Raw genomic sequence first — 111,505 nt, forward strand, 5'->3', positions numbered from 1 at the left:
GTTCTTGTGCTTTGTGGCTGTTTCGGTCTTGTTGATTTTGCCGTCCTTTCTTCCGCTCTCTGCGCCGCACTTCAGCTTGGCCGCCCCCCCCCCCCCCCCCCCCCCCACCCCCCCCCGCCGCGCCCCCCCCCCCCCCCCCCGCGCGGCGCGCCCGCCCCCCGCGCCCGCCGCCCGGGGCGCGGGGGCGGCCCTGCCGCCGCCCGCCCCCCCCGCGGCGCCCGTCACGCCCCGCCCGGCCATCAGCCCACTTCGATAATCACCTTCAACGCATGGGTTTCGGCGGCGCGCCCGAACGTGTCGTACGCGCGTTCCACGTCGTCGAGCGAGAACCGGTGCGTGATCAGGCGCTTCGGATCGAGGCGCCCGGCGCGCACGGTCTTCAGCAGCATCGGTGTGCTGACGGTGTCGACGAGCCGCGTCGTGATCGAGATGTTGCGATCCCACAGCTTCTCGAGGTGCAGGTCGGCCTTGACGCCATGCACGCCGACGTTCGCGACGACCCCGCCGGGTGCCACGAGCGACGTGCACATCTCGAACGTCGCCGGAATGCCGACCGCTTCGATCGCGCAATCCACGCCGACGCCGTCGGTCAGCTGCATCACGTCCGCCACCGGGTCGCCGGTGCGGCCGTCGAGGCAGTCGGTCGCGCCGAAGCGCCGCGCGATCTCGAGGCGGTTGCCATCCGGGTCGATCATGATGATCCGCGCCGGCGAATAGAACTGCGCGGTCAGCAACGCGGCCAGCCCGATCGGCCCTGCGCCGACGATCGCGACCGAGCAGCCCGGCTGCACCTTGCCGTTGAGCACGCCGCATTCGAATCCGGTCGGCAGGATGTCGGACAGCATCACGAGCGCGTCCTCGTCCGCGCCCGGCGGGATCCGGTACAGGCTGGTCTGCGCATGCGGGATGCGCACGTACTCGGCCTGCGTGCCGTCGATCCGGTTGCCGAGAATCCAGCCACCCGTCGTGCAATGCGAGTACAGCCCGCGGCGGCAGTACTCGCAGCGGCCGCACGACGAGATGCAGGAAATCAGCACGTGATCGCCCGGCTTCAGCGAGTCGACCGCGGCGCCGACCTGCTCGACGACACCCACGCCTTCGTGGCCGAGAATGCGGCCCGGTTCGCACGTCGGCACGTCGCCCTTGAGGATGTGCAGGTCGGTGCCGCAGATCGTCGTGCGCGTCACGCGCACGATCGCGTCGGTCGGAGACTGCAGTTCCGGTTTGGGCCGCCGTTCGAGCGCCTTGCGCCCGGGGCCGTGATACACGAGTGCTTTCATCGCTGTTCCTCCATTGAAAGGTTGGCCTGTTCGTTCAGCGACACGGACGCATGCCGGCCCTGTGCCAGCAGCACCGCGAGCGCGCAGGACGCGACCCGCACGGCCACGCCGTCGGCGCGGCTCGTCAGCACGATCGGCACGCGCGCGCCCACGACGACGCCTGCGTTCGCGGCACCGCCCAGGTATTCGAGCTGTTTCGCGAGCATGTTGCCCGCTTCGATATCGGGCACGACCAGGATGTCGGCGCGGCCGGCGACCGGAGAATCGATCCCCTTGTCGCGCGCGGCCCGCTGCGATATCGCGTTGTCGAACGCGAGCGGGCCGTCGACGATCGCCCCCGTGATCTGGCCGCGCTCGGCCATCTTCGCGAGTGCCGCCGCGTCGAGCGTCGAACGCATCGCCGGATTGACGGTCTCGACCGCGCACAGCACGGCCACGCGCGGGCACGCCACGCCCAGTGCATGCGCGACGTCGATCGCGTTCTGCGTGATGGCCGCCTTCTGCGCAAGATCCGGCGCGATGTTTACCGCCGCGTCCGTCAGGATGAACGGCCGTGGATACGCCGGTGCCTCGATCAGGAAACAGTGCGACACGCGCTTGTCCGTGCGCAGGCCCGATGCCGCGGCGACGACCGCGCCCATCAGCTCGTCCGTATGCAGGCTGCCCTTCATCAGCGCGCCGGCACGGCCGGACGCCGCGAGTTCGACCGCGCGGGCCGCTGCCGCATGGCTGTGCGGGACGTCCTCGATCGTCCATTTCGCCAGATCGACACCCGCCTCGTCCGCCACGCGCAACACCTTCGCGCGCGGCGCGACGATCAACGGCTCGATCGATGCGCCCAACGGCGATGCGTCGATCGCGGCAAGCGTGGCGAGGCTCGCCGCATCGCACGGATGCACGACGGCGACGGCGAGCGGCGGCGCATGGCGCGCACGCGCGATCAGGTCGGGCAGCGCGCCGTCCGCACGCGGCAACAGGCCGGGCAGGCGCGCGCTGTCAGGTGTATCCGGATGCAGGTTCGCGTTCATTTCTCGAGCACGTAGTGGCCGGGCGCCGCGGCGAAGCCGGCGGCCGGCACGCGGGCCGGCACGTCACCCGACGAATGCGCGCGCAGCCAGTCGCGCCAGCACGTCCACCACGATCCGTCGACCGCCGGCGTTTCGCGCACGAAGTCGTGCCGGCTGCGATAAGGCGCGCCGGGCTCGCGCGTCGCGCAGCGATAGTGGCGTCCCGGATGGCCGGGCTCGGACACGATGCCGGCATTGTGGCCGCCCGACGTGAGCACGAAGGTCAGCGCGTGATGCGTGAGCAGATGGAGCTTGTAGACGGAACGCCAGGGCGACACGTGATCGCGCTCGGTGCCGACCACGAACGTCGGCACGTCGATATCCGACAGCGCGACCGGCCGGCCGTCGACGCAGTAGCGGCCGGCCGCGAGATCGTTGTCGAGGAAGAGCCGCGTCAGGTATTCCGTATGCATGCGATACGGCATGCGCGTGGTGTCCGCATTCCACGACATCAGGTCGTTCGGCTTCGTACGCGTGCCGAGCAGGTATTCGCTCATCATCCGCGACCAGATCAGGTCGCGCGCGTTCAGCAGTTCGAACGCGGCGGACATTTGCGCGCCGTCCAGGTAGCCCTGCCGCCACATCAGCGCATCGAGCGCGGACAGTTCGCTGGCGTCGATGAAGAGGCCCAGCTCGCCGGGTTCGCTGAAATCGGTCAGGGCCGCCAGCAACGTGACGGACCGCAACGCGTCGTGTTGCCGACCGTCGCGCGCGAGCGCCGCCGCGCCGATCGCCAGCAGCGTGCCGCCGAGGCAATAGCCGACCGCGTGGACGGCTTCGCCGCAGATCGAACGGGCGGCGTCGAGCGCCGCCATGCAGCCGTCACGCAGATAATCGTCGAGCCCGAGCTCGCGCGCTTCCGCGCCAGGATTGCGCCACGAGACGGCAAACACCGTGTAGCCGGAATCGACGAGGAAGCGGATCAGCGAATTGTGCGGCTGCAGGTCGAGGATGTAGTACTTCATGATCCATGACGGCACGATCAGGATCGGCTCGCGTGCGACGCCCGCCGTCGTCGGGTCGTACTGCAGCAGTTCGCACAACGCGTTGCGCCATACGACGCGCCCCGGCGTGATTGCCACGTCGTGCCCCGGCAGATAGCCGCGCGCGTCGCGGGCCCGCGTGCCGCTCGCGCGATCGAACAACGCATTCGCATCGTCCAGCCAGTGCCGGAAGCCTGCCGCGAGATTCATGCCGCCGCTGCGCATCGTCGCGTCGAGCACGACCGGGTTGGTCGCCAGGAAATTGCCCGGCGAGCAGGCATCGAGCCACTGTCGTGCGGCGAACCCGACCAGTTCCTCATGATGCCGTTCGACGCCCGGCACATCGCGCGTCGCGTCGTGCCACCAGCGCTGGATCGACAGGAAGCCGTCGCGATACGCGCGAAACGGCCATCCGGCCCACGCGGGTGCGGCGAAGCGGGGATCGGCCTCGCCGGCGTGCACGGCCAGGCCGCTCGCGTCCGCATCGTCGGCGTCGCCCTGCTGCGCCGACGGCGCAAGGGCGGCCAGCCACGCCTGGGTCGCGAGCTCGAAGCATTTCCCGGGCGCCACCGCCAGATGCGCGCTCCAGTCGAACATCGCCAGCGCCATCGACACGGGCGACAGCCCGAACGTCATCGCCGCCACGTTCGCATGCGCCGCGCGGTTCCATTGTTCGGCGGGCGTCGTACCGGCGCGCGAGCATTCGGTCACGCGCGATGCCGACTCATCCTCGCGCGGCGGCCGCCTCGACTCGCGCCCGAACGGCGCGCGCATGACGGACGCTTTCATCGCATGTGCATCCCGCCATTGACGTCGAATTCCGCGCCGGTCGCGAATGCCCCCGCGTCGGCGCACAGAAAGGCGACGAGCTCGGCGATTTCGCCGGGGGCGCCAAGGCGGCCGACCGGAATCTGCGGCAGGATCTTCGTGTCGAGCACCTCCTTCGGCACCGATTCGAGCATCGCGGTCGCCAGGTAACCGGGCGCGACCGTGTTGACCGTCACGCCGTGGCGCGCGAGCTCGAGCGCCAGCGCCTTCGTGAAGCCATGGATGCCGGCCTTCGCGGCCGCGTAGTTTGCCTGCCCGTATGCGCCGCGCGAGCCGTTCACCGAGCCGATGTTCACGATCCGCCCGAAGCCGGCTTCGATCATGCCCGGCACGAACGGCTTCGTCATGTTGAACATGCCGTCGAGATTGGTGCGCAACACCGCATCCCACATGCTCTTGGTCATCTTCACGAAGGTGGCGTCGTGCGTGACCCCGGCGTTGTTGACGAGCACGTCGACGCGCCCGAACTCGGCCAGCACGCGTGCCGCGCAGTGCTGGCACGAATCGTAGTCGGCAACGTCGACCTCGAACGCGTGGAACGTCCGGCCCGCGTCGCGTTCCTGCGTGAGCCACGTCGCGACGTGGTCGTTGCGTTCCGTGTGCGACACGGCCACCGTCATGCCGGCATCGTGCAGCCGCCGGCTGATCGCGGCGCCGAGGCCGCCCATTCCGCCCGTGACGAACGCGACACGCTCAGCGCGCATGACCGTTCTCCCGTGCGTCGGTGATGCCGTTCAGGCGCCGCGGCGCGACCGGCGCCCCGTCGTACGCGGCGGCCGCGTCCTCGATCCCGCGCTCCAGTGCCGCCATCCAGTCGGCCCACGGCATGCTGGCCTCGTTGACCACGGCCAGCCGCTCCAGGTCGGGCAGCCAGTCGGTCTGATAACCCGACAGCACGCCCGTGCCGTATTCGCGCAGCCAGCTGCGCCACGCGCCGGCGCTCTCGTATTGCGCACGCATGCACAGCTCGGCGGCGTCCTGCCAGATCGCGACGCTCGCGATCGCATAGTCGCGCATCACCTGCCGGGTTGCCGCGCCGAAGGCCGTCCACTCTTTCGTATCCGCAAGCGCCTGCTGCAGCTGGCGCACCGCGTGGCGGTCCCGCTCGATGCGCCGCCCTGCCAGCGCATGCCATTCATGCTGCCAGTCGCGGTTCAGCGCGGCCGTGCGCAGCGCGAGATCGCAGCCCGCGCGGCAAACGTCGTTCGGTGTCGTCAAAGCGTACGTGCTCATCGGCTTCCCTCCTTCGATCCGATCCATGGGTTGGCATCCCGCCTCATGCCGCCTGCCCGTGACCGGCATCGCGACTGCTTCACTGTGCGGGCATCGCGCGCGGCTGCCGTTGATCTGAGTCAAGTGCGAGGAAACCCTGCTCCGTAGACTGGATTGCACTGGCGGATCACCCGTCGATGGAGCGATTCCGATGAGCTACAAGAGCATAGTCGTGCACCTCGATACGAGCGTCCGCGCGCATTCGCGCCTCGAGCTCGCGTTGCGCCTCTCCCGGCGCTTCGGTGCGCATCTGACCGGCCTGTTCGCGGTCTACACGCCGGAGCCGCATTCGTTCTACGTGATGGCCGGGTCCGCCGATTACTTCCGCGCGCACCGCGAACAGCGCGACGAACGGCTCGCCGCGCTGGAGCGCCTGTTCCATGCCGAGACGGCACGCGCGAAAGTGCCGGCAGCCTGGGTTCGTGCCGACGAGCGCGCGAACCTGGCCGTGCCGCGCGCCGCACGTCTTGCCGACCTCGTGATTGCCGGCCAGAGCGACCCGAACGATCCCGAGACCTACATCGACGACCAGTTTCCGGAGACCCTCGTGTTGTCCGCGGGCCGCCCGGTGCTGTTCGTGCCGTACACCGGGGAATTCCCGTCGATCGGCGAACGGGTGCTCGTCGCCTGGGACGGCAGCCGGGAAGCCGCCCGCGCCGCGCATGACGCGATGCCCTTTCTCGAGCATGCCAAGCGCACGACGGTCGTCGCCGTGGTGGACGGCGACTCGGAAGCGGCGGCCACGCGGATCCCGGCCGCCGATGCCGCGTTGATGCTGGCGCGCCATGCGCCCGACGTGACCGTGCTCGACATCGGTGCCGGCCCCGGTTCGTCGGCCGGCGACACGCTGCTGTCACGGGCGTATGAAACGGGTTCCGACCTGCTCGTGATGGGCGCTTACGGTCATCCGCGCTGGCGTGAGCTGGTGATGGGCGGCGCCACGCGCACGGTGCTGGCGTCGATGACGCTGCCGGTGCTGATGTCGCACTGAGCCGGCCGATGCGTACGCTGGCGCTCCTCGTCGTCAATGCCGGTTCGTCGAGCGTGAAGTTCGCCGTCTTTGCGTATCCGCCGCACGGCGATCCCGCGCGGCGGCCGCTGCACGACGGCGAAGCGGTCGCGACCGGCAACGGCGTGTCGATCCGCTTCGATGCCGAGCCGGGCGACTCGCTGCCGCTGGTCGCGGGCGATCCCTACCGCGCCGTGCTCGCGCGGATCGCGATGTGGATCCGCGTGCAGCTGCCGCACGTCACGCTCGGCGCGATCGCGCATCGCGTCGTGCACGGCGGCGCGCAGTACGTGGAGCCGGTGGTCGTCGACGACACAGTGCTGGACGCGCTTCGCACGCTGACGCCGCTGGCGCCCTTGCATCAGCCGCACAGCCTGGACGCGATCGACGCGCTGCGCGACGCGTTTCCGGACGTCGCGCAAATCGCGGTGTTCGACACGGCGTTTCATCGCACGCTGCCACGTGTCGAGCAATTGCTGCCTCTGCCGCATGCGTGGTTCGACCAGGGCGTGCGCCGCTACGGGTTCCACGGGCTGTCGTACGAATACCTGGCCGTCGCGCTCGACGAGTCGTTCGGCGCGCGCGCGCACGGCCGGGTGATCGCGGCTCATCTCGGCAGCGGCGCGAGCCTGTGCGCGCTGCGCGACTGCCGCAGCGTCGCGACGACCATGGGCTTCTCCGCGCTCGACGGATTGATGATGAGCACCCGCTGCGGGACGCTCGATCCGGGCGTCGTCCTGCACCTGCTCGAGGTCGCGAAGCTGTCGGGCGACGACCTGGGGCACCTGCTGTATCACGAGTCGGGGCTCAAGGGCGTCTCGGGTGCGTCCGGCGATCCGCGCGTGCTGCTCGCGTGCGAAGCGGCCGGCGACACGCGGGCCCGCGATGCGCTGGCACTGTACGTCCATCGCATCGTGCGCGAGACCGGTGCGCTGAGCGCACTGCTCGGCGGCCTGGACATGCTGGTCTTCACGGCGGGCATCGGCGAGCATTCGGCGGAATTGCGCGCGCGGATCTGCGCGTCGCTCGGCTGGCTCGGCATCGCGCTCGACGCACACGCGAATGCCGACCATGCGCATGTCGTGTCGTCTCCGTCGAGCGCGGTCACGGTCGTCGTGGAGCCGACCAACGAAGCGTGGGTCGCCGCGCGCGCCGCGGCGCGCGTGCTTCGCGGCAACCGCGACGGTTGATCCAGATCAGCGCGATCGGCCCGCATGCGCCGATGATGATTGCATCGACCTCGTTTCAAGGGAAACGCCATGTACTCGAACATTCTGGTTGCGCTCGACGGCAGTGACACGTCGTCCCGCGCACTCGACGCCGCGCTGAACCTCGCGGCGGAGACGGGTGCACGGCTGACCCCGGTCTATGTCGTCGATGTGCTCGTGCCGGCCTACGACGCGTACGGATACGATCCGTCGATCCTGATCGATGCATTCCGCGAGGAAGGACTGCGCGTCACGGAGGACGCGGCACGACGCATGAAGGCGCGCGACGTGGCCGGCACCCCGCAGATTTCCAATGTCGCGCCGGCGGGCGAGGACGTCGCGCAACGGATCGCCGGCCTCGCCGGCGAGCTCGATGCCGACCTGATCGTGCTCGGCACGCACGGCCGGCGCGGCTTTCGCCGCCTCGCGCTGGGCAGCGTGGCCGAACGCGTGCTGCGTCATGCCACGTGCCCGGTCCTGATGATTCCGGCGAGCTGCGCATCCGGGGCATCCGCCGAGACCGCCGCGGCATCAACCGAAAAGGAGCCGTCATGAGCTACAAGACCCTGCTCGTCCACCTCGACGACAGCGAGCGCTGCAAGACGCGCGTCGACCTCGCGCTCGAACTCGCGGGACGCTGGAATGCCCACCTGATCGGCCTCTACGTGGTCTGTCAGGACCTCTTCGAGCCGTTGCGGCGGCCTGACGAGCCGCTCAAGCTCGCCGTCTATGAACGCCTGTGCGAGCAGCGGCGCAAGGACGCGGAAGAAAGATTCCTGACGGCTGCCGAACGCGCCGGACGCAGCGTCGAATGGCAGGCGCCGGCCGGCGACGCGACCGATGCCGCGATCCTGCATGCGCGCCACGCCGATCTGCTGGTGCTGGGCCAGGAAGATCCCGACGACCGCATGACCTACGTGGCCCGCCATTTCATCGAGGATGTCGTGATGGGCAGCGGACGTCCGGCGATCGTCGTGCCCTACGCGGGCGACGTGCGAACGCTCGGCGAGAACGTGCTGATCGGCTGGGACGGCGGACGCGAAGCCGCGCGCGCGCTGGCCGATGCGCTGCCGCTGCTCGCCCGCGCGCGCTTCGTCAACGTCGAGACGGTGTCCCGCGGGCATCCCGATCCGGACAAGACGCCGGCGGGTGTCGATGTCGCCGCGTATCTCGAACGTCACGGCATTCGCGCGTCGTTCTCCACCACGCCGCGCGAACGGTCGGTGAGCGTGGGCGCGACGCTGCTGAACCGGGCGACCGACCTGCACGCGGACCTGCTGGTGATGGGCCTGTACAGTCATGCCCGCATGCACGAACGCGTGCTGGGCGGCGCGACGCGCACGATCCTCGAGACGATGACGGTGCCGGTCCTGCTGTCCCACTGAGCGAGTGAAAGCCGGCAGCCGCAAGCGGCTGCCCGCTTCCTGTCACGACCGTCACAACATGCCGGCGCACGCGCCCGGCCCCTCCCGTACGACCAGCACCGGCCGGTTCGCGATGCGCACCAGCGATTCGGCGACGCTGCCGAGCAACGCACGGCGCACGCCGCGGCGGCCATGCGTGCCCATCACGATCAGGTCCGCATCGCATTCGGCGGCGGCGCGCGCCAGCACGTCCGAAACGTCCTCTCCGCCTGCGTCGATCGTTTGCGCGATGCCGCGCACCCCGGACAGCCGAAACGCGGTTTCCGCGTCGGAGACCGCGATCGCGGCCTGGTCCGCGTCCAGTCCGGCCCGGTCGCGCTGGTCGATGTAGCCGCTGTCGACGTCGACCGGCCGGGGCGCATCCGATACCACGCACACGGCGATGATCAGGCTGCCCGAATCGCGGGCGAGCGAAATCGCCTCGTCGAGCGCGAGCCGCGCGCTGCGGCTGCCGTCGAGTGCCGCGAAGATCCTTTGGTACATGATGCCTCCCTGCCGTCGTCCGGGTTCGATCGGTTCCTCAAGCCAGTCTGATCCCGACGGACGCCTTGCCGTTGACGCGGGTCAAGCCCGCACGGCGCCGACCGTATGCATCGGCACCGATTGGCGAACGTTGCTGGAACGCGCACAATTTCGGGTGACATCGCGGTTCCGGCCCGCGGCGCTTTACGTGCGTCGCGCCCGGCCCGCCGCCGGCGAAATCCGTCAGGATGAACGGCAATGACAGTGAATGCGCCCTCCTTCAAGGGCGGGCCGGCTCCGCACCGGATTCGGCCCGCCCGATACGCAGCCATGGCCGCGCTGCTGACGCTGGCGCTTGGCCTGACTGCCACGTTTGCGGCTTCCCGGTCACTGCAGATCGCGGCCCGACAAGCCGACCAGGCAAGGTTCGAGCAAGCCGCGACACGCGCGACGGCCGAGCTCCGGCGCAGCCTCCTCGGCGCCACGGCCGTATTGCGCGGCGCGCGCGGCTTCGCGTCGACACTGGCAGCGCCGCAATCCGGGGCCGCGTGGCGCGGTTATCTCGCCAGTCTCGATCTGGACGGATTGCAATCCCCCGTCCGCACGCTCGGAAGAATCGAACCGAGCGCCGCCGCGGACGATCAGCCGACCCGGCTGGCACTGCAGCGGGCGGCGGAAACCGGCGAGGTCGCGATGGCCGCGAACGCGATCCAGGACAGCACCGGTGCGACGAAATCCCGGACGGAACTGACCCTGTACTTGCCGATTTATGCGGGTGCTGAAGACGGGGCGCTGTCCGGGCCACGGCACGCGCGCGCGACCGGATACGTCTACGCGTCGCTGAATCCGGATCGTCTCGTCGATTCGGCCGTGCTCGACCGGCTGCACATGGACATCATGGCCGACAATCCGGCGGCGCCCGTCTATTCAGGCGGCTTCGACGGCGGCGACGCCAGCGCGCGCCGCGATACGTTCACGCGAACCGATGCGCTGAGCTTCGGCGGCACGCCGCTCTCGCTGCGCTACAGCGCACCGCGCGCGGCCATGTCCGGCGCCGCGATGGCCGTGCTGCTGGCCGGCCTCGCACTGTCGCTGACGCTGGCCGCGCGCGTGCGGCAGGTCGCCGCGAAACGCGCGCCTCCCGCCGGGGCCGCCGTCGACAGCCCGCCCATCGATGACCGGATGATGGCCATCATCCGGTCATCGATGGAGGCCATCATCACCGTCGACGAAAGCCAGACGATCGTGATCTTCAACCCGGCGGCCGAGCGCGTGTTCGGCGTCTCCGCGACGGAGGCGATCGGTGCGCCGCTGTCCCGCTTCATCCCCGAGCGCTTCCGCGCCGCGCATGCGCGGCACGTCGAGCAATTCGGCGTGACCGGCGTGTCGGAGCGCCAGATGGGGCGGCAACCCGTGTTGTCCGGCTTGCGCGGCGACGGCACGGAGTTTCCGATCGAGGCGTCGATCTCGCAGATCCGCGACGGCACCGGCAAGCTGTACACGGTCATGCTGCGCGACGTCACCGAGCGGGTGCGGGCGGAAAACGCCCTCAAGCAGTCGCGCGAGGAACTGCGCGAGCTGTCCGCCAACCTGCAGAACGTGCGGGAGGAAGAGAAAACGCGGATTGCGCGCGAATTGCACGATGACCTCGGTCAGCAGCTCACCGCGCTCAAGATGGACCTCTCCGCCGTCGAACGGGGGCTCGCCGGTGTCGTCGCCCCCGACGCCGGCGTGCGCGAGCAGTTGGGCGGCATGCATCGCCTGATCGATTCGACCGTTGCGTCGGTCCGGCGCATCGCGGCCGATCTGCGGCCGGTGATGCTCGACGACCTTGGGCTCGTCCCGGCGATCGAATGGCTTGCAAACGATTTCACGCGTCGCTACAAGATCACGGTCGACCGCGACATCGCGCCCGTCGGTACCGCGTTCACCGGTGCCGGCGCAACCACGCTGTTCCGCATCGTGCAGGAGGCGCTGAACAACGTCGCGCGGCACTCGGACGCGACGAACGTGAAGCTGGCATTGAAAGTGGAAGACGGTTGTTGCATGCTGCGCATCGCGGACAACGGTCACGGCGCGCCGGAGGACGCCGGCAACGTGCGGGATCGCCCGTCGTTCGGCCTGATCGGCATCCGCGAGCGCGTGCACATGCTCGAGGGGACGGTGACGATCGACAACCGGCCGGGAGCAGGATTCACGATCACCGTGGCGCTGCCGCTGCACGCCATCCAGCCAGGAGATGCGCTGTCATGATCAGGGTACTCATCGCCGACGACCATGCACTCGTCAGGGACGGCCTGCGGCACATCCTGCGGAACGCCAGCGGTTTCGACGTCGTCGGCGAAGCGCAGGACAGTGCTTCGACGATCGCGCTCATGCGCGGCACGGACGCCAACGTGCTGGTGCTCGACCTGTCGATGCCCGGCCGCAACGGTGTCGAACTCATCAAGCAGATCAAGGACGAGAAGCCCGCGTTGCATATCCTCGTGCTGACGATGCATGCCGAGCAGCAATATGCGGTGCGCGCGTTCCGCGCGGGGGCCTCGGGCTACATGACCAAGGAAAGCGCCAGCGCGGAACTGGTCGCCGCGCTGACCAAGATCGCCGGCGGCGGCGTCTACGTGAGCCTGGCGATGGCCGAGCAATTCGCGCAGAGCCTGAACGAGCCGACCGATCTCCTGCCGCACCAGCGCCTGTCCGACCGCGAGTTCGACGTCTTCCGGCGCGTCACCACCGGCGAGTCGATTGCCGAGATCGCGCAGGCGCTCTGCGTCAGCGTCAAGACCGTCAGCACGTACAAGACGCGGATCCTCGAAAAGATGCAGATGCCGAACGACACGGCACTCGTGCGCTACGCGATGCGTCACAAGCTGTTCGACGACCCGGACGAACTCTGACGGCGGCATCGGGCAGGGTCGAGTGCCCGCCCCCGCCCGGATTTCCCGAACGCAGCGGCGACGACGGCCAGGCCGGCGCGGCGACGACCCGCCCGTCCTCCGTGTCCGGCGCACGCCCGCGACAAGTTGCCGCACCCGTGTAGGAAATCACCTACAAGACTTCCCTCTCTCCTACCGCAACTTCAATTCCGGCTGATTTTCTTGACGCCGCGCAACATCCATACTGCACATCGAGAAAGACAAGCAAGCGTGCCTCCCGGAGCAAGGGCAGCATCGCCGTCGAGACTGGCGTATCGGTCTCCCGGCTCGCCCGGCGTGGCTTTTCCATCAGGAAGGCGGCAGAGACCAAGGCCGCCGGTACAACGGCCAGCGCGACCCTGCCCGACGGCGAGCCGACGCTGCCCCTCAACTGGAGCCGATCATGCAGAGCAGTGCCAACGTCTCGACGAACCTGCCGTTACGCCAGTTCATCCCGCTGCATCCCGTCGAACCGGCGGATCAGCCGAAGCGCTCCACCTCCCGCTGTTCGACGTGCGCATTGCGTACCGTCTGCATGCCATCCGACCTTTCGCCCGACGATTTCGCACGCGTCGACGCGATGATCTGCACGACGCGCCACGTCAAGCGCGGCGAAGCGCTGTTTCGCGCGGGCGACGCATTCAACAGCATCTATGCCGTGCGAACCGGGTCGTTCAAGACCATCGTGATGCATCGCGACGGCGACGAGCAGATCACCGGCTTCCAGATCGTCGGCGAATCGCTCGGGCTCGACGGCGTGCACACCGGGCGCCACAACGGCGACGCGATCGCGCTCGAGGACAGCACGGTCTGCATCATCCCGTTCGGCCAGCTCGAGCAGCTGTGCCGCGAAGTGCGGCCGATGCAGCATCACGTGTACCAGATGATGGGCGGCGAGATCGTGCGCGAATCCTCCCAGATGCTGCTGCTCGGCACGATGACCGCCGAGCAGCGCGTGGCCGCGTTCCTGCTGAATCTTTCCGCACGCTTCAAGGCGCGCGGCTACTCGGCCGCCGAATTCGTGCTGCGGATGACGCGCGACGAGATCGGCGAATATCTCGGGATGAAGCTCGAAACGGTCAGCCGCATGCTGTCGAAGTTCCAGCACAAGGGGCTCGTCGCGGCGCAGGGCAAGCAGATCCGGATCGTCGATTCGGAAGGCCTCCGGCAGATCTGAGCGCACCGCGGGAACGTCGGGCGGATCAGCCGCGCATGCCCAGCACGGCGGCGCCCGACACGCGCCCGCCGCGCAAGTCGTCGAGTGCGCGGTTCGCATCGGCCAGCGCGTAGCGCACGGCCTCGACCCGCAGCGGCATCGCATCGGCGATTCGCATGAACTCGACCGCATCCGCCCGCGTCAGGTTCGCCACCGACGCGATGCGGCGCTCGCCCCACAGCCACGCGTACGGAAAGCCCGGGATGTCGCTCATGTGAATGCCGCCGCATACCACGATCCCGCCTTTGTCGAGCGCGCGCAGCGCGGCCGGCACCAGCGCACCGAGCGGCGCGAAAATCAGCGCGGCATCGAGCGGCTCCGGCGGCGCCTCGTCGCTGCCGCCGGCCCATGCCGCGCCCAGTGACAGCGCGAGCTGCCGGGCCACGATGTCGCCCGGCTTCGTCAACGCAAACACCTTGCGTCCTTCGACCTGCGCGACCTGCGCGACGAGATGGGCTGCCGCGCCGAAGCCGTAGATGCCGATCCGGCGAGCGTCGCCCGCCATGCGCAAGGTTCGATAGCCGATCAGCCCGGCGCACAGCAGCGGCGCGGCTTCCAGATCGGAATAACGCCGCGGCAGGTGCACGCAATACCGATGATCGGCGACGGCGCATTCGGCATAGCCGCCGTCGATCGTATAGCCGGTGAATCCCGGGCTGTCGCACAGGTTTTCGCGGCCGGACCGGCAATACGCGCAATGCCCGCAGGTCGAGCCGAGCCAGGGGACGCCCACCCGGTCGCCGACGGCAAAGCCCGTCACGCCTGCGCCCAGTCGGCGCACCGTGCCGACGATTTCGTGCCCCGGAATCAGCGGGAGCTTCGGGTGCGCGAGCTCGCCGTCGACCACGTGGAGATCGGTCCGGCATACGCCGCACGCGTGCACGTCGATCAGCAGCTGGCCCGCCGCGGGCGATGGGTCCGGCACGTGCGCTTCGCGCAAATGCGGTGTCGTGCCGTCAAACATCATCGCAAGCATGCTCGCCTCCCCGCGCGATCGCTCTCGCGCGCTTCGCTTTCCAAGGCTAGTCGCCGCGCATCGCGCGCGCACCGCCCGGTGACGGGCGCTTGATGTGGGTCAACGGCCGCCGGACGGTTGCTGACACGATGAAGTGGCGTGACGCCGCCCGAGGCGGCGACCCTGGAGATAATCGAATGATATCCATTCCCCCCCTTGCCGCAAGCGCCCATCCCGAAGCGCAACTGAAATCGCTGCTGGGCTACGCGGTGCTGGCTCCGTCCAGCCACAATTCCCAGCCGTGGCGCTTCCTGGTCAACGGCACCACGATCTCGGTCTGCGCGGACCGCGTTCGCGCGTTGCCCGTGGTCGATCCGTTCGATCGCGAGCTGATCATCAGCTGCGGGGCGGCGTTGCTCAATCTGCGTGTCGCGCTCAATCACGCCGGGCTCGCCCACACGATCCGCACGTTTCCTTCCGAAGTCGACCCCGATCTCCTGGCGCTCGTCCGGGTCTGCGACGACGGCTATTCCGACGCGTCCCTCGGCGCGCTGTTCGATGCGATTCCGGACCGCGTCACGACACGCGCGCCGTTCGAATCGAGCCCTGTGCCGGAAGCAATCCAGCACGAGCTGATCGCGGCCGGCGTCGCGGAAGGTGCCGACGTCGCGTGCGTCGACTCGATCGCACACCGCGCGCGCGTCGCGGAGCTCGTTGGGGAGGCCGACCGCCAGCAGTTCGCGGACCCGCGCTTCCGGCGCGAGCTGGCGAGCTGGATCGATCCGCGCCGGCACGTCGATGGCATGCCCGCATTCGCGGCCGGCATGCCGGCGTTGCTGGATTTCGCGGCACCGGTGGTGACGACGGCGGTACGGACCTTCGATCTCGGCAACGGGCTCGCCGCGCTGCATCACCAGCTCGTCGGCGCATCGCCGTTGATCGTGTGCATCGCGACCGTGCGCGACGATCGCGAAGCGTGGCTCGCCGCCGGCCAGGCGCTGGAGCGGGTCCTGCTCGTCGCGACGCGCGCCGGTTATACCGCGTCGTACCTGAACCAGCCGATCGAGACGGCCGGGCTGCGTGCCCACCTGTCCCACATGCTCGGGCTGCGCGGCGAGCCGCAATTGCTGCTGCGCGTCGGGCGCGGCCCGCACACGCGGCATTCGCCGCGTCGCCCGCTCGACGAAGTGATCTCCTTCTCCTGATCTCGACGAGGAAACGAACATGAGCATCCTGCGTTGCGCCGCCTCCTGCGCGATTGCCGCGATTGCCGCGACGGCCGGCATGGCCGCCGCGCAGACGGCCGTGCCCGAGCCGACCGAACTCGTCGACGCGCAGCACTGCATGTTCTGCCATACGCCCGACGTGACGTTCCTCGGGCCGTCGTTCCACGAGATTGCGCAACGGTACCGCGGCGATCCGAAGGCCGCCGCGGAACTGGAACGCAAGCTGCGCGTCGGCGGCCGCGTGCACTGGGGCGACACGCCGATGCCGTCCGCGGTCGATCGCGGCGGGCCGCTGTCCCCCGACGACGCGCATCGGCTCGTGCAATGGGTGTTGAGCCAGTGACCGTCGCTCGGCCCTTTCATTCATGTCGATCATCGTCAAACGCGTTCCCGCCGGCATGGCACAAGGCAGCGCGCGCGCCCGCACCGTATCCGACGCACCGGCAGCAAAGACGCGCAGCAAACGGCTGCGGACACGGCCGGATGCGATCGTCGCCAACGGCGGCAGCCGGCGCATCCCGCGTCGCGCACGGCGCGTCGCCACAAGCCCGAGCCGCCCCCTTGCCGACGAAGACGCGACGCTGCTGCAGCGCGCGGGCATGCGCGGCATCCGGCTGCAACTCGACTACTGGAAAGTCGAAGCGCGCCTGCAGAATGAACGCATCGGCCATGCGGTCGTGATGCTGGTGTGCGCGGCGTCGGCAACGCGCGCCGGCACGCTGCGACGCTGCGCCGAAGCGGCGCTCCGTGTAGGAATCCGCTGACGGTATCCGCACGATTCCTACCGCAGCTTCGGGCAAGGCTGATTGAATCGCCCCGTGACGACGACGATACTGAGATCACCGAGAACGGTTGCACGACATACCGATCGCAGGCACGAGGAGAGACGTCATGTCACACGCCGACTACCGAACCGACCCCGACAACCCGCCCGACGCCGCTGCACTCGACACACTGGCACTCGTCGCTCTCGCGCGCGACGCCGGCATGCTCGTGATACTCGACGGACAGATCGGGCGCGAGCGGTACGAAAGCGTGACGGGATCGATCGCCACGCTGGCCCGCTTCGCCCAGGCGCTGCAGTTGTCGGTGCTCAAGGCCGCATGAACTGGATCGTGGCCATGTCGGGACCGGCGCCGCCATCCGGCGCGGCGGCATCGCCCCGACATTCGACGCCGCGGTCACGCGCGTACCGCCGTCCCGTCCGTCGGTCGATACCGGCTGCATCCAGATGAACGCGCGCCCGCGGGACCGAGCCCCGCTTTTCGCCCGGATTGCGCCCGGATGAAGCCGCGATGAACCGGCCCCTTTCCGGACGGATTGCCCGCATGCTCCCGGGCGTTGCGCTGCTCGCGGATTACCGGCGCGCGTGGCTGTCGCGCGACCTGTACGCGGGCATCGCGCTGTCCGCCGTGCTGGTGCCGGTCGGCATGAGCTATGCGCAGGCGGCCGGGTTGCCCGCCATCACCGGGCTCTATGCGTCGATCGCCGCGATGCTCGCCTATGCGCTGCTCGGCCCGAGCCGGATCCTCGTCCTCGGCCCGGATTCCGCGCTCGCGGCACTGATCGCGGGCGCCATCGCGCCGCTCGCCGGCCATGATCCGCAGCGCGCGATCGCGCTTTCCGGCGCGCTGGCGCTGTCGGCAGGAACGATCTGCATCCTGCTCGGCGCGCTCGGCCTCGGCTTCGTCACCGATCTGCTGTCACGCCCGATCCAGTACGGCTACCTGAACGGTATCGCGATCGCACTCGCGCTCGGGCGGCTGCCCGAGCTGTTCGGCATGCCGGTGTCGGGGGGCGACGTGTTTTCCAGCGTCCCGCGTATCGTGCATGCGTTCGTCGCCGGCCGTTTTTCTCCCGCTGCCGGTCTCCTCGGCGTCGCCGTGCTGGCGGCCATTCTCGTGATGAGACGCGTGATGCCGCGCCGGCCCGGCGTATTGATCGCCGTGCTGGCGGCTACGCTCGTCGCTCACTTCGCGCCTTTGCACGGCATCGCGACGGTCGGCGCGTTGCCGGCCGGCATGCCCGCCCCGCATCTTCCGGTCGTCTCGCTCGCCGACGTGGGCGCGCTTGCGTCCGGCGCGATCGCCGTTGCGCTGGTGTCGTTCGCCGACATCAGCATGCTGTCGCGCGCGCTGTCCGCCCGCGCGGGCGATGCGCCGGACCGCAACCAGGAACTGATCGCCTTGGGTGCCGCCAATCTGCTGGCCGGCGTGACGCAGGGCTGCGCGGTAAGCAGCAGTGCGTCGCGCACGCCGGTTGCGATCGCGGCCGGCGCGCAAAGCCAGGTCACGAATGTCGTCGCGGCCGCGTGCATCGCGATACTGCTCGTTGCCGCGCCGGCGCTGCTGACGTCCGTCCCGCGCACGGCGCTGGCCGCGGTCGTGATCTACGCGGCGTTCGGCATCGCCGACGTCCGCGGCGTCGTGCGGCTGTACCGGATGCGCCGCGGAGAATGCCTGATTTCGGTGCTGTGCTTCGCCGGCGTGATCGGCATGGGCGTCGTGCCCGGCATCCTGCTCGCCAGCGCGCTGTCGCTGCTGTCGTTCGTCTGGCGGGCCTGGCATCCGTACGATGCAGTGCTGGGCCGGCTGGCGGGCGTGCGCGGCTATCACGACATTGCCCGGCATCCGGACGCGGCGCAAACGCCCGGGCTCGTGCTGTTCCGTTGGGATGCGCCGCTCTTCTATGCGAACGTCGAGATCTTCCGCGAGCATCTGGAGGCCGCGATCGCGCGATCGGCGTGCCCGGTCACGCGCATCGTGGTCGCGGCCGAGCCCGTCACCGACATCGACGTGAGCGCCGCGGATCGGCTCGTGGCGCTGCACGAGGAACTCGGGGCGCGCGGCATCGCATTGAATTTCGCGGAGATGAAGGGGCCGGTGAAGGATCGGCTGCGCGCTTACGGCCTGTTCGACGTGTTCGGCGCCGCCAGTTTCTTTCCGACCGTGACCGATGCGGTTGCCCATCATGTGCGACGGCCGCACCGGCATGCGCGTGCCTGCAAAAGAAAGCGTGTCCCGCGCCGCCGCGTCTCGCAAAAGACGCGGTAGACGACAGGCGCACGAATCGATGCGGCAGTCGCCGCATCGCGCGGCGCGCCGGCCGGATCGACGCCGTCATCGACGCGCCCCGCCTGCGACACCCGCCGGTTCAGACCGTAAAGGTGTTCGACTTCCTCATCTCGATCCATGTCATCCCGGCGCGCAGCCCGTCGATCGCCGCCTCGCGCTCGGTTGCATGGAGCCTGCTGTGCGCGAACGTCCGCTCGCAGACGCCGTCCGGCGATGTGAGCGCGACGTGGATCCGGCAGCGGAAGCCGCCCGTTTCGGCCGTGGTCGTCTCGATCGCGACCGACCAGTCCGCTTCGTGAAGTTCGCCCGAAATTGTCATGTGACTTCCCTCCTGGCGCGGCGCGGGCTGCCCGTCCATCCGCCGCCGGCCCGACTTACTCGACCACCAGGTCGTCGACGACGGCGCGCACGCCTCGCGCGGACCACGCGGCACCGCGCACGGCCTTGCGTTCGGCGAACGAGCCGACCTTGCCGGACAGTCTCACCGTGCCGTCGTGCACGTCGACCACGATATGCTTTGCCTCACGCTCCGCGTGGCGCATGATCGCGCGCTTGATGTTGCCGCCGATGTCGGACGCACCCACCGTACCCTGCACCGCGATGTGGTCGGTCACGCCCGTCACGCTGCGCATCTGCGAGATCGACCGCACGGCCAGGTGGCTCTGGTACGCCCAGTCGACCTTGCCGGACAACGTGATCCAGCCGCGTTCGACCTGCACCTTGACCGCGTCGTCATGCAGTCCGACCGTCCAGTGCAGCACCGAGCGCACTGCTTTCGCGATGTCCTCGTCGGTGCGCACGTCGTCGTCCGGCAGATGCACGGTCATGTCGACGACGAGCGCCTTGACGCCGGCCACCCGGTTCGCCGCGCGCTCGATCGCCAGCTTCTCCGCATAGCTCGGCGGATGACCCGAAAGCGTCACGATCCGGTCGGCCACCTCGACACCGATGCGTGTCGCGTCGATCGCCGGGTCGGACTCCAGTTCATCCTGGACGTCCACCTTCAACTGCTTGTCGGTTTTCATCGTCTGCTCTCCTGTGAGCCGCGGCGCGCCTGTTCGCCGCACACAGCCAGATTTGCACACGCGCGGCTCCGGATCGCTGACGCAGGTCAACGGATGCCTCGCGCCGCACGGCGTGGCCGGCCGATGCGTCGCTTGACGGCGTTCAACCCGATGCGGCCCGGCCGCCTTATCGCGAGATCGCCGATGCGCGACGTTCCAGGCACGCGCAGTTGCGCTTCAAGGAGACTCGAATGACCGAACGGCAGTTGTTGGCCTATTCGCCGGCGCCCGCGGCGCAGCCGGCGTCGCCCCAGGGCGAGTCGCCGCCGATCGTCGACCTGCCGCGGTCGATGCGCGCAACCGGACCGGCTATCAGGACTTCATCGGCCGCGCGCCGCTGGATCTCGTCCACGTCGTCCGGACTTCCGCGTTACTCGACAGGCCGGTGTAACAACGCGACGTGTTCTCGGCAAGCGCGGCCGGCGCCATCGCGCAGGACGTCTCGCTGTACTGCGCGGCGGCCGGCCTCGGCACGGTCGTGCGCGGCTGGATCAATCACCGCATGCTCGCCGACGCGCCGCGGCTGAACGAGGACGAGTTGCCGAGCCTCGCGCGGACGGTCGGCTGTCGGATCGGCAGCACGCCGTCGCATGCGTGGGTGCAAATACGGCGGCTTCAATGAAACGGCGCGCGGACCGCGCCGCGCGCCGGATCCTCACGATGGGCGATGCGTGCCGGCATCGCCCGCCGTCCGATCAGCTGATCGTGAGCTTCTTCTGCCCGACCGGTGCCTTCTTCGGCAACGTCAGCGACAGCACGCCATCCTGATACGTCGCCGTCGCGCTCGCGTCGTCGATGTCGCCCGCCAGCGAGAACGAGCGGCTGATCGCACCGCTGTAGCGCTCGCGCCGGATCACGCGCTCGCCATCCTTCAGCTCGGTGTTGCGCTCGATCTTCGCGTTGATCGATACGGTATTGCCCGTGATCTGGACGTCGATGTCATCCTTGGCGACGCCGGGCAGTTCCGCGTTGACCGTATACGCCTTGTCGTTTTCCGTGACGTCGATCTTCATCGACGCAAGATCGGGTTCGTCTGCCAGTGCCATCCCGCGCAGCGGCCTGAACAGCCCCTGGAACAGCTCGGAAACGGGTTCGATCGAAAACGGATCGTAACGCGTCATGTTGCTCATGGTTCGTACTCCTTCAACTGTTGACCTGCGGCCGTCGCCTTCGTCCCGACGGCATCGGCTGCAATGAAGATCGGATGGCGCGACGCCGCAGGCCGCGCAAGGGACGAGTGGTCTTTTGAAATCCAGCGTACCCGCTCGCCCAGGCACGCGCTTGATGCGCGTCAAAGGCGGAGGCACGATTACGTGCAGAACCGGAAGTAACCGCTGTGAAGCAGGACCGGCCGCCCGCCGATTTCCTCGAGCAGGCAGCGCGCCGCACGTTCGATGGCGGGACGATGACGCGCAAAGGCGTCGACGAGATCCTGCTCGCGAGGCGACGCCGCGCGGAAGTGATCTTCCAGCGCTTCCGCGGTGATCGCGCAGCGCACGCGGCGGCCTTCGACGAGCGCCGGAAAGCTCAGCGTGGGATCGAGGCCGCAATACGTCGGATGTTCGGAAGGAAACGAGATCTGCATGATGATCACCTGGGCAGGTGGCGCGGCAGCTAGGCCGCCGCGACGGTGGCGTGCGCGGCGTCCTCGCCGCGCACGAGCAGGACCGGGCGGCTCGTTGTGCGGAGGAAGCGTTCGGCGACACTGCCGAGCACCAGCCGCCGGACACCGCGTCGACCGTGCGTGCCGAGCACGGCCAGGTCGATCGAATGGTCGACGGCGTATTGCTGCAGGCGCTCCGCGACGTCCTGGCCGAAATCGGTCTCGATGATTTCCGTCTCGCCGTTGACTGCCGCGCGCGAGATCGTCCGGCCGGCATCCCGCAGTATCGTCGCGCCATGCTGCCGGATCGCGTCGAGCAAGGCTTCGGGCTCCATGCGGCCGCCGTAGGCGAACAGGGTCGATTTATCGACGACGAAGACGGCGAACAGCCGGGCACCGCATACCCTGGCCATCCTGAGACCCTCGTCGAGCGCCTGTTGCGCGGAAGGACTGCCGTCCGTTGCGACCATGATATTCGTGTACATGCGAGCCTCGCTGAAGGAACGGACGTGTTTGCGGCGTCCGGATTCGTTTCCATCATCGGCACTCGCCGCAAGCCCGCGTTGACCGAGGTCAACGGTTTGGAACCGCATCGAAATCGGCGCGCGACCACACGGGCGGCCAGCGCCGCATGCCGGCCGAAGCCGTCTGCCGTGAGCCGTGAGCCGGGCAACCGAGACGTGAGAGGCCGCATTGTCGAGGTGCGGCGGCACTTGCCGCTAACGGGGCGGGTTCTCGTACGACTGGAAACCGTTCTCCATGTCGAGGATTTTCCTGGCGCACGCATCGTATTGCCACCCCGGGCCGCCATTGCTGTCGTACATGCCCCTGCACATCGCCTTGAGCCGGATCACGGCGCCACCGTCGCCCGATGCCGTGCGCGATGCCCAGAGATAGACTTCTCCCGCCAGATACGGTTGCGCCGTTTCGATCAGGTCGGCGCTCGCTCGCGTGATTCGGGTTGACGAACGGGCTTCGACGTAGCGCCGCGTGCGACTCCACGCACGATCGCATTCCGGCGGCGTCGAACACTGCAGCGATGCAGCCTGACGCATCGCAAGCAGTTGCGTTTCCGTCGTCCTGAATGTCCCGGCCCGCTCTGCTCCGGCACATGCGCCCAACGCGAGCAGCACACCGACCATCAACGCCCGTCGTTTCATCGTGAATGCCTCGTCAGGCCGTGAGTTCCGCCCGCAATCGAGCGACGTGACCGCGCCCGACGTCAATCCCGCCAGGTTGCGGCGCGCAGGCTGCATGCCGCACGCTGTCACGCTGTCACGCGTTAACGGGTGCTGGAACCGACTGTATTGCCGCTTGCGCGAGCGCGGTTGACCTGCGTCAAGCGTCCTCCTGCGCGGCAGGCTTGACTCGTATCAAGTCGGTACGCGGGCTGCTCGGCTGCAATAGAGTCCGTAGAGTCGGTGATCCCTGGCTTGCCACACCGATCCGGCTGCATCGAGCGAACGAGATCGCGCCGTTCTCGTTCGAACCCAACCCGCGGGGTGCGGCAACGAGGACGCGCGCCCCGTCTCACGGATCCGTTCATCATGTCCCGAAAGCCTCACGTACCGTTCGCACCGGCCGCGGAAATGCGCGACGAAAGGCGATGCAGTTCGATCGCGCCGATCGCGCATTGAGCCGGCCCGTCACGTATCCGCACCCCGCGGGCTGCATCGAGCGGATCGAAACCCATCTGTCCGTCGTCTATCTGGCCGGGCGCTACGCGTACAAGCGCATCAAGCCGGTGCGCTTCGCGTTCGTCGATCTCGTGCCGCCTGCGCAGCGGCGCCGCTGCGCGCTGGCGGAGTGCACGCTCAATCGACCGTTCGCCGGCCCGCTGTACCTGGGCGTCTGGCCGCTCGTCGCACGCGGCCGGCGATGCGCGTTCGATGCGCCGGTGCGGACCGGCGGGCGCCGGCATCGTCAGCAGACGGTACCGGGCGAGTACGTGGTGCGCATGCGCCGGTTCGACGCGCGTGCCATGTTGTCGGTTCGCAGCGCGTCACACGACGAAGGGCGGGCGGATGCGGACGCCCTCGCCGATACGCTGGCCCGCCATCATCTGCATGCGCCGCGCCGTGCACCGCGCGGCCATCCCGGCAGCGCGGCGAGCGTCGCGGCCCAGTGCCGGTCATTGCTCGACACGCTCGACGTCACCGTGCCGGACGAAGCCGCGCTGCGCGCCTGGTACGACGCCGAGTTGACCCGTATCGCACCGCTGCTTGCCGATCGGCATGCACGCGGTTTCGTGCGCGCGTGCCACGGCGATCTGCACCTCGACAACATCGTCCGCTGGCGCAACCGGATCCTGATGTTCGACTGTATCGAATTCGACGACGCGCTGCGCTGGATCGACGTGGCGAGCGATCTTGCGTTCGCGCTGATGGATTTCTCCGCCCATGGACGCGAGGATTGCGCCCACCGCCTCCTTTCCGGATGGCTGGCACGCACAGGCGACCATGCGGCACTGGGCGTGCTGCCGTGCTACTTCGTCTATCGGGCGCTGGTTCGCGCGCTGACCGCGCGACTGCGCGGTGACGAAGCGGCGCGCGCCCGCTATCTGCGCATTGCGTCGGCCATGGCCGATGCACGACGCGACGCGCACCCGCTGCTGCTCCTGTGTCACGGGGTGTCCGGCTCGGGCAAATCGCTGGCCAGCCGCGCACTGGCCGAGCGGCTCGGTGCGATCCGGCTGTCCAGCGATGTCGAGCGCAAGCGTTGTGCCGGTGTACCCGGGGACGTCCACCTGCCGCCCGGCGCCTATTCGGACGCGGCGATCGACCGGATCTACGAAAGACTGCTTTCGGAGGCCCGCGTAGTCCTCGACAGCGGCTACACGGCGATCGTCGACGCGACGTTCCTGCGCGAACGCAACCGCACGGCGTTCCTCTCGCTCGGCGCACGTTTCGGCGTGCCCGTCGCGATTCTCGATTTCGCCGCGAGTCAGGCGACGCTCGCCGCGCGTGTCGCCGCCCGGGCGGCACGCGGACGCGATGCCTCCGATGCCTCCGATGCCGATGCCGCCGTGCTGGCCCGACAGATCGAGCATGCCGACCCGCTGACCGAACCGGAGACGGCCATCGCGATTCGTTTCGACACCGATTGCGATGCCGCGGCGTACGGAAGCCATGCGTTCTGGACGCCGTTGCTCGCCGCGCTGCGTATGTAAGCCGGTGACGCGGGCCCCACGGGCAAGCGGCCCGGCCGCCTGCGCCGGGCGCCACGCCCGCGACGTCATGCGCGGAAACGCTGCTCGTCGATTTGCTGCAGCTTGCCGACTTCCGCGACGCCGGCGAGCAGCCCCGTGCGATGCCCGAGGATATCGTCGAGCGTCACGATGCCGACGAGGCGGCCTGCGTCGTCGACGACCGGCAGCCTCCGAATGCCCGACCGGCGCACCGGCGTCCCGGGCAGGCTTGACGCACGTCAACGTACCGCTCGCAAGCGCGGCCGACGACGAATGGGCGGCCGGGCTCGACCGGAATGGGCCTGGCCGCGGCCGTCCATGATTTGCCGCAATGGCCCTGCCCGGGTCACGGCCAAGTTGACGGTATGTCGTGACGTTCGATTCCGGCCGCGCCGCATCGCACCGATACGCGCGCCTGCGTCGGCTCACTCGGCGGGATATGCGTTCGCGAGCGCCTCGACGAACGCGTCGAGACGATCCGGCGCGAGCCGGTTGATGCCGGCCGCCCCTTCCCGGCCGCCGCCTTCCGGAAATGCGCGGCACAGACGATCGGCGCCGTACGGCGCGGCGACCGGCGCGCGAACGCTGACGGTGTAACCGCCCGCCGCCGACAACGTCAGCACCGCATGAGCACGTGCCGCGTCCCCGCGCGCGAGCCGGTTGGCAAAAACGCCGCGCACGCGGCGCGCCCAGCGCGCGTCGGGAAGGATATAGACATCCGCCGCGGGCAGCGCGATGGTCGCGCGCTGCCGCTCCGCCCGCGCGATATCGCGTCGCCGGTTGGCGTCGAGCCGCCGCGCGAGCGGCGACCCCGCGAAATCGAGCGGGTTCGCATACTGCCGCAGCACCGCATACACGGCCAGCGGCGCCATGAAGAGGTCGTCGGGCGAATCGCCGTATCCGTTGTAGTTGACGGATTCACCAAGCACCTGCAGACGGCGGGCATCGGCATCCGTCAGGCCGCAGGCGGCGGCGAGCCGGCCGGCCACGCCGACGAGATTGTCGCCATATGCGCCGACCACCGCCCAGCGCCGCTGCCGGCCCGCCAGGTACCGATCGACGATGACGCTCGTACAGGTGTCCGGCGCAGTATCGATATGCGCGCGAAGATGCGGATGAGCGGGTACGGCGCCCGGCATGTGGTGATCGAAATAATCGACGTCGACCCCGCGCGCCAGCAGTGCATCGAGCGCCGCGCGGTTCGCGTCGAGCGAAACGTCCAGGACGGTGACGGTGTCGCCGCGGGCGGCCGGCACGCGCGCGAGCAACGCGATGTCGCGCTTGGGCCCCGTCACGAGCACCGACTCGGCCGGCAGCGCGAGCCGGAGCTGCTGAAGCGCGCAGATGCCGTCCGCATCGCCGTTGAACACGTCAAAGCGCGTCATGATCCGTCGGCCGCCAGGCGGCGGTTCGCACGCACCGCCTCGCAACAGAAGCGGTGGCGCGCGGCCGGCGTCCGGAAATCGAGTTGCGGCGCGCGCACGGGTTTCCTGGGCTTCCACGCGTGCCGGTCCGTCAGGCATACCCGGGACATGTGCGTCTCCACGGCCTCGGCCGATCGCGTGCCGTCCGGGATACGGGTATCGTTCATGCCGCTTGCTGCCCCGCGTGCCCGCCCCCCTGCGCGGCGAGTGCCGCCAGCGCCGGAGAAATCACCGGCTGCACCGGCATGACGGGCGCCAGCGCATGCATGGGATCGGGCAGCGTGGACAGTTCCCGCAATGCGTGAATGCGGCTCTCGCCGAGCGTAGGCGCCGCGAGTCGCACGCCGGCGACCATGGCGGGACGCAACAGCGGCGTTCCGTCGATGCGCTCGCCGGCGAGACCGACGCAGTCGGCGGCGATTCGCCCATCCGGGGCGTACTGCCGGAACACCTGCTTGCGGCCGGGCAGCGTCGCCTTGCCCTCCGAGCGCTTGCAGCGCGCCCGGCCCGCATACTCGACGAGCTTGTACGCGCAGTCGAGGCACGGTGCGTCCGCCGATGTGCTCATCTGCGTGCCGATTCCGAAACCGTCGATGGGGGCGTGCTGGCGAACGAGCGCCTGCAGCCGGATTTCGTCGAGATTGCCGCTCGCGAAGATCGTCGCATCGGTCAGGCCGCCGCGGTCGAGAATCGCGCGAACGTTGCACGCGTGCGCGGCCAGATCGCCGCTGTCGATCCGGACGCCCTTGATGCACACGTTGTCGGGTGCGAGCCGCCGCGCAAGCTCGACGACCTCGTGCGCCGCGTGCTCGGTATCGTACGTGTCGATCAGCAGCAACGCGTTATCCGGCTGCGATCGCGCGAAGTGCTCGAACGCGAGCGCTTCGTCGTCGTGGGCCTGGACGTATGAATGCGCCATCGTGCCGTACACCGGAATGCCGTAGCGCAATCCGGCGCGCAGGGTCGCCGTACCGGAAAATCCCGCCAGGTAGCTGGCACGCGCGGACAGCATCGCCGCCTCCGCGCCATGGGCGCGCCGCAGTCCGAAGTCGACCAGCAACCTGCCATGCGCGACGAGCGTGGCCCGCGCGGCCTTGCTTGCGACCAGCGTGGCGTAGTGGAGCAGGTTCATCACGCGGCTCTCGACGAACTGTGCCTCGCGAAACGGCGCCGTGATCCGCAGGATCGGTTCGTCGGCGAAAAACACCGTGCCTTCCGGCATCGCGTCGACGCCACCTGTAAAGTGGAAGCCGGCGAGCGATGCAAGGAAATCCGCGCGAAAGCGCCCGGTTGCGGCCAGTCGTTCAAGCGCGGCGGCAGTGAAGCGCAAGCCCTCCAGATAATCGAGCACGGGTTCCAGTCCCGCCGCCATCAGGAATGCGCGCTGCTCCGGCAGCGCCCGCACGAAGAACTCGAAGCTGGCCGCTTCGTTCATTCCGGCATCGAACGCGGCCTGCATCATCGTCAGCTCATACAAATCCGTCAGCAGTACGTCGTCGACGTCCGCATCCGGCCAGGATCCGTTCATCATGTGCCCTCCCGCGCCGCCTGCGCGCGATCGTGCGGCCGGTGCCCGGCCGCTCCGATGCGGACAAGCGTCGCTCCGTCATTGCGGCGCCGGGTCCGGGGTCGATGGAACCGCGGTCCAGACGCCATTGCACGACGCGACATACGGATAGTATCCGCGCGGATCGTTGCAGTAGTACCGGACGCGTGCCGGCGCTAGCCGCTCGGGCGTGATCAGCTGCGCTGCTTCTCCTCGAAATACGCCTGGCGGGCCGCCACGAGGCGCAACTCGTCGAGCAGCGCCGCGGCCGCGCGCAGCAGATCGTCGAGCGAGACAATGCCGACCAGCTCACCGTCGCCGCCGACGACCGGCAACCGGCGGACACCGTGCTGGCGCATCCGCTTCGCGAGCAGCCAGATGTCGTCGTCGGCGTTCGCGATCGCGACGGGCGCCGACATGATGTCGCCGACGAACAGCGAGTCGGCCTCCTCGTCAGCGCGGACCACGGTGAGCACGATGTCCCGATCGGTGACCATCCCGACCGGCACGCATCGCCCTTCCTGCTCTTGCACGACGACCAGATCGCCGGCGTGGGCGTCGCGCATCATTTTGGCCGCCTCGACGACGGTTGCCCCCGTCGTACACGTGGCGACATCGCGGGTACACAGCATCGCGGCATTCATGTTCATTCTCCCGTCCGGGGCGCGGCGGAACGTCGATCGACGTCCGTCGCCGCCCGAACCTTCACGCAACGGAACCGTCCGCGCCGATGCGCACCGCATCGATCGACGGCTCCCCCTCGGGTTCCTGCCCGCCCCCCTTCGTCAGCGCGCTGTCGCTTTTCATGGCTGTCGGCTCCTGTCCGCATCCGATAAAAACAACGGTAGGCGCGGCTTCGCTGCACTGAATTGATGCAGGTCAGCGCGACGTGCCGATCGATGTCGCCGCCGTGATCGTGCGACACGCAGTCGTGAAGTCGACGTTGCGACCCTGCCTGGTTCGGTCATGTCTCCGGCATGCAGCGTCAGCGCCGCGCGACAGTGGCGCTCCGACCCGCATCATGCGGGGCGACACCCGCGGCGAATTCCCGGTGTGCCGCATCGATGTCCGGAAGGCCGGATTCACTCATGATCGATTAGATGTGCAATTCCTTTCGATTGCAATCGCCCGGTCGGGTCGAAGTCCGATCATATTTTCGGGCCAGAGCGGTATGCCGCCGCGTCCTTGTCGTCCGTCGGCCGTTCCCGCTGTTGCCCGATGCGCGACACCGGCATACCGCGCTGCCACCGCGCGAAGCGCATAGCGCATCGGCGTCGCGCCGCACAGCACCCCGTTGCGTAAAAGCATCGTCGCGCCCGTGACCCGCGCGCATCCATCGAACGATTCCATCGATCGATATGACCGCGCCCGCCGGTCGTCGCGCGTCGACGTTCGCCAACCGCGCGATACGTCCGCGCCAGCAGGCACCGCGGACGCGATGACGCCGCACACGCCGGCCGCGCGGCAGCCCGCATTGCAATTCGGTGACGCATCGATTTGCAAACCACGGATCGGCCGTTCATCGCGCGGCCCGGACTCAATAGCATCGTGATCCTCGCAGACGTACCCATAAGAAACAGAGGATATTCATGATCAAGCAATCGGTAGTCCTGGGTTTGGTTTCGATCGGTTCCATCGGCGCGCATGCGCAGAGTTCCGTCACGCTGTATGGCGTCGTCGACGCCGGCTTCGCCTATACGAACAACCAGGGCGGCGCGAGCAACCTCCAGCAGACGAGCGGCAAGCTGAGCGGCAGCCGCTGGGGCCTGAAAGGCAGCGAGGATCTCGGCGGCGGCCTGCAGGCCGTGTTCACGCTCGAAAGCGGGTTCCGGCCCAGCGACGGCGGACTCGGCCAGGGCGGCCGCCTGTTCGGCCGCTCCGCATACGTGGGCCTGAGCAAGGCCGACTTCGGCACGCTGACGTTCGGCCGCCAGTACGAGCCGATCACCGATCTCGTCGCGCAGTACTCGGGGTCCGGCTTCTGGTCGCCGGCGACCCATGTCGGCGACAACGACAACATGAACCAGAGCTTCCGGATCAACAACGCGGTGAAGTTCCGCAGCGCGACGATCGCCGGCTTCACGGCCGACGTGTTGTACGCGTTCAGCAACCAGGCGAACGGCGGCGCGGGCACCGGCTTCTCGAACAACAGCGCGTGGGGCGTGTCGGCGAACTACGTGAACGGCCCGCTGTCGGCGGGCGCCGGCTACGTGCGGCTCAATCATCCGAACGCGACGTCGAACACGAGCGGCGCGGTGGGCGGCGCGACCACGACGACCGGCAACGACTACAGCGGCGCGTTCTTCTACGGGCTGAACGGCGGCGTGCGCAAACAGCAGATCGGCGTCGCGGGCGCGAACTACTCGCTCGGCCGCGCAACGCTCGGCTTCGCATGGAGTCACACGCAGCTCGACTACGTCGACGGCTCGTCGCGCAAGTTCAACAACTACGACGTGAACGGGCGCTACCAGATCACGCCGGCGGCGACGCTGATCGGCGTCTACACGTTCACCGACGGGCGGGCGAGCGGCTTGCCGGGCACCGGCGGCCAGACGCTGAAGCCGCGCTGGCACCAGTTCACGCTCGGGTTCGACTATGCGTTGTCGAAACGCACCGACATCTACCTGTCCGGCATCTACCAGCTTGCGGCAGGCGATCCGAGCACGGCGACCTCGGGCGGCTATCGCAGGATCGCGGCGATCTCGAACATCGGCAGCGCATCGTCGACGAATCGTCAGGTCGCGCTCGTCAGCGGGCTGCGCGTGAAGTTCTGAGCGCGCGCGACGGGCGCGGCGCGATAAGCAAAGCGGGAATCGTTGTTTGTCGCATCGCGCCCGGTTGCCGAGAATGTCCGTTTTTCCGCATGCTGCCGCGCCCGCGCGCGGCATGGCTTCGATCATGACCGACTCCCTTTCCCGTCCACGCCGCGCCGGACGTCGCGCGGCACTGCGCCAGCTCGCCGGCGGCTGGGCCGCCGCGATGCTGCCGGCAGGCGGCGCGCTCGCAAGCCAGCCGCTTGTCCCGCTTGCGCCGCTGGACGTGCCGCCGTGGACACGCACGCCAGGCGCCCCCTTGCTGTCGCCGCCGTATGGTGTGCCTGGCGCGCACGAACGCGACGTGATCCGTCGCAGCGCGCGCACGCCGGCGCTGCCCGGGTCCGGCTCGTCGATGACGCCGCTCGCCGACCTGTTCGGCGACATCACGCCGAACGGCCTCGTCTACGAGCGCCATCATGCGGGCGTGCCCGATATCGATGCGCAGCGCCATCGCGTCGTCGTGCACGGCCTCGTGCGTGAACCGCGCAGCTTCACGCTCGACGACCTGCTGCGCTTTCCGTCCGAATCGCGGATCCACTTCCTCGAATGCTCGGGCAATACGGGCAGCGAATGGAACGGCCCGAGCGGGCTGCCCGTCCAGTTCACGCACGGGCTGCTGTCGTGCTGCGAATGGACCGGCGTACGGCTGTCGACGCTGCTCGACGAAACGGGCATCGACCCGGCCGCGCAATGGCTGCTCGCGGAAGGCGCGGACGGCGCGGCGATGACGCGCAGCCTGCCGCTCGAGCGGATTCTCGAGCGCGCGCTCGTCGTCTATGCGCAGAACGGCGAGCGGCTGCGTCCCGAGAACGGCTACCCGGTGCGGCTGATCGTGCCGGGCTTCGAAGGCAACACGAACATCAAGTGGCTGCGGCGGCTGAAGCTGGTGCGCGCGCCGGAGATGACGCGCGAGGAAACGTCGAAATACACGAGCCTGCTGCCGGACGGCTGCGCGCGACAGTTCGTGTTCGAGATGGACGCGAAATCGGTGATCACGCGCCCGTCCGCCGGCCACCGGCTCGGCGCGCACGGCTATTACCCGATCAGCGGCTATGCGTGGTCGGGGCGCGGCCGGATTCGCGCGGTCGACGTGTCGACCGACGGCGGCCGTACCTGGCGCGCCGCGCGGCTCGCGGGCGACGTGCGCGATCGCGCGCTGACGCGCTTCGAGGCCGACTGGGTCTGGAACGGCGAGCCGGCCGACCTGCAAAGCCGCGCGACCGACGACACGGGCTACGTGCAGCCGGCCCGCGACGCGCTCGTCGCCGCGCGCGGCGTCAATTCGCAATACCACTACAACGGCATCCAGAACTGGCGCGTCGGCGCGGACGGCGAGGTGCGCAATGCATAAGACGATTGCGCGTCGGCTCGCGTCGTTCGCGATTGCGTCGGGATCGATCGGCATGATCGGCGCGATCGCGTTGCCCGCGTTCGGCGCAGGCTTCGGTCTCGGTCAGCCGGTCGACCGCGCGGCGCTTGCCGCATGGGACATCGACATCGCGCCCGACGGCAGCGGCCTGCCGCCCGGCGTTGGCACGGTGGCGCGCGGTGCGCAAGTCTTCGCGGACAAGTGTGCGATGTGTCATGGCGCCGGCGGCCAGGGCGGCGTCGGCGATCCGCTCGTCGGCGGCATCGGCTCGCTTGCCGGCGCGAAACCGAAAAAGACCGTCGGCAGCTACTGGCCGTATGCGACGACGCTGTTCGATTACATCCGCCGCGCGATGCCGTACAACGCGCCGCAATCGCTGGGCGCGGACGAAGTCTATGCGGTCACCGCGTACGTCCTGCACCTGAACGGCATCGTGCCCGACGACGCGACACTCGATGCGCGCACGCTGCCGCGGGTAAGGATGCCGAACCGTGGCGGCTTCGTGTCCGACCCGCGGCCGGGACGACTGTGACGCTGCGCGAGTCGCTTGCCGGCAGACCGGAAATCGCCGTTCCGCGACCGCCGGCGCGGCGTGCCGGATTTTTTCGATCGGCGCCCGCGCGCCGCGCAGGGAGCCCATCTTGACCGACACAGCCTCGTCAGCCCGGGTCGACGCACCGCTCACGCCCTCGCCGTTCGTCGACGTCCGTTCTCCGGCAGATTTCCCCGACAGCCCGGTGTCGCGCGTGCTCGCGCAGCCGTTGATGCTCGGGCTGTTCCTGCCGATCCAGGCCGGCGGCTGGAGCGCATCGACGCTGCCGCGCTCGACCGACTGGACCTTCGACTACAACGCCGACCTGGTCGCGCGCGCCGAAGCGCTCGGCTTCGATCTCGTGTTCGCGCTGTCGCAGTGGTTGCCGAAAGGCGGCTACGGCGGCGTGTTCGATGGCCAGGCGCTCGACTCGTTCATGACGCTCGCGGCGCTCACCGCGCGCACCGACCGGATCCTCCTCGTCGCGACGAGCCACGTGCTCTACGGGCCGTGGCATCCGCTGCATTTCGCGAAGTTCACGGCGACGCTCGATCACATCTCGCGCGGACGCTGGGGCATCAACGTCGTGACCGGCCACCGCGCGATCGAACACGAGATGTTCGGCTGGAACCGGATCGAGCACGACCGGCGCTACGAGATGGCCGCGGAATTCGTCGACGCGGTCGGCCAGTTGTGGGCACAACCGGAGAACTTCAGCTACGCGCCCGCGCTGTCGAGCTGGCGGCTCTCCGGCGCGTTCGTCACGCCGAAGCCGCGCTACGGGCGCCCGCTGCTGATCAACGCGACGGGCTCCGACGCAGGTATCGATTTCGCGGCCCGCTATTCGGACATCGTATTCGTCACGAGCCCGGCCGGCCCGGACGTCGATCTCGCGCTGGACGCGCTGCCCGCGCATACGGCCCGCGTGAAGGCGGCGGCGGCCGCGCGCGTGCGTGCGATTCGCACGCTGCTCAACCCGCTCGTGATCTGCCGCGAGACGGCGGCCGAGGCGCGTGCGTACCGCGATGCGATCGTCGCGCACGCGGACGAAGGCAGCTTCCATCGCTTCGACAGCGACGCGCACGCGTGGCGAGGCGGCTTCGGGCAGCGATCGCAGGCGGCCGCGCGCGCGATCGGCGGCAACATCTCGATCACGGGCTCGCCCGAGGAGGTCGTCGACTATATCGTGAGGTTGCATCGCGCGGGTATCGACGGCATCCAGCTGAGTTTCTACGACTTCAAACCGGATCTCGACTTCTTCGGCGCGCGCGTGCTGCCGCTGCTGCGCGACGCCGGCCTGCGGCGCTGAATTCAGTCGGCTGGGGCAGCTGAGGCAACCGGGACGGCCGAGGCACCGGGCGCGGCGAACGTGCGCCGCGCGGGCCGCCGCAAGCCGAGATGATCGCGCAGCGTGCGGCCGTTATAGTCGCTGCGAAACAGCCCGCGACGACGCAATTCGGGCAGCACGAGCGCGATGAAATCGTCGAGGCCGCCGGGCAAGGTCGGCGCCATCACGTTGTAGCCGTCCGCGCCGTAACGCACGAACCGTTCCTCGAGCGCGTCGACGATCTGCTCCGGCGTGCCGACGAGTTGCCAGTGGCCGCGCGCCCCCGCGATCCGCAGGTAAAGCGCGCGTATCGTCAGGTTCTCGCGGCGCGCGAGCTCGAGCGTCAACGTCTGCCGGCTCTTGCTCGCATTGGTTTCCGGCAGGGGCGGGATCGGGCCGTCGAGCGGATAGGCGGACAGATCGACGCCGCCCGTCAGGCCCGACACGAGCGCGAGCCCGACCTTCGGGTCGATCAGCGCCTGCAGCGCGTCGAACTTCTCCTTGGCCTCGCTTTCGGTGCGACCGACCACCGGAAAGACGCCCGGCATGATCTTCAGCGAGTCGGGGTCGCGGCCGAACGCGGCGAGCTGCCCCTTCACGTCCGCGTAGAACGCGACCGCGTCGTCGAGCGTCTGCTGCGCGGTGAAGATCACCTCGGCCGTGCGCGCGGCGAGCCGCGTGCCGGCCGCCGACGAGCCGGCCTGCACGACGACCGGGTGCCCCTGCGGCGCACGCGCGACATTCAGCGGCCCGCGCACCTGGAAGAAGCGGCCGCGATGATCGAGCACGTGGCGCTTGTCCGGGTCGAAGAAGCGGCCGCTTGCGCGGTCGCGCACGAACGCATCGTCGTCCCAGCTGTCCCACAGTCCGCGCACGACGTCGGCGAATTCCTCCGCGCGCGCATAGCGTTCGCCATGATCGAAATGCGCGTCGCGATTGAAATTGCGCGCTTCGTGCGCGCTCGACGACGTGACGAGGTTCCACCCCGCCCGGCCGCCGCTGATGTGATCGAGCGACGCGAACTTGCGCGCGACATGGAACGGCTCGTTGAAGCTCGTCGACGCGGTGCCGACGAGGCCGATGCGTTCGGTGACGGCCGCGAGCGCCGACAACAGCGTCAGCGGCTCGAACTGCGCGACGTAACTGTGCGCGGTGCGGCTCAGGAATTCGACGTCGTCGCCGCGCGTGCCGACGCCGTCCGCGAGGAACACGAGATCGAACTTCGCCGCCTCCGCCGCCTGCGCGAGCCGCACGTAGTGGCGAAAGTCGACGCCGGCGTCCGCCTGTGACCCGGGGTGGCGCCATGCGGCGATGTGATGGCCGGTCGGGTACAGGAACGCGCCGAGGTGCAGATGGCCGGTGCGGGTCGTCATCAGGGGGATTCCCGGAAAGTGGGCTGCGGGCGCAGCGGGATCAGAACACGCGTCCTTCGGTCAGGTGCGTGGTCACGCCGTTCAGGTCGTAGTCGCCGATCACCCGCGCCTTGTGCAGCAGCGGGTTGTGGCTGAAGATCGTGCGCAGGTTGCGCCAGTGCCGGTCGAGGTTGTGCACGCGCGCGGTCGCCGACGCGCCGCCCACTTCGAACAGCCGTTCGGCCGCGTACAGCGCGAGCTTGCCGACGATCAGCTGTGTGCGCGCGGTCGCGAGCGCGCTGTCGAGCACGCGGTCGTGCGCGTCCGCATCGCCGGCTTCGATCGCATCCGCGGAGCGGTCCAGTGCACGCGCGTTGTCGCGCACGAGCGCATCGATCGCGTGGCTGTGCGCGGACAGCTCGCCGACGATCTGCTGGATGAAATGATCGTCGCGCGCGCTCGCCGCCGGGCTGTGCAGCACCGGCCGGCCGTGGGCCAACACGTAGCGGCGCGCGTCGGCCACCACGTTGCGCACGATGCCCGCGCCGGTCGCGACCAGATGAAGCTGCCGCAGCGCGCCGCAATGCCGACCGACGAGCGTCGAGCCGTCGCGCGCCGCGACTTCGTCCGCGAACACCTGCACGTCGTGCAGCAACAGGCTGCCGCTCGCGGTCATGCGCTGGCCCATGCCGTCCCAGTCGTCGAGCACCTGCACGCCGTCGCGCGCAACCGGGATGATCACCGCGAGCGCGTCGCCCTGCTCGTTCTCCACGTTGATGCGCGCGAAATCGGCAAACGCGGTGCCCGTCGAATAGTACTTGCGGCCCGTCACGCGATGGTGCTCGCCGTCGCGGCGCAGCACGGTCGTGTTCTCGCCCGGCCGCGACGTGCCGCGCTCGGTCGATGCGCCGCCGAAGATCGCGCCGGCCAGCGCGCGGTCGAGCTGCACGTCGTTGAACGGCGTGCGCGGCGACAGTCGCAGCGTCTCGGTCAGGTCGTAGTGGATGCGCAGCGCGTGCGCGAGATTCGAATCGGCGGCCGCGAGCGTCGCGATCGTGTCGAACAGGTCGACCAGCGTGCCGCCGAGGCCGCCGCGTTCGGCCGGAATCCGCAGCACGCCGAGCGCGGAGCGGCGAAACAGCGCGAAACCCTCGAACGGCAGTTCGCGACGCGCCTCGCGTTGCGCGGCATCGCGCCCGATCGCAGTCGCGAGTTCGGGCAGTGCGGCGAGCGCGGCACGCAATGCATCGCGCGCTTCGGCGCCATGACGGGCATTCATTCGGCGGTTCCTCATCCAGGAAAAGCGATGGCCTCGCGCACGATTGCGCGAGCCGTCGCCGCAGCCCGCAGGCAGCACCGAAAAGTATAGGGACGCATCCGGCGCGCGTGAAAAACCGATTTCAGCTTTGGTTATGCGTGCGCCGGGAATGCGCACGCACTTGCATCGATCCGGTCAGTGCTGGATGCCCCAGCGGCGCACCGTCACGCGTTCGAGCGCATCGAACACGAGGTGCTCGACGAGCAGCCCGATCACGATGACGGCCGCGAGCCCCGCGAACACGCGGTCGGTATACAGCTCGTTGCGGTTCTGGAAGATGTACCAGCCGAGCCCGCCCTGCCCCGCGCTCGCGCCGAACACGAGTTCCGCCGCGATCAGCGTGCGCCACGCGAATGCCCAGCCGACGCGCAGCCCCGACAGGATCGACGGCAGCGCGGCCGGCACGAGGATCAGCGCGATCTGCCGCAGGCCCGTGAGGCCGTAGTTGCGCCCGGCCATCTTCAGCGTGGCCGGCACGCCGGCGAAACCCGTGTACATGCTGAGCGCGAGCGGCCACAGCACCGCGTGCACGAGCACGAACAGCAGGCTGCCGGTGCCGAGCCCGAACCACAGCAGCGCGATCGGCAGCAACGCGATCGACGGCAGCGGATTGAACATCGACGTGAGCATCGTCAGCACGTCGCGGCCGATGCGCGTCGACACCGCGAGCGAGGTCAGCACGAACGCGAACAGCACGCCGAGCGCATAGCCGCGCAGCAGCACCGACATCGAGATGCGCGTCTTCACCAGCAGTTCGCCCGACGCGATGCCCTGCACGAACGCGGCCAGCGTCGCGCCGAAGGTTGGCACGAGCAGATCGTTCGCGACGATGCGCGCGATGATTTCCCAGGCGGCGATCAGCACGAGCGCGATGACGGCGCGGCGAAACCCGCTCGCACCGACGATGCGGCGCCACAGCGGCGCGGGTGCCGCACGTTCGGCGCCGGGCGGCGTGTCGAGCGTGCGGACGTACTCGGCCCGAACGGGCGGCAGCGGCGGCAGGACCGGATCGATCGTGCTCATGATGCGGTGGCCTTCGTGGCCGGTGCGGCATGCGCTTCGTTCACTGCGTCGGTATCGAACAGCAGATGATGAATGCGCGCGACGCTGTCGCGGAAGCCGCCGCTGCCGACGCTGTCGAGCGACTGGTCGTGGCTGTTGAGCTCCGCACGCACGCGGCCCGGATGCGGCGACAGCAGCAGGATCCGGTTGCCGACCACGAGCGCCTCCTCGATCGAATGCGTGACGAACAGCAGCGTGAAGCGGAACTCGTCCCACAGGCGCAGCAGTTCCTCCTGCATCTTGCGGCGCGTGAGCGCGTCGAGCGCGGCGAACGGTTCGTCCATCAGCAGCACGCGCGGCTGCATCGCCAGCGCACGCGCGATTGCGACGCGCTGCTTCATCCCGCCGGACAGCGTATGCGGATACGCATCGGCGAACGCGCCGAGCCCGACCTTGTCGAGATAGTGCAGCGCGCGCTCGCGTGCTTCGGCGCGCGACAGCTTCGCGGCCGCGCGCAACGGGAACGCGACATTCTCGACCACCGTCTTCCACGGCGGCAACTGGTCGAACTCCTGGAACACGACGATGCGGTCGGGGCCCGGCCCGTGCACGGGTCGGCCGTCGAGCGCGATCGAACCCGACACGGGCTCGATGAAGCCCGCAATTGCCTTCAGCAGCGTGGACTTGCCGCACCCCGACGGGCCGAGCAGCACGAACCGGTCGCTGCCGTACACGTCGAAGCTGACCTGATGGGTCGCCCGGACGATCCGCGCGCCGGTCCGGTATTCGAGGCTCACACGGTCGATCGCCAGCAGGCGCTCGCTGTGCGCGCCGGCCGGTGCGGCCTGCGGCGCGGGCGTCGGCGTGAGCCCGCTCGCGGCGCGTGCGTCGGTGACGGGTTGGGCGGCCGGCGCAGCGGCACCGCGCGCCGCATACGGCGGCAGCCCGATTCGGGGAGAAGTGGCGTTCACGATCGAAACTCTTGCGGGTAAAGCGTCAACATACGGCGGCGCGGCGCGCGCCCCAACCAACGATTGCGCATATCGAAACCGCGTCGACGCATAAGCGTCGATCGCGACGTCGCGGCGGCGCCGCTCAACTGCCGCCGGCCGTCGCCGGATCGTCGAAGAAGTAGTCGCGCCACGACTTCGGCTCGTTGCGGATCGCGCCGGTGCGATACATGAACTGCGCGAGCTTCAGGGTGTTCTCCGGGGCCGTCTTGAATTGCACCTGCGGATTGCGCAGGATCTTCAGCAGCAACGCGCGATCGATCTTCGAACCGTTCACGCGGATATAGGTGTCGGCCGCGCGCTCGGGATCGGCCGCGATCTGGCGCGCGGCGTCGGCGAGCGCGGCGACGAACGCGCGGTACGTCTTCGGGTTGTCGTCGCGGAATTTCCCGGTCGCGTACAGCACCGTCGCGGAGCTCGGGCCGCCGAGCACGTCGTAGGAATTCAGCACGATGTGCGCGTTCGGATTGCCCGCGAGCTCCTGCTCCTGGAACGGCGGATTGCCGAAGTGGCCGGTAATCACGTTGCTGTTCGCGAGGATCGCGGCCGTCGCATCGGGGTGTGGGATCGCCTGCGTGAGCGGATCGAGCTTGTCGAACTGCTTGTCGCCCCACTGCTTTGCGGCCGCGTACTGCAGCACGCGCGACTGCACCGACACGCCGACGGCCGGCACCGCGATGCGGTCCTTCGCGCCCAGGTCGGCGATCGTCTTCACGTTCGGGTTGCTGCTGACGAGGTAGTACGGAAAATTGCCGAGCGACGCGACGCCCTTCACGTTCTGCCGGCCGCGCGTGCGATCCCACACGGTCAAGAGCGGCCCGACGCCCGCGCCGGCGATATCGACCGCGCCCGACAGCAGCGCGTCGTTGACGGCCGCGCCGCCCGACAGCCGCACCCAGTCGACCTTGATGTCGAGGCCGGCCTTGCGCCCTTCCTTCTCGATCAATTGCTGGTCGCGCGCGACGTTCAGCATCAGGTAGACGACGCCGAACTGCTCGGCAATGCGGATGCTGCCTTCCGCGTGCGCGGCTTGCGGCGTGCCGGCAGCGGCGAATGCGAGCGCGGCGGTGAGCGTGGCGGCCAGCGCGCGGCGCGCGGACAGGGTCGTGCGGCGCAATGCCGGCGAAAGCGGAAACGACATCGGAACTCCAGTCAGGATGGGGGGCAGCGGAACGAACACGCGCGACGCTCAGAACGGCGCGTCACCTTCGATCGTCGTGCGGTACAGCTTGCGGCGCAGATGGTCGGGCGTGCCGGCCGCGAGATGCATCAGCGAGCGGTTGTCCCAGAACACGAGGTCGTGCGCGCGCCAGTGGTGCCGATACAGATGCTCGGCACGCACGCTGTGCGCGAACAGTTCGTCGAGCAGCGCGCGGCTTTCGTCTTCGGGCAGATCGACGATGCGCGTCGTGAAATGCTCGCTGATGAACAGCGCCTTGCGGCCCGTTTCCGGATGCGTGCGCACGACCGGATGCACCACCGCTTCGACCTGCGCGATCTGCTCGGCGGACAGGTTCGGCCGCCACGGGCTGCGCGCCTGCAGCTCCGCATAGCGCGCGAGATACGTATGCTCGGCGCGCAACCCTTCGACCGCGCGACGCAGGTGCGCGGGCAGCGTGTCCCACGCGAGATGCATGTTCGCGAACAGCGTGTCGCCGCCCTCGGCCGGCAGCTCCTGCGCGTGCAGCAGCGAGCCGAGGCTCGGCTTTTCCTTGTACGACAGGTCGGAATGCCAGAAATGGCCGGCGTCGCCGAGCCCGATCGGCTTGCCGTTCTCGACGATGTTCGACACGATCAGCACGTCCGGATGCGCGGCCAGCGCGAACTGGTGCAGCACATGGATCTGCAGCGGGCCGAAGCGGCGGCTGAACGCGACGTGTTCGTCCGGCGTGATGCGCTGGTCGCGAAACACCAGCACGTGATGGTCGAGATGCGCGCGGTGGACGCGCGCGAAATCGGCGGCGCCGAGCGGTTGCGACAGGTCGATCCCGACGACTTCGGCGCCGAGCGGCGCATCGAACGGAACGATGTCGAACCGCTGCGCGCCGGCGTCTGGCGCGAACGCGGGCGGGTGGCCGGCGGACGTCGATGCGGTGCGGATGGCGGGAGTCGTCACGATACAGCCCTTGATTCGGTAAAAGTGCGAATCTACGAGCGCGCGCCGGACGGCGTCAACGAAGCGATTCCGATACGTTTATCTGCTGCGGCGATAAGGATCGCTGCTCGGGCGGCGGGGCTTGCCCGGTCCGGCGCGGGTTGTCCGGCACGATCTTGCGCGCCTCGTTGCTGCAGAATTTACAAGCGCGGCATCACCCGGCACCGCCCGCGCGGGCCGAGGCCGTGCCGCAAGGCCGCCGGGCCTCGTCACGCGCGCGGTACGCCGTTTGCTTCCGTCGGCCCGGATAGGGCGGCGCCACGAAATTGCCGGCCGCCAGCGGCATCTCGTGGTCGTGAGCGATGAAAACTGACTCTCCCCTGCTGGAATCGGCACCGATGCGGGCCGATCACTTCGTCCAGTTCTACGAGTCCGACGAGCAGCTCGTGTCGGAAGTCGCCTCGTTCGCGGCCGATGCGCTGCGCGACGGCGGCAGCGCGATCGTGATCGCTCGACCCGACCGGCTCGCGGCGATACACGAACGCCTGGGCACGTTCGGCGCGTCGATCGGCGGCGCGGCCCGCGACCGGATCTTCATGTCCGGCGCGCAGGCGCTGCTCGACAGCTTCATGGACGGCGACCTGCCCGACCCCGTGCGCTTTCGCCGCTCGATCGGCACGATCGTCGACGCAGCGATCCGCGCGGGCCGGCCCGTGCACGCGTTCGACGAAATGGTCGCGCTGCTGTGCGCGCAGTACCGGTATGCCGGGGCGCTGCGGCTGGAAGCGCTGTGGAACGAGCTGATCGAGCGATACCGCTTCTCGCTTTACTGCGGCTATCCGCACGATGCGTTTCCGAGCGCGGAGCAGTCGGAAATGTTCCGGCACGTGTGCGCGCTGCACCGCCGCATCCTGCCGGCTGCGTCGCTGCGCAACGACGAAAACGAGCTGCACCTGACGCTGGCGCTGTCGCAGCAGCGCTCGCGCGCGCTGAGCGACGAGATCCGCCGCCGCGAGGACGCCGAACAGCAACGCAACGGCGTCCTGATGCACGCGCCGTTGCCGATCGCGCTGCTGTCGGGCCCGGCGCACCGGATCGTGCTGGCGAATCACCGCTTCTCCGCCCTGTGCGGCCGGACCGACATCGTCGACCAGCCGCTGACGGCGGTGCTGCCCGGCGGCGATACGCCCGCGATCGTGCGTGCGCTCGACGCAGTCCGCGCGCAGGGTCGTTCGACGACGATCGGCGAACACCACGACCGTCCCGAACCGGAGGACGGCGCCCGCGTGTACCGGCTGCATTTCAATCCGCAGCCGCTTGCGGAGGGAATCGGCGTGATCGTCAGTGCGGTCGAGGTGACCGAGCACGTCGCCGCGCGCGAGAAGCTCGTCGCCGCGAACGCCGAGCGCGACCGGCTGCTGGGCGAACTGCGCGACGCGAACCAGGCGAAGGATCAGTTTCTCGCGGTGCTCGGCCACGAACTGCGCAATCCGCTGACGCCGATCTCGCTCGCGCTGGAACTGATCCGCAACCGCGACGGCCAGGCGACGCCGAACGAGATCGCGATCATCCAGCGGCAGCTCGACCACATGGTCCGGCTGATCGACGACCTGCTCGACGTGTCGCGCATCACGCGCGGCAAGATCACGCTGAAGAAGGAAACCGTCAGGCTCGCGGACATCGTCGAGCGAGCGGTCGAAGTCGCCAGCCCGCTGCTCGAACAGCGCCGCCATCGCCTGCATCTCGACACCGATCCGGACGCGCTCTGCCACGGCGACCCGGTGCGGCTGTCGCAGGTCGTCGCGAACCTGCTGACCAACGCGGCGAAATACACGCTGCCGGGCGGCGACATCACCGTGCGCGCGACGCACGGCACGGACGGTACCGCGACCATCGAGGTCTGCGACAACGGCGCCGGCATTCCGCCCGACCGCCTCGACAGCATCTTCGAGCCGTTCTACCGGCTCGACGGCGAAGCGAAGCAGGCGCATGGCGGCCTCGGCATCGGCCTCGCGCTCGTGCGCAGCCTCGTGAACCTGCACGGCGGCACGGTCCGCGCGGACAGCGCCGGCCCCGGCTGCGGCAGCACGTTTACGATCGTGCTGCCCGAGTACCGGCCCAAAGCCGTGGCGGTGGTCGCGCCGCAGCCTCCCCCGGGCATCCGCGCCATGGCGCCGGGCAGCATCGGCCGGCGGGTGATGCTGGTCGACGACAACGAGGATGCCGCGTCGACGCTCGCGCAGTGGCTGCGCGACGCCGGCCACGAGGTCGCCGTCGTGCACGACCCGGTGACCGCGCTGGCCGCGTACCGGGCGTACCGTCCCGACGTCGCGATCCTCGATATCGGGCTGCCGGTGATGGACGGCTACGAGTTGCTGCGCCGGCTGAAGGCGATCAACGAAGTCACGCCGTGCATCTTCCTCGCGCTGACCGGTTATGGCCGAAACGCGGATCGCGAACGCTGTCTCGCCACCGGGTTTCTGCAGCATTTCGTGAAGCCGGTCGACCCGGCCGCGCTGCATCTCGCGATGAGCCGGCCCGGGACGACCGGCGATGCGCATGATGGCACCGGTGCGGAGGCCGGACGCTGAACGCGGCACGAGGAACGGGGCACGCAGCCGGTCGACGATCGAGCGGCTGTGTGCGGCTCAGTTCTCCGGTGAACAGCGGACCGACGTCAGTCCGGCCGACTCCAGGATCCGGATAAGTTGGGGCAGCATCACATCGGCGTCGGCCGGTTCGCGCCACGGCACGAACAGTTCCTCCTCACGCAACGCACGCGCGGCCGTTTCGCGAAAACGCGCGTCCGGCACGCCAAGCCCGCGGCGCGCAGCCGGGTCGTCAGGCGGTCGTGCGCCGTCGAGCCCGGTTCGTATTCGACCGTGACCCGCGCGGTCCTGGCGCTGCGCACGCGCTGCTCGACCAACCGCAGCGGCCACACGATCAGGAGTCCAAGCACGAGCCCGAGCGCGATCCTGACGAGGACCGCATTCCACTCAAGTACGACCGGCATCGGCTCCATGCGCGCCTCCATGCAAACCGTCATGCGGGATACGTCGCGGTACGACCGCGGACGACGCTGGCGGGACGCAAGGTGCGGGCCCGGTTCGCGCGTGCGGTGCGACGACGCCGAGTCGCCTCCCTTCCCGCATCCGATCGGATACGGAAATGACCATCCGCCGTGATTGCGCAAGCCTCGGTTCCCGATCGGGTACGAAATGGCGCGCCGATTGCCGCGATCCCCTCTCCGTTCCTGAACGGATACGAAATGATGTCCGGGCCAGCGAGTTGTGCAATACTGTTCCCGATCAGATACGAAGCACGGAGAACGTCATGTCGGAGTCCCAGTCCGTCGACACGCTCGGCGCGCTCGCTCACCTCATTCGCGCGGCGCGGCTCCAGCAGGGGTTCACGCGCGACGCGCTCGCGAACGCGACCGGGCTGTCGCCGAAATTCATCAGCCAGGTGGAAGCCGGGAAGCCGACCGCGCAAATCGGCAAGGTCATGCTGCTGCTCGGCGAACTCGGCGTGCGCCTGTATGCCGAGTCGTCGGTCGAGATTTCGGAAGCCACCGCGCTGAAGGCCGCGCAACGCCGCAGGAGCAGCCATGGCGGCTAGAACGCTGATTGCCTCCGCGAACGGCGTGCGCATGGGCACGCTGACCGACGACAAAGGGATCTGGTCGTTCGCGTACGACCCGCAATGGCTCGCGTCCCCGGCCGCGTACCCGCTGTCGCCGGCGTTCGCGCTGCGCGCCGGCCCATTCACCGACACGTCGACCGATCGCCCGGTCCAGTGGTTCTTCGACAACCTGCTGCCCGAGGAGGGCATGCGCACGTCGCTCGCACGCGAGGCGAAGGTCGACGCCGCCGACGCATGGGGCCTGCTCGCGTACTTCGGGCGCGAATCGGCCGGCGCGCTGACGCTGCTCGCCGACGGCGAGCAGGAGGCGCCCGGCAGCCTGCAGCCGCTGTCGCTCGACGAGCTCGAGCGCCGGATCCAGGCGATGCCCGAGCGCGCGCTGACGGCCACCGCGCCCAAGCGCATGTCGGCGGCCGGCGCGCAGCAGAAACTGCTGCTGGTGCTGCGCGGCGACGCGCCCGACTACGCGCTGTACGAACCGGTCGGCAGCGAGCCGTCGATGCACCTGCTCAAGCCGGACATGCGCGCGGCCGGCTACCCGCACTCGGCGATCAACGAATTCTTCTGCATGAAGCTCGCGAAGAAAATGGGGCTCGACGTGCCCGACGTGCACTTCCTGCGCGTGCCGTCCGCGTGCTACGTGATCGACCGGTTCGACCGCGACGTCGCGTCGGCGCCGGCCGGGCGCGTGCATACGATCGACGCGATGCAGTTGCTCAACTACGACCGCGGCTTCAAGTACCAGCGGGCGAACGCGCAGGAGCTCGCCCGCGCGATCGACCGCACCAGCACGCGCGCGCTGGCGCGCCTGTCGGTGTTCCGCTGGACCGTGTTCAACGTGGTGGTCGGCAATGGCGACGCGCACCTGAAGAACCTGTCGTTCTTCGTCGACGCGCGCGGCTACCGGCTCGCGCCGTTCTACGACATCGTCAGCACGGTCGTGTATCACACGCCGACGCACCGGCCCGACCATCGCGGCGATCATTGGCCGCATTGCGAGCTGACGATGCCGCTCGGCACCGCGACGCGCTTCGCGGACATCGACGTGCACGCGCTGATCGCGTTCGGTCAGGCGCTCGGGCTCAGGGAAAAGGCAGCCGCGAGCGAGTTGCAGCGCTTTCTCGAGCCGCTCGATCGGCATGTCGCGCAGACGCTCGACGACGTGCGGGAGATCGCGCGGCCGGACGCCGGGGAGACGCGGTTGCTGCATTCGATCGCGGCGATGCCGATCGCGGAGATGGGGCGCGCGCTTCGGCGGACGCGCGATTGAGCGGGGATGGGCGCGGACAGGCGGCATCCGCCGTGAGGCGCACGGCGATCACTGGCCGCACCTGCTCGGCGAAGGTGGCAGGTTCGGCAAGATGGCTTTGCCGTCGCTCGCGCGGCGCCCACTGTATCAATATCGCGCGCGGTGCAGGTACCGGTCACGTCGACGCGCGGGAACCCGGCAACGCCGCGCGCCGCGAGCCGCGAGGGGGATCGGCCGATGACATAATAATGTCGGATTTATTTTGTTTTAAATTTTCAATACCATGCCTGGATTGATTCCCATATCCAAGGAATCCAAATGAATTAGATTTTCCTCCACGCCTGCCATTCCTGTCGTGCTCGCGAGCATCGCCCACACTGCGACTGCCGCGAACGTTTCCGCGCAGCAAGCGGCCCGGTCGACGCCCGAATGTGAACGCACAGTGGTGGCCAAGGTCATTCGGCGCGTACCAGAATCTGAGCGGTAGGCGTAACGTGCTTGTCGCCGTCCCGATATCAGTCCGGCCGTATCGTGATCGATCGCACTTGAGCGAACGATGCTGACCGGCCAGTGCCGTCATCCCGGGATCCACTGCCTGCGGCACACCCGAACCGAATGCAGTGATCTCCCGAACCCTCTCCGGTCGACGCTCGAAAGCGAGGTGAGCATTCTTGTAGACGTTCGCCCGCACGCCCGATTAAACATCGACAGAATTTAATTTGAACAAATCGACCGCCATTACAGTAATTTAATGACGCAATCAACCCATTCAGCTTCACGATCTCCGCATCCTCACCTGGAACCGACACGCAAATTGCAATATGAATTATTACTATGCAGTCCATAGTGCTTTCCATCCATTGATGCCTTGTTCGATATCTGACATTCTCGAAACGTGTCGGCGGCGCATGGGATGCAATTGAAATGAACGAATTTCGTTTTGAAAATGAAAACCACGCCGCATGCAGTACAGTCGCCCCGGATCTTGCAGCTCCCAAGCGTTCGAAAACAGGATCCTCGGCTGTTTCGTCAGACAAACCTCGCCTCGCAAGCCCAGACGGGCTCGAGATCATCAGCCTGATCGATGTTCTTCAGACGCCAGCATGCTATTTCGACGGGAACGGGGAAGTCGTAAGCATCAACGACGCATGGCTGGTCTACGCGGATCGCCCCATCGGCACCCTGCATCGCGTCCAATGGATAGAGTTGATCCAGGCACAGCACCGATACACTGCTCTATCCGCACTGCGCGCCGCACACCCGGACTCGGACCATATGGCGCTGGAGTGCCGACTGGTGGGTTCCCGCGGCATCGACCAATGGTTCATCGTCAATCTTCATCGTGTTGGCGCCGGGTGGCTTTGCACGTGTACGAACATCCATGACCTCAAGGTCAAGGAAGGCGAACTGAAGAATCGCGCGTCGATACAATCAGACATGCTCAATGTCAGCATAGATTGCATCAAACTGATTTCGCCAGCAGGAAATTTGCTGCACATGAATCGCTCCGGATGCCTGGCATTAGGCGTCGATGAAGACGCTGGATTCGGTATGCCGTGGCTGCCGTTGTTACCCGAAGACGTCTGGCCCGAGGGAAATAGCGCACTGGATTCCGCCAGGAGCGGTGTCTTCGGCAGATTTTCTGGGCGAAGCGAGCTCCCGGGACGCGATATTCAATATTGGGACAATATGCTGACGCCAATATTGGACGCCGACGGCAAGACGACTGCCATTCTATGTGTGTCGAGAGATGTCACGCGCGAGCGCCTCGCGCTCGATCTGCTCCGGCGTAATGAGGAGCGGCTCGCTATCGCGACCCGCGTCGGAGGACTGGGAATCTGGGACTACGACATCGCGTCGGACACACTGCAATGCGACGAGAACTGGTATCGAATCATGGGGCGTGCTCCGGGCAATCCGATTACCTCGATTGACGAGTTTCGCCCCTTTATTCATCCGGACGACGTCGACAGGGTCATTCAAGTCACGCAGACTGCGAAAGCGTTCATTTCATCCGGCGGGGATGATCGGTTCGAGTATCGCGTTGTTCAGCCCAATGGTGAAATCCGGTGGGTTCAGTCCACGGTCTATCCGCAGAATGAAAGCGGAGTCACCAAACGAACGATCGGGTTCGTGCTCGACGTGACCGAGATGCGTTTGGCGGAGCGTCGTCGAGAGGCATGGCTGCACTTCATTTCCCACGACATGCGCTCGCCTCAAGCGTCGATCCTTGCGTTGATCGATCTTCATCGAACCGCCGAACAACACACCGCCACACCGAGCCTGCTCGATCGAATTGCCATGTATGCGCACCGAACGCTGGCGTTGGCCGACGACTTCGTTCTGCTGGCGCGCGCCGAGGCGCCGACCTGGTCCCTGGCGGAAACGGATATCGGCAGCGTGGTGCTCGATGCGACAGACGAATTGTGGGCATTGGCTCAAGCGCGAAGCATCCGGCTCGACGTGAACATCGGGGACGATGTCTGCGTCGCACATGTGGAGCCCTTCCTGTTGGTACGTGCGGTCGTCAATCTCGTCAGTAACGCGATCAAATTCAGTCCACGGAACGCCACGGTAACGGTACGTCTGTCCTGCGTTGAACACGGCTATGCCATTACGGTCTCCGACCATGGCCCCGGCATTTCTGCTGAAGCTCGGCAACGTCTGTTCGAACCCTTTCAACGCTTTCAGGCGGGGCCTTCTCGTTGCCCGCCCGGCACGGGCCTCGGGCTGGCTTTTGTGAAGACGATTGCCAAGCGATATGGCGGTAGCATCGAGTTGCACACTCGCCCGGGTAAAGGCTGCACATTCATCTTGACGTTGCCGATCACTTCGCCGCGGACGTTGCCGCCTGATGCTCGATGAGCACGATCCTTGCCTCGCTACGCGCTTGACGTCCCGGTCATCGAAGCCTGAGCCAACCAGGTCCGGTATGTAGCGCCGGTAGTGGCGCTGAAGGATTGGGTGAGCCGCCCCGCCGATGTCTCGAGGGTGTTCGTGGCTGCGGCGACCGGATATTGCCGCCCGCCGCCACGACGGCATCGACTGTCGTGCGCACGATTTCGCGCCCCGCTTCCTCGACCACGGACTACGGGCTATTCGGGGTGCCCTCAAGAAACGGATTTTTACGTACGTTAGGCGGCAACCATGGTCGAAGCTAGGTGAGCTTGGAGGGGTAGGGAGCAACGGAACAGCCAACCGACTTGAGCGTCCTCTGGGGCGCAACGCGGCGTAATTCGGATCAGTTCGACGTGCCGCGCCAGAACGGATGGTTGATGTTGTTGCACATCGCTTCACGATTCTCGTGCCAGACGAATGCTCGCTCTGAGAGCCGCTCGTCCTGCGACTCGTAGATGATGTGGTTGTTGACATCCGTCGCGTACTCTCTCAGGAACGCGGACCTGACTGCGTTGTTCGGCAGGTGCGGCAGCACGGCGCGGATGGCATGCAGGAACGCATTGTTGTTGTTCGGCGGATCGAACATCACCTGATGCATCTGCGTTTCGTCCAGTTGCCACGGCGGCAGGCCCTGGAGGAATCGTGCGTGATCGTCGAGAAATGGCCGTGCATGAAGAAAAACCTCGTGCGTCATCGTGGCCGCGAGCCTGCCTTGTCGTTCCGCTCTGGCTGCCGGGCTCGCGTCGTGGAGACCCGGCATTTCCGCGGCGACCGTGACCGCTGCAGTAGCCTGTTGCGCGCGGTAGGTCGTGAAGCCGTGATCCTGATTCTCGCCCGTTCTCGGTGTCACGTTGATGTGCACGCGATTCATCGGTGGCGGCAGGAACTGCTGGAATGCCAACGCCAGCCCCGGCATGATCTCGTTGACTTCAGCACTGTTCGCGGTGTTGCTGAGCGTGAAATTGGCGGGCAACGGAGGCGAGGCATGCATGGCGTGAGCGGCCGGCTGCATTTGCATTGCCGGCGGCAAGTGCGCCGGAACCGCGTGGGTCGTCTGAGGTGACGCGCCGAACCGGAAGCTCCGGCTCGGCGGATTCAGCCGGATTTCCTGGAGCACGCCGCCACTGACGGTGGCGCGTACCGACAGCGGCCGCGTCGCCGGGTTCACGGACACCGTGAACTGATGGGTGACCGAGCCGTTGGAGTGGGTGTACGACGACACGTTGCTGGTCTGGTAATGTCCGGCGCGTAGCGCGATGCGCAACTGGCTCCGGTCGAGCTGAGACAGATTCGTCGCCGTGATCGGTGGAATGTGCGCGGCAAGCTGCTGGTTACCGACCACCCACGGTAACGACGGTGCCGCCGTGGGTGCCGTCGTCGGAAACGCGGCGTGGCTTGCTGCGGACGAGGGACCGGCGCCGGGCGTCTGCATAGCATGCGGCGAATACGGGTAGGAACTGCCGCTGCGCCCGCCCTGCATGCCGCCCGGGAGTTTCGCGTGTTCGGGATCGACGCCGACGCGCGAGCCAGCCGTGCCATCGGGCTGGCTCGAATCGACGATCGCGAGATGCGCTATGGTTTCGTTCGTTTCTTGATTCTTGACGTCGAAACCGCCGTTGGCGGTCTTGATGCCGGTCAGTTCAGCGGTCACGCCGCTGCCCGGCTCGCGGTAGCGGATCACGTCATAAGGCGCGCCGTTCGGTTGCCGTTGTACTGGACCGTCGCCGCGGCGCACGATGCTGTCGGACAGGCGGATCCGGCTTTTGCCGCTGCCGGGACATTCCTCGTTGCTGGACCGCGTCGCACGACGTGGTAGTCCGAGAAACGTGTCGCCCCTGACGGTCGCCGGCGCGGCGGGCAGCTTGCCGGATTCGTGGAGTGTCGATGCCTGATCGGCATCGAAGGATGCCGACGTCAAGGGCGATTTCGATATAGAAACCATGATTCGTGTGTATGCGGCAGCATAGTTGTGATGTAACGATGGCGACTTGCCCGCGGCTAACGACGGGCCGAAGCAGGCATTGAGCCTCGGGCAACCCTGCTCCCCCTCAGGAGAACCTGACGGTTCACATCAGTCTCTGCAGCGTCGCATCCTGTTGAGGTCGGTTATCCATCTTGGCTCATGACTCCGCCTTTTTTAGCATGCGGGGCTAGGCACTTTTCCTTCGAATGCGCATCTAGAATCCAGAAAGCGAAGTGACCCTGCCTTGTTTTCACATACAGCATGTCATGCAGCAGCGCGTAGGGTTTCGTATTCGACGGGAGTGCAGTAGTCGATCGACGTGTGCATGCGCTGTCGATTGTAATAGCCCTCGATCCAGTCGACGATGTCCAGGCGAGCCTGAGCGCGGGTTTCGTAGCGCGTTTGGTAAATGCGTTCGACCTTCAGGGTTTTAAAGAAGCTCTCCATCGGCGCGTTGTCCCACGCGTTTGCACGCCGGCTCATCGACACCGTCATGCCGAATTCGGCGGCCAGATCGCGATACGCCCAGCTGGCATATTGACTACCTCTATCCGAATGCAGCAGTAATCCGGACCCGGGTTTGCGTTGCCAGTATGCACTGCGTAATGCTTGGCAGACCAGATCCGCGTTGATCCGCTCCGACATCGACCAGCCGACGATACGCCGGCTTGCCAGATCGAGGATCGCCGCGAGAAACAGCCAGCCTTCGTCGGTGGCGATGAACGTGATGTCACTCACCCATGCCTGATTTGGTTGCCAGCCATCGAAGCGACGATCAAGCAGATTTGGTGCCACTGGTAGGCTATGTGTCGAGTCCGTCGTGACGCGATACGCTCGCTTGTAGACCGGGCGCAGGCCTTGGCGCTGCAAACTACGTCGAACACGCTCAGCGCTCACCGGACGGCCTTGGGCGCGCAATTGCCGCACGATACGGAGGCGGCCATAGCTGCCGCGACTGGCTCGGTAGATGGCCGCCACTTCGACGTCCAGCGCCTCGTTGGCCTGCGCCCTGGCGCTGGGCGGGCGAGCCCGCCACTGGCAATACCCGCTGCGCGAGACGACCAACATCCGGCACAGCCGGCTCACGCTGTACTGGTCGCGGTGTGCGTCGATCCAGGCGTACTTCACCGCGAGCCCTTCGCGAAGTACGCCGTTGCCTTTCGGAGGATTTCGATGTCGAGCTTCGCGCTGGCCAACTCCTTGCGTAGACGACTGTTCTCGGCCTCCAGATCGCTGACCGGGCGACGACTGGAACTCGGCGTGCTGGGTGACGGCCCCGTCGCCACTTCAGCATCACCTTTGCGCTGGTCGCGGCACCAGTTCCCCAACGTCGCCAACGGCACGCCCAGCCTGCGAGCGGCCTCATGCCGACCGACGCTCTCCGACAAGCGACACCGCCTCCAACTTGAACTCCTGCGTGTATTGCCTTCTCGACACCACTTTCTCTGCCATCCTGTTCTCCATACAGTCAAAAAGTTATCAGACTTCTTGCTGTACGTGAAATCGTGGCAGGTTCAGTGGAACACGGTGTACCTGGAGCGATCGATTGCCGCCCTACGGCAGCAGCGCGAAATCGACGACAGCCTGATCTCGCACGTCGCGCCGCTCGGCTGGAATCACATTAACCTCACCGGCGACTACGTGTGGCACGCCAACAATCGCGTCGCCAAAGGGCGATTCCGGCCGCTGCGCGTCAGAAAATCGACTGGGCCGTCTTAGCGTACGAAAAAATCCGTTTCTTGAGGGCACCCCTATTCGCTCGCACGTCGGCAAACACGCCCGCGCAGCGACCTCATCCCCGCCCGGATCAAATCGAGCCTTGATCCGTCGCGTGCCGGCGTTACCCGCAAAAAATGAGCGTGCGCTACCCCCACGCGTTCGCGTTCTGATTCGCGCAGCGCCAGGCAATCCGCGTGCTGAAAAATCTCGATGAAACTGCAATATATCGACAGATTGAGATAAGTATTCTTATCACAATAGCACTATCATTATGCGGAACTCGCTGATCGGAAAATGTGCCGTCATGGATTTTGACGGCCGGGATTGAACGATTGGCTCACGCGATGCTAGTGGTCGCTTCGGTACGCGCGCGGTATTCGGTCGGCGTTGTCGACAGGTATTTCCGGAACAGCCTCGCCAGTTGCGCGCCACTGTTGATGCCACAGCGACGCGCGACCTTGTCGACAGGCAAACTCGATTCCACCAGCATCTTGCAACTCATGTTCAGGCGCGCGCGCAGCAGATAGTCGGATGGCGTCATGCCGATCTCGCTCTTGAACCTTCTCAGGAAATTGCGCTCGCTCATGGCCGCAACTTGTGCCGCGTCGTCGATCGAGACAGGCCGGTCGACGTTCGCCTCCAACCAGCGCGCGGATGCCGTGATCTGCTCGCTCACGCGTGACGCCATGCTCGCCGCAACGGGCAAACCGAACGGTGTAGGCGCCGGTGCCGCCAGAGATCCGGACACACGCCTCGCGAGGACTTCACCCAAGTCGTCTTCGACAATTCGCAACGCCATGCGAACGGCATCAGGCTCGTCGCTCGGCGACCCGATAGCGTATATGCTTGGAGATTCGTTGGCGGCACGAAATTCGCTCGAAAGACCTGCCGCATCCAGAAGATGCCTTCCTTCGGCGATCGGATAAACGCCTTCGCAAAACGGATGCTTGCGGCGCAGCCAATCGATCAGCCGCTTGTCCTGACAAGCCAGATGAGCGGCTGCTCCGCCGGCGACGAACACGATGTGCTTGCCGTCCACGCGCCGCCGCGAATCGATCCTTTCCGTCCAGACGAAAACCAACGAAGAGGTGGCAATGCGGCCGCCAGCGGCGGAGACCAACGCTACGTCGTAGTGCGCCTCGCCGGAAGGACGAGATGCAGTCAGCGCACTTGCCTTATGAAAAATCTCGATGATCGCCGCGACATCGTGCAGCGCAAATCCATTGGATAGCGCAATGTCAACTCGCGTCGGTGCCCGTGCAGCGGGCTTCCGCGAGCAGGTCAGCATGGCATGCTCTAATTCCACGGTTATTCCCAAGTATGTCGTCGACCGGAAGAGGTCCGCTCCGGGTTCTGCAACTCGAACCCGTTGACGCAAGCTATCCGGGCGACCCTCGGCCACGATCGAGTGGCAGAATCGAACAGCCCGTGGCCGCCTGAAACGGGCAAGCATCGATGTACGGACGGCCCCGAGAATTCTAGGAGGGGCGGTCGGGGCGACTTGACACTCCGTCTCAAAAATGACGAACTTCACGCGTGTCCGAAAATTTGTGCATAAAGACGTCCCGATCCATGCATGGCTGACTTCGGCATGAATGCATTGATCATCGGCACGGATACGCACGCTGGATCGAAATCTTGAAAGTCGTGCCGTTCCAGGCGGAATGGGCTGTCAGCCAGATACAGTGCGGTCCGCACTTTCAGCCGAGCAGGGCCTGGCCTCGTCGAATTGTCGGAAAAACGAGCGATTCGGCCCGGCTTTGCGCATGCGGTGGAACCGCAATTCGCAAACGATTGCTGTGCCGATGTGGTTATCTTTGGCTTGTGTCAGGCACGTCGCTCCGACAGTCGAGGGGTGCCAACACGTGACCGGAATGCAGTTGACTGCAGCCAACCGCGGCCGGACAACGGATGGCTGCGGTTGACTTGCGGTCATTCCAACAAGCCGAAACTGAAGTGTGATGCGGCCACCGATAGTCGCCCCGTTCAAGAGCGCGTGGAGTTTCCGGGTACTGAAACGATCGAGTTGGCTGAAAGCCGTCCTCGGTGCGCTACGGCAAAGTACGTACTGTATGCTTGACATGCCACACCAGCGCGTTCTGAGCGGGCCATTGGCTCCACAATACAAGGTTCGGCCGCGCGGGACGGATCAACCCCGGATGAAAATCAGCAATGACCGCTGCATTGAACGACGACCCGCTACACACGGCGATACCGCCAGGCCGCTTGTTGTTGCCGCCGGAGCCGCCGACGCTCGCGCCTGGCATCGCGCACAGCCATTTCAGCGTTCAAGGCGACGCCCGTCGAAGCTTCCTGGCCTGGCAGGAGCGCATGAGTCCTGTCTACGACATTTGGCCTTCGTCAAAGCAAGCCGAGGATACGTTCGATGCATCGCTGTCCCGTTACACAATCGACAATCTGAGCATCTTCGACTTTCGCACCGGGCCGAACCTGGCCGTGCGATCCTTGGGTCGGGTTTCGACCGAGAGCGTTCGCGACATCACGTTCAGCGTATTCCTTGAAGGGCCGCCGGCCGAGTTCCTGGGCGGCAAACCACGGTCCGACGTGCCGCACATGCCGCAATTGCCAAGTATCCTCGCGCTGGACATGGATCAGCCGTGCGCAATCCGGAGTTTTCATGGTCGGATACTTCTCCTTTTTGTGCCGCGCGCTTTGGTGGAAAGGTCATTCCCTGATGCAGCCTCCCTGCATGGCCGCTGGATTCATGCCACCACCCCTCTCACGCGCATACTGATTGAGCATGTGGTGGCGCTCAGGAGACAAATCGTCGGCCTGGGCAAGAAGGAGGCGCATCAGTCTTTTCTCACCGCTGTCGAGCTGATCGTTGCAGCTTTCAGCCATCAAGCGGGTCTTGCCGGTAACGCTCGCGCGGCGGTACGCGCTGCCATTTACGGGCAGGTGCGGCGGCATGTAGAGACAAATCTGCATGATCCGAATTTATCCCCCGACAGCGTGCTGGCATCGCTACATCTCTCACGCGCCAGCGTGTATCGCATCTTCGAGCATGAAGGTGGCCTGGCCGCCTATATCCGCAACCGCAGGCTGAGAATGGCGGCCGATGAGCTGGTGCGCTTTCCGCATATGGAGGTACAGGACGTAGCCTCGGGGTTGGGTTTCAATGATGCGTCGAGCTTTACGCGCGCATTTCGTCGCGCCTTCGACATCGCGCCACGAGAATTGCACGAGTACGCACCGTTGCTCCAGCGCGGAAGTACAAAACGGGCGCGCTTCACATAGGGGCAGTGATCGAATAAATAGGGTCGGCAGCCTAATCCTTACCAGCGCGGCGGCAGCGCTTGCCGGGTTTCAGACTCCACCGAGATTTTTCGCTTCAGGCGCGACAGCCAGTGCCCGTGATCGAGGAACAGGGCCGCCGCAATCCGACTGGTGCAGCGCAGACGCTGCTGCGCGTCGCCGTGCAACACCCTGAAGCACTGAAGGATCTCCAGCCGGCCGGCTGACCTCTGCATCGGGCGTCCCGCTTCCTTACGCAATCGGCATGTTCAGGCGTTCCGCGCGCGAAGCCATGGGCGTCGCAACGACGCTTCAGGGTATCGAGGTTCTGTTGAGCGCAGGCTGACGTCGTGCACGCCACTAAGCCAGCGTCGCGGCCTGGCTCGCCCCTTCGTGCCATGCCGAATAAAGCGCATCGAGGCGGGCTGGGCTCGGCGCACCATGCATCGCCTCCCCCCAAAACGCTCGATCGCCCGTGTGCCCGGGGGCATGAACAGGTGACGGAGGTTCGTGCGATCGAGCGCAGTTGCAGTTCGAGTCCCTCGCCATCGCATTAATGCGGGTTCACTGCAATATCAAGTTCGCGCCGCCACGAACCATACTCATATCCTCGGGCAGCATCGATACCGGAGGAATGCCATGCCGACCTACCAATACCGTTGCGAGAAGTGCGGCAAAACGTTCGAGAGCGTCGAGCATCTCACTGAACATGCATCGGCTCATCCGCCTTGCCCTCATTGCGGAAGCGAACAGGTTCAACACGTACCGATGCCTTTTGTCGCGAAGACGTCAAGAAAGAGCTGATCCAGGCTGTCGACTCAATTTTCCCGTTCGCCAGGCGCTGACGCCGAAATCGCTTACGAGGCAGCGCGTCTGGTTCAACGAAGATTTTGAGGGGTTTGCATCGGCTATGCCAGCGTGGCTTACAAAAATCCGGATTGTCAGTGACGGTCCCCTCGTGATACAAGGTAGCCGCTGTCTGGCGCAGGCCAGCCGCATCATTTACAACCGATTTCCTTGGAGCGTTCAGAGTATGGCAACGGGTACCGTCAAGTGGTTTAACGATACGAAGGGGTTTGGATTCATCACGCCGGATGACGGCGGCGAAGACCTGTTTGCGCACTTCTCCGAGGTTCAGGGAAGTGGCTTCAAATCGCTTCAAGAGGGCCAGAAGGTCAGCTTCGAGGTCAAGCAGGGTCCCAAGGGAAAGCAGGCCGCCAGCATCAAGCCGCTGTAAGTTTTCCCCGCAGCGAACACGCCCGGTCAGGCAACGATCAGGCTGACGCGTGATCGCTGCAAGTCTGGAGCCGGGCGTCGATGGGATATGACGCCCGGCTTGCCTCAGCGCTCAAGAAAGGGCCTGAGCTTGTCCGCCCGGCTGGGATGCATCAGCTTGCGCATCGCCTTGCTCTCAATCTGACGGATCCGCTCGCGGGTCACGTCGAACTGCTTGCCGACTTCTTCAAGCGTGTGATCGGAGTTGGTGTCGAGCCCGAATCGCATCCGCAGAACCTTGGCCTCGCGCGGCGACAACCCGTTGAGTGCCTCGTCGATCGCCGCGCGCATGTTCGCGTGAATCGCCGCCTCAGCCGGTGAACTCGCCGAGACATCCTCGATCATGTCGCCGAGCGTTGCATCGGCGTCGTCACCCACCGGGGTTTCGAGCGAGACAGGTTGCCTGGCGATCTTGAGGATACTGAGCACTTTCTCCTCGGACATCTCCATGCGCTTTGCCAGCACTGCGGGATGCGCTTCCTGCCCTGTCTGCTGCAAGATTTCGCGCGATATCCGGTTCAGCTTGTTGATCGTCTCGATCATGTGGACCGGCACGCGAATGGTCCGCGCCTGATCGGCGAGCGCACGCGTGACAGCCTGCCGGACCCACCAGGTCGCGTAGGTCGAGAACTTCCAGCCGCGCCGGTATTCGAACTTGTCCACGGCCTTCATCAGGCCGATATTGCCCTCCTGGATCAAATCCAGGAACTGCATGCCGCGGTTCACGTATTTCTTGGCGATTGAAATGACGAGACGAAGGTTCGCCTCGATCATCTCGCGCTTGGCCTGCCGCATTTTCAGTTCCGCGGCACTCATCTGGCGGTTGATCTGCTTGAGCTGCTGGAGCGGCAACGAGACCCGGGACTCGATGTCGACGAGTTTCTGCTGCGCCGCCTGAATCGCCGGCTGATGTCGCTCGAGCGCCGCGCCAAACTGCTGCGAGGTCGCCGCCGTGCGGTTCGTCCATTCGAGGTCGGTCTCGTGGCCCGGGAACGACTCGACAAACGCGTCGCGCGGCATGCCGCAACGGTCGACAGCAATCGCCAGGATGCTGCGCTCGATCGCGCGAACCTCAGTCACTTGTCCATGCACAATGGCGCACAGGCGGTCGATGGTCTTGGCCGTAAAGCGGATCGGCGCGAGTTCACGCTGGATCGCCGTGCGCACTTGCGCAGCGGCTGCGGAACGGGCAGCGCCAGTGACAGGCACATCCGGCAACTGCTCGAACAGTGCACGCACGCGCGCGAAAATCACAAGACTGTCGTTCGTGAGTTCTTCGAGGCGTGCCGCGTTCACCTTCTCCGAATCCCCGGCGTCCGTTTCGACGTCGTCTTCGTCGGAATCATCGTCGGCGGCGAGTGCTTCCCCGTCCTCTTCCTGGGACTCCGGCGTCATTTCGCTTTCATCGGCGTCGGCACTGATGCCATCGACCAGTTCGTCGATGCGGAGTTCGCCGGCAACGATGCGGTCGACATCGGCAAGAATCGTGGACACGATCGACGGACACGCGGCAATCGCTTGAATCATGTCCTGCAGACCATCTTCGATCCGTTTCGCGACCTCGATCTCACCGGCGCGGGTCAGCAGTTCGCTGGCCCCCATCTCACGCATGTACATCCGAACCGGATCCGTGGTGCGGCCGAATTCGGAATCGACGGTCGATAACGCAGCTTCCGCCTCCTCGTCCGCCTGATCGTCGGATGCCACGGCCGGCGCAGCGTCGGTGAGCAGGAGCGCTTCGGCGTCCGGCGCTTGTTCGTACACGGCCACGCCCATGTCGCTGAACGTGCTGACGATGGTGTCCATCGCCGCCGTTTGGGCAAAGTTGTCGGGCAGGTGATCGTTGATGTCCGCGTGGGTGAGATAGCCGCGCTCGCGACCGAGCGCGATCAATGCGCGCATCTGGTGCTGGCGCTCCTCGTTCTGGCGTGCCAGGGACGCGATGTCCGTCGGTGTCAGGGCCTGGGCCTTTCCCTTTGACGCACGGCGGCCGGCTTTTGCCGTGGCTGTGATTTCAGGGGATGTGGAATCGTTCCGATCAGAAATTGCCAATACATGCTCCTCGACAGATGAGCCGACGATCGTCGCGAGCATGACGCCAGAATGGGTTGCCTGCCGGGATGCGAACGGAATCGTGTACGCACAGATAGTCGAGGGCGGGACGCCTCGCGCGAAATCCGTATGCGCAGCTTGTGGGGGGGCGTGAATGATACCGGAATGTATTGTGCGGCACAACACGGGGGCCTTGGATTTCCATACACCATACCCGTGTAGCCCGCTCTGGCTGTGACAAGGGGGGAGCAGTCGCCCCCTGTCCCTGCCAGTGAATGCGTGCTGTCGACCCATTGCTGCCGCCCGGTTCACACGGACTGCGCGGACCGTTCTCAGCACTTCATCAGCCATTCACCTGAGGGGCGTGTGCTGCTCGTCGGCCAGATCATTCACCGCACGAGGGACTGCCACTGCGGCCATCATCATTTCTCGTCCCGCATGGATGGCGTAAAGGTAATTCCTACCAGCAATCCTTCCGGCCCGATGAAGCGACTGACGGTCTGGCCCCACGGCTCACTCCGATTCCTGACCAGCATTCGATACCCCCGTGATTCAAGTTCCGCTGTAGCCGCTTCGACATTGTCGACATCAAACTCAATCCAGGCTTGCGGGATGGGTACGTCGCCAGGCCACGAATCCGTGTCGAAGCACGACTGAGCGGCCTGAGAGAGCGGCCACAAGGCGAAAGTGTTTGCGCCATTCATGCTCTCAGTATGGAGGTAGCCGCCTGTCTCTTCCTTGAAGGGGATACCGAAGGCCCGACTGTAAAGCTCGCGGCTTGCCTCGGCCTCAATCACAATCGGGCCAAAGCCTGCGATGAACAAGGCAGTGGTTTTTGGGAACTTATCCATGGCTTTTCCTTTGCCTCGAACGAGCGGCGCCGTGAGGTGCGAACATGTCCGCCCGCGCCCATCGGGTTGAAGTGGCTGCCAGCATTCAGGTAGCGCGGGGCATGGATGAGTGTAGGCTTGGCCGGCAGACATCTCCACCCGGCAGTGAACGGCGATCTGGCGGGTTCGATAGCGCTCGCGGCATCTCGACTGCGTGCGTCACGTCACGGGCGTACTGCTGACGCTCGATTGTTCCTTTGTGACTTCGGTCGGACGACCGTTCCTGGCCCAACTCGGCCGGCTACCACCCAGCAACGCGCGACCGGCGCAGATCGACCCGTGTGAGACGCTCAGTCAGGATTTTCGAATGTCCGGTCGCGCGCCGACATGAGACGATTGCCGATTAAGCTTCGAGCTTGCCACCGACCGTCGCCGAGCGCGAGCGATTTAGAGCCTTCGCGGCGGCTCACCTTGTGTACCTGGTCCGAGCGGCCGAGCAGTTCGAGTTCGTCGGCTGTCAGGCCGATGTGGATGCGCCCGCCGATCAGCGCGATAGTCGCGGGATCCACTCCCAAATCGCGGATCAAGGCCTCCACTTCGCGCGCAGTGTTGACGTTCTCCGGGTAGGGCATGCCGTGGGCAATGATGGTCGACGATTCCAGCGCCACGAATGGGCGGCCGGCGGCCCGTGCGGCGGCCACAGGCACGCTGAAGTTCAACCAGGATTGGGCGAGGTCGGCAGCCATTTGGATCCTTTCAACGCTGCGATTCGATTCGAATGGTCACCAGACAACTCGAGTGTTTGGCAGGGCCGCCTTGAGCGCATCGACGTTCTTGGCCCTGGTGCCGTAGAGAACCAGCTCTCGGAGTCCTGTCAGGCCCTTCAGTACTTCGATGTCCTGGACCGGCGTGTTTGCGAGATAGAGCTCTTGCAGACCGGTCAAGCCCTTCAGCGCATCGATGTTTTGAACGTTGGTGCGAAAGAGATTCAGCGTTCGAAGGCCCGTCAGGTCTTTCAGCGCACCGATGTTCTCGACCCTGGTGTCGGCGAGATTGAGCCTTCGCAGGTCCGTCAGGCCCTTCAGCGCATCGATGTTCCTGACTTGCGTACGCGCAAGCACGAGTGTTTCCAACTGGCGCAATCCCTTCATCGCATCGATGTTCTCGACGTTGGAGCCGTCGAGCACGAGCGTTTTCAGGGTGGGCATTCCCGTTAGCAAATCGAGGTTCCGAACTGGAGTATTGGCGAGATAGAGCGCCTGCAGATCGTCCAGCTTCTTCAACGCATCGAGGCGCTCGACTTGCGTCTCGTTGAGATCGAGCGTTTTCAACGCGGTCAGCTGGCTGAGCGGCTTGATGTTCCGGACATTCCTCGCGCCACCCAGCTTGAGTGTTTCCAGGTGAGGCAATTTCTCCAACGCGTCGAGGTCCCGAACCTGCGTGTCCCGGAGATCGAGTTCCCGCAGGTCAGTCAAGCCCTTCAGCGCATCGAGGTTCGAGACCCGGGTCTCCCACAGATTGAGCGATTGCAGGCCGGTCAGTCCTCGAAGCGCATCGATGTTCTGGACCTGGGTGCGGTGGACCACGAGTCGTTTCAGGGAACGCATGCCCTTGAGCGCGTCGATGCGCCAGACCGGAGTCCCCGTGAGGTCGAGCGATTGAAGACCGCCCAGTCCGTCAAGCGAGTCGACGTTATCGACTTCGGTGTCTGCCAGATTCAACTCGAGTCTGAGGCGGAGCTTGATTAGATGCGGGAGCGCCGCGTCGAGCTGCGAGGTCGTCAATGCCGGCTTTGCCCGCAATGCCAGGCATCCCGACTCGGGTGTCGTAGCGGAATCGCTGCTGTCATTGCAGGCGCCCGCGTAAAATCCCAGATCGATCAGCGCCCGTTCATCCAGTTTTTCCCGAAAAGGGCTCAACACCACCAACAGGCTCACAAGCAAAAGGCCGATGCCGCCGGCAATGGCCCATGGCCTGGCACGGCGCCAGACCGATGTGCGCAAGCCTGCAGAAGTGGGCTTTGTGCTTGAGGGTGGTGTTTCGGACACGGCGGGCTCTGTTCGTCCAAGGTCGCTTCCTTTATACACGAAGCAAGGGAACAAAACGGCGCACCGGAACGTTCTCCGAGATGGATGGGTCGTACTTTCAGACGCGCTTTTCAAAACGCTTTCGACCCCAAACTTTTACCCCATCAATCAACTGATGACGACACGCATCGAATCGCCACCTATCGCGCTCGACGGCGCGCAGGCGCCGTCGCAGTACACACGCACGGCGATGGTCCTTCACTGGACCATCGCCGTTTTGATGATCGGTAACGCGGCCCTTGGCTTGAGCGCGGACTCACTGTCCGATGGCTGGGTGCGTCCGGTAATCGACACGCACAAGTCGATCGGCATCACCGTGCTCGGCCTTGCGCTCATGCGCATCCTGTGGCGCGTTTCACACCGGCCGCCGCCGCTGCCGCGCGAGTTCCCGTCGTGGGAGCGCGTGGCCGCACACGTCGCGCACTTCCTGCTATACCTGTTGATGATCGCGCTGCCGCTCTCGGGATGGGCGCACGACTCCGCATGGAAGGATGCGCTCACGCATCCGATGCGGCTTTTCAACCTGTTCCCGTGGCCGCGCATCGGCTTCGTGATGAACCTCGTTCCGTCCGTCAAGGAACCGCTGCACACGGGCCTCGGCACATTGCATACGTGGCTCGGTTATGCGCTGTATGCGTTGCTCGCGATGCACATCGGCGGCGCGCTCAAGCATCAATGGCTCGATCGTCAGTCGGTCTTCAAACGGATGGCGCCGTGATGGACGCCGATATCGTCATTGACGCCGTGCGCCCGGCTGCACGATCGACCGGTTCGGCAGACGCGCGGAAGAAGTTGCTGGATGAAGCGTTGGCGCGCGTGTCTCCGCGTATCGTGCCGCGCCCGGCGACGTGGACCAGCAGGCTGATTCACGGCGGCGTCACGGTGCTGTGGCTGCTGCTGTTCGCGCGAGCGTTCTTTCTCCACGGCGTCGTCGCATGGTCGAGCGGCATCATCTATGTCTTCTACGACACGCTGCTGCTGTTTTTCGTTACGGCAAAAACGCTGCCGCTCGCACGGCGAATCGTATCGACGCGCGCGGCGCAGCATGAGCGACCGTTGCCGGAGATGGGTGTCATCGTCGCGGCGCATGACGAGGCGGCCGTGCTGCCGGTGACGCTCGCCGCGCTGCTCGAACAGGTCGACGGTCCGGCGCAGATCGTGATCGCCGACGACGGCTCCACCGACGGCACCGCCGAGCTGCTCACCCGCCGATTCGGCCTGACGGCGCCTGCACTCGGCGAGTTGAGCGCGCCGAGCGCTCGTCACCCGAACCTCTACTGGCTGCGCGTGCCGCACGGCGGCAAGGCGCGCGCGCTGAACGCGGCGATAGCGGCGACGACGACCGAGACCGTGATGACCGTTGACGCCGACACGCTGCTCGCGCCCGACGCCACCCGCGCAATGCGCGTGGCCTTCGCCGGAAGACCGACGCTCGTGGCGGCCACGGGCATTCTGGTGCCGGTATGCAGCAAGTCCGTGGGCGGCCGCATGTTCCAGTGGTTCCAGACGTATGAATACATGCGCAACTTCATCGCGCGCTTTGCGTGGATGCGAGCGGACAGCCTGCTGCTCGTGTCGGGCGCGTTCGCATCGTTCCGGCGGGACGCTCTCGTCGCGGTCGGCGGCTTCGATCCGCAATGCCTCGTTGAAGACTACGAGCTGATCCACCGGCTGCGCCGCTATTCGGCAGACCGACGGCTCGACTGGGACGTGCGCGTGGTCGGCGACGCGCACGCGCGCACCGACGCGCCGGGCACGCTCGCCAGTTTTTTGCGGCAACGCCGCCGCTGGTTCGCGGGTTTCCTCGAGACCCAATCCTGGAATAGCGACATGACGGGCAACCGGCGGTACGGAACGCTCGGCACGCTGATGTTGCCCGTGAAGGCGTTCGATACGATGCAGCCAGTCTACGGACTGACCGCCTTCGGCCTGCTGGTCGCGTTTCTGCTCGGCCGCCACGACGCGATCGTCGTGTCGATCTTCAGCGTCATTTTTCTGAAGACGGTAGTCGATCTGGCGTTCTACGTGTGGAGCATCCACCTTTACCGGCGCTGGACCGGCCTGCGCGCCGGATCGAGCCTTTGGATGGCCGTGGCGGCGGCCATCGCGGAGCCGTTCACGTTCCAGTTGCTACGCCACGTCGGCGCGGTGCTCGGCTGGCTGCACTTCCTGCGCGGCGGCAAGTCGTGGGGCAAGAAGCACCGCTCCGGCCTCATCGCGTCGGCCGGCGAACGGTACTAAGGAGCGCGTCAGGTCAGTCTATCTTGGGTATTCGTATTTCCCGGTTGATGCGCGCGTTTTCTGTTGCGCTGCACATTTGAGCGCCCTGCGCGTGTGTCGTCCGACGGGCTCATGTCGACCCAAACCGGTCCCCCGCAACATGGGTGACCGAATGGCAGCTATCGAGTGGCGAGCGGTCATCCGTTGCCCCGGTGCCTGTCGTTCACACGGTACGCACCCCGTTGTGAGCAATCCATTGCTGCGGAGGCGGTCTTTCTCATCAGTACGGCATGAGCCCCGTACAGTACGAAGCAGCAACAAAAGTACGAAGCAGCAACAAAACCACATTGAAACGGTGTCTCCACGAAATCCTGGGAACTCCAATCCTTCCCTGTTTACGCGCTCCCAGTGGAACTCTTGGCTGCATTGACCATGTCTGCGATCTCCCCTTCAAGGGAACGAATCACTCGACTCAAGCCGTCCCTAGAAACGCTTCCAGATTTTATCTGGCGTTCGGGATCATCAATTCTGATACGGGCAGCGTCCGATATCGAATTATGCAAACATCGCTGAAAGTCCAACTCATCATCAAATATCGCCTCGACTGCCTCACCGATATCGTCTATGAGAATGGCCCGCAAAGGGCACGCTTTGATTGTGGCGAGCAAATCTTCGTCCAGAGTCGTGACAGCCGGGATGTAGAACGTCGTCCCCTTGAGTTCTGTCATCAACGTCTCACACCAACGAAAGAGAAACAAGTCCCACGCCAAGGCTGAGATACGCCTCAGAGAATCTTTGGTAGGAGAGCGTAGCGCGCGCTCGGCAAAAATGGCCAATCGTCCTTCCGGTTCGTAAATGCCCGTGATCGCCTTCCATCCAAAGTAGAGTTCTTTGAGCGGAAGTATGTTGAACGACTCCAAGCAAAAATCGACGAGATTCGACATTGCTGCGTTCACTGCGCTGCCGTTCCAGCATTCGCGAATCGAAAACAGCATGATGGCGTAAAAAAGGTCACGCCTTATGATCTGCCGCCAACATTCTTCGCTGGCCAGCCACGACCGCCATTGCGCTTCGGCCACGGGCATGTATTCCAATAACCCGTCTCTACTGGTCGGCGCTAATCCATGCTCGCAAAAATGATGGGCCGCAGCAACTTTTAAGAACGGCCATGGGTTGTTGGTTTTGTTCGCCTCTCGCAAATTCTCAAGGGAGGCAAATGTCCAATCAATGTTGCCATCGAGATTTTCGACCACGAACTGCAAAGCGGCTTCCACTCGCTCTCGGGTGCTGATTACGTCGCCGGTAAAGAATTTTGGCAGATCCGACAGTAAGTTCGTGTCCAACATTGCCCTGACCCCGAACTGGATCTCTGCGCGTCCCAAACGCATTTGCGCCTCAACTTCGTCAGAGAAAACGAGTACCCCCTTACCACAAAAAAGAGAGCTCACGCATCCAGTTGCTTCGAGGGCAGATTGTATTGGAGTTCCTGAGATATCCGACGCGTACACTAGGCGTAGCCCTGAGAATGCATCTCTATCGGCAGCAATAATATCTGCGAGAGACTTGTGCTCACCTTGAGTCAAGATCGCGGTTTTTGCCCGCTGGAACTTCATTCGCCGTAGCGTCTTCTGCATCGCTGCACTCTCAGATTATGTTTTGTTTCGCCAACACTGTTTGGGCTCCGATGGCTCGCCAGATATCCGGACGCGACACCATTGTAGCTGACGATAGATGCTCCGTACGTTTGGCCATGTCTCGGTCAGCATAGGCTCGATAGTCAGCAATGCGTTTTCGATGCTAAGGAGCAGTTCGGCATTCATCATAATTGGGGAAAAGCTTAGTGCTTGGTATCACACTGTTTCTACGGCAAGTGCGTGCGGAACTTGAGGGATCGATTGGACGGCCGCTTCGGGCGCGTCATCGACGCTCGAATGTCCGGTCGGAACGTCGGACCACCGTCCCATGTTGACCGCCTCCTGACGCTGGGACATGTAACGGTCGCGAGTTCCCGTTCTCCATGCGCAGCCTCCCAATCATGAAGCGTGGCCTCACCGGGGAGCCTCTTTCCGTTTGGCCGGTGGGTTCAGAAAGTCAGCGGATAAGCTATCGGAAAACCTGAGCCCATACCGCCCGAAGGCGTCGCGCGCGGTCTTCGAAGAGATATGAGGCCCCGAGCGTCAAGAGACCTGAAATTGCACCCGTCGCGACGTGTTCGACATAGGGGATACGGTAGTGACTCGTGTGTGAGTAGGCGTCGCCCAACGTTGTCAGGACGCCAACGACCAGCGCATTGCCGTATCGATGCGCGTAGAGTTTCGCCGCAGGCGTGAAAGTCAAAAGTACAGCCAGGAGTCCAGTAAGCAGCCCTGTCTGAAATGCAATAGTCCAGTGGGCGAGGCTCATGATATTTCCCCAGCTCCCCGGCATGCAGGTCATGCACGCACTGGTCGGCTGCCAGAAACGCTGGGCAAACAGTCTAACGCGGTGCTTCCACTCGGTTGCCATGATGCATCCCATCAATGCCGTCATCACGGCCGGCGCCACCACACGTATCGTTGAAGCAGTTTCCAAACCCTTTAACGAGCTTGCCGCCCTCACGGATGGGTGTCCTGTGCGCCGTAGCGGCCGATCAATAACTCGGACATGGGGGAATACTACTCCACGATTCGACGGCCGCTGTTTCGACCGAGACCGGAACTCAACTCTTGCGTCTATCGGTGCAGTCCCATCCGTGACGGGCGTCGAACGATGCGCTTCCGCGCGAAGTCGACGTCCGGCATCGACCCTTATCCCAGCCGAAGCGGACGCCGAAACGTCTGATTGCCGGCAAACGTGAATGATGGCGCAGCCGACAGCACGCATCCGCTGGCAGTAACCGCGCACGCCCATCAGCCGGCCGTGGAAAGCGACCTCGACGTGCGCTAACCCGACCGCAAATGTCTCGGCAATAACTTGCAGAGATCCCCCTTTCTTCATGCCGGCAAATTGAAGCGCGCGACAACCTGTGTGCAATCGTGGTGCAGCACACCATTGAATTGCACCATCTCCATTCTTGCTGCACCGCACGCAACACGCGTGGCTCGGCTTCATTTCACTTCGGCGCCAATCGATTTTCAACCGCCGCTCCCCAGAGCCGGCAATGAAATGGCGTACGCTTGCCCGATGCGCTAACGGCGGCATGGCTTTGCGCAATACAGACATGCCGAGTCGCGAGCGTCGGCCGATCTGCGGGCACGGGGCAGCACGAAGTGGCACAGGTATTGCGTTGGATCCGGTAGAGGCCAATGGCGGCCTTTGCGTTTCACCAGTTTTCCCTACGCTCTTACGAGCGGATGCGGGGCAATGGCGTCCCGGAGCGACTCTTGCGCTGATCGGCCGATCGGTTCGTGCGTGCGTCGCTCCGGGATTTTTTTGTCTCGTTGACGGGGGAGCCGGGATGCGCGCTGGGCTCCCATGCGGTTCGACACATCGGCGATCTCCGCCCTACACCTTCCAACACATGAAACGACAGACGCATTCGACTCACGCCCCGGTCTCGGCGCAAGCGATCGGCGAGCTCATCAATTTGGCCGGCCGGCAGCGGATGCTGTCGCAACGTATCGTGCTGCACGTGCTGCTCGCTTCGCGCGGAGACGATGCCGCACTGGACGTCGCGAAGCAAAGTGCGGCGATGTTCGCGAATGCACACGCCGATCTGGTCGATGGCAACGAGCAGTTACCTGGCGTGTTCTCCGGCGCGCTGAGGCAACTCTATTTCGGCACCCCGCGCGCAGACGAGCATGTCCGGCACTTCGTCGCGCACACGGCCAAAGTGCTCGCGAGTCTCGAATCGGGCAGCGCTGCCGCAGACGAACAGGTCGACGCGCTCGTTAGGCAGGCCACTCCGCTGCTCGAACTGCTGCAGCAGATTACGCTCGCGTACCAGAACGAAATGCGCGGCATCGAGGCCGAGGCGCTCAAACGTCAGGCGAGCATCGCCGAACAATTGGGCAGCATCTCGATGCAAGCCAACATCGTCGCGCTGAATGCGCGCATCGCCGCCGCGCGCGCGGGCTCGTATGGCCGCGAGTTCGCGGTCATCACGACAGTCCTTGCCGACATCATCAAGGAGATGGATCAGCTGATGTTCAGCGTCATCGGCACGCGCGGCCCGGCCGAAGCGTCACCCGGGCGTGGCGCCATGGCACACGGCCGGCACGCAGGTGTCGGCGCTGCACTTCGATAGCCTCAACAAGTTGAGAGAACCCTGCTATCACAATGCCTTTATTTTTCATCGAAACTCGGCCGCGAACAAATACGCCGGGCGACTCGATCGCCTCCTGCCCGCGACACCGTGCTTGCCGCACACGGCGCGACGAAACCCAAAGACACGGGAAGACGGCAGACGAACGCTGCGAAACGCGCGAATGAAGCGCCGCTCCGGCGCGCCCCCCGCGCGTATGCCGCAATTCGCCGCCGATATCCTGCCGCAGTCTCAGCAGGTTGAAGATCGGGCAGACCGCTTCGACCGCCTGAAGCAACGCACTCGAGAATCAACCGTGGAACGTGCGACTGAAACGGCCATTCAGGCCCTTTGCAAAAGGTCGGTCGCCTGCTCGGCGTCGGCCAGCGAGTCGAGCGCGAGATACGCAATGAACTGCGAGCCGAGCACGGCAGCGGATACGCCGCGCAGGTTAATCCCGCCGTCCGACAGTTTCCGGGTCAGCTCCGCGATGATCCCCAACTGGTCCAGCCCCATCACACGGACGGAGTGCAGGCTCGAGGTAGGATTGAATCCCACCTGGGTGGCCGCGCGGATCTCTTGATCTCCCTGCAGCGGCGCGACAAATACGACCCCTTTGCCTGGTGCCTCCGGCGTGCGCCGGGCGACAACGAATTGCAAATCGGCGCCAGCATCGCGCAACGCGCTCAACACGTGGGCAAGACCGCCCGGCTTGTCCTCGATGGTGGCCGCCCAGACGTCAACACGTTCGACAAGCAGTTCCATGGCCCCTCCGAAAAATCGGACTTCGATGAAGACAATCTACGTCGCGCATGACCGGCGAGCAAGTCCGCTGACGCGAGGGATGCCCGGATGCGGCGGTAGCGATCGGAGATGCAAGCCCCGCCTAAGCATCCGCCGAATCCGCCGACGGGGGGCGCAAGCCGAGCATGGCCGTCCGCCGATGCTGCCATTGCACCAGCTCGTCGCGAAACGCATCGGGTGATTGCTCGGACGTTACGCGCAATGTTCCGGATTGAAAGGTTCTCGCAGCACGCCAGAACGGCCGGCCATCCGGTACATCGTCGATGGCGGTAATAGGCAACTGGTACGTTCGATGCAGATATGACAGGAATGCGAGACCATAGCCGCGGCGCCTCATCGGCGGGCGAATTTCCAGTCGATGGACGTATACCCGATCGGTTCGAGGCGCCAGGCTGTATATCGCCGCGCCAACGGTCCGGCCGGACGCCTCCAGGATCGCAACTTCCCAGCCCGAATGCCGGGCACCGTCGATACCCAGATCGATCGGCCTGGATTGAAAACGAATCACGGGAAGCCGGCGAAATTTGCGTCGAGCAAAAACGGACCGCAGGTAGGAAAGCACGTTCAGCCTTTTGTCATGTCCGCAGCGATCCGTTTCTTCACCCTCGTGAGCGACGGCAATCCGCGGCCGCACATTTGCGCGTTGACGCTTCCGATATCAAACGCAACCACCCACGACATGAACGACCCCGCATGGATGTCCGGATCAACGCGACCGTGCGATTCTCGAGCGACATCGACGAAAACTATTTTCGATTCTTCAGAAACGTCTGTCCGGCTGCCGTAATCGAAACGCTTCCGCGACCGTTCGTCGGATAGCGCACGAATCCTGCGCCGATGAGTTCCCGGGTAACGGACCAGCCAAGCGCAGGCGTATCGCGACCATAACGAATATCGGCAATGCGCTCCAGCGCCCAGATCGCGGATGCCGAGATAGTCGGAACGGTCGAAGTATCGTTATCGCTCATGGCGTCTCCAGGAATTTGATCATGATCAAGGGTGCCGCATGTCTCGAGCTAAAATGGCAAGACAAGCACTCAGGCGCGTCCAGTCGTAACTGGCGCCGACCTCGATGCGTATGGCGGCTTCGACGAGGTCGATGCCGTGGTGCCCACAGTGTCGATCCGCGCGTTCGACGAGTGCCTCGAGCGACGGTAGCGGCGCGTCACTCTTCCAGGCGAAGACGATCACGTTACCCGCACCGTCTTCAGCCGGCGCGATCGCGACGGAAGGACCGAACGTGTCACGAAGTCTCGCGAGACAATCACCCAGTCGCGGATCGTCGCCGAGCAGATTGACGACGAGTACGCCGTCGTCGTTCAGTCGCGCCCGACAGGTGTCGTAGAAGGCTGCGCTGCAGAGTTCGGGCGGCGCGCCGTCCGCATTGAAACCATCCAGCAAAAGTGCATCGAATGAGTCTGTGGTCGTCGACAAGTGCTGCGCCCCGTCCGCGCAGATGATCGTCAGTCGCGCGCCATCAGGTGGAACGTGGAACCGATCGCGCAGGGCAATGACTTCCGGATTGATTTCGATTGCCGTGAGATGGGTGTTCGGCAGGTTCCGATAGCAATACTTCACCAGCGAACCACCTCCGAGCCCAATCATGCCCACGCGCGCGGGTTCCGGCTGAAACAACAGGAAGCCCATCATCGTGCGCGTGTAGCCGAGTGCGAGCACATCGGGGGCCTCCCGTAGCATGGTGCTCTGCATGCCACGGCCGTCAAAGCACAGCGAGACGAGGTGCTCGGTTTCCACGACGATCGGCTTGTCGGCGAGTTCGGCCGAGGAAGCCGCGCGCAGACCCAGGAACGGGAGATCGACAGGTGGCACGCGGCTCAGCCTTCCTGCAGCAAGGGTAAAAGCGCATGAAGCGCCGCCTCTTCGTCCGGACCGCTTGCAAGGACTTGCGCGGACGTGCCGCGGCGCAGCTGAAGCGACGACATGGCCATGCCGTCCTTTGCATTTCCGCGACGCCCATTCGCGATAAGCAGGATGTCGCTGTCGAAACGGCGCGCCGTGTCCACGAGCACATCGCGGACGCAGTTCGCACCGTCCCGGCTCCAGGCGGAGCGCATTTCGAAATAGACGACGGTCGCCATGTTCCTCGCGGGTGCCGTGAGAGGGATCCTGGTATTCAATGGGACGGAGCGCGCTCGCAGGCCGTCAGGAACGCCTCGAACTCACCTTCCCATGCCGTGTCGCGCAGGTCGATTTCGAAACCGGCGAGACGCTTCATTTCACCGCTCAGATACACGGCACTGAGCAATCGAGGCGGCACACCCTGCGCAAAACAGCAGCCATCCGCATCGAGAAGCAGGCGCGGGTGGTGTCGGAACCGCGCACTGGCCACCGAGATCGGATCCATCACATGCCGAGCCGACTCCCGCGGATAAACGAAGGCCAGATGGGTACCGGCTGCCGCGAGCCGTTCACCCGCATCATGGAAGCGGTGGACCATCTGGAAACCACGCTCGCCACCGCGCCCGACGCCCACAACGACAAGCCCCCTGCTTCCCGCGACCTCCGGCAGGGATACGGACCGCCGATCGGGCAACAGCAGCATCCCATCCAGATCGAACATGTCGACACCTCCGCGAATCCGCCCGCAATTCCAGCGATCGGCGGCAAGACCGAATTATAAGACAGCATGAATCAGATGTGTATAGCATTATAATGATGTGTGCGCCCGATCCCCGATCGGCCTGTACGTGTGCGGACTGCGGTCACGCACGGTCGGCGAGCGGCCGCGAACCCGTTTGTCGTTGCCGTTCGCCGCACGCACCCCCACCAACAACTTGCCCACCTGAATCGATCGAGCATGGAGCGGGATCCAACTTCCTACGATGCGTTCGTCAAATTCCTGTCGACCCCATTGAACGCCGGGCGCCCGTATGTATTGGAGACGCAGCACGCGATCTCGCTGCACTTCGATCACGTGGCCACCCAAAGCTTCATGTCGCTGCGCACGCCGGACAAACTTGCGCTCGGCTATACGCGAACCATGATGGGATGTCTGCTGCTGCACCCGGCCGCCAGGCATATGTGCATGATCGGGCTCGGGGGCGGCTCGTTGGCCAAGTACTGTTATCGGCATCTGCCCGGCGTGACGGTCGACGCGGTCGAAATCAATCCGGAAGTGATCGCACTACGCGACGTGTTCAGGATTCCCGCGGACGACGCCCGGTTCAAGGTGATCCGTGCAGATGGTGCGGAGTACGTGACGCGGGAGGATGTCCACACCGACGTGATCCTCGTGGATGCCTTCGACGCGGAAGGTATGCCGAGCCGGTGTGCGGATATCGCGTTCTTCACTGCCTGCCGCGAGCGATTGAGCGATGCCGGGGTGCTCGCAATCAATCTGGCGGACGACGACCTGTCGCTGCCCGGTCACATCGAGCGACTGGGCGCCGTGTTCGGCCCTTCATATGCGGTTGTCCGATGCGACGACGACAGCAATTTCGTCGCGTTCGCCTGGAAAGGGCCGCTTCGCTTGCCATCGAGGCGAGTTCTGTTCGAACGCGTGCTCTCGTTTGCGTTTGCCGGCGAACTCAAACTGTCGTCAACCGCCCGGCGCATGAAGGAGGGAGAGCGCCTCGATCCAAAGCGGTTGATCTGGCATGCGCAGGGGCATGCACACTGGGAAATCGACGCCTGAACCGCTTTCGGGCTCAGCCTGCGTTTCGACTCACCCGCTTGCCGAGCGGGCTTTTTGTCCTGTAGCTCACGCCGTGCTGATCGAGATACTCGCGAATCAACTGCCGCACGACTTGCGACGGCGTCAGGTCCTGCTCCGCGCAGAGCATGTCGAACGCTTCTTTCTTGGCGGGATCGATCAGGATGGTCAAGCGTGCGGTTTTCGTTTCCATTGCAGGACAGAGTCGGCGAATATGCTAATTTGATTATAATGCATCGGCCCTTGTGCGCAGCGCCGCAAGACATTCGGCACACGCGTGTCGATCAGGCTCGGCGACGGCACCTCAAGCAGGATCCGCCGCCGACAAGGCGAGCTCGGGTTTCGTTTCACCTTATGCCGGCTCATGACCTGCGGTCAAGCCGGTAGAGATAGTCCAGCACGTCGTCGACCACGGGCACGATCGCCAGCGTGACGAGCGCCGCGGCAAGCGGCACGGTCGACACGTAGCCGACATGCTTGAAGCCGATTGCGCCAGCCAGCCCCCCGACGAAGAACGACGCCAGCATCGTTCCGTGAATCCTGAGCTTCGCGCGGTTTGCGATCACCGCATGCGCGTGCATATCCGCACCCGAGCGATTCCAGTAAAACAGTTTGCCGAGTTCGATGCCGAGGTCCGTCACGATGCCCGTCATGTGCGTCGTGCGGATTTCCGCCCCCGACAGCTTGGTGATCATCGCGTTTTGCAGCCCCATGATGAAGCACAGCAAGATGACCGTGACCGGCATGAAGAACGCCTCCCACAGCGCGAGATGGCTGCCGAGCAGCCCGAACAGGAGCAGCAGCGCGGCTTCGACCAGCAGCGGCAGCACATACTGACTCTGCAGCCCGCGGCGGCGCCCCCAGTTGACGAGCACCGCCGAGCAGCCGGCGCCAACCAGAAACGACGCGAGCGAACCGACACCGGCCAGCACGAGCCGGATGTCGCCAAGCGCTGTCTGATCCGCAATCGCCGACACGATCCCGCTCATGTGGGACGTGTATTGCCTGACCGCGAGGAAACCGCCGGCATTGGTTGCGCCGGCGACAAAGGCAAGCGAAAACCCGAGCTGGCGGTTCGCGGCCGCGCTGCGGTGTTTTCCCGTCAGGCTTCGAAAGTACTGCGCTGGCATGGGATCTTCCCTCATTCGCCCGGATCGGGAGACAACGACGCCCTGAGTGGAGCCCGGAGCGCCGCGGCAAACCGCCACGGCCGCCCGTTCCATCCGGGGAGTGATGAGATTTTGATGATAACTTCATTATCATACCTTGTTATCCGGATTCGTCTTTCGGTGTCATAATGCGAGCAGGAATCCGTCGCGGGAGACGCGGCCATTCCAACCACCTCGTCCAACCCGAGCGTACTGGAGACATTCCGGATGGCACCCGTGCCGGTCGTCCATTTCGTCCTGCTGGCCGTGGCCGCGTGGCTCGCGGTCGGCACGCTGGGGCTCGGGGCGTTGAGTCGTACGCGTCTGGTGGCCCACGGCCTTTTCCCGCTCGGCGCATTGGTCGGACTGCTCGTCGGCGCGGCGGGCCTCGCCGGCGTCCTGGCCGAACCGTCTACCGCGGTGCTGCCGATCGGGCTTCCCGGCCTGCCCTTTCATCTGCGTGCCGACCGCTTGTCCGGCTATTTCCTGTTCGTGCTCGGCCTCGTCAGCGCGGGGATCGGCGCCTTTTCAGCCGGCTATTTCCGCAAGGGTGAGGGATCGGCGCCCGGGCTGATCTGCTTCGAGTACCACGTCTGCCTCGCAAGCATCGCGCTGGTGTTGATCGCGGACGACGCATACGTGTTCATGGTCGCCTGGGAGACGCTGACGCTGTCCGCGACGTTTCTCGTCATGACCAACCACCGGATCGGCGAGATCCGCCGGGCGGGTTATCTGTATTTCCTGATCTCGCACGTCGGCGCGCTCGCGCTGCTGCTCTGCTTCGGCATTCTGCAGGCGCGCACCGGCGACTACACCTTCGCCAACCTGCGCGCGCAGTCGCTGGATACATTCCCCGCGTCGTTCGCCTTCCTGTTCGCGCTCGTCGGGTTCGGCGCGAAGGCCGGGATCTTCCCGCTGCATGTGTGGCTGCCGGAGGCCCATCCCGCGGCGCCGTCGCCGGTCTCGGCGCTCCTCAGCGGATTCGTGCTGAAAGTCGGCCTGTACGGCCTGCTGCGCGTCCTGTTCGACCTGCTGCACGTGCAGGTCGCGTGGTGGGGCGTGCTGCTGCTCATGCTGGGCGTCGGCACCGCGCTGCTCGGCGTGGTGTTCAGCACCATCCAGGTCGACATGAAGCGCCTGCTCGCCTATTCGTCGATCGACAACGTCGGCCTGATGATCGTCGCGCTCGGTCTCGCGGTGCTGTTTCGCGCGTACGGAATGACGAGCCTGTCCGCGCTCGCGCTGACCGCGATGCTCTACCAGATCGTCGCGCATGCGGCATTCAAGAGCTTGCTGTTCCTGGGCACGGGCGCCGTGCTCCACGCCACCGGCGAGCGCAACCTCGGCAGGCTCGGCGGACTGATTCGCTTCATGCCGTGGACCGCGTGGGCGGTACTCGCGGGCGTCGCGGCAAGCGCGGGCTTGCCGCCGCTGAGCGGTTTCGTGGCCGAGTGGCTGCTGCTGCAGGGTTTTCTGTTCGCGCCACGGTTGCCGGATTCGGTGCTCGCCATGACGGTGCCGATCGCCGCCGCGCTGATCGCCATGTCGGCCGCGCTGGCCGGCTACACGATGGTCAAGTTCTTCGGCATCGTGTTCCTTGGGCAACCGAGAGAAGCGAAGCTGAATCGCGCCCGCGACGCGAACGCGTGGGAACGACTCGCGTTCTGCTGGTTCGCGGCGGCCAGCGTACTGCTCGGGCTGATGCCCGCGCAGTTCGTCAGGCTGCTGGATCGCGTCACGCACGCGCTGGTCGGCGCCGGCGTCGGCGCGGACAATCATGGCTGGCTGCTGCTCGCGCCCGTGTCGGCCGCTCGTGCCAGCTACATGCCCGCGGCGTTCATGCTGTTCTTCATCGTATGCTGCGGGCTCGCGTGGGTGCTGGTGCGGCGTTTTTATCACGGCCGGCTCCGACGCGCGGCTCCGTGGAGCTGCGGCTTCCCGTTCACGACCGCGCGAATGCAGGATACGGCGGAAGGATTCGGGCAGCCGATCCGCGAAATCTTCGCACCGCTGCTACGCATCGAGCGGCAACTGCCGTCACCGTTCGATGCACAGCCGGCCTACCGGGTGTCGGTCACCGATCGCACGTGGACCGCACTCTACGCGCGCATCGCGGCGCTGACGCAACGTATCGCCGACTGGGCGGGCCGCCTGCAGACGGGCAAGATCGCGGTTTACCTGACCTACAGTTTCGTCGTGCTGATCCTGCTTCTGATGTTGGTGAGACGATGGTAACCGCGTCCGGCGTCATTTCGCAGACCCTCGAAATCGTGATCGCGATCGCGGCCGCGCCATTGCTCACGGGCTGGGTCAACCAATGCCGCGCCTGGCTTCAGAACCGGCGTGCGCCGTCCATCTGGCAGCCGTACCGGATGCTCCACAAGCTGTTCAACAAGGAATCGGTGATCGCGCACGGCGCGAGCCCCGTGTTCCGCGGCGCACCCTATGTCGTCTGGGCCGCCATGACGCTCGCATGCGCGATCGTACCGACGCTGTCGACCGAGTTGCCGCTGTCGCCCGCCGCCGATGCGATCGCGCTCGTCGGCCTGTTTGCGCTCGCGCGCGTCGCGCTGTCGCTCGCGGCGATGGACGTCGGCACGGCGTTCGGCACGCTCGGCGCCCGCCGCGAAATGCTGATCGGCTTTCTCGCGGAGCCGGCGCTGCTGATGGTGCTGCTGTCGGCCTCGCTGATTACGCAGTCGACGCTGCTGACGAGCATCGTCGCGACGCTCGGCCGCGGCGAGCTCACGATCTATCCGAGCCTGGCGTTCGCCGGCATCGCGTTCACACTGGTCGCGCTGGCCGAAAATGCGCGGCTGCCCGTCGACAATCCGACCACTCACCTCGAGCTCACGATGATCCACGAGGCGCTGATCCTCGAATATTCGGGACGGCACCTTGCCCTGATGGAGTGGGCGGCAAGCCTCAAGCTGTTCGCGTATTCGTGCATCGGTCTCGCGTTGTTCGTGCCCTGGGGCATCGCGAATGCGGGCGATCCGGTTGCGCTGCTGCTGGCCGTGCCGGTGCTCTTCATCAAGCTGACGGCAGGCGGCATCGCGCTCGCCGTGGTCGAAACGGCCAACGCGAAGATGCGCATCTTCAGGGTGCCGGAATTCCTGGCGACCGCCTTCCTGCTGGCCGTGATCGGCATGCTCGTCCACCTGCTGCTGGGGGCATGAATGCACGGCTACGCGACACAACTGATCAATTTCCTCGCGGCCGTGCTGCTGATGCTGTCGTTCGCGATGCTGAGCCAGCGCCGGATCCTGTCCCTGATCCATCTCTATACGCTGCAGGGCGTCGCGCTCGTGTCGGCGAACCTGATCCTCGGCTTCGTCACGGACGACGTGCACCTGTATGTGTCCGCCGGGCTGACGCTCGTGCTGAAGGTCGGCGTGATCCCGTGGTTCCTGTACCGGCTCGTTCGCAGGCTCGACGTCAAGACCGACGTCGAGCCGCTCATCAATATTCCGACCACGCTGCTGATCGGCATCGTCCTCGTGATCGTTGCGTTCAATGTCGCCGCGCCGATCAGCCAGCTCGCGACCTCGGTCGCACGCGGCACGCTCGGCATCGCGCTCGCGTGCGTGCTGCTGTCGTTCATGGCGATGATCACGCGCGCCAAGGCCATTCCGCAGGTGATCGGCTTTCTGTCGATGGAGAACGGCCTGTTCTTCGCGGCGGCGGCCGCGACCAACGGCATGCCGATGATCGTCGAGCTCGGCATCGGGCTCGACGTGCTGATCGGCATCCTGATCCTCGGCGTCTTCATGTTCCAGATTCGCGAGCAGTTCGACAGCCTGGACATCCATCACCTCGAGAAACTCAAAGATGAATGACGCCGACGTCGTGCTCGCCGTGCTCGGCCTGCCGCTCGCGGGAGCCGCCTGCCTTGCCTGCGTGCGGCCGAGCCGGGTCGCGCGCCATCTGAACATCGGCTTCAGCTTCCTGACGTTCTCGGCAACGTTGGTGCTGGCCGCGCGCACCGTCGAGCACGGCCCGTCGTTCGCATTCGGACGCGCGTTTTTCGTCGATCCGCTCAATGTCTATCTCGTTGCGCTCACGGCGTTCGTCGACTGGACGACGTCGCTGTTTTCCCGGCCCTACATGCAGATCGAGGAGGCCCGCGGCCGGATGACGGCCGCGCGGATGCGGCTCTATCACAGCATGTATCAGCTCTTCATGTTCGCGATGCTGCTCGCGCTGCTGACCGACAACGTCGGCGTGCTGTGGGTTGCGATGGAAGCCGCCACGCTCGCCACCGTGTTGCTCGTCAGCGTCTACCGTACCGCCGCGAGCCTCGAAGCCGCATGGAAGTACTTCATCCTGTGCGGGGTCGGCATCGCCCAGGCGCTGTTCGGCACGATCCTGCTGTATCTGGCCGCGAGCCGGCAACTGACCGACGGCGACGCGCTGCTGTGGACCAGCCTGGCCGCGGTCAGGACGCACCTCGACCCGACGATCGTGTCGATCGCCTTCGTGTTCCTGCTGGTCGGCTACGGCACCAAGGTCGGCCTCGTGCCGATGCACAGCTGGCTGCCGGACGCACATGCCGAAGGCCCGACGCCGATTTCGGCGGTGCTGTCCGGCCTGCTGCTGAACGTCGCGCTGTATGCGGTGCTGCGCTGCAAGGTGCTGGCCGACGGCGCGCTCGGCAATGGCCTGCCGGGGCGGTTGCTGGTCGGCTTCGGGCTCGTGTCGGTCCTGATCGCGTCATTCTCGCTGTTCCGGCAGAAGGACGTGAAGCGCCTGTTCTCGTACTCGTCGATCGAGCATATGGGCCTGATGACGTTCGCGTTCGGGCTCGGCGGCCCGATCGCGACCTTCGCCGGGCTGCTGCACATGACGGTCCATTCCCTCGTCAAGTCGGCGATCTTCTTCGCGGTCGGCCATGCTGCGCAGAAGGCCGGCACGCAGGCGATCGACGGCATTCGCGGGCTGCTGCAAGTCAGCCCGGCGGTCGGCTGGGCAATGATGCTCGGCACGCTTGCGATTCTCGGCCTGCCGCCGTTCGGCGTGTTCGCAAGCGAATTCCTGATCCTGACGACGGCCATGAACACGCTCCCGTGGACCGCGCCGCTGCTGCTGCTCGGGCTCGCCGTCGCGTTCGCGGCGATCTTCGCGCGCGTGCAGCGGATGGTGTTCGGCGAAACGACGACGGCGACGCCGCTCGAACACCGGCCGGCGCTGCTGCCGGTGTTCGTGCATCTCGGACTCGGCCTGATGCTGGGCCTGTACGTGCCGCCTTATCTGGCGATGTGGTACCGCCAGGCTGCAACGATGCTGGCAGGATAAACGATGCGACTCGACTTGATTCAGCCGGACGGCTCGACTCGCCTCCGGCACGAGGCAGGCCAGGTTCCGGCTGCCGTGGTTGACGCCGACGAACCGCGATGGCTCGACATCGCGCAGGCCGCGCGGAGGGAGGGAAGCCGGCTCGTTGCGATGTGGGGCGGCGAAACGCCCGAGCGCGTCTTCTCGGTCAACGCGGCGTACGAATGCGACGACGGCGTGCTGTGGGTACGTCTCGCGACAGGGCAGGAACCGCGGGCCGACGGCGACTATCCCGATCTCGCGGGCGTGTTTCCCGCCGCAACGCGCATGCAGCGCGCAATTTTCGACCTGACCGGCCTGCGCGAGCGCGATGCGCGCGACACGCGCCCGTGGCTCAATCACGGCAACTGGCCCGGCGACTACTTTCCGCTGCAGAAGCAGGCAACCGGAATCGAGCGATTCGAATCGAGCGAAGCGGATTATCCGTTCGTGCAGGTTGCCGGCGACGGCGTGCACGAAATCGCGGTCGGGCCGATTCACGCCGGCATCATCGAACCGGGCCATTTCCGGTTCTCCGTCGTCGGCGAGAAGGTGCTGCGGCTCGAGGAACGGCTCGGCTATGTGCATCGCGGCGTCGAACGGCTGTTCGAACGGACGGCCGCATCGAACGGCCATCGCGTTGCGGGCCGGATCGCCGGCGACTCGACCGTCGCGTTCTCGTGGGCCTATTGCATGGCGCTCGAGCAGGCATGCGGCACGGCCGTGCCGGCGCGTGCGCTGTCTCTGCGCGCGCTCCTGCTCGAGCGCGAGCGCATCGCGAATCACCTCGGCGATCTCGGCGCGCTCGGCAACGATGCCGGATTCGCGTTCGGTCTCGCGCAGTTCTCGCGGCTCAAGGAGAACTGGATACGGACCAACGGCGGGATCTTCGGGCATCGCTACCTGATGGACCGGATCGTGCCGGGCGGACTGGCCGTCGACATCGAGCCGGAGGACGCGGCCGCCCTCACCGAACAGGGCGAACGCATCGCACGCGACGTGCACGTGATGCGGAAGATCTACGAGGACCAGTCCGGGCTGCAGGACCGGTTTCTGGGCACCGGCCGATTGAATGCCGACGTCGTCGCGCATTTCGGCGTGCGCGGCATGGCCGCCCGCGCCAGCGGCCAGGCATTCGACGTGCGCGCGAACCTGCGGCCGCCCCCTTACCGCGACCTGGCCGTCAAGGCGGCATGCGATGCGCGCGGCGACGTCGCCGCGCGGGTCGCCGTGCGGTTTGCCGAAATCGACGAATCGCTGCGTCTGATCGGTGAACTGCTGGCGCATCTTCCGGAAGGGCCGATCGCCACCGGCGTCACGCCCGCGGCGGCGCCATCCAGGGGAATCGGCTGGGTGGAGGGCTGGCGCGGCGACGTGTTCGTCGCGCTCGAGACAGCATCGGGCGATGCCATCGCCCGCTGCCATTGTCACGATCCGTCCTGGCAGAACTGGCCGGCGCTCGAGCACGCGATCATCGGCAACATCGTTCCCGATTTCCCGCTGATCAATAAATCGTTCAACCTGAACTACGCGGGGCACGATCTCTGATGTGGCAACTCATCCGTCAATTCGCGCGCACCGAATTTCCCGACGAACCGGTGCCGACCACCGAAGCCGCCTGGCGACAGGAGGCACAGCAGATTCGTCAGGACATTCTCGATCTCCTCGGCCGGGCATTGTGCATCCGGCAGATCGACGCGGGTTCGTGCAACGGTTGCGAGCTGGAGATTCACGCACTGAACAACCCGTACTACAACATCGAAGGGCTCGGGATCAAATTCGTCGCCAGCCCGCGCCATGCGGACCTGCTGCTCGTGACCGGCCCCGTCACGCTGAACATGAAGGCAGCCGTGCTTGCCGCGTACGACGCCACGCCGGCGCCGAAACTCGTCGTCGCAGCCGGCGAGTGCGCGTGCACGGGCGGTATCTTTGCCGACAGCTATGCGGTGTGCGGTCCCGTTGCGTCGATCCTGCCCGTCGATGTGACCATCCCCGGATGTCCGCCCCCGCCGGTCGATTTGCTGCGGGGCATTTTGACAGCTTGCCGATCACGCGGAGATTGAAGCGGATGCCCGCGGCAATCCTTCCGTCGGCGATACCTCGCTTGCTCCGGCGGCGACGCGGCTGGCATCGGTCCGGCGATCCGGACGATCGCTGCCCTGCCCACGTTATTCGCAATGACACCGCTTCCCGTTTCACGACCGATCGCGGACGCGATGAACCACGGCCGGATCGATGACTGGAACTGGAGGTATCAGGCGCTCGTATGCGGCTCGCTGGCCGGCCTCCGGCGTCGGCGATGTTGCCGCCGAGCAGCAAACACGGACCCCTGCAATTCTTATCGAGGCGAAGGAAAACTGTATGAGTGAAAATCGTAAAGACCAGATCGTTCGCGCGTTCCGCGCGGTCTTCCTGGCGTTTCTCGGAATCAACAAGCGCGCCAATCTCGAGGCGGATGCAACGCAGCTCAACCCGTTCGCCGTGGTCATTGCCGCACTCGTTGCGCTTGGCGTATTCATTGCGCTGCTGCTGTTCGTCGTGCATTTGGCCGTGGGTTGACGGTTCGCCGCCACAAATGCGCGATGTCGCGACAATGACCGAACCGGCCACCTTGTGCAGATGACCCGTCGCTACGGCGTGAAGATCGGCAAGGCCGGTGCGATTGGGTCGCCCGGCTTGATCAGCCGGTTCTCCCGCATCGCATCGAACATCCAGGTCGCTGCCGCCGGGCCGCGCCGGTTGACGTCCGCGCACATGCCGCGCATCACCGCCCGATCGGCAGCCCCGTCGGTTCGATCCACCCGAGCCGGTACGCGATCAGCAGCGACAGAAACAGCGTGATCGACAAGCCGACGCGCGCCGCCAGCGACCACGCCATCCGCTTGCTCCCGCCGCGGTCGTGATTCATGAAATACAGCGCGAAAACCAGGCTTCCGATAATCATCACGAAAGCCGCCGAAACCAGCGCAATCTTCATTGTTGATGTTCCTCTAGGCCGGCATCGGCCTTCAGCAGTTGGGTCAGTCTTTGCCGCTCGGCGGCGACGTCGGCGACGCCCGACGCCGGCCAGTCCAGCGCCACGCCATTCCCCAGCGAATCGCGCACGAGCGTCTGGTAACGGCGGTCGCTGATCCGGCCCTGCTCCATCGCTTCCGATATCTCGTGTCGAAACGGTAGCGGGAAACTCGCGTATCCGCGCGACAGCGCCGCATATTGCCGCGCGTCGATCTCTTTCGACGACGGCACGACCGCCCAGATCACGACTGCCACGATGGCTGCGAAGGGAATCGCCGTATAGCGGAGAACGAACTTGATCGGGGTCATGAGGCGGATATCGAAGTCGCGGCGAAGTGGCGGCGCACGCGGGCCGTGTGGAACCGGAAGCGGCCGGACAACCGGTCGCGCGGACGACGGAGCCGCCCGGGCAAGCCGGGGCCGGCAGTGCCGGCCGACATTGTACTTAAGGCCCAATACGACCAACAGATCATGATAATGTCGTTACCACGTTTGCAGATGATTCGAGCAACCCGGCGCCTTGGACGGGTGGCCCGCGCGCGCACCGCCATGGCGCCATGGCACATTCGGACAGGGTGCCGACAGCGGATGGATTATAATTTGATTAACATATCGACCACCCCTGCCTCACGATGGAAACGAAAACCGCCCGCCTGACCGTCCTGATCGATCCCGCCAAGAAAGAAGCGTTCGACCTGCTCTGCGCGGAGCAGGATCTCACGCCGTCGCAAGTCGTGCGTCAGTTGATCCGCGAGTATCTCGACAAACACGGCGTCACGTACAAGACCAAGAGCGCGCTCGGCAAGCGGATGAAGTAAGCGCGGCCCCCGGCGCCGTCAGGCGCAGATTTCCCATCGTGCATGTTCACGCGCGCGCCAGACGAGCCGCGCGGGATCGATGCACTCCCCTGCCTTCATGCGCCGGGCGGTGGACGACAGCTTGAGCTCGCCGGCCGAGCCGAACCCCAGCGCGCGCTCGAGCAGGATGCGCAGCGACGGCAACGGGTTGCCGTTCTTCCACGCGAACGCGATGAAGTTGTTGTCGTCACCGCATGGCACCAGCGCATACGAATCGTCGAACACCGCGTGCAGTTGCTCGAGATGCCGCGGCAACGCCGGATCGTCGTCCATGAAGTTGATCGCGAGCACACCCGTTTCGCTCAGCCGCGCACGGCACGCGTCGAGAAAGGCCGCACCCGTGCAACTGCCCGGCATGCCGTCGGCGACGAACGCGTCGTGCAGGATCACGTCCGCCCGGACCTCCGGCCTTGCCACGTAGTCGGCGCCGTCCGCGCAGACCACCGCGAAGCGCGCGTCGTCTTGCGGAATCCTGAACACGTCGCGCAGCGCGATCACGTCCGGGTTGATCTCGACTGCGTCGATCGCCGTGTCGGGCAGATGCCGATAGCAGTACTTCGCCATCGATCCGCCGCCGAGCCCGATCATGCAGATGCGCGCGGGCACGGGCTGCAGCAGCAGGAAACCCATCATCACGCGCGTATAGCCGAGTTCGAGCCTGACCGGATCCTTCAGCGACATGAAGCTCTGCGTGCCGAAGTGGTCGAAATGCAGCGACACCGCGTGCTTCGTCTCGAGCACGAACGGACGGCCGTCGTTCAACGGCATCGCCAGGAACCGCAGGAATGCGTCATAGGACGTTCGATCCTCGCTCATGCTCGGCAGGCCCGGTTGACCGGAGCGTCGTTCGTACCGCGCGCGGTCATACCTTCTTCAGATAGCAGGCCTTCAGCATGAAGCCGCCCATGTCGGTCTTGCAATCGACTTCGTGATCGCCGCCGACGAGGCGGATGCTCTTGACCTTGGTGCCCATCTTCAGCGTGATCGACGAACCCTTCACGCGCAAGTCCTTGATCAGCACGACCGAATCGCCGTCCGTCAGCACGTTGCCGTTCGCGTCCTTGACGACGTCGCCCGCCGGTTCGTCGCCCGCTTCGGCGCCGGCGCCGGCCGACCATTCATGGCCACAGTCCGCGCACACGTAAAGCGTGCCGTCCGGGTAGGTGTTTTCCATCGCGCATTGCGGGCAGGCGGGGGCGGCGTTCATTGCAGCTTCCATTCGGTGGGAGTTCGGGTCAATCGAAAAAAATGCCGGGCACGCAAGCACGTGGCCCGGACCGCGCGTCGCACCGCCTCGTCGACAGATCGACCAGACGGTGCGACGCACACACGACATTATAATGCAATACACATAAACCGGTTGCCGTATTATAATCATCAACTTTCGATCATTCGCCGGACTTGATGGCGGTTTCGCTGAGGATGTCGACATGTTCGAGATGAATGATGTACTGGCGTTGAGCGCGCAAGGCCCGGCGCCCGGTCGGGAAGCCGCGTTCCGCGCGGTCCCGGCGTGCTGCCGGCCGCCCATTGCACGCCGTTCCGGCGACTTTCCCCGAGGCTGATCCGCATCGTGGCAACCGTCGTCTACGTAGAAATCGGCCCCGCATGGAACCGCAGCCGTGCGATCGCGTCCCGCGATGCGATCGTCGCGGCGGCACACCGCTTCGAAAGCGACATCCTGCTGCTCGCCAACGGGCTCAGCGGCAGCGCGAAGGACGCGATCGCCATCGCGGCGCTGCAGATGCATGGCGGCACGTCCGCGCAGGTGCTCGCCACCGGCCCCGACGAAGAGGCCGCGCTCCAGGCGCTGCTGCCCTTGCTGCAGGCGGGCTGACACAGCGCCGCCCGCTCCCACGGCCTCGTGCCGTTCACCCTGAATCACCACTCTCCGAGGAAGCGATGAACGACAACGTCATGTCCAACTCCCCCAACCTGTCGGCCTCCGCGATCTGGGCGCTCGAGCGCCTCGCCGATGTGCGCTACGGCCGCGATGCGCCGGCGCTCGGCTGGTCGATCGAACAGGAACTCGTCGGCGCGGGCTTCGTCAGCCATGCCGCGAACGGCCGCTCCGGCGCGTCGATCACGGCACACGGGCGCAACTTCCTGAAGAGCCGGAAGTAGGATCGGCCGGCGCGGGCGCGATGCCGCTTCACGGGAAGCATGCGGGCCTGTCGACGTCCTCCATGAAGCAATCCGCGGACGGCCGTCCGGGCGATGCGATCGCAATCCCCGATGCAGGCGGGGATGTGCGGCCGCGCCGCGGTTTCCGCGGTATCGTACGGGTCCCGAGTGCGGTGCACGGCGCCGCCTTCGCCTTCCTTTCCCCATGGAACGCCCGATGACATCCAGCGCCCTGCCGCCCGTCACGTCCCCGCCGGTGCTCGACACCCCACGCCTGACCCTCGAAGGCCATCCGCTCGGCGACTTCGACGCGCTCACCGCGATGTGGGCAGAGCCGGCCGTCGTCGCGCACATCTTCAACGGCAAGCCGTCGGCGCCACGCGACTCGTGGATGCGGCTGCTCGCGTATCGCGGGCTGTGGCCACTGCTCGGCTACGGCTACTGGGCGATTCGCGAGAAGGCATCGGGCCGCTACGTCGGCGATCTCGGCTTCGCCGACTTTCACCGAGCGGTCGAGCCGTCGATTCGCGGCGTGCCGGAAGCCGGCTGGGCGCTCGCGAGCTGGGCGCACGGGATGGGCTACGCGACCGAAGCGCTGTCGTACGCGCTCGGCTGGCTCGATGCGCAGAACCGGTTCGAACGCAGCGTGTGCCTGATCGCGCCGACCAACGTCGCGTCGATCCGTGTCGCGCAGAAGGCCGGGTATGCCGATCCGGTGCGGATCCGCTTCAACGACACCGATTCGCTGCTGTTTTCGCGCGCGTGCCGGTAACCTCGATGCCGCGAGCCGGCGCCGCGGCATCGCCGGCTCGCGGCACAACTCCCCTTCGAACTGCGGCGTCAGCGCATCCCACGGCGCATCGTCGTGCAGCAGCCGGCACGCGCCGCGAACACGGCGTTGCCGAACTGCTCGGGCGGAATGCGCGATAGCGCCATCACGCGCGCTGTGAGGTTCTGCACACCGCTTTGCGTGCCAGCGCGTCGACCGCGCCAACGAACGTCCCGGCCATCGGCGCATTCGCGCTGACTGCCTCGTTGCAGGAGCCGGCCGCCCCCTGCAAGCAGGTTCATCCATGAGCATCGAGGGGATTCGCATCACCGCGGCACGCGCGCATCCGTGTTGCGGGCGGTAGCGCGAATGACCGTTAGTTGCAATTTAGCAGTTCCGTCGAGGTCCGGGAAGCCGAAACGCCGTGCCGATCTTCGGTCATACCTGCGCCATCCGCCCGGACCCGGCCCGCCGCAACGAAACCCGACGGCGGCCCGCCACCGGCCGGTGCGTTGCGGCGCAGTGCGTCAGCCGATATCGACGTCCTCGCGTTCGTCGCCCTGCAGCGCCAGCGCGGCGTTGACCAACCCGACCTGTGCGAGCGTGAACGGGAAATTCCCGCACATGCGTCGCGCCTTCACGTCGTATTCCTCGGCCAGCAGCCCGACATCGTTGCGCAGACCCAGCAGCCGCTTGAACAGCGCATGCGCATCGTCGTCGCGCCCCTGCATCCGGTACACCTGCGCGAGCCAGAACCCGGCCGCGACGAACGCACCTTCGTTGCCCTCGCAACCATCGCGGAAACGCGGCGGGTGATAACGGAACGGCAAGCCGTCCTCGACCAGCTCGCGCTCGATGGCCGCCACCGTCGCGGCGACGCGCGGGTCAGCCGCATCGAGCATCCCCGTCAGCGGAATCAGCAGCAGGCTCACGTCGAGCCCGTCGCCGTCGTAGCGGTCGACGAAGCGGCCGAGTTTCTCGTGATAGCCGCGCGAGAGCACGTCCGCATGCACGGTAGCGGCCCAGCGCCGCCATTCGTCGAGCGGCGCATGATGGCCGAACGCGCGCGCGGAACGGCACGCGCTTTCGACGGCCGCCCACACCATCACCTTCGACGACGTGAACTGGTGCCGGCCGCTGCGCACTTCCCAGATCCCTTCGTCCGGCTCGCGCCAGATCGTCGCGAGATGCTCGAGCAGCCGCCGTTCCAGCATCCAGGCGTCGTCGTCGGGCGGCAGCCCGTGCCGGCGGGCCTGATACAGCGCCGCCAGCACCTCGCCGTACACGTCGAGCTGCAGCTGTTCGGCCGCCGCGTTGCCGAAGCGCACCGGCTGCGCGCCTTCGTAGCCGGCCAGGTGAGCGGCTTCCCATTCGTCCGCGCGCCGGCCGCCGTCGGCGGCGTACAGCACCTGCAATTGCGCCGGATGATCGGCGATCGCGCGCACCAGCCAGTCGCGCCAGCGCGCGGCCTCCTCGCGGTAGCCGCAGCGCACCAGCGCGCGCAGCGTGAAGCTCGCGTCGCGCAGCCAGCAGAACCGGTAATCCCAGTTGCGCGCGCCGCCGAAGTGCTCGGGCAGCGAGCTGGTCGGCGCCGCGACGATGCCGCCGGTGCGCACGCTCGACAGCAGCTTCACCGTGATCAGCGCACGCTCGATCGCGTCGCGATACGGGCCCTGCGCCGCGTTGCACTTCGACCAGACGTGCCAGAACGCCTGCGTGTCGCGCAGCGACGCGTAGGCATCCGGCACGCACGGCGGCCGGTCGTACGAGCGCGCGTAGCTGATGCAGAAGTCCGCTTGCTCGCCCGCCGCGATGCGCTGCGTGCCGACGAGCCGGTCGTCCCGCACGTCGAGGCGCGTGTCGGCATCGAGCCACATCGCGTCGCCGCCCGTCAGCATCCGCCAGCGCCGGCCGAAACGGCGGCACCACGGCAGCGCGTTGCCGTAGTCGAAACGCACGCCGAGATCGACGTCGAACTCGACCGTGCCGCGCTCGCCGCGCACGCTGCGGATCAGGCACGGGTCGGGCGCCGCCCAGCTCATCCAGTCGATCATGACGGCGCAACCCGATGACGTCTCGAACGTCGTTTCGAGCACCGCGGTGGCAGGCAGGTAACGGCGCGTCGCTCGGGCGCCCGGCTCGCGCGGCGCGATGCGGAAGCGGCCGTTGCCGGGCGTGCCGACGAGTGCGGCGAAGCATGGCGGCGAATCGAAGTCCGGCCAGCACAGCCAGTCGATGCTGCCGTCGAGCGCGACGAGCGCGGCACTGCGGCCGTCGCCGATCAGCGCGTAGTCCTCGATCCGCATCGCGCTCACCGATCGGGCTTGCGCGCGGCGGCAAAAGCAGCCACGCGCATGGCGAACACCGCGCCGCACGCCATCGCGCGCGATGCGCCGAGCCCGGCTTCGGCACCGGTGCGGCGCGCTTCGCATGCGGTGTCGTGCAGCGCCCGCGGATCGCGTGCAATCAGTGCGACGTTCGCGCCGTGTCGCGCGAACGCGTGAGCGGTCGCGCGGCCGACGCCGGTGATCGCGACGGTCTTCACGGTTGATCCCTCCCGTTTTTTCATGCTGGCCATCAATCGGCGTAGCAAGCGGCGTGCCGCAGGCCGGGCCGACCATCCGATCCGGGCGCGCACCGTGAACGGTCGCCAAATTTACAAGCAGGCTGTAACACGCCGGACGTTGCGTACGCAACGCCCGCGCCGCGCACGCACGGAAATTGCTCCGCCGCGAACGGCGGTGGTCATCCCGTCGAATCCGTCGTGCTGCTGTCGAGCAGCGTGTTCGTGTGGTTCGCCGAGCGCGCGGTGGCCGCGCTCGCCGTCGCGCTGGTGCTCGGCGTCGCGTTCGCGCTCGTTCAGCTGCACGAGTGGCGCGACCATCCGTACGGCCCGACCGCGCACCTGTACGGCAGTCTGTACCTCACGATCACCGGCTTCCACTTCGCGCACGTGGTGGCCGGCCTCGCCATCCTCGCGCTGCTCGCCGGCTGGACGGCCGCCGGCTTCTTCTGCCTCGAGCGGCGCGTCGCGCTGACGGTCGGCGGACTCTACTGGCACTTCGTCGACATCGTGTGGCACGCCGACGTGCGGGTCGCACCATTGGGTCCATCATGCCGGACGGCGGAACGACAGGCCCGTGAAGAAGTGGCCCGACATCGCTTCGGCCATCGGGTCCGGCAACGCATCGGGCATCGTCATGTTCAACGCGCACAGGCCGTCGACGAGCGCGATGACCGCGCGTGCGTAGTCGGCGCAACGCATGGGCGAGTTCGTGTTCGCGCGTTCGCACCACCGCTCGATGAGGCGTGCCGTCAGCGCGCGCCGTTCGGCGCATAGTGCGTCCAGGTGCTGCCGGAACGGCGTATCGCGCATCGCGTGCAGCCGTGCTTCGGCCCAGAGGATGTCGCTGTCGCGGTCGCGATGGCATCGCACGCGGACGATGGCGAGCTGCACGGACAGGTCGGCGACCACCGTCTCGACGTCCAGAAGCGCACGAAGGCTCTGCAGTATCCGCTGGTGATCGATTCGAAGCCATTCGACAAAGAGCTCGCACTTGCTGCTGAAATTCGAATAAAACGCACCGCGCGTGTAGCCCGCGTGCGCGACGATATCCTCGACGCTGGTCGCGGCCAATCCTTTTCTCGCGATGCTCGACGCCGCCGCATCGAGCAGGCGCTGCCGCGTCCGTGCGCGGCTTTGCGCGCGCGTCATTCGTGTGGGCGGCATACCGCAACGCACCCGTTCAGGCTGGCAATGACAGTCATTGGCGCATGTCCGGCCGAGCCAGCCACATTCCGAAGATCCCGCTACCGGCTCGCAACGGCTTCGGCTTCCGGCGCCTGCCATCCGCCCCCGAGGGCCTTGAACGCGGCGACCGCCGCGCGCGCGGATTCGGTTTGCGCCTGCACGCGCTCGTCCGACGCGCGCAGCAGGCTTTCGTCGGCCTGCAACACTTCGATCAGGCTGACGACGCCTTTCTGGTACGCCGCAAACGACGCGGCCCTCGCGCGGCCAAGCGAATCCACGCCGCCGGTGAGAACGGCAGCCTGCTCGTCGCGCTTGACGAGCGCCGAGAACGCGTTTTCGACGTCCTCGGTCGCGTGCAGCGCCGCGAGCCGATACGCGGCGAGCATTTCGGCATCCCGTCCCTTGGCCTGCGCGATCTGCGCATTGATCCGGCCGAAGTCGAACAGGCGCCAGCGCAGGCCGAGTACGCCGGCAGCCTGGTTCGCGCCGCCGGCAAACAGGTTGCCCGCGCCCATCGTCGTCGCGCTGCCGATCAATCCGCTCAGCGAGAACTTCGGGTAATACTCGGCAATGGCCACGCCGATGCGCGCGTTCGACGCCGCAAGGCGCCGCTCGGCGACGATCAGGTCGGGCCGCCGCCTGAGCAGTTCGCCTGGCGTGCCCGTCGCCGCGATCCGCGGAGCAACCGGAAGGTCGCCGCCGTCGAGCAATTCCGCGCGATGCGTGCCGGGTTGCGAACCGAGCATCACGTCGAGCGCATTCATCGCCGCGTCCAGCGCCGCCTCGAGCACCGGCACCGTTGCGCGAACCTGGGCGAGCGCGCCTTCGGCCTGCCTGACCTGAAGCTCCGCCGCGAGCCCCTTTCCATACAGCAGATTGATGGTCGACAACAGGTCCTGCTCGGTCTGCACCTGATGCCGCGCGACCTTCAGGCGGCCCTGCAGCCCGCGGATCGTGATGTACGTGTCCGCGGTTTGCGCGGCGACGGCAAGCCGCGTCGCGACTGCCGCCGCTTCAGATGCCTGATAATCGGCGAGTGCCGCTTCGCGGCCGCGCCGCAATCCTCCGAATACGTCCAGTTCCCAGCTCGCGTTGAAGTCGCCCTCATAGTCGTTGCCGTGGCGGTCGAAACCGGGCGTCGAATTCAGCACGCGTCCCAACGGCGTTTCGACCGACTGGTAGACCCGTGCTGCCTGCCCGCTCACATTGCCCGAGGGCAGCAGCGCTGCATTTGCCGCACCGAGCCCTGCACGCGCTTGCGTGACGCGTGCGGCGGCCTGCGCGAGATCGAGGTTCTGCGCGAGCGCGAGCGTGACGAACCGTGTCAGTTGCGGATCGCCGAAGCCCGTCCACCACGTCGCGAGCTCGGCTTCGGCCGCCGCGCGGCGCTGATCCACGGCGCTCTGGCCCTGGAACCGTTGCGGCATGGCCACGTCCGGCCGCACGTAGTCGGGACCGACGGCGCATCCCGCCGACAGGATCGCGGCAAGCACCGCGGCAACGATGGGTTTGGGTAGCATGACGGTTTTAGCAAGGACCAGATGGTGACTATAATACCAAATAGTCACTCGTTGTCCATTCCCGTCACCCGCAGCCCATGAAAAAAAACCTCCCTTCCCCGGCCCCCGCGCGCGGCCCGGCCGACCACGACGTGCGGGACCAGATCGTGGCGGCCGCGACCGAGCACTTCAGCCGGTACGGCTATGAAAAGACGACCGTGTCCGACCTCGCGAAGGCCATCGGTTTCTCGAAGGCCTATATCTACAAGTTCTTTGAGTCGAAGCAGGCGATCGGCGAGATGATCTGCGCGAACTGCCTGCACGAGATCGAAACCGACGTGCGCGCCGCCGTCGCGGAAGCCGAGCTGCCGACCGAAAAGCTGCGGCGGATGTTCAAGGTCTTTACCGAAGCGAGCCTGCGGCTGTTCTTCCGCGACCGCAAGCTGTACGACATCGCCGCGTCGGCCGCCACCGGCAACTGGCAGGCGGTGCAGGCCTATGAAGCACGCGTGCAGAAGCTGCTGCAGGACGTGCTGCAGCAAGGCCGGCAAAGCGGCGAGTTCGAGCGCAAGACGCCGCTGGACGAAACCGTGACGGCGATCTACCTGGTGATGCGCCCCTATCTGAATCCGCTGCTGCTGCAGTACAACCTCGACACGACCGACGCGGCGCCCACGCAACTGTCGAGCCTCGTCCTGCGCAGTCTCGCCCCCTGAATCGACGTCGCTTGTGACCATTGACTATCTTAGTCACTAGATACACAATGAAAGCCCCGATCACTTCGTCAGTGGGTCTTTCATGGTCCGGCGTCGCCTCGCTCTCCTCGCAGTCGCTTCCGCACTGCCCCTCGCGCTAGCCGCCTGCAGCGGAAAAGCGCCTTCCGATCCGCGCACGGAGGCGCCGCTCGTGCGGACCGCCATCGTGCAGGCGGCCGTTCCCGCGTCCCGCTCGTTCACCGGAACCGTCGCCGCACGCGTGCAGAGCGACCTCGGGTTCCGGGTGTCCGGCAAGGTGCTGGAGCGGCTCGTCGACGCCGGACAAACCGTCCGGCGCGGCCAGCCGCTGATGCGGATCGATCCCGTCGACCTGAAGCTCGCGGCCCGCGCACGCGACGAAGCCGTGGCCGCCGCACGGGCACGCGCGCGGCAGACCGCCGAGGACGAAGCCCGCTACCGCGACCTGCGCGGCACCGGCGCGATTTCGGCATCGGCCTATGACCAGATCAAGGCGGCGGCCGATGCCGCGCAAGCGCAGTTGAGCGCCGCCGAGGCCGACGCCGGCGTCGCGCGCAATGCGACCGGCTATGCGGAACTCGTCGCGGACGGCGACGGCGTCGTGATGGAAACGCTCGCGGAACCCGGCCAGGTCGTCAGCGCGGGCCAGCCGGTGGTGCGGCTCGCGCACGCCGGCAGCCGGGAGGCCGTGATCCAGCTGCCCGAAACCGTGCGCCCGGCGCTCGGGTCGATTGCGCAGGCCGAGCTGTTCGGCAAGCAGGACGCGGGCGTTCCCGCGACGCTGCGCCAGCTCTCCGATACCGCGGATGCCAGAACGCGTACGTTCGAGGCACGCTATGTGCTGCAAGGTGCATCGGCCGGCGCACCGCTGGGCGCAACCGTCACGATCCGGATCGCGGACGACGCGCGCGCGGCGCCGCCAACCGGCCTGCAGGTGCCGATCGGCGCGCTGCTGGACGCAGGCAAAGGGCCCGGCGTCTGGGTCGTCGCCGGCAATCCGGCCAGGGTGGCGTGGCGGCCGGTCAGGCTCGAGCATCTGGACGACGACAGCGCCCGCGTATCCGGCGCCCTGAAGCAAGGCGACCAGGTCGTCGCGCTCGGCGCCCAATTGCTGCGCGAAGGCGAACCGGTCCGCGTGTCCCCGCCGGCCGTCGCGGTCGCAAGCGAAGGAGCACGGCCGTGAGCGAGCGCCGATTCAACCTGTCGGCGCTCGCGGTGCGCGAGCGCGCGATCACGCTGTTCCTGATCTGCCTGATTTCGCTCGCCGGGCTCGTGTCGTTCTTCAAGCTGGGCCGCGCGGAGGACCCCGCGTTCACCGTCAAGGTGATGACCATCGTCACCGCATGGCCAGGCGCCACCGCGCAGGAAATGCACGACCAGGTTGCCGAAAAGATCGAAAAACGCATGCAGGAACTGCGCTGGTACGACCGGACCGAAACCTATACGCGCCCCGGCCTGGCGTTCACGACGCTGACGTTACTCGACAGCACGCCGCCGTCCGAGGTGCAGGAGCAGTTCTATCAGGCGCGCAAGAAGATCGGCGACGTGGCGAACGATCTTCCGGCCGGCGTGATCGGTCCGATGGTCAACGACGAATACGCGGACGTCACGTTCGCGCTGTTCGCGCTGAAGGCCAAGGGCGAACCGCAGCGTCTGCTGGTGCGCGATGCGGAGATGCTGCGCCAACGGCTGCTGCACGTGCCGGGCGTGAAGAAGGTCGACATCATCGGCGAGCAGGCGGAGCGCATTTACGTGCAGTTGTCGCACGACCGGCTCGCGACGCTCGGCGTGAGCCCGCAGGACGTGTTCGCGGCGCTCAACGGACAGAACGCGCTGACACCGGCCGGCTCCGTGGAGACGCGCGGGCCGGAGATCTTCATTCGCGTGGACGGCGCGTTCGACAAGCTGCAGAAGATTCGCGACACGCCGATCGTCGCGCAGGGCCGCACGCTGAAGCTGTCGGACATCGCCACCGTCGAGCGCGGTTACGAAGACCCGTCGACGTTCATGATCCGCAACAACGGCGAACCCGCGCTGCTGCTCGGCATCGTGATGCGCGACGGCTGGAACGGGCTCGACCTCGGCCGCGCGCTGGACCACGAAGTCGGCGCGATCAATACCGGGCTGCCGCTCGGCATGAGCCTGACCAAGGTGACCGACCAGTCCGTGAACATCAGCTCGGCCGTCGACGAATTCATGGTCAAGTTCTTCGCCGCGCTGCTCGTCGTGATGCTGGTGAGCTTCGTCAGCATGGGCTGGCGCGTCGGCCTCGTCGTCGCCGCGGCCGTGCCGCTGACGCTCGCGGTGGTATTCGTCGTGATGGCCGCGACCGGCAAGAACTTCGACCGCATCACGCTCGGCTCGCTGATCCTCGCGCTCGGCCTGCTGGTCGACGACGCGATCATCGCGATCGAGATGATGGTCGTGAAGATGGAGGAAGGCTACGACCGCGTGGCCGCGTCAGCCTATGCGTGGAGCCATACGGCCGCGCCGATGCTGGCCGGCACGCTGGTGACCGCGGTCGGCTTCATGCCGAACGGCTTCGCGCGCTCCACCGCGGGCGAATACACCAGCAACATGTTCTGGATCGTCGGGATCGCGCTGATCGCATCATGGGTCGTGGCGGTGGTGTTCACGCCGTACCTCGGCGTGAAGATGCTGCCCGACTTCAAGAAGGTCGAAGGCGGTCACGACGCGATCTACGATACGCCCCGCTACAACCGCTTCCGCCGACTGCTGACGCGCGTGGTCGCCCGCAAATGGCTCGTCGCCGGGTCGGTCGTCGGCCTGTTCGTGCTCGCGATGCTCGGGATGGCGATCGTCAAGAAGCAGTTTTTCCCCATCTCCGATCGGCCCGAGGTGCTGATCGAGGTGCAGATGCCGTACGGCACGTCGATCTCGCAAACCAGCGCCGCGACGTCGAAGGTCGAAGCGTGGCTCGCGAAGCAGAAGGAAGCGAGGATCGTCACCGCGTACGTCGGCCAGGGCGCGCCGCGCTTTTATCTGGCGATGGGGCCGGAGCTGCCCGATCCGTCGTTCGCGAAGATCGTCGTGCGCACCGACAGCCAGGACGAGCGCGACGCGTTGAAGGCGCGCCTGCGGCGGGCCATCGCCGACGGCCTCGCGCCCGAAGCGCGCGTGCGCGTGACGCAGCTCGTGTTCGGTCCGTATTCGCCGTTTCCGGTCGCGTATCGGGTCACGGGCCCCGATCCGGACAAGCTGCGCGGCATCGCGGCCGACGTCGAGCGCGTGATGACCGGCAGCCCGATGATGCGCACGGTCAATGCCGACTGGGGCACGCGCGCGCCGACGCTGCACTTCACGTTGCAACAGGACCGCTTGCAGGCAGTCGGGTTGACGTCCAGCGCGGTCGCGCAGCAACTGCAGTTCCTGCTTACCGGGGTGCCCGTCACCGCGGTGCGCGAGGATATCCGGACCGTGCAGGTGATCGCACGTTCGGGCGGCGATGCGCGGCTCGACCCGGCGCGGCTCGACGACTTCACGCTGGCCGGCGCGAACGGGCAGCGCATTCCGCTGTCGCAGGTCGGCAAGGTCGACGTGCAGATGGAGGAGCCGATCATGCGCTGGCGCGATCGCGTGCCGACGATCACGGTGCGCGGCGACATCGCCGACGGCTTGCAGCCGCCTGACGTATCGGCCGCCATCACGAAGCAGCTTCAGCCGATCGTCGACAAGCTGCCGAGCGGCTATCGGATCGAGCAGGCCGGCTCCATCGAGGAATCGGGCAAGGCGACGACTGCGATGCTGCCGCTGTTCCCGATCATGCTGGCGATCACGCTCGTCATCATCATCTTCCAGGTGCGCTCGATCTCCGCGATGGTGATGGTGTTCATGACGAGCCCGCTCGGGCTGATCGGCGTCGTGCCGACGCTGATCCTGTTCCGCCAGCCGTTCGGCATCAATGCGCTGGTCGGCCTCATCGCGCTGTCGGGCATCCTGATGCGCAACACGCTGATCCTGATCGGCCAGATTCACCAGAACGAACAGGCGGGACTGGATCCGTTCCACGCGGTCGTCGAAGCGACCGTGCAGCGGGCGCGCCCGGTGATCCTCACCGCCATGGCGGCCGTGCTCGCGTTCATTCCGCTCACGCATTCGGTGTTCTGGGGAACGCTCGCGTACACGCTGATCGGCGGCACGTTCGCCGGGACGATCCTCACGCTGGTGTTCCTGCCGGCGATGTACGCGATCTGGTACAGGATCCGGCCCGGCCATTCCGCCGGTTCGCGCCACGGCCGGCATGAACCGGCCTCGCGTGCCGAGCCTGCACTTCAGCCTGCGCTGGACGCGCGCAATTGACGCCCCCATTCACCGTATCGAAGGAAACAGCCATGTCGAATTCCACCGTTGTCGTCGTGACCGGCGTATCGTCGGGCATCGGGCGCGCCGCCGCAGAGCAGTTTGCCAGGCGCGGGTGCCGCGTATTCGGCACCGTGCGCAGTATCGCGCGAACGGCGCCCGTCGCCGGCGTCGAGCTGATCGAGATGGACGTTCGTGACGACGCGTCCGTTCAATCAGGTATTCAAACGATCATCGATCGCGCCGCGCGTATCGACGTGCTCGTGAACAATGCGGGCACGAGCCTGATCGGCGCGGTGGAGGAAACCTCCGTGACGGAAGCCGCGGCGTTGTTCGACACCAACGTATTCAGCATCCTGCGTACGACCCATGCGGTGCTTCCGCACATGCGGGCACAACGGCGCGGACGGATCGTCAATGTCAGCTCGGTGCTCGGCTTCCTGCCGGCGCCCTATATGGGACTCTATTCGGCATCCAAACATGCGGTGGAGGGTTTGACCGAATCGCTGGATCACGAGCTGCGCCAGTTCGGCATTCGCGCGACGCTGGTCGAACCGTCGTTTACGCGGACCAACCTGGACGTCAATGCGCCGCAGGCAAGCGCGCCGATCGCCGATTACGACCGCGAGCGAATGCTTGCGTCGCGCGCCGTCGTCGACAGCGTGAAAACCGCGCCGGCCCCCGATGGCGTGGCCGCCACCCTCGTCGACGCAGCGCTCGGCGCATGGCGGATGCGACGGACGCCGACCGGCGAGGCGTCGCTGTTGCGCAAGTTGCGGCGCTTCATGCCGGCCGGCCCGGTCGATTCGAGCCTGCGGAAAAAATTCCGGCTCGCGTGACGCGGCGGGCCGACGAAACATCCTTGAACGAGGTATCCACCATGGAGATCGGCATCATCGGAACCGGCAATATCGGCGGGACGCTTGCGCGCCGGCTGAAGGTGGCCGGGCACGACGTGCGGGTCGCGAATTCGAAGGGGCCGAAGGGCGTGCAGCCCTTCGCGAAGGAAATCGGTGCGCACGCCGTCGACGCGACGGCGTGCGTCAATTCCATCTGGATTTCGGATTCGGCAAGGATTTCAGAGCCGAATTCGAGGTCGTCAATATCGCGGCGTCCGGCAACGTCGTGCCGAGCGAACGCGTGGACACCTTCTTTCACACCAGGGGCGGCACGATCGTGCTGCCCGTCATGGGAACGCTCACGATCGAAGACGGCATGATCACCGTGTGGCGCGACTATTTCGATCCCACCGATTTCGATCGGCAGCTTGCGTCGATCAAGCGCTAAATCGCGCATTCACGACTTCGCGCATCGATATCCAGGACCAAGGTCGAGCCTCTCGGCTCGACCCATGATTGGCCAGGACCTAACGTCCCCGATGCGACACGCTCATGGCGAAGTGCACGTATAGTCCTGCGACTTGCGGATTGATTGGACACCACCCCGTCCACGATCCCGTCTGCCGCATCGCATTTGTCTCGAATCGCTTTCGCGAGCAGCGAAATCCTTCGTCTCCTCCTGATTGGAATGGCATCGCGTCACGGTCGGGGACGCCAGGACATGCTGCCTGCGTCGTGCGTGCGCATTGGTCTCGCGCGTGACATTCAGACGAGACACATGCCATTTCCAGGAAAACACCTAAGGATGGTGTTCAGAACTCGTTTTGCCGCACTGAGCCATCAACATAGAGCCGATGCGGTGCAAGCGGTGCGACACCTGGCTCGAATGCAGCGCGACGTTCGGCATAAAGAAGGCGCCGATTGCCTCCCCGCTCGGGCGGCTTTTGCGCTCATGCAATGGCCTCGCGCATCAGTCGTTCGCGCGTCATCCACAGATTGCTCAGAGCGAGCAGCGTGTGCAACTGCTGCGTGTTCTTCATCAAGCCGCGATAGGTGTCAACGCCGATTGAAATTTGACCAGGTGGGGGTGCGGACAAAATCTTGGACTACCTTGGAGGTAGTTCATGTATTCATACGAAGACCGCGTTCGAGCGGTTCAGCTCTACATCAAGTACGGCAGGAGCGCAGCGGCAACTATTCGCGAGCTGGGATATCCTTCGCGCAAGAACTTGGCACGGTGGTACCGTGCGTTCGTTGAGGTTGGCGATTTGCCGGCGGGCTATCGCCGCTCCAGGCCACGTTACTCCACCGAACAGAAGCAAATCGCTGTCGAGCATTATTTGAGTCATGGCTGCAATTTTGCCGGGACCACGAGAGCACTGGGGTATCCGTGTCGCGCAGTGCTGGCCGCGTGGGTCTACGAGCTATGCCCCGATATTCGGAAACGTCTTGTCAGCAATGCTCGGAATGTGCCGTCGTCGCCAGTGTTGAGGCAGGCAGCGGTCATTGAGCTGTGCACCAGAGACGAAGGTGCACGTGTGATCGCGGAAAAGATAGGCGTGAGCAGGCCGACGCTATACAACTGGAAAAATAAGCTACTCGGTCGAGAGGCTCCGGCATCCATGAAACGCCATAAGAATCCGGCATCGGCTCCTGAGCGGGCAGAACTGGAGCAGCAGCTGGAATCGCTTCGACGCGACATACGGCAGCTGCAACTCGAACACGACATCCTGAAGAAGGCCAATGAACTGTTAAAAAAAGGCCTGGGCATCGACCCGCGGCTCCTGAGCAATCGGGAGAAGACGACGCTGGTTGATGCCCTGAGGCAAATCTATGCACTGCCAGAACTGCTCGCCGTATTGGGTCTTGCCCGCAGTTCCTACTTTTACCATCGTGCACGACTGCTTGTTGCTGACAAGTATGCTCGCGTGCGTCACGTCATCACAGACATCTTCGAACTCAATTACCGTTGCTACGGCTATCGCCGGATACGCGCGGCACTTGGTAAGCAGCAGGTCTTCATATCGGAGAAAGTCGTGCGACGCTTGATGAGGCAAGAAGGCTTGACCGCTGGCAGTGCCCGCCGGCGTCGCTACGGCTCCTATCAAGGCGAAATAGGTCCCGCGCCAGAAAACCTCGTCAATCGCGATTTCCGGGCGGCGGCGCCGAATAAAAAGTGGCTCACCGACATTACGGAATTCCAGATTCCAGCCGGCAAGGTGTATCTATCGCCCGTGATCGACTGCTTTGATGGGCTCGTTGTCAGTTGGTCGATCAGCACGCGTCCGGACGCCGAGCTTGTGAATACCATGCTCGACGCAGCGATCGAGACAGTGGCCAACAGCCAACACCAGCCAATGGTCCACTCCGATCGCGGTGCGCACTATCGCTGGCCGGGGTGGCTCTCACGGATGCGCGATGCGAAGCTGATTCGCTCGATGTCGCGCAAAGGTTGCTCGCCCGACAATGCGGCATGCGAAGGTTTCTTCGGCCGATTGAAAACGGAACTGTTCTATCCTCGGACCTGGCAGGCTACAAGCATCGAGCAGTTCATCGAGGCGGTCGATTCTTACATCCGCTGGTACAACGCCAAGCGGATTAAGATCTCGCTTGGCTCACTGAGTCCGCTCGAATACCGGGAGCGCCTCGGGCTCGCGGCATAAACCAGTCCAAGATTCTAGCCGCACCCCCGGTGGGTCATTTTTACATCGGCGCTAACAGATAGCGCACCTTCAGATGCCACCGTGCGCGGCGATGAACATGGCGACGGCCGAGCGACAATAGGATTCGATTTCGTTGTCGTCCCCTGCTCTCGCCTCATCGAAGCGTGCGATAAGCAGGAGATCGGATCCTTTGAAAAGCGCGGCAAACAAGCGGGCGGACCGGTGAGCATCGGGTACGTTCAGAGTCGCTTTCGCGTGCAACTGACGCAACACGGCCTCGATTTGGGCGATGACATGGGCGGGCCCGGCTTCGTAATGGAGCTTGCTTAACGACTTTTGATTCGTCTTGTCGGCCAAAACCATGGCTTCGACACTGCGGACGTCCGGGCTCAACAGCGTGCGAAGCAGCGATGATCCCACCGCCATGAGCTGATCTTCAGCCGAACCGTCGACGCCTTCGGAAAGGGTCTGTGGTGCAAACTGATGGCAGTGGGCCGCCATGGCCGCGCTGAACAGCGCCTCCTTGTTCTCGAAGTGCCGATAGATGCTTAGCTTGGATATCTTCGCCCGCTGGGCGACCTTGTCCATGGTCGTCGCTTGAAAACCCAATTCCACAAAGAGTTCGCAGGCGGCGTCGACGATCGTTTGGCGAAGCGCCTCGTTGGCGGGCCGGCCGCGCCGGCCCTGGTTGTTTTCGGTCACGACAATTCCAGTACTTGACAGTATTCAAATTCTTGCACTACGATACCACGCAGTATCTTAAATGTGCAAGCCAAGGGTAGGTTTCAACCGGTTGTCCAAATCAGGTTTCCCCGGAGCGCCCGGCGATATCGAATGCGGCATTGTCCGGCCGGTCAATACAGCCATGGGCAACTTTCTCGCCAATGCCGAAGCCCTGCTCGCTACCCGTCTTGAGCGCGTATCGCTGGACGATATTGCACACCACGCCCAGCCCCCCCTCCATCCACAACACGGAGCTCCTCACCATGAATGACGTCATCATCATCGGCGGCAGCTTTGCCGGCCTCGCCGCCGCCCTGCAGCTCGGCCGTGCCCGCCGCAAGGTCACCGTTCTCGATACCGGCCGGCCGCGCAACCGCTTTGCCGGCCATTCGCATGGCCTGCTCGGCCACGATCACAAGCCGCCGCTGGACATCCTGGTCGAGGCGCGGCAGCAGCTGGCGCGCTATCCGACGATCAGGCTGGTCAATGCCCGGGCAGAGAGCGTGTCTGGCGCCATCGACGATTTCTGCGTCGTCACTGACGATAACGAAAGCCTAAGGGCGCGCCGCCTGATCCTGAGCTATGGCCTCGCCGACCAGATGCCTGATGTGCCGGGCTTTGCCGAAAGCTGGGGCACGTCCATCGTGCCCTGCCCCTATTGCGACGGCTTTGAAGTCGCCGGCCAGCATTGGGGCCTCGTTTGGTCCGGCCCGCAGTCGCACCAGTCTGCCAGGCTGTTCCGCGATTGGACTGACAAGTTGACTGTCTTCGCCGATGGTCATGACATTGCGCCCGATATCCAGGCCGATCTGGCGCGCCGCAACATACCTGTCGTCGATGGCCGGATCGTCGAGATCGCCCATCGCATGGGCCATATCACCACCGTCAATCTCGATACCCCCCGCAATGTCGCGGTCGACGTCCTGTTCGCCCAACCGCGCAACAAGCCGTCCGCAAGCCTGCATGAATCACTGGGCCTCGCGACGGTCGATACGCCCACCGGCATCGTCCTCAAGGTCGACGAGCGCCGCCAAACCAGCATGCCCGGCATCTACGCCGCCGGCGACCTCGCCACGCCCTTCTTGCCCTCGGTCACCCAGGCATCATCGCAGGGCGCGATGGCGGGTATCTTCGCCCAGCAGTCGATGCTGGTTTGAGAGCCCGGATTCCCTTCTCCGGTCGCATTGTCGCCTTCGAAGAGGCTGGCGTAGATCGGCGAGGTGAAGGAGGACGGATTGTCGAGTTTGACGGAATGGCAGGAGCGGGTGTCCTTCGAGTTCCGGCGCCAGGCGGCAGCGATCTCGACGCCTGAGACGATCTCTCGCAGGTCTTGCGCCTTATCGCAGGTGGAGGCGGGTTTGTTCGAGACGATGCGCGCCTTGGCATCGATTCGGCTCTCCCCTTGCCTCGAACAAAGGGGAGCTAGTTGAGAACGAATCAGAACAAGGAGAATTGAAATGAACGCGTCCCACCCAGGCACGTGAGAGCAAGAGAGGGGTGGATCCTCGCGGGCCAACGGCATCGATGTGCCCAGGTGGAAAATGCACGCATTCCCCGGCAACCGGAGGATCCACGATGAACAGTATGGCCGTGGGCGTCGATATCGCCAAGAACGTGTTCCAGGTGCATTACGTTGATCAGGCAAGCGGCGAGATCGTGAGCAAGGCGATCAAGCGGGCGAAGTTCCTGGAGCACTTCGTGAATCGTGACCGGTGCGTTGCTGATTCACGGCGCGCGCAGCGTACTGACGCACGCGAAGGAGCCTGGGCCATGGGTCGAGCAGATCAAGAAGCGACGGCCGACGAATGTTGTGATCGTCGCACTGGCCAACAAGATGGCGCGAACGATCTGGGCGGTACTCGCTCATGAGCAACCGTATCGAAAGGACTACATCAGCGTGAAACCACGCCTGATCGGTTCGTGCGAGGTAGAAGATCAACATTTACACAGGGTGAACGTCGAAAGGTTGCGCAGCAATCGAGTGTGATGACGAGCCAGGTAGGACCTGGGCCCGCCAAGCCTGAATGTCACCAAGAGCTTTGAGCTCGTTAGGAGAATGAGGCGCGGGCCAGCGGATTTCATAGGGGCCCGCAGCGGCGGTATCGACTGCATCAAGGCCGGATATAGAGCTGCAGCCCATCCTGTCTGTCGGAACACACGAGAACTGTTGCAAACGGGACGCGTTCATATAGATGACATGGCAGAGCAAAATGCCTATCAGGTCGCCGACTGGAATGGTCAAAGCGGGGAGCGCTGGGTCGCCAATCTGGCCCGGCTCGACGCCATGGTGGCGGTGTTCGGCCAGGCTGCGATCGAAGCCGCCGCGCCCGCGGCGGGTGAGCGCGTGCTGGACGTCGGTTGCGGCGCGGGCGCGTCGAGTCTGGCTCTGGCCGCCCGCGTCGGCGCGCGGGGGCAAGTGCTGGGCGTGGACATATCCGCACCGCTGATCGGCCGAGCGCTCGCGCTTGCGCCACAAGATACGCCGGTCGTGTTCCAGGTGGCCGACGCCAGCAGCGCCGAGCTGCCCGAGGGCGCGTTCGACATCCTGTTCTCGCGTTTCGGGGTAATGTTCTTCGACGATCCGACAGCGGCGTTCGCCCATATGCGACGCGCGCTGCGGCCGGGCGGGCGGGTCGCTTTCGTCTGCTGGCGCGGCGCGGCCGAAAACGATTGGGTGCGCGTGCCGATGGGCGCGCTCAAGGGCATCGTCCCGCCAAGCGCGCTGCCCGATCCCGAAGCGCCCGGCCCATTTTCGTTCGGCGACCGGGGGCGCGTGGCACGCATCCTGACGGCGGCCGGCTTCACCGATATCGCTATCGCGCCCTTCGATGCTTCCGTCCCGTTCGGCGAGGGCGGGACGCGGGACGCAGCGATCGACGACGCGGTGAAGATGACGCTCGAGGTCGGCCCGCTGTCGCGCGCGCTCGCTGATCAGCCCGACGACATCCGCGCCCGCGCCTCGGCCGCGGTTCGTGCCGCCTTCGCGGGCCTCCCTGGTGAGCGGTCGGTGATAATCGACGGCGCGGCGTGGATCGTTATGGCACGCAATCCGGCAAGCTGACAGGGATTAAGAGGCGAGACACCCCCGCTCGGTGGAGCCGGGCGTCTTTGGACGCTCAGACTGATGTCCCTTCTGGTTTGGAAGCCACCATTAGCGAGCCAGGGGATTTGATGGCGGGGTACAGCGTTTGCACGACACTCGAAAACGTTGGTGCACGTGCTTAGGGATGCTATTCAAAACTTTTGCCGGCCTCGCCTGTCGGAGAAGGATTCCCGAGCAGAGAGAAGTCCATGAAGCAAAGCGACCTTGGTCTGGACCTGAGCAACCGACGGACGTGTACGGGATTGTCGTCACCGCAAGCGAGCGCAAACGTTCGAGCCTCACTGTCGTGACACCGCTTTGATGGGACCCACTGCGGCAACGCACGGTGTCGAGAATTACACGCCGGACAAAGCCGTGATCGCTTCCCGGCTTCCAACCAGTTCCCGAAGTCGGAATTTCTGGATCTTTCCCGTGCCCGTCTTGGGCAGTACCCCGTGGACGACGCGAACGGGGCATTTGTAATGGGCAAGCCGTTCTCGGCAAAAGCGAATGATCTCGGCTTCGTCCGGAACCGCGGCGCCGGGCTTCAACTCGATGAAGGCGCACGGCGATTCACCCCATTTGGCATCGGGCTGAGCGACGACGGCCGCAATCAGCACCGCTGGATGCCGATGAAGAACATCTTCGACCTCGACCGAAGAAATATTCTCTCCACCCGAGATGATGACGTCTTTCGAGCGGTCGGTGATCTGGATATAGCCATCCGGATGCACCACGGCGACGTCGCCCGTGTGGAACCACCCGCCGCCGAACGCAGCCGCCGTAGCGGCCTCGTTCTTGAGGTAACCCTTCATCACGACATTGCCGCGAATCAGCAGTTCGCCTTGCGTCTTGCCGTCCCAAGGCACGGACGCACCGCTACCCTGATCCGCGACCCGCAGCCCCTCCAGGCCGGCCGCCCGACTTCCCTGTCTCGCCATGAGGCGCGCCTTGTCCTCCGACGTCAGTCCGCTCCACGCCGGCTCGACGAAGCAACTCACGGGCGTACCCGACGCTTCGGTGATGCCGTAGACGTGCTCCACTTCGAAGCCCATCTCCGACACTGCCTTCAGTACGGCAGCCGGTGGAGGTGAACCGGCCGTTCGCACACGAACCGTGTGCGGCACCGGCAAGTGCTCTGATTCGGGCGAACTGGCCAACGATGCGAGTACGATGGGCGCCGCGCAGAAATGGTCGACACGGTGCTGCCGAACTGCCTTGAAGATGTTCGAGGCCGTCACCTTTCGCAGGCAAACATGCGTGCCTGCCGCCGCCGTGACCGCCCATGCGAAACACCACCCGTTCGCATGAAACAACGGAAGCGTCCAGAGGTATACCGGGCGACGCGGCATGCCCCAATCCGTCAGTTGAAGCAGGCTCATCAGATACGTGCCGCGGTGGCTCGCGACCACGCCCTTGGGGTCGGACGTCGTTCCGGATGTGTAGTTCAGCGCGATTGCATCCCACTCGTCCGATGGCCAGACGCCGGGAAATTCGGGATCACCTTCGGCCAGGAACGCCTCGTACTCGATTTCTCCGATCGGGTCTCCGGACGTCGCCTCAATGTCGGCAATATCAATGATTAGCGGCTTGTTCTCGAGTTGTTCAAGCGCGCTTGCCGCCAACGAGGAAAACTCGCGGTCCACCAGCAGGATCTTGCATTCGCCATGACGCAGGATGAACCGAACGCCATCTGCATCGAGCCTGCAGTTGATCGCGTTCAGAACGGCCCCGGACAGCGGCACCCCGTGATGCGCCTCGATCATTGCCGGCGTGTTCGGCGCAAGGATGGATACCGTGTCCCCACGCTCGATCCCGCGCTTGACCAATGCGCTGGCAAGACGACGGCATCGCGCCCTCGTCTCTCGCCACGACTGCGTCGACTCTCCATGAATGATTGCAATGTGATCGGGATACTGGTCCGCGCATCGGTCGAGAAAATGAAGCGGTGTGAGCGGCACGTGATTGGCCTGCGTGCGCTCCAGCCCCTTTTCATAGATGTTTTCGCTCATTTCCACGTCTCCTCATCGGTTTATGACTGCGCGTCCGTGGACGTATTCCGTCCTTGATCTGCCAAAGCAGTCTAGAGAAGGTTCGGTACTCGAAATGTCTCCCCCGAGACATTCCCGCGGGCCTCGCTGATTTCATCGAAGCGAGACGCCGATTGTCTTGCGCAAGACATTGGCGTCGCGCGTAGATGGCTACTCTCGTCGTATGGACGTTCGGTTCGCACGATTGGATAGCGAGGTCATGGATGGAACGAGCAGCAGCACCGCCGCAGGAACTGTCGTCGATCAGATCGGCGGTCGAATGGGCAATTGCGACGCGACGCAGCGTCAGGGCTTATCTTCCGACGCCGGTGCCCGACGCGACCGTCACGGCAATTCTTGATGTGGCCCGCTACGCCGCGACCGGCGTGAACATTCAACCGTGGAAAGTCCAAGTCGTCACCGGCGCGGCTCGAGACCGCGTATGCAATGCGATCAGGAAAGTCGACGCCGATCCGTCGCTGGCGGACATGCACGCCGATGAGTGGAACTACTACCCGAACGAGTGGGTATCTCCATACATCGACAGACGGCGCACGCTCGGATGGACGCTATATGGGCTGCTCGGCATCCGAAAGGACGATAAACCGAGGATGCGCGAACAGCACGGGCGCAACTACCAATTCTTCGATGCACCCGTCGGGCTGTTCTTCACCATCGACCGCGTGATGCAGCAGGGCAGCCTGCTCGACTACGGCATGTTCCTGCAGAACATCATGATCGTCGCGCGCACCTATGGCCTCGGCACGTGCCCACAGGCCGCCTTCATGAAGTATCACAAGATCATCGAGGAGGAACTTGGCCTCGGGTCCGACGAAATGTTCCTGATTGGAATGAGCATGGGCTACGCGGACGAAAGCCGTGTTGAAAACGCCCTCGTGTCGGACAGGGCGCCCTCTTCTTCTTTCACCGTCCATCACACCACCTGAGTCCGCCGGCAGAGCGGTCGTCACTTGCAGCACCCGCGATATCCACAAGGAAATGGAGGAGACAATGAGTCACGAAATCGATGTCCAGAAGGTTATACATGGTGCAAGATTCTCCCGCTTTCACGGCTTGATCCTGTTCTGGTGTGTCCTGATCCTGGTTCTCGATGGCTACGATCTCGCCGTCGTCGGCGCGGCGCTTCCGTCGATCATGAAAGATATGGGCGTCAACGCGGCAAAGGCCGGCTTCATGGCGAGTTCGGCACTGTTCGGCATGATGTTTGGCGCCATTTACCTAGGAACGCTGGCCGACAAGATCGGTCGCCCGGTTTGCCTTTGCGCATGCATCGGGTTATTCAGCGCATTTACCGCTGCGGCCGGCCTCACACACGATCCCGTGTCCTTCAGCATCACGCGGTTTCTGGCCGGCCTCGGAATCGGCGGCGTCCTGCCGATCGTCACCGCTCAGATGGGCGAGTTCGCACCGCGTGCCATCCGGGCACGCCTCGTCACGATCGTGTTTGCCGGCTATTCGATCGGCGGGATTCTCGTCGCGCTGACGGGCAAGCAGATGATCGAATCCTATGGCTGGCAATCGGTCTTCTTTCTCGCGGGGACACCGGTGTTGCTCATCCCGTTCATCCTGATGACGATGCCCGATTCCCTCGCGTTCCTGATACGTAAAAATCGTGCCGCGAAAATAGAAACGACGATCCGCAAGATCGCGCCGGACGTGCGGCTTCAACCCGGCGACCGTTTCGTCATGCCACAGCAGGCAATGAGCAGCACGCCCGTGGCGAGCCTGTTCCGCGATGGCCGCGGATTCAGCACCGTCATGATCTGGGTCGCGTTCTTCATGGGGCTCTTCATGGTGTACGCGCTGAGCTCGTGGCTGACGAAACTCATGGCAATGTCGGGCTACAGCCTGGGGTCGGCATTGACGTTCGTACTCTTCTTCAACGTCGGCGCCGTCGCAGGCGCGATCGGCGGAGGCTGGCTTGGCGACAAGTACAACATCAAGTACGTGCTGGTGGCGTTCTACGCCACCGGGGCTGTCTCGCTGGCATTGATGGGATACACCAGGTCCACCGAACTGCTGTTCCCGATCGTGTTCGTGGTCGGCGGCTCGACGCTCGGCACCCAACTCCTCGCGTACGCGTATGCCGGGGAGTTCTACCCTGCGGTGATCCGGTCGACGGGCGTCGGGTTCGCGTCCGGCGTCGGTCGCCTCGGCGCGATTGCCGCCCCCTTGCTGATCGGCTTGTTGGTCACCATACGCCTGCCCCTTGAACAGAATTTCCTGGCGATCGCGCTTGCCGGCGTACTGGGTACCCTCGCGGTCACGATGATCGACCATCGCCGCAGCGCGGTGTCACGGCACGATGTGGGCGTGGCTCCCACGCGCGTCGATGCCACATCGTCCGCCAGCAGCTAGACGGCTCATTTCCCGCCGCGGGCTGGTCGAAACAGTTTGCAGCTCGCGTTCAGGCGCCGACGTTGCAGGATCACCGGCGCGGAACGCACCACGCGGGCAGCAGAGGCCGGAGTTCGCGCGGTGCTCCGTGCACGAGACGCCCGCCCCGCGCGCACCGCCCGTGCAGGCAATGTCGCCATCACGCAACCGTCACCGGCAATACCGGAGAGCCGGACACGCCACGCAAACAAAACGTGATGATCGCCGTCACGTGGGCGCTGGCTTGCTCGGCATCGGGTGCGGTGCCGCCGGTGAGCGGGACGACCAGTCCCTCGAACAGACACCCGACAATGCAGTCGGCCGAAGCCATCGCATCCTGTGCCGGGAATTCGCCGTTCGCCATCCCCTGCTCGATGATCGTCTTGAATACCCTCGCCAGCGCTCTGTGAAAGGTCAAGCGCATTGCCTCGACATCGGGCTCGACAGGTTCGGCGACCAGCGAATAGGCGAGGCGCCGGCCCTGCAACGCGCGGCTGGCGAACGTCCAGACGGCGGCACCGAGACGCTCCGCCGCTGTGCCGTCGCGCATGGCGATGCCGGCGACAACATCGACTTCACGCTGTGCCGTCGTCCTGACCACCTCGACCATCAGGTCCGTCTTGGATGCGAAATAGCGATACAGCGTGCCGATCGCGATTCCCGCGGCTTCCGCGATCGCATACATCTGCGCGTCGCGAAACCCCACTTCGGCCACCAGATCGCGCGCAGCCTTCACGATCAACGGATGCTTGTCGGCCCCTCTGCGGCGAACGCGAACACGCGCCGGACTAACTGGAATTTCCATTTCATTTACCGTCACATCCGAAGCACGCGCAGGCATCCCGCCGTGCTTCGCTGCACCACCACGATCGCAAAACGTTGAATCGTCTGACCGTTGGCTCCCTGTACATTGCGAATCATACGCCTATGCGAAAAACCAGGTAACGGTTCGTGGTGTGCCGGTACAAACACCTAGCGCCCGCGCCTTGACAGTGAGTATGCCGGAACCTACTCTTAAGCGAATTTCAATTCTATTTAACGGACTGGCCGGCACATCCTGATTTTCCGAACGGCCCATGCACCAAGTGATGCGTGGCGTCAGGAGCCCTCGCGCAACGGCACGCTACTGTTCCGAACGATGAACCAACTGTGTGGCATTCAAACCATCGACGCAAAGCGGGAAGCGGTGCCTCCGGCCGCGGAGATGACGCGGCCCTGCAACCGCGAGAATCTCGGCGTCCGAAAACATGACGACGACTCCAGCAACCCGGCCGCCGTCACCGTCGACGACTTTCTCGCCCGCTGCACGTGGTACGCCAATCTGACCGACGGCCAACAGGAAATGGTCAAACGAGATTGCTTCGACAGGTCCTACGCTCCCGGTGCAATCGCTTGCCACCGGGGCGACGCCGTGGATCATTGGCTCGGTGTGATCGAAGGCATCGTCAAAGTCGATACCGCGTCGAAAAAAGGCCGTGTCGTCACGTTCGCGGGCATCCCGGCGGGCTCGTGGTTCGGGGAGGGCAGCGTCCTGAAGGACGAACCTCGCGCCTACTCCGTCACCGCGGTCCGGGACAGCCGGTTGGCCTTCATGCCTCGTGCGACGTTTTTCTGGCTCCTGGAGAACAGTCATGCATTCAGCCGCTATGTGATCGACCAGCTCAACGCCCGATGCGGCTACTACATCGGTCTGGTTCAGAACTTGCGGATACAGGAGGCGCCCGCACGCGTGGCGTTTTGCCTGACCGAGCTCTTCAACCGGCAGTTGCATCCCGCCACGACGACGACGCTCGGCTTCTCGCAGGAAGAGATCGGCAGGCTTTCGGGGCTCTCCCGCCAAAACGCCAATCGCGCGCTGCGGACGTTGGCCGATGCAGGCCTCATCCTCGCCGAATACGGGGCCGTGCATATCCTGGATCTCGAAGGACTGAGGGAATTCGCGCACTCGGAGGATTGAATCCGCGCACGCGGGAGGAACAGACGGGCCGGCCTGCAATGAAGGCGCACTTCAGGGCCGGTGGAATCGGCTTTGGCGGGACCGCGATGCATCGCTTCGCTATTGGGTCCTGCCGCCATCGCTATCGCACCGCCACCGCCTTGATCTCGACGATATAGCCAGGCGAGCCGCCCAGCATGTGCGCGCCGACCGCCGTCCACGCCGGCTTCGGATGCGCGCCGAGGTAGCGGTCGCGCACCTGCATGAACAGCGGCAGGTCGCGCATGTCGGTATGGAACGTGGTCAGGTCGACCACGTCGTCGAGCGACGCACCGCCCGCCTCCAGCACGCGCTTCAGGTTCTCGAACGCCTGCACGATCTGCGCCTCGCGGTCTTCCACCAGTTGCATCGCCGCGTCACGGCCGATCTGGCCGGACACGTACACGGTATCGCCAACCTTGATCGCCGGCGCATAGCCGATTTTTTCGTACACGGCTTCCATGCCGGCCGGAATGATCGCCTCGCGTTTGTGCATGAGTGTCTCCGTGGCCGGGCTCGCGGCGCCGGCCGGTTGTGTGATTGTCGAATCGCGTGCACGCGCGGCTGCGGCACGTGCACGCCCGAGGCACCGGGTTCGGCAAGCCGCCGTCGCTCAACCCGTATCGCCGCCCGCGACCGGCAGCACCGTGCCGGTGATGTAGCTCGCGTCGTCGGACGCGAGGAACAGGATCGGCGCGATCTGCTCGTCCAGCGTGCCGTAGCGCTTGAAGAACGTCGAGTCGGTCACCTGCTTCACCGCCTCGGCCATCCACGCCTGTTCCTGCTCGTTGTCGCCGGCCGCGTTGCGCGGCACGCGGCGCGGCGGCGCCGTGGTGCCGCCCGGCGCGGTCGCGACCACGCGGATGTTGTGCTCCGCGTATTCCATCGCGAGCGCCGCCGTCAGCGCATTGACGCCGCCCTTCGCGGCCGAGTACGGCACGCGGCGAATCCCGCGCGTCGCGTTCGACGACACGTTGACGATCGTGCCGCCGCCCCCGGCCAGCAGATGCGGCAGCACCGCGTGGCAGCTATAGAGCGTCGGCATCAGCGAGCGGCGGATTTCCGCGTCGATCTGCGCGGGCTCGAACTCGGCGAACGGCCGCATCCGGATCGCACCGCCGACGCCGTTGATCAGCACGTCGATCCGGCCGAACGTCGCGACCGCGCACGCCATCGCCGCGTGCGCGCCGTCGTAGGTCTCGAGATCGGCGACGAAGCCGGCCGTGTTGCCGCCCGGCGCTTCGGCAGCCACCTCGGCCACGAAGTCCGCGCGATCGACGAACAGCACCCTGCCGCCCTCGGCCGCCGCGCGCAGCGCGACGCCGCGGCCGATGCCCTGCGCCGCGCCGGTGACGACGACAACCTTTCCGGAGAATCGTTGCATGGTCATGCCGCCTTCGCCGTCACGTTCGGCGTGAACTTCTCGTAGTGGAAGCTGTTGGGCTTCACGCCTGCGTCGTCGAAGTACTGGCGCACCGCGTCGACCATCGGCGGCGGGCCGCACAGATAGACGTCCACGTCGCCGTCGTTCAGCGCATCGGCCGGAATGTGCTGCGTGACCCAGCCCTTGCGTTCGTGGCTCGACGCCGCATCGGCGACGACGGTCGCGTAACTGAAGTTCGGCAGCTTCGCCGCATACGCCTCGATCGCGTCGACCAGCACGAGGTCGAGATCGCGCGTCACGCCGTAGATCAGGTGCACCTTCTGCTGCGAGCCGCCGCGCGCGAGCACCTCGAGCATCGACAGGAACGGCGCGAGGCCGGTGCCGCCCGCGAGGAACAGCAGCGGCCGCGCCACGTCGCGCAGGTAGAAG

Annotated in this window: 105 protein-coding genes and 14 pseudogenes (1 of these 119 cut by a window edge); 56 read left to right on the plus strand and 63 right to left on the minus strand. The window is 65.6% G+C overall.

Going from position 1 to position 111,505, the window contains the following annotated elements; translation table 11 throughout:
• Positions 1-239: 239 nt before the first annotated feature.
• Genes DIE22_RS16445 through DIE22_RS16465 form a run of 5 tightly spaced genes read right to left on the minus strand, consistent with a single transcriptional unit; the run spans position 240 to position 5,391 of the window.
• Positions 240-1,280, minus strand: a complete 1,041-nt coding sequence (locus DIE22_RS16445; protein ID WP_124497626.1) for a zinc-dependent alcohol dehydrogenase family protein — start codon at positions 1,278-1,280, stop codon at positions 240-242.
• Positions 1,277-2,308, minus strand: a complete 1,032-nt coding sequence (locus tag DIE22_RS16450) for a bifunctional enoyl-CoA hydratase/phosphate acetyltransferase (protein WP_124497627.1) — start codon at positions 2,306-2,308, stop codon at positions 1,277-1,279. Before DIE22_RS16450 ends, DIE22_RS16445 begins: the two co-directional genes overlap by 4 nt.
• Positions 2,305-4,119, minus strand: coding sequence for an alpha/beta hydrolase (locus tag DIE22_RS16455; protein ID WP_124497628.1), 1,815 nt, complete (start codon positions 4,117-4,119; stop codon positions 2,305-2,307). Before DIE22_RS16455 ends, DIE22_RS16450 begins: the two co-directional genes overlap by 4 nt.
• Complete coding sequence (locus DIE22_RS16460; RefSeq protein WP_124497629.1) at positions 4,116-4,862, minus strand: beta-ketoacyl-ACP reductase; 747 nt, start codon at positions 4,860-4,862, stop codon at positions 4,116-4,118. The genes DIE22_RS16455 and DIE22_RS16460 overlap by 4 nt, the downstream gene beginning before the upstream one ends.
• The gene (locus DIE22_RS16465; RefSeq protein WP_124605549.1) at positions 4,852-5,391 is read right to left on the minus strand and encodes a hypothetical protein; all 540 of its coding nucleotides are present in this window, start codon (positions 5,389-5,391) and stop codon (positions 4,852-4,854) included. Before DIE22_RS16465 ends, DIE22_RS16460 begins: the two co-directional genes overlap by 11 nt.
• A gap of 190 nt (positions 5,392-5,581) precedes the next feature.
• On the opposite strand from DIE22_RS16465, the gene DIE22_RS16470 reads away from it, so the two are divergent.
• The 4 genes from DIE22_RS16470 (at position 5,582) to DIE22_RS16485 (ending at position 9,032) form a co-directional block, all read left to right on the plus strand.
• Complete coding sequence (locus DIE22_RS16470) at positions 5,582-6,421, plus strand: universal stress protein (RefSeq protein WP_124497631.1); 840 nt, start codon at positions 5,582-5,584, stop codon at positions 6,419-6,421.
• A gap of 8 nt (positions 6,422-6,429) precedes the next feature.
• Positions 6,430-7,629, plus strand: coding sequence for an acetate/propionate family kinase (locus DIE22_RS16475; RefSeq protein ID WP_124497632.1), 1,200 nt, complete (start codon positions 6,430-6,432; stop codon positions 7,627-7,629).
• A 69-nt stretch (positions 7,630-7,698) separates the two neighbouring features.
• Positions 7,699-8,202 carry a universal stress protein gene (locus tag DIE22_RS16480; RefSeq protein WP_124605550.1) on the plus strand — a complete coding sequence of 168 codons (504 nt, stop codon included), beginning with the start codon at positions 7,699-7,701 and terminating at the stop codon, positions 8,200-8,202.
• Positions 8,199-9,032, plus strand: a complete 834-nt coding sequence (locus DIE22_RS16485) for a universal stress protein (RefSeq protein ID WP_124497634.1) — start codon at positions 8,199-8,201, stop codon at positions 9,030-9,032. Before DIE22_RS16480 ends, DIE22_RS16485 begins: the two co-directional genes overlap by 4 nt.
• 51 nt (positions 9,033-9,083) lie before the next feature.
• Here the strand turns inward: DIE22_RS16485 and DIE22_RS16490 are convergent, their stop codons facing one another.
• Positions 9,084-9,554 (minus strand): universal stress protein, encoded by a 471-nt coding sequence (locus tag DIE22_RS16490; RefSeq protein ID WP_124497635.1) that lies wholly within the window; start codon positions 9,552-9,554, stop codon positions 9,084-9,086.
• A 237-nt stretch (positions 9,555-9,791) separates the two neighbouring features.
• Between DIE22_RS16490 and DIE22_RS16495 the strand changes: the two genes are divergently transcribed.
• The 3 genes from DIE22_RS16495 (at position 9,792) to fnr (ending at position 13,625) form a co-directional block, all read left to right on the plus strand.
• Positions 9,792-11,786: a PAS domain S-box protein gene (locus tag DIE22_RS16495; protein ID WP_124605551.1), complete on the plus strand. Its 1,995-nt coding sequence runs from the start codon at positions 9,792-9,794 to the stop codon at positions 11,784-11,786.
• Positions 11,783-12,430 (plus strand): response regulator transcription factor, encoded by a 648-nt coding sequence (locus DIE22_RS16500; protein ID WP_124605552.1) that lies wholly within the window; start codon positions 11,783-11,785, stop codon positions 12,428-12,430. Before DIE22_RS16495 ends, DIE22_RS16500 begins: the two co-directional genes overlap by 4 nt.
• A gap of 421 nt (positions 12,431-12,851) precedes the next feature.
• On the plus strand, positions 12,852-13,625 hold the full coding sequence (gene fnr / locus DIE22_RS16505) for a fumarate/nitrate reduction transcriptional regulator Fnr (RefSeq protein WP_124605553.1): 774 nt from the start codon (positions 12,852-12,854) through the stop codon (positions 13,623-13,625).
• A gap of 25 nt (positions 13,626-13,650) precedes the next feature.
• On the opposite strand, the gene DIE22_RS16510 is transcribed toward fnr, so the two are convergent.
• Positions 13,651-14,640: a zinc-dependent alcohol dehydrogenase family protein gene (locus DIE22_RS16510; RefSeq protein ID WP_124605554.1), complete on the minus strand. Its 990-nt coding sequence runs from the start codon at positions 14,638-14,640 to the stop codon at positions 13,651-13,653.
• A gap of 176 nt (positions 14,641-14,816) precedes the next feature.
• On the opposite strand from DIE22_RS16510, the gene DIE22_RS16515 reads away from it, so the two are divergent.
• From DIE22_RS16515 to DIE22_RS16535, 5 genes are all read left to right on the plus strand, one after another.
• Positions 14,817-15,824 carry an Acg family FMN-binding oxidoreductase gene (locus tag DIE22_RS16515; protein WP_124605555.1) on the plus strand — a complete coding sequence of 336 codons (1,008 nt, stop codon included), beginning with the start codon at positions 14,817-14,819 and terminating at the stop codon, positions 15,822-15,824.
• A 19-nt stretch (positions 15,825-15,843) separates the two neighbouring features.
• Complete coding sequence (locus DIE22_RS16520) at positions 15,844-16,188, plus strand: c-type cytochrome (RefSeq protein WP_124605556.1); 345 nt, start codon at positions 15,844-15,846, stop codon at positions 16,186-16,188.
• 22 nt (positions 16,189-16,210) lie between these two features.
• The gene (locus tag DIE22_RS16525) at positions 16,211-16,609 is read left to right on the plus strand and encodes a hypothetical protein (protein WP_260426687.1); all 399 of its coding nucleotides are present in this window, start codon (positions 16,211-16,213) and stop codon (positions 16,607-16,609) included.
• A 127-nt stretch (positions 16,610-16,736) separates the two neighbouring features.
• The gene (locus DIE22_RS16530) at positions 16,737-16,952 is read left to right on the plus strand and encodes a hypothetical protein (protein ID WP_124497642.1); all 216 of its coding nucleotides are present in this window, start codon (positions 16,737-16,739) and stop codon (positions 16,950-16,952) included.
• A gap of 188 nt (positions 16,953-17,140) precedes the next feature.
• Positions 17,141-18,898 (plus strand): SulP family inorganic anion transporter, encoded by a 1,758-nt coding sequence (locus tag DIE22_RS16535; RefSeq protein ID WP_124605557.1) that lies wholly within the window; start codon positions 17,141-17,143, stop codon positions 18,896-18,898.
• Between the two features lie 100 nt (positions 18,899-18,998).
• On the opposite strand, the gene DIE22_RS16540 is transcribed toward DIE22_RS16535, so the two are convergent.
• From DIE22_RS16540 to DIE22_RS39320, 3 genes are all read right to left on the minus strand, one after another.
• The gene (locus DIE22_RS16540) at positions 18,999-19,238 is read right to left on the minus strand and encodes a hypothetical protein (RefSeq protein ID WP_124497644.1); all 240 of its coding nucleotides are present in this window, start codon (positions 19,236-19,238) and stop codon (positions 18,999-19,001) included.
• Positions 19,239-19,293: 55 nt separating this feature from the next.
• Positions 19,294-19,944 (minus strand): BON domain-containing protein, encoded by a 651-nt coding sequence (locus DIE22_RS16545; protein WP_124497645.1) that lies wholly within the window; start codon positions 19,942-19,944, stop codon positions 19,294-19,296.
• A 253-nt stretch (positions 19,945-20,197) separates the two neighbouring features.
• Positions 20,198-20,335 (minus strand): hypothetical protein, encoded by a 138-nt coding sequence (locus DIE22_RS39320; protein WP_409410195.1) that lies wholly within the window; start codon positions 20,333-20,335, stop codon positions 20,198-20,200.
• Here DIE22_RS39320 and DIE22_RS16550 point away from each other — a divergent pair.
• Positions 20,267-20,605, plus strand: a pseudogene (locus DIE22_RS16550) (nitroreductase family protein); the annotation flags it as partial. The gene DIE22_RS39320 and the pseudogene DIE22_RS16550 overlap by 69 nt on opposite strands.
• A 73-nt stretch (positions 20,606-20,678) precedes the next feature.
• Here DIE22_RS16550 and DIE22_RS16555 read toward each other — a convergent pair.
• From DIE22_RS16555 to DIE22_RS16570, 4 genes are all read right to left on the minus strand, one after another.
• Positions 20,679-21,113, minus strand: a complete 435-nt coding sequence (locus DIE22_RS16555; protein ID WP_124605558.1) for an Hsp20/alpha crystallin family protein — start codon at positions 21,111-21,113, stop codon at positions 20,679-20,681.
• Positions 21,114-21,292: 179 nt separating this feature from the next.
• The gene (locus tag DIE22_RS16560) at positions 21,293-21,568 is read right to left on the minus strand and encodes a DUF1488 domain-containing protein (RefSeq protein WP_124605559.1); all 276 of its coding nucleotides are present in this window, start codon (positions 21,566-21,568) and stop codon (positions 21,293-21,295) included.
• A 29-nt stretch (positions 21,569-21,597) separates the two neighbouring features.
• Positions 21,598-22,071 (minus strand): universal stress protein, encoded by a 474-nt coding sequence (locus DIE22_RS16565; RefSeq protein ID WP_124497648.1) that lies wholly within the window; start codon positions 22,069-22,071, stop codon positions 21,598-21,600.
• Positions 22,072-22,305: 234 nt separating this feature from the next.
• On the minus strand, positions 22,306-22,746 hold the full coding sequence (locus DIE22_RS16570; RefSeq protein WP_124497769.1) for a hypothetical protein: 441 nt from the start codon (positions 22,744-22,746) through the stop codon (positions 22,306-22,308).
• Between the two features lie 387 nt (positions 22,747-23,133).
• Here DIE22_RS16570 and DIE22_RS16575 point away from each other — a divergent pair.
• Positions 23,134-24,755: pseudogene (locus DIE22_RS16575) on the plus strand (AAA family ATPase).
• Positions 24,756-24,820: 65 nt separating this feature from the next.
• Here DIE22_RS16575 and DIE22_RS16580 read toward each other — a convergent pair.
• The 5 genes from DIE22_RS16580 to DIE22_RS16600 form a co-directional block, all read right to left on the minus strand.
• The gene (locus DIE22_RS16580) at positions 24,821-24,985 is read right to left on the minus strand and encodes a CBS domain-containing protein (RefSeq protein WP_260426689.1); all 165 of its coding nucleotides are present in this window, start codon (positions 24,983-24,985) and stop codon (positions 24,821-24,823) included.
• A 213-nt stretch (positions 24,986-25,198) separates the two neighbouring features.
• Positions 25,199-26,158 (minus strand): acetyltransferase, encoded by a 960-nt coding sequence (locus DIE22_RS16585; RefSeq protein ID WP_124497650.1) that lies wholly within the window; start codon positions 26,156-26,158, stop codon positions 25,199-25,201.
• The gene (locus tag DIE22_RS16590) at positions 26,155-26,307 is read right to left on the minus strand and encodes a hypothetical protein (protein WP_185640632.1); all 153 of its coding nucleotides are present in this window, start codon (positions 26,305-26,307) and stop codon (positions 26,155-26,157) included. Before DIE22_RS16590 ends, DIE22_RS16585 begins: the two co-directional genes overlap by 4 nt.
• 53 nt (positions 26,308-26,360) lie before the next feature.
• Entirely contained in the window at positions 26,361-27,725 is a 1,365-nt protein-coding gene (locus tag DIE22_RS16595; RefSeq protein WP_124497770.1) for a nicotinate phosphoribosyltransferase, read from the minus strand.
• A gap of 212 nt (positions 27,726-27,937) precedes the next feature.
• Positions 27,938-28,387, minus strand: a complete 450-nt coding sequence (locus DIE22_RS16600) for a CBS domain-containing protein (RefSeq protein WP_124497651.1) — start codon at positions 28,385-28,387, stop codon at positions 27,938-27,940.
• A 945-nt stretch (positions 28,388-29,332) separates the two neighbouring features.
• On the opposite strand from DIE22_RS16600, the gene DIE22_RS16610 reads away from it, so the two are divergent.
• The 4 genes from DIE22_RS16610 (at position 29,333) to DIE22_RS16625 (ending at position 33,769) form a co-directional block, all read left to right on the plus strand.
• On the plus strand, positions 29,333-30,517 hold the full coding sequence (locus tag DIE22_RS16610; protein WP_124497653.1) for a porin: 1,185 nt from the start codon (positions 29,333-29,335) through the stop codon (positions 30,515-30,517).
• A gap of 124 nt (positions 30,518-30,641) precedes the next feature.
• Entirely contained in the window at positions 30,642-31,910 is a 1,269-nt protein-coding gene (gene soxC, locus DIE22_RS16615) for a sulfite dehydrogenase (protein WP_185640629.1), read from the plus strand.
• Positions 31,903-32,460, plus strand: coding sequence for a c-type cytochrome (locus DIE22_RS16620; RefSeq protein WP_124605561.1), 558 nt, complete (start codon positions 31,903-31,905; stop codon positions 32,458-32,460). The genes soxC and DIE22_RS16620 overlap by 8 nt, the downstream gene beginning before the upstream one ends.
• A gap of 109 nt (positions 32,461-32,569) precedes the next feature.
• Positions 32,570-33,769 (plus strand): LLM class flavin-dependent oxidoreductase, encoded by a 1,200-nt coding sequence (locus DIE22_RS16625; RefSeq protein ID WP_124605562.1) that lies wholly within the window; start codon positions 32,570-32,572, stop codon positions 33,767-33,769.
• Positions 33,770-33,771: 2 nt separating this feature from the next.
• Here DIE22_RS16625 and DIE22_RS16630 read toward each other — a convergent pair whose 3' ends face one another.
• The 6 genes from DIE22_RS16630 to DIE22_RS16655 all read right to left on the minus strand — a co-directional run bounded on the left by DIE22_RS16630 (position 33,772) and on the right by DIE22_RS16655 (position 40,585).
• The gene (locus DIE22_RS16630) at positions 33,772-35,160 is read right to left on the minus strand and encodes an LLM class flavin-dependent oxidoreductase (protein ID WP_124605563.1); all 1,389 of its coding nucleotides are present in this window, start codon (positions 35,158-35,160) and stop codon (positions 33,772-33,774) included.
• Positions 35,161-35,200: 40 nt separating this feature from the next.
• Positions 35,201-36,418 carry an acyl-CoA dehydrogenase family protein gene (locus DIE22_RS16635; RefSeq protein ID WP_124497658.1) on the minus strand — a complete coding sequence of 406 codons (1,218 nt, stop codon included), beginning with the start codon at positions 36,416-36,418 and terminating at the stop codon, positions 35,201-35,203.
• A 174-nt stretch (positions 36,419-36,592) separates the two neighbouring features.
• Positions 36,593-37,480 carry an ABC transporter permease gene (locus tag DIE22_RS16640; RefSeq protein ID WP_124605564.1) on the minus strand — a complete coding sequence of 296 codons (888 nt, stop codon included), beginning with the start codon at positions 37,478-37,480 and terminating at the stop codon, positions 36,593-36,595.
• Positions 37,477-38,430: an ABC transporter ATP-binding protein gene (locus tag DIE22_RS16645; RefSeq protein WP_260426690.1), complete on the minus strand. Its 954-nt coding sequence runs from the start codon at positions 38,428-38,430 to the stop codon at positions 37,477-37,479. Before DIE22_RS16645 ends, DIE22_RS16640 begins: the two co-directional genes overlap by 4 nt.
• Positions 38,431-38,554: 124 nt before the next feature.
• The gene (locus DIE22_RS16650; protein ID WP_124605566.1) at positions 38,555-39,610 is read right to left on the minus strand and encodes an ABC transporter substrate-binding protein; all 1,056 of its coding nucleotides are present in this window, start codon (positions 39,608-39,610) and stop codon (positions 38,555-38,557) included.
• 48 nt (positions 39,611-39,658) lie between these two features.
• On the minus strand, positions 39,659-40,585 hold the full coding sequence (locus DIE22_RS16655; protein WP_124605567.1) for a TauD/TfdA family dioxygenase: 927 nt from the start codon (positions 40,583-40,585) through the stop codon (positions 39,659-39,661).
• Positions 40,586-40,962: 377 nt separating this feature from the next.
• On the opposite strand from DIE22_RS16655, the gene DIE22_RS16660 reads away from it, so the two are divergent.
• Entirely contained in the window at positions 40,963-43,155 is a 2,193-nt protein-coding gene (locus DIE22_RS16660; RefSeq protein WP_124605568.1) for an ATP-binding protein, read from the plus strand.
• Positions 43,156-43,212: 57 nt separating this feature from the next.
• On the opposite strand, the pseudogene DIE22_RS16665 reads toward DIE22_RS16660, so the two are convergent.
• Positions 43,213-43,535, minus strand: a pseudogene (locus DIE22_RS16665) (MgtC/SapB family protein); the annotation flags it as partial.
• A gap of 362 nt (positions 43,536-43,897) precedes the next feature.
• Here DIE22_RS16665 and DIE22_RS16670 point away from each other — a divergent pair.
• The 3 genes from DIE22_RS16670 (at position 43,898) to DIE22_RS16680 (ending at position 48,320) form a co-directional block, all read left to right on the plus strand.
• Positions 43,898-44,182, plus strand: a complete 285-nt coding sequence (locus DIE22_RS16670; RefSeq protein WP_124497664.1) for a helix-turn-helix transcriptional regulator — start codon at positions 43,898-43,900, stop codon at positions 44,180-44,182.
• The gene (locus DIE22_RS16675) at positions 44,172-45,476 is read left to right on the plus strand and encodes a HipA domain-containing protein (protein ID WP_124605569.1); all 1,305 of its coding nucleotides are present in this window, start codon (positions 44,172-44,174) and stop codon (positions 45,474-45,476) included. Before DIE22_RS16670 ends, DIE22_RS16675 begins: the two co-directional genes overlap by 11 nt.
• A 903-nt stretch (positions 45,477-46,379) precedes the next feature.
• Complete coding sequence (locus tag DIE22_RS16680; protein WP_124605570.1) at positions 46,380-48,320, plus strand: ATP-binding protein; 1,941 nt, start codon at positions 46,380-46,382, stop codon at positions 48,318-48,320.
• 376 nt (positions 48,321-48,696) lie between these two features.
• On the opposite strand, the gene DIE22_RS16685 is transcribed toward DIE22_RS16680, so the two are convergent.
• Positions 48,697-50,271 carry a hypothetical protein gene (locus DIE22_RS16685; RefSeq protein WP_124605571.1) on the minus strand — a complete coding sequence of 525 codons (1,575 nt, stop codon included), beginning with the start codon at positions 50,269-50,271 and terminating at the stop codon, positions 48,697-48,699.
• A 309-nt stretch (positions 50,272-50,580) separates the two neighbouring features.
• A pseudogene (locus tag DIE22_RS16690) lies at positions 50,581-51,780 on the minus strand (IS3 family transposase).
• A gap of 48 nt (positions 51,781-51,828) precedes the next feature.
• On the opposite strand from DIE22_RS16690, the pseudogene DIE22_RS16695 reads away from it, so the two are divergent.
• A pseudogene (locus DIE22_RS16695) lies at positions 51,829-52,035 on the plus strand (Tn3 family transposase); the annotation flags it as partial.
• Positions 52,036-52,372: 337 nt separating this feature from the next.
• Here the strand turns inward: DIE22_RS16695 and DIE22_RS16700 are convergent.
• The gene (locus tag DIE22_RS16700; protein ID WP_124497667.1) at positions 52,373-53,323 is read right to left on the minus strand and encodes a GlxA family transcriptional regulator; all 951 of its coding nucleotides are present in this window, start codon (positions 53,321-53,323) and stop codon (positions 52,373-52,375) included.
• Positions 53,324-54,207: 884 nt separating this feature from the next.
• Here DIE22_RS16700 and DIE22_RS16705 point away from each other — a divergent pair.
• Together DIE22_RS16705 and DIE22_RS38795 are read left to right on the plus strand one after the other, a co-directional pair.
• Entirely contained in the window at positions 54,208-55,293 is a 1,086-nt protein-coding gene (locus tag DIE22_RS16705) for a helix-turn-helix domain-containing protein (RefSeq protein WP_124605572.1), read from the plus strand.
• A 125-nt stretch (positions 55,294-55,418) separates the two neighbouring features.
• Positions 55,419-55,517 (plus strand): annotated as a pseudogene (locus tag DIE22_RS38795) (transcriptional regulator); the annotation flags it as partial.
• A gap of 337 nt (positions 55,518-55,854) precedes the next feature.
• Here the strand turns inward: DIE22_RS38795 and DIE22_RS38235 are convergent.
• A complete protein-coding gene (locus DIE22_RS38235; protein WP_185640633.1) occupies positions 55,855-56,001 on the minus strand; it encodes a hypothetical protein in 147 nt (48 codons plus the stop codon).
• Here DIE22_RS38235 and DIE22_RS16715 point away from each other — a divergent pair.
• Together DIE22_RS16715 and DIE22_RS16720 are read left to right on the plus strand one after the other, a co-directional pair.
• Positions 55,930-56,094 carry a zinc ribbon domain-containing protein gene (locus DIE22_RS16715; RefSeq protein ID WP_124605573.1) on the plus strand — a complete coding sequence of 55 codons (165 nt, stop codon included), beginning with the start codon at positions 55,930-55,932 and terminating at the stop codon, positions 56,092-56,094. The two genes, DIE22_RS38235 and DIE22_RS16715, sit on opposite strands and share 72 nt — an antisense overlap.
• A gap of 229 nt (positions 56,095-56,323) precedes the next feature.
• Positions 56,324-56,527, plus strand: coding sequence for a cold-shock protein (locus DIE22_RS16720; protein WP_057926883.1), 204 nt, complete (start codon positions 56,324-56,326; stop codon positions 56,525-56,527).
• A gap of 104 nt (positions 56,528-56,631) precedes the next feature.
• Here the strand turns inward: DIE22_RS16720 and rpoD are convergent, their stop codons facing one another.
• The 4 genes and pseudogenes from rpoD to DIE22_RS16740 all read right to left on the minus strand — a co-directional run bounded on the left by rpoD (position 56,632) and on the right by DIE22_RS16740 (position 61,384).
• The gene (rpoD, locus tag DIE22_RS16725) at positions 56,632-58,659 is read right to left on the minus strand and encodes an RNA polymerase sigma factor RpoD (protein WP_260426692.1); all 2,028 of its coding nucleotides are present in this window, start codon (positions 58,657-58,659) and stop codon (positions 56,632-56,634) included.
• A gap of 380 nt (positions 58,660-59,039) precedes the next feature.
• Positions 59,040-59,468, minus strand: coding sequence for a VOC family protein (locus DIE22_RS16730; RefSeq protein WP_124497670.1), 429 nt, complete (start codon positions 59,466-59,468; stop codon positions 59,040-59,042).
• A gap of 410 nt (positions 59,469-59,878) precedes the next feature.
• Positions 59,879-60,193: pseudogene (locus tag DIE22_RS16735) on the minus strand (pseudouridine-5'-phosphate glycosidase); the annotation flags it as partial.
• A gap of 36 nt (positions 60,194-60,229) precedes the next feature.
• Positions 60,230-61,384 carry a leucine-rich repeat domain-containing protein gene (locus tag DIE22_RS16740; protein ID WP_260426694.1) on the minus strand — a complete coding sequence of 385 codons (1,155 nt, stop codon included), beginning with the start codon at positions 61,382-61,384 and terminating at the stop codon, positions 60,230-60,232.
• Positions 61,385-61,649: 265 nt separating this feature from the next.
• On the opposite strand from DIE22_RS16740, the gene DIE22_RS16745 reads away from it, so the two are divergent.
• Together DIE22_RS16745 and DIE22_RS16750 are read left to right on the plus strand one after the other, a co-directional pair.
• The gene (locus DIE22_RS16745; protein ID WP_124497772.1) at positions 61,650-62,252 is read left to right on the plus strand and encodes a cytochrome b; all 603 of its coding nucleotides are present in this window, start codon (positions 61,650-61,652) and stop codon (positions 62,250-62,252) included.
• Complete coding sequence (locus tag DIE22_RS16750; protein WP_124605575.1) at positions 62,252-63,775, plus strand: glycosyltransferase; 1,524 nt, start codon at positions 62,252-62,254, stop codon at positions 63,773-63,775. The genes DIE22_RS16745 and DIE22_RS16750 overlap by 1 nt, the downstream gene beginning before the upstream one ends.
• A 374-nt stretch (positions 63,776-64,149) precedes the next feature.
• Here the strand turns inward: DIE22_RS16750 and DIE22_RS16755 are convergent, their stop codons facing one another.
• Complete coding sequence (locus tag DIE22_RS16755) at positions 64,150-65,388, minus strand: hypothetical protein (RefSeq protein ID WP_124605576.1); 1,239 nt, start codon at positions 65,386-65,388, stop codon at positions 64,150-64,152.
• Between the two features lie 469 nt (positions 65,389-65,857).
• Positions 65,858-66,259, minus strand: a complete 402-nt coding sequence (locus tag DIE22_RS38800; protein WP_124605577.1) for a hypothetical protein — start codon at positions 66,257-66,259, stop codon at positions 65,858-65,860.
• A 994-nt stretch (positions 66,260-67,253) separates the two neighbouring features.
• Here DIE22_RS38800 and DIE22_RS16765 point away from each other — a divergent pair.
• Positions 67,254-67,979 (plus strand): type IV pili methyl-accepting chemotaxis transducer N-terminal domain-containing protein, encoded by a 726-nt coding sequence (locus DIE22_RS16765; RefSeq protein WP_124497773.1) that lies wholly within the window; start codon positions 67,254-67,256, stop codon positions 67,977-67,979.
• A 211-nt stretch (positions 67,980-68,190) separates the two neighbouring features.
• On the opposite strand, the pseudogene DIE22_RS39200 reads toward DIE22_RS16765, so the two are convergent.
• The 7 genes and pseudogenes from DIE22_RS39200 to DIE22_RS16800 form a co-directional block, all read right to left on the minus strand.
• Positions 68,191-68,277: pseudogene (locus DIE22_RS39200) on the minus strand (OsmC family peroxiredoxin); the annotation flags it as partial.
• A gap of 41 nt (positions 68,278-68,318) precedes the next feature.
• Positions 68,319-68,741 (minus strand): amino acid-binding protein, encoded by a 423-nt coding sequence (locus DIE22_RS16775; protein ID WP_124497678.1) that lies wholly within the window; start codon positions 68,739-68,741, stop codon positions 68,319-68,321.
• A 121-nt stretch (positions 68,742-68,862) separates the two neighbouring features.
• Positions 68,863-69,342 carry a GNAT family N-acetyltransferase gene (locus tag DIE22_RS38805; protein WP_260426695.1) on the minus strand — a complete coding sequence of 160 codons (480 nt, stop codon included), beginning with the start codon at positions 69,340-69,342 and terminating at the stop codon, positions 68,863-68,865.
• 184 nt (positions 69,343-69,526) lie between these two features.
• Positions 69,527-69,748, minus strand: coding sequence for a hypothetical protein (locus DIE22_RS16785; protein ID WP_124497679.1), 222 nt, complete (start codon positions 69,746-69,748; stop codon positions 69,527-69,529).
• Between the two features lie 25 nt (positions 69,749-69,773).
• A complete protein-coding gene (locus DIE22_RS16790) occupies positions 69,774-70,610 on the minus strand; it encodes a fused MFS/spermidine synthase (protein WP_124605578.1) in 837 nt (278 codons plus the stop codon).
• A gap of 5 nt (positions 70,611-70,615) precedes the next feature.
• Positions 70,616-70,879 carry an HPr family phosphocarrier protein gene (locus DIE22_RS16795; RefSeq protein ID WP_124497681.1) on the minus strand — a complete coding sequence of 88 codons (264 nt, stop codon included), beginning with the start codon at positions 70,877-70,879 and terminating at the stop codon, positions 70,616-70,618.
• Between the two features lie 35 nt (positions 70,880-70,914).
• On the minus strand, positions 70,915-71,361 hold the full coding sequence (locus DIE22_RS16800; protein ID WP_124605579.1) for a hypothetical protein: 447 nt from the start codon (positions 71,359-71,361) through the stop codon (positions 70,915-70,917).
• Between the two features lie 237 nt (positions 71,362-71,598).
• Here DIE22_RS16800 and DIE22_RS16805 point away from each other — a divergent pair, with 237 nt between their 5' ends.
• Positions 71,599-72,435: a spermidine synthase gene (locus DIE22_RS16805; RefSeq protein WP_124605580.1), complete on the plus strand. Its 837-nt coding sequence runs from the start codon at positions 71,599-71,601 to the stop codon at positions 72,433-72,435.
• A gap of 13 nt (positions 72,436-72,448) precedes the next feature.
• Here DIE22_RS16805 and DIE22_RS16810 read toward each other — a convergent pair whose 3' ends face one another.
• Positions 72,449-72,646 (minus strand): ribbon-helix-helix protein, CopG family, encoded by a 198-nt coding sequence (locus DIE22_RS16810; RefSeq protein WP_124605581.1) that lies wholly within the window; start codon positions 72,644-72,646, stop codon positions 72,449-72,451.
• Between the two features lie 169 nt (positions 72,647-72,815).
• Positions 72,816-73,583 carry a YoaK family protein gene (locus DIE22_RS16815; RefSeq protein WP_124497775.1) on the minus strand — a complete coding sequence of 256 codons (768 nt, stop codon included), beginning with the start codon at positions 73,581-73,583 and terminating at the stop codon, positions 72,816-72,818.
• Positions 73,584-73,829: 246 nt separating this feature from the next.
• Here DIE22_RS16815 and hyfB point away from each other — a divergent pair, with 246 nt between their 5' ends.
• The 7 genes from hyfB (at position 73,830) to DIE22_RS16850 (ending at position 81,473) form a co-directional block, all read left to right on the plus strand.
• The gene (gene hyfB / locus DIE22_RS16820) at positions 73,830-75,836 is read left to right on the plus strand and encodes a hydrogenase 4 subunit B (protein ID WP_124605582.1); all 2,007 of its coding nucleotides are present in this window, start codon (positions 73,830-73,832) and stop codon (positions 75,834-75,836) included.
• Positions 75,830-76,780, plus strand: coding sequence for a respiratory chain complex I subunit 1 family protein (locus DIE22_RS16825; protein WP_124497686.1), 951 nt, complete (start codon positions 75,830-75,832; stop codon positions 76,778-76,780). The genes hyfB and DIE22_RS16825 overlap by 7 nt, the downstream gene beginning before the upstream one ends.
• The gene (locus DIE22_RS16830; protein WP_124497687.1) at positions 76,781-77,440 is read left to right on the plus strand and encodes a formate hydrogenlyase; all 660 of its coding nucleotides are present in this window, start codon (positions 76,781-76,783) and stop codon (positions 77,438-77,440) included. It abuts the gene before it with no gap.
• The gene (locus DIE22_RS16835; protein WP_124605583.1) at positions 77,433-78,896 is read left to right on the plus strand and encodes a hydrogenase 4 subunit F; all 1,464 of its coding nucleotides are present in this window, start codon (positions 77,433-77,435) and stop codon (positions 78,894-78,896) included. Before DIE22_RS16830 ends, DIE22_RS16835 begins: the two co-directional genes overlap by 8 nt.
• 3 nt (positions 78,897-78,899) lie before the next feature.
• Positions 78,900-80,462, plus strand: a complete 1,563-nt coding sequence (locus tag DIE22_RS16840) for an NADH-quinone oxidoreductase subunit C (RefSeq protein WP_124605584.1) — start codon at positions 78,900-78,902, stop codon at positions 80,460-80,462.
• The gene (locus DIE22_RS16845) at positions 80,462-80,977 is read left to right on the plus strand and encodes an NADH-quinone oxidoreductase subunit B family protein (RefSeq protein WP_124497690.1); all 516 of its coding nucleotides are present in this window, start codon (positions 80,462-80,464) and stop codon (positions 80,975-80,977) included. Before DIE22_RS16840 ends, DIE22_RS16845 begins: the two co-directional genes overlap by 1 nt.
• 298 nt (positions 80,978-81,275) lie before the next feature.
• A complete protein-coding gene (locus DIE22_RS16850; protein WP_124497691.1) occupies positions 81,276-81,473 on the plus strand; it encodes a DUF2970 domain-containing protein in 198 nt (65 codons plus the stop codon).
• A 205-nt stretch (positions 81,474-81,678) separates the two neighbouring features.
• On the opposite strand, the gene DIE22_RS16855 is transcribed toward DIE22_RS16850, so the two are convergent.
• The gene (locus DIE22_RS16855) at positions 81,679-81,891 is read right to left on the minus strand and encodes a DUF2909 domain-containing protein (protein WP_044843449.1); all 213 of its coding nucleotides are present in this window, start codon (positions 81,889-81,891) and stop codon (positions 81,679-81,681) included.
• Positions 81,888-82,238 carry a hypothetical protein gene (locus DIE22_RS16860; RefSeq protein WP_124497692.1) on the minus strand — a complete coding sequence of 117 codons (351 nt, stop codon included), beginning with the start codon at positions 82,236-82,238 and terminating at the stop codon, positions 81,888-81,890. The genes DIE22_RS16855 and DIE22_RS16860 overlap by 4 nt, the downstream gene beginning before the upstream one ends.
• A 323-nt stretch (positions 82,239-82,561) precedes the next feature.
• Here DIE22_RS16860 and DIE22_RS16865 point away from each other — a divergent pair, with 323 nt between their 5' ends.
• Positions 82,562-82,747 (plus strand): ribbon-helix-helix protein, CopG family, encoded by a 186-nt coding sequence (locus DIE22_RS16865; protein WP_124497693.1) that lies wholly within the window; start codon positions 82,562-82,564, stop codon positions 82,745-82,747.
• An 18-nt stretch (positions 82,748-82,765) separates the two neighbouring features.
• On the opposite strand, the gene DIE22_RS16870 is transcribed toward DIE22_RS16865, so the two are convergent.
• Positions 82,766-83,602 carry a spermidine synthase gene (locus DIE22_RS16870; RefSeq protein WP_124497694.1) on the minus strand — a complete coding sequence of 279 codons (837 nt, stop codon included), beginning with the start codon at positions 83,600-83,602 and terminating at the stop codon, positions 82,766-82,768.
• A gap of 46 nt (positions 83,603-83,648) precedes the next feature.
• Entirely contained in the window at positions 83,649-83,993 is a 345-nt protein-coding gene (locus DIE22_RS16875) for a zinc ribbon domain-containing protein YjdM (protein WP_124497695.1), read from the minus strand.
• Positions 83,994-84,359: 366 nt separating this feature from the next.
• On the opposite strand from DIE22_RS16875, the gene DIE22_RS16880 reads away from it, so the two are divergent.
• The 3 genes from DIE22_RS16880 to DIE22_RS16890 all read left to right on the plus strand — a co-directional run bounded on the left by DIE22_RS16880 (position 84,360) and on the right by DIE22_RS16890 (position 85,682).
• Positions 84,360-84,623, plus strand: coding sequence for an HPr family phosphocarrier protein (locus DIE22_RS16880; RefSeq protein WP_124605585.1), 264 nt, complete (start codon positions 84,360-84,362; stop codon positions 84,621-84,623).
• 65 nt (positions 84,624-84,688) lie between these two features.
• Entirely contained in the window at positions 84,689-84,910 is a 222-nt protein-coding gene (locus DIE22_RS16885; protein ID WP_124497697.1) for a hypothetical protein, read from the plus strand.
• 217 nt (positions 84,911-85,127) lie between these two features.
• Complete coding sequence (locus DIE22_RS16890) at positions 85,128-85,682, plus strand: GNAT family N-acetyltransferase (protein ID WP_260426696.1); 555 nt, start codon at positions 85,128-85,130, stop codon at positions 85,680-85,682.
• Between the two features lie 33 nt (positions 85,683-85,715).
• Here DIE22_RS16890 and DIE22_RS16895 read toward each other — a convergent pair.
• The 3 genes and pseudogenes from DIE22_RS16895 to DIE22_RS38245 all read right to left on the minus strand — a co-directional run.
• Positions 85,716-85,947: pseudogene (locus DIE22_RS16895) on the minus strand (DUF1641 domain-containing protein); the annotation flags it as partial.
• Between the two features lie 259 nt (positions 85,948-86,206).
• On the minus strand, positions 86,207-87,985 hold the full coding sequence (locus DIE22_RS16900) for a glycoside hydrolase family 15 protein (RefSeq protein ID WP_124605587.1): 1,779 nt from the start codon (positions 87,983-87,985) through the stop codon (positions 86,207-86,209).
• 95 nt (positions 87,986-88,080) lie between these two features.
• A pseudogene (locus DIE22_RS38245) lies at positions 88,081-88,224 on the minus strand (short-chain dehydrogenase); the annotation flags it as partial.
• Between the two features lie 207 nt (positions 88,225-88,431).
• Between DIE22_RS38245 and DIE22_RS16910 the strand changes: the two are divergent.
• Positions 88,432-88,758, plus strand: a pseudogene (locus DIE22_RS16910) (cytochrome c oxidase subunit 3); the annotation flags it as partial.
• A gap of 33 nt (positions 88,759-88,791) precedes the next feature.
• Here the strand turns inward: DIE22_RS16910 and DIE22_RS16915 are convergent.
• Positions 88,792-89,409, minus strand: a complete 618-nt coding sequence (locus DIE22_RS16915; protein ID WP_260426697.1) for a TetR/AcrR family transcriptional regulator — start codon at positions 89,407-89,409, stop codon at positions 88,792-88,794.
• A gap of 80 nt (positions 89,410-89,489) precedes the next feature.
• Positions 89,490-90,950, minus strand: a complete 1,461-nt coding sequence (locus DIE22_RS16920) for an efflux transporter outer membrane subunit (protein ID WP_124605588.1) — start codon at positions 90,948-90,950, stop codon at positions 89,490-89,492.
• A gap of 77 nt (positions 90,951-91,027) precedes the next feature.
• Here DIE22_RS16920 and DIE22_RS16925 point away from each other — a divergent pair, with 77 nt between their 5' ends.
• The 6 genes and pseudogenes from DIE22_RS16925 (at position 91,028) to DIE22_RS38815 (ending at position 97,270) form a co-directional block, all read left to right on the plus strand.
• Entirely contained in the window at positions 91,028-91,645 is a 618-nt protein-coding gene (locus DIE22_RS16925; RefSeq protein WP_124605589.1) for a TetR/AcrR family transcriptional regulator, read from the plus strand.
• Positions 91,646-91,727: 82 nt separating this feature from the next.
• On the plus strand, positions 91,728-92,846 hold the full coding sequence (locus DIE22_RS16930; RefSeq protein ID WP_124605590.1) for an efflux RND transporter periplasmic adaptor subunit: 1,119 nt from the start codon (positions 91,728-91,730) through the stop codon (positions 92,844-92,846).
• Complete coding sequence (locus DIE22_RS16935; RefSeq protein WP_124605591.1) at positions 92,843-95,983, plus strand: efflux RND transporter permease subunit; 3,141 nt, start codon at positions 92,843-92,845, stop codon at positions 95,981-95,983. The genes DIE22_RS16930 and DIE22_RS16935 overlap by 4 nt, the downstream gene beginning before the upstream one ends.
• A 32-nt stretch (positions 95,984-96,015) precedes the next feature.
• Positions 96,016-96,822 (plus strand): oxidoreductase, encoded by an 807-nt coding sequence (locus tag DIE22_RS16940; protein ID WP_124605592.1) that lies wholly within the window; start codon positions 96,016-96,018, stop codon positions 96,820-96,822.
• A gap of 41 nt (positions 96,823-96,863) precedes the next feature.
• Positions 96,864-96,959: pseudogene (locus DIE22_RS39205) on the plus strand (NAD(P)-binding domain-containing protein); the annotation flags it as partial.
• A 164-nt stretch (positions 96,960-97,123) separates the two neighbouring features.
• On the plus strand, positions 97,124-97,270 hold the full coding sequence (locus DIE22_RS38815; protein ID WP_409410196.1) for a limonene-1,2-epoxide hydrolase family protein: 147 nt from the start codon (positions 97,124-97,126) through the stop codon (positions 97,268-97,270).
• Between the two features lie 502 nt (positions 97,271-97,772).
• Here the strand turns inward: DIE22_RS38815 and DIE22_RS16960 are convergent.
• Positions 97,773-97,874, minus strand: a pseudogene (locus DIE22_RS16960) (IS5/IS1182 family transposase); the annotation flags it as partial.
• Between the two features lie 72 nt (positions 97,875-97,946).
• Here DIE22_RS16960 and DIE22_RS16965 point away from each other — a divergent pair.
• On the plus strand, positions 97,947-99,485 hold the full coding sequence (locus DIE22_RS16965; RefSeq protein WP_124605594.1) for an IS3 family transposase: 1,539 nt from the start codon (positions 97,947-97,949) through the stop codon (positions 99,483-99,485).
• 69 nt (positions 99,486-99,554) lie between these two features.
• Here the strand turns inward: DIE22_RS16965 and DIE22_RS16970 are convergent, their stop codons facing one another.
• Positions 99,555-100,187, minus strand: a complete 633-nt coding sequence (locus tag DIE22_RS16970; RefSeq protein ID WP_124605595.1) for a TetR/AcrR family transcriptional regulator — start codon at positions 100,185-100,187, stop codon at positions 99,555-99,557.
• Positions 100,188-100,287: 100 nt separating this feature from the next.
• The gene (locus DIE22_RS38250) at positions 100,288-100,458 is read right to left on the minus strand and encodes a hypothetical protein (RefSeq protein ID WP_185640634.1); all 171 of its coding nucleotides are present in this window, start codon (positions 100,456-100,458) and stop codon (positions 100,288-100,290) included.
• A gap of 13 nt (positions 100,459-100,471) precedes the next feature.
• Here DIE22_RS38250 and DIE22_RS16975 point away from each other — a divergent pair, with 13 nt between their 5' ends.
• Positions 100,472-101,365: an NAD(P)/FAD-dependent oxidoreductase gene (locus tag DIE22_RS16975; RefSeq protein ID WP_124605596.1), complete on the plus strand. Its 894-nt coding sequence runs from the start codon at positions 100,472-100,474 to the stop codon at positions 101,363-101,365.
• Here the strand turns inward: DIE22_RS16975 and DIE22_RS39325 are convergent.
• Positions 101,260-101,730: a DUF736 family protein gene (locus DIE22_RS39325; protein ID WP_124605597.1), complete on the minus strand. Its 471-nt coding sequence runs from the start codon at positions 101,728-101,730 to the stop codon at positions 101,260-101,262. The genes DIE22_RS16975 and DIE22_RS39325 overlap by 106 nt on opposite strands.
• A gap of 195 nt (positions 101,731-101,925) precedes the next feature.
• On the opposite strand from DIE22_RS39325, the pseudogene DIE22_RS38820 reads away from it, so the two are divergent.
• Both DIE22_RS38820 and DIE22_RS16990 read left to right on the plus strand, forming a co-directional pair.
• Positions 101,926-102,195: pseudogene (locus DIE22_RS38820) on the plus strand (hypothetical protein); the annotation flags it as partial.
• A 210-nt stretch (positions 102,196-102,405) separates the two neighbouring features.
• Complete coding sequence (locus DIE22_RS16990; protein ID WP_124605598.1) at positions 102,406-103,269, plus strand: class I SAM-dependent methyltransferase; 864 nt, start codon at positions 102,406-102,408, stop codon at positions 103,267-103,269.
• A 377-nt stretch (positions 103,270-103,646) separates the two neighbouring features.
• Here the strand turns inward: DIE22_RS16990 and DIE22_RS16995 are convergent, their stop codons facing one another.
• Positions 103,647-105,302, minus strand: coding sequence for an AMP-binding protein (locus DIE22_RS16995; protein ID WP_124605599.1), 1,656 nt, complete (start codon positions 105,300-105,302; stop codon positions 103,647-103,649).
• 242 nt (positions 105,303-105,544) lie between these two features.
• Between DIE22_RS16995 and DIE22_RS17000 the strand changes: the two genes are divergently transcribed.
• Both DIE22_RS17000 and DIE22_RS17005 read left to right on the plus strand, forming a co-directional pair.
• The gene (locus DIE22_RS17000; protein WP_124605600.1) at positions 105,545-106,267 is read left to right on the plus strand and encodes a nitroreductase; all 723 of its coding nucleotides are present in this window, start codon (positions 105,545-105,547) and stop codon (positions 106,265-106,267) included.
• A 64-nt stretch (positions 106,268-106,331) separates the two neighbouring features.
• Entirely contained in the window at positions 106,332-107,699 is a 1,368-nt protein-coding gene (locus DIE22_RS17005) for an MFS transporter (RefSeq protein ID WP_124605601.1), read from the plus strand.
• A 178-nt stretch (positions 107,700-107,877) separates the two neighbouring features.
• Here DIE22_RS17005 and DIE22_RS17010 read toward each other — a convergent pair whose 3' ends face one another.
• Positions 107,878-108,522, minus strand: coding sequence for a TetR/AcrR family transcriptional regulator (locus DIE22_RS17010; protein ID WP_124605602.1), 645 nt, complete (start codon positions 108,520-108,522; stop codon positions 107,878-107,880).
• Between the two features lie 333 nt (positions 108,523-108,855).
• Here DIE22_RS17010 and DIE22_RS17015 point away from each other — a divergent pair, with 333 nt between their 5' ends.
• On the plus strand, positions 108,856-109,674 hold the full coding sequence (locus DIE22_RS17015) for a Crp/Fnr family transcriptional regulator (RefSeq protein ID WP_260426699.1): 819 nt from the start codon (positions 108,856-108,858) through the stop codon (positions 109,672-109,674).
• A gap of 121 nt (positions 109,675-109,795) precedes the next feature.
• Here DIE22_RS17015 and DIE22_RS17020 read toward each other — a convergent pair whose 3' ends face one another.
• The 3 genes from DIE22_RS17020 to benC all read right to left on the minus strand — a co-directional run.
• Positions 109,796-110,188: a RidA family protein gene (locus DIE22_RS17020; protein WP_124605603.1), complete on the minus strand. Its 393-nt coding sequence runs from the start codon at positions 110,186-110,188 to the stop codon at positions 109,796-109,798.
• Positions 110,189-110,305: 117 nt separating this feature from the next.
• A complete protein-coding gene (gene benD / locus DIE22_RS17025; RefSeq protein ID WP_124605604.1) occupies positions 110,306-111,082 on the minus strand; it encodes a benzoate diol dehydrogenase BenD in 777 nt (258 codons plus the stop codon).
• Positions 111,079-111,505, minus strand: partial view of a benzoate 1,2-dioxygenase electron transfer component BenC gene (gene benC / locus DIE22_RS17030; protein WP_124605605.1) — the end only. It continues 596 nt past the right edge of the window; only the last 427 of its 1,023 coding nucleotides appear in the window; its start codon lies off the right edge, out of view; its stop codon occupies positions 111,079-111,081. Before benC ends, benD begins: the two co-directional genes overlap by 4 nt.

Origin of the sequence: Burkholderia sp. Bp9142, assembly GCF_003853415.1 — a bacterium.
Taxonomy (GTDB): Bacteria; Pseudomonadota; Gammaproteobacteria; order Burkholderiales; family Burkholderiaceae; genus Burkholderia.

Excerpts from the sequence above, each read along its gene's own strand:
- DIE22_RS16445 (WP_124497626.1), bottom strand. The coding sequence starts at position 1,280 with ATGAAAGCACTCGTGTATCACGGCCCCGGGCGCAAGGCGCTCGAACGG.
- DIE22_RS16450 (WP_124497627.1), bottom strand. The coding sequence starts at position 2,308 with ATGAACGCGAACCTGCATCCGGATACACCTGACAGCGCGCGCCTGCCC.
- DIE22_RS16455 (WP_124497628.1), bottom strand. The coding sequence starts at position 4,119 with ATGAAAGCGTCCGTCATGCGCGCGCCGTTCGGGCGCGAGTCGAGGCGG.
- DIE22_RS16460 (WP_124497629.1), bottom strand. The coding sequence starts at position 4,862 with ATGCGCGCTGAGCGTGTCGCGTTCGTCACGGGCGGAATGGGCGGCCTC.
- DIE22_RS16465 (WP_124605549.1), bottom strand. The coding sequence starts at position 5,391 with ATGAGCACGTACGCTTTGACGACACCGAACGACGTTTGCCGCGCGGGC.
- DIE22_RS16470 (WP_124497631.1), top strand. The coding sequence starts at position 5,582 with ATGAGCTACAAGAGCATAGTCGTGCACCTCGATACGAGCGTCCGCGCG.
- DIE22_RS16475 (WP_124497632.1), top strand. The coding sequence starts at position 6,430 with ATGCGTACGCTGGCGCTCCTCGTCGTCAATGCCGGTTCGTCGAGCGTG.
- DIE22_RS16480 (WP_124605550.1), top strand. The coding sequence starts at position 7,699 with ATGTACTCGAACATTCTGGTTGCGCTCGACGGCAGTGACACGTCGTCC.
- DIE22_RS16485 (WP_124497634.1), top strand. The coding sequence starts at position 8,199 with ATGAGCTACAAGACCCTGCTCGTCCACCTCGACGACAGCGAGCGCTGC.
- DIE22_RS16490 (WP_124497635.1), bottom strand. The coding sequence starts at position 9,554 with ATGTACCAAAGGATCTTCGCGGCACTCGACGGCAGCCGCAGCGCGCGG.
- DIE22_RS16495 (WP_124605551.1), top strand. The coding sequence starts at position 9,792 with ATGACAGTGAATGCGCCCTCCTTCAAGGGCGGGCCGGCTCCGCACCGG.
- DIE22_RS16500 (WP_124605552.1), top strand. The coding sequence starts at position 11,783 with ATGATCAGGGTACTCATCGCCGACGACCATGCACTCGTCAGGGACGGC.
- fnr (WP_124605553.1), top strand. The coding sequence starts at position 12,852 with ATGCAGAGCAGTGCCAACGTCTCGACGAACCTGCCGTTACGCCAGTTC.
- DIE22_RS16510 (WP_124605554.1), bottom strand. The coding sequence starts at position 14,640 with ATGCTTGCGATGATGTTTGACGGCACGACACCGCATTTGCGCGAAGCG.
- DIE22_RS16515 (WP_124605555.1), top strand. The coding sequence starts at position 14,817 with ATGATATCCATTCCCCCCCTTGCCGCAAGCGCCCATCCCGAAGCGCAA.
- DIE22_RS16520 (WP_124605556.1), top strand. The coding sequence starts at position 15,844 with ATGAGCATCCTGCGTTGCGCCGCCTCCTGCGCGATTGCCGCGATTGCC.
- DIE22_RS16525 (WP_260426687.1), top strand. The coding sequence starts at position 16,211 with ATGTCGATCATCGTCAAACGCGTTCCCGCCGGCATGGCACAAGGCAGC.
- DIE22_RS16530 (WP_124497642.1), top strand. The coding sequence starts at position 16,737 with ATGTCACACGCCGACTACCGAACCGACCCCGACAACCCGCCCGACGCC.
- DIE22_RS16535 (WP_124605557.1), top strand. The coding sequence starts at position 17,141 with ATGAACCGGCCCCTTTCCGGACGGATTGCCCGCATGCTCCCGGGCGTT.
- DIE22_RS16540 (WP_124497644.1), bottom strand. The coding sequence starts at position 19,238 with ATGACAATTTCGGGCGAACTTCACGAAGCGGACTGGTCGGTCGCGATC.
- DIE22_RS16545 (WP_124497645.1), bottom strand. The coding sequence starts at position 19,944 with ATGAAAACCGACAAGCAGTTGAAGGTGGACGTCCAGGATGAACTGGAG.
- DIE22_RS16555 (WP_124605558.1), bottom strand. The coding sequence starts at position 21,113 with ATGAGCAACATGACGCGTTACGATCCGTTTTCGATCGAACCCGTTTCC.
- DIE22_RS16560 (WP_124605559.1), bottom strand. The coding sequence starts at position 21,568 with ATGCAGATCTCGTTTCCTTCCGAACATCCGACGTATTGCGGCCTCGAT.
- DIE22_RS16565 (WP_124497648.1), bottom strand. The coding sequence starts at position 22,071 with ATGTACACGAATATCATGGTCGCAACGGACGGCAGTCCTTCCGCGCAA.
- DIE22_RS16570 (WP_124497769.1), bottom strand. The coding sequence starts at position 22,746 with ATGAAACGACGGGCGTTGATGGTCGGTGTGCTGCTCGCGTTGGGCGCA.
- DIE22_RS16585 (WP_124497650.1), bottom strand. The coding sequence starts at position 26,158 with ATGACGCGCTTTGACGTGTTCAACGGCGATGCGGACGGCATCTGCGCG.
- DIE22_RS16590 (WP_185640632.1), bottom strand. The coding sequence starts at position 26,307 with ATGTCCCGGGTATGCCTGACGGACCGGCACGCGTGGAAGCCCAGGAAA.
- DIE22_RS16595 (WP_124497770.1), bottom strand. The coding sequence starts at position 27,725 with ATGAACGGATCCTGGCCGGATGCGGACGTCGACGACGTACTGCTGACG.
- DIE22_RS16600 (WP_124497651.1), bottom strand. The coding sequence starts at position 28,387 with ATGAATGCCGCGATGCTGTGTACCCGCGATGTCGCCACGTGTACGACG.
- DIE22_RS16610 (WP_124497653.1), top strand. The coding sequence starts at position 29,333 with ATGATCAAGCAATCGGTAGTCCTGGGTTTGGTTTCGATCGGTTCCATC.
- soxC (WP_185640629.1), top strand. The coding sequence starts at position 30,642 with ATGACCGACTCCCTTTCCCGTCCACGCCGCGCCGGACGTCGCGCGGCA.
- DIE22_RS16620 (WP_124605561.1), top strand. The coding sequence starts at position 31,903 with ATGCATAAGACGATTGCGCGTCGGCTCGCGTCGTTCGCGATTGCGTCG.
- DIE22_RS16630 (WP_124605563.1), bottom strand. The coding sequence starts at position 35,160 with ATGACGACCCGCACCGGCCATCTGCACCTCGGCGCGTTCCTGTACCCG.
- DIE22_RS16635 (WP_124497658.1), bottom strand. The coding sequence starts at position 36,418 with ATGAATGCCCGTCATGGCGCCGAAGCGCGCGATGCATTGCGTGCCGCG.
- DIE22_RS16640 (WP_124605564.1), bottom strand. The coding sequence starts at position 37,480 with ATGAGCACGATCGATCCGGTCCTGCCGCCGCTGCCGCCCGTTCGGGCC.
- DIE22_RS16650 (WP_124605566.1), bottom strand. The coding sequence starts at position 39,610 with ATGTCGTTTCCGCTTTCGCCGGCATTGCGCCGCACGACCCTGTCCGCG.
- DIE22_RS16660 (WP_124605568.1), top strand. The coding sequence starts at position 40,963 with ATGCGGGCCGATCACTTCGTCCAGTTCTACGAGTCCGACGAGCAGCTC.
- DIE22_RS16670 (WP_124497664.1), top strand. The coding sequence starts at position 43,898 with ATGTCGGAGTCCCAGTCCGTCGACACGCTCGGCGCGCTCGCTCACCTC.
- DIE22_RS16675 (WP_124605569.1), top strand. The coding sequence starts at position 44,172 with ATGGCGGCTAGAACGCTGATTGCCTCCGCGAACGGCGTGCGCATGGGC.
- DIE22_RS16680 (WP_124605570.1), top strand. The coding sequence starts at position 46,380 with ATGAACGAATTTCGTTTTGAAAATGAAAACCACGCCGCATGCAGTACA.
- DIE22_RS16700 (WP_124497667.1), bottom strand. The coding sequence starts at position 53,323 with ATGCTGACCTGCTCGCGGAAGCCCGCTGCACGGGCACCGACGCGAGTT.
- DIE22_RS16705 (WP_124605572.1), top strand. The coding sequence starts at position 54,208 with ATGACCGCTGCATTGAACGACGACCCGCTACACACGGCGATACCGCCA.
- DIE22_RS16715 (WP_124605573.1), top strand. The coding sequence starts at position 55,930 with ATGCCGACCTACCAATACCGTTGCGAGAAGTGCGGCAAAACGTTCGAG.
- DIE22_RS38235 (WP_185640633.1), bottom strand. The coding sequence starts at position 56,001 with ATGTTCAGTGAGATGCTCGACGCTCTCGAACGTTTTGCCGCACTTCTC.
- DIE22_RS16720 (WP_057926883.1), top strand. The coding sequence starts at position 56,324 with ATGGCAACGGGTACCGTCAAGTGGTTTAACGATACGAAGGGGTTTGGA.
- rpoD (WP_260426692.1), bottom strand. The coding sequence starts at position 58,659 with ATGCTCGCGACGATCGTCGGCTCATCTGTCGAGGAGCATGTATTGGCA.
- DIE22_RS16730 (WP_124497670.1), bottom strand. The coding sequence starts at position 59,468 with ATGGATAAGTTCCCAAAAACCACTGCCTTGTTCATCGCAGGCTTTGGC.
- DIE22_RS16745 (WP_124497772.1), top strand. The coding sequence starts at position 61,650 with ATGACGACACGCATCGAATCGCCACCTATCGCGCTCGACGGCGCGCAG.
- DIE22_RS16750 (WP_124605575.1), top strand. The coding sequence starts at position 62,252 with ATGGACGCCGATATCGTCATTGACGCCGTGCGCCCGGCTGCACGATCG.
- DIE22_RS16755 (WP_124605576.1), bottom strand. The coding sequence starts at position 65,388 with ATGCAGAAGACGCTACGGCGAATGAAGTTCCAGCGGGCAAAAACCGCG.
- DIE22_RS38800 (WP_124605577.1), bottom strand. The coding sequence starts at position 66,259 with ATGGCAACCGAGTGGAAGCACCGCGTTAGACTGTTTGCCCAGCGTTTC.
- DIE22_RS16765 (WP_124497773.1), top strand. The coding sequence starts at position 67,254 with ATGAAACGACAGACGCATTCGACTCACGCCCCGGTCTCGGCGCAAGCG.
- DIE22_RS16775 (WP_124497678.1), bottom strand. The coding sequence starts at position 68,741 with ATGGAACTGCTTGTCGAACGTGTTGACGTCTGGGCGGCCACCATCGAG.
- DIE22_RS16785 (WP_124497679.1), bottom strand. The coding sequence starts at position 69,748 with ATGAGCGATAACGATACTTCGACCGTTCCGACTATCTCGGCATCCGCG.
- DIE22_RS16795 (WP_124497681.1), bottom strand. The coding sequence starts at position 70,879 with ATGGCGACCGTCGTCTATTTCGAAATGCGCTCCGCCTGGAGCCGGGAC.
- DIE22_RS16800 (WP_124605579.1), bottom strand. The coding sequence starts at position 71,361 with ATGTTCGATCTGGATGGGATGCTGCTGTTGCCCGATCGGCGGTCCGTA.
- DIE22_RS16805 (WP_124605580.1), top strand. The coding sequence starts at position 71,599 with ATGGAGCGGGATCCAACTTCCTACGATGCGTTCGTCAAATTCCTGTCG.
- DIE22_RS16810 (WP_124605581.1), bottom strand. The coding sequence starts at position 72,646 with ATGGAAACGAAAACCGCACGCTTGACCATCCTGATCGATCCCGCCAAG.
- DIE22_RS16815 (WP_124497775.1), bottom strand. The coding sequence starts at position 73,583 with ATGCCAGCGCAGTACTTTCGAAGCCTGACGGGAAAACACCGCAGCGCG.
- hyfB (WP_124605582.1), top strand. The coding sequence starts at position 73,830 with ATGGCACCCGTGCCGGTCGTCCATTTCGTCCTGCTGGCCGTGGCCGCG.
- DIE22_RS16825 (WP_124497686.1), top strand. The coding sequence starts at position 75,830 with ATGGTAACCGCGTCCGGCGTCATTTCGCAGACCCTCGAAATCGTGATC.
- DIE22_RS16830 (WP_124497687.1), top strand. The coding sequence starts at position 76,781 with ATGCACGGCTACGCGACACAACTGATCAATTTCCTCGCGGCCGTGCTG.
- DIE22_RS16835 (WP_124605583.1), top strand. The coding sequence starts at position 77,433 with ATGAATGACGCCGACGTCGTGCTCGCCGTGCTCGGCCTGCCGCTCGCG.
- DIE22_RS16840 (WP_124605584.1), top strand. The coding sequence starts at position 78,900 with ATGCGACTCGACTTGATTCAGCCGGACGGCTCGACTCGCCTCCGGCAC.
- DIE22_RS16845 (WP_124497690.1), top strand. The coding sequence starts at position 80,462 with ATGTGGCAACTCATCCGTCAATTCGCGCGCACCGAATTTCCCGACGAA.
- DIE22_RS16850 (WP_124497691.1), top strand. The coding sequence starts at position 81,276 with ATGAGTGAAAATCGTAAAGACCAGATCGTTCGCGCGTTCCGCGCGGTC.
- DIE22_RS16855 (WP_044843449.1), bottom strand. The coding sequence starts at position 81,891 with ATGAAGATTGCGCTGGTTTCGGCGGCTTTCGTGATGATTATCGGAAGC.
- DIE22_RS16860 (WP_124497692.1), bottom strand. The coding sequence starts at position 82,238 with ATGACCCCGATCAAGTTCGTTCTCCGCTATACGGCGATTCCCTTCGCA.
- DIE22_RS16865 (WP_124497693.1), top strand. The coding sequence starts at position 82,562 with ATGGAAACGAAAACCGCCCGCCTGACCGTCCTGATCGATCCCGCCAAG.
- DIE22_RS16870 (WP_124497694.1), bottom strand. The coding sequence starts at position 83,602 with ATGAGCGAGGATCGAACGTCCTATGACGCATTCCTGCGGTTCCTGGCG.
- DIE22_RS16875 (WP_124497695.1), bottom strand. The coding sequence starts at position 83,993 with ATGAACGCCGCCCCCGCCTGCCCGCAATGCGCGATGGAAAACACCTAC.
- DIE22_RS16885 (WP_124497697.1), top strand. The coding sequence starts at position 84,689 with ATGAACGACAACGTCATGTCCAACTCCCCCAACCTGTCGGCCTCCGCG.
- DIE22_RS16890 (WP_260426696.1), top strand. The coding sequence starts at position 85,128 with ATGACATCCAGCGCCCTGCCGCCCGTCACGTCCCCGCCGGTGCTCGAC.
- DIE22_RS16900 (WP_124605587.1), bottom strand. The coding sequence starts at position 87,985 with ATGCGGATCGAGGACTACGCGCTGATCGGCGACGGCCGCAGTGCCGCG.
- DIE22_RS16915 (WP_260426697.1), bottom strand. The coding sequence starts at position 89,409 with ATGCCGCCCACACGAATGACGCGCGCGCAAAGCCGCGCACGGACGCGG.
- DIE22_RS16920 (WP_124605588.1), bottom strand. The coding sequence starts at position 90,950 with ATGCTACCCAAACCCATCGTTGCCGCGGTGCTTGCCGCGATCCTGTCG.
- DIE22_RS16925 (WP_124605589.1), top strand. The coding sequence starts at position 91,028 with ATGAAAAAAAACCTCCCTTCCCCGGCCCCCGCGCGCGGCCCGGCCGAC.
- DIE22_RS16930 (WP_124605590.1), top strand. The coding sequence starts at position 91,728 with ATGGTCCGGCGTCGCCTCGCTCTCCTCGCAGTCGCTTCCGCACTGCCC.
- DIE22_RS16940 (WP_124605592.1), top strand. The coding sequence starts at position 96,016 with ATGTCGAATTCCACCGTTGTCGTCGTGACCGGCGTATCGTCGGGCATC.
- DIE22_RS16965 (WP_124605594.1), top strand. The coding sequence starts at position 97,947 with ATGTATTCATACGAAGACCGCGTTCGAGCGGTTCAGCTCTACATCAAG.
- DIE22_RS16975 (WP_124605596.1), top strand. The coding sequence starts at position 100,472 with ATGAATGACGTCATCATCATCGGCGGCAGCTTTGCCGGCCTCGCCGCC.
- DIE22_RS39325 (WP_124605597.1), bottom strand. The coding sequence starts at position 101,730 with ATGCCGTTGGCCCGCGAGGATCCACCCCTCTCTTGCTCTCACGTGCCT.
- DIE22_RS16990 (WP_124605598.1), top strand. The coding sequence starts at position 102,406 with ATGGCAGAGCAAAATGCCTATCAGGTCGCCGACTGGAATGGTCAAAGC.
- DIE22_RS16995 (WP_124605599.1), bottom strand. The coding sequence starts at position 105,302 with ATGAGCGAAAACATCTATGAAAAGGGGCTGGAGCGCACGCAGGCCAAT.
- DIE22_RS17000 (WP_124605600.1), top strand. The coding sequence starts at position 105,545 with ATGGAACGAGCAGCAGCACCGCCGCAGGAACTGTCGTCGATCAGATCG.
- DIE22_RS17005 (WP_124605601.1), top strand. The coding sequence starts at position 106,332 with ATGAGTCACGAAATCGATGTCCAGAAGGTTATACATGGTGCAAGATTC.
- DIE22_RS17010 (WP_124605602.1), bottom strand. The coding sequence starts at position 108,522 with ATGGAAATTCCAGTTAGTCCGGCGCGTGTTCGCGTTCGCCGCAGAGGG.
- DIE22_RS17015 (WP_260426699.1), top strand. The coding sequence starts at position 108,856 with ATGAACCAACTGTGTGGCATTCAAACCATCGACGCAAAGCGGGAAGCG.
- DIE22_RS17020 (WP_124605603.1), bottom strand. The coding sequence starts at position 110,188 with ATGCACAAACGCGAGGCGATCATTCCGGCCGGCATGGAAGCCGTGTAC.
- benD (WP_124605604.1), bottom strand. The coding sequence starts at position 111,082 with ATGACCATGCAACGATTCTCCGGAAAGGTTGTCGTCGTCACCGGCGCG.